The 114,842-nt window shown below is 62.4% G+C and carries 93 protein-coding genes (1 of these 93 running past the window's edge); 34 read left to right on the top strand and 59 right to left on the bottom strand.

Annotated elements, in window-relative coordinates:
• The 5 genes from urtE to urtA form a co-directional block, all read right to left on the bottom strand.
• Positions 1 to 574: the 5' portion of an urea ABC transporter ATP-binding subunit UrtE gene (gene urtE / locus ACVWVP_RS06740; RefSeq protein ID WP_176997078.1), read on the bottom strand. It extends 125 nt beyond the left edge of the window; only the first 574 of its 699 coding nucleotides appear in the window; its start codon is at positions 572 to 574; its stop codon lies beyond the left edge, outside the window.
• Between the two features lie 133 nt (positions 575 to 707).
• A complete protein-coding gene (gene urtD, locus ACVWVP_RS06735) occupies positions 708 to 1,529 on the bottom strand; it encodes an urea ABC transporter ATP-binding protein UrtD (protein ID WP_178918420.1) in 822 nt (273 codons plus the stop codon).
• Between the two features lie 8 nt (positions 1,530 to 1,537).
• Complete coding sequence (urtC, locus tag ACVWVP_RS06730) at positions 1,538 to 2,605, bottom strand: urea ABC transporter permease subunit UrtC (protein WP_457404892.1); 1,068 nt, start codon at positions 2,603 to 2,605, stop codon at positions 1,538 to 1,540.
• Positions 2,605 to 4,107 (bottom strand): urea ABC transporter permease subunit UrtB, encoded by a 1,503-nt coding sequence (gene urtB, locus ACVWVP_RS06725; RefSeq protein ID WP_457404890.1) that lies wholly within the window; start codon positions 4,105 to 4,107, stop codon positions 2,605 to 2,607. The genes urtC and urtB overlap by 1 nt, the downstream gene beginning before the upstream one ends.
• A gap of 141 nt (positions 4,108 to 4,248) precedes the next feature.
• Positions 4,249 to 5,514: an urea ABC transporter substrate-binding protein gene (urtA, locus tag ACVWVP_RS06720; RefSeq protein ID WP_176997074.1), complete on the bottom strand. Its 1,266-nt coding sequence runs from the start codon at positions 5,512 to 5,514 to the stop codon at positions 4,249 to 4,251.
• Between the two features lie 266 nt (positions 5,515 to 5,780).
• On the opposite strand from urtA, the gene ACVWVP_RS06715 reads away from it, so the two are divergent.
• Both ACVWVP_RS06715 and ACVWVP_RS06710 read left to right on the top strand, forming a co-directional pair.
• Positions 5,781 to 11,669 carry a DUF4329 domain-containing protein gene (locus ACVWVP_RS06715; protein ID WP_457404887.1) on the top strand — a complete coding sequence of 1,963 codons (5,889 nt, stop codon included), beginning with the start codon at positions 5,781 to 5,783 and terminating at the stop codon, positions 11,667 to 11,669.
• Positions 11,670 to 11,803: 134 nt separating this feature from the next.
• Positions 11,804 to 16,330 (top strand): hypothetical protein, encoded by a 4,527-nt coding sequence (locus ACVWVP_RS06710; RefSeq protein WP_457404884.1) that lies wholly within the window; start codon positions 11,804 to 11,806, stop codon positions 16,328 to 16,330.
• A 9-nt stretch (positions 16,331 to 16,339) separates the two neighbouring features.
• On the opposite strand, the gene ACVWVP_RS06705 is transcribed toward ACVWVP_RS06710, so the two are convergent.
• The 11 genes from ACVWVP_RS06705 to cbiE all read right to left on the bottom strand — a co-directional run bounded on the left by ACVWVP_RS06705 (position 16,340) and on the right by cbiE (position 28,655).
• Positions 16,340 to 17,350, bottom strand: a complete 1,011-nt coding sequence (locus tag ACVWVP_RS06705; protein WP_457404881.1) for a FecCD family ABC transporter permease — start codon at positions 17,348 to 17,350, stop codon at positions 16,340 to 16,342.
• Positions 17,347 to 18,294 carry an ABC transporter substrate-binding protein gene (locus ACVWVP_RS06700; protein WP_178918425.1) on the bottom strand — a complete coding sequence of 316 codons (948 nt, stop codon included), beginning with the start codon at positions 18,292 to 18,294 and terminating at the stop codon, positions 17,347 to 17,349. The genes ACVWVP_RS06705 and ACVWVP_RS06700 overlap by 4 nt, the downstream gene beginning before the upstream one ends.
• A complete protein-coding gene (locus ACVWVP_RS06695) occupies positions 18,291 to 19,079 on the bottom strand; it encodes an ABC transporter ATP-binding protein (protein WP_457404878.1) in 789 nt (262 codons plus the stop codon). The genes ACVWVP_RS06700 and ACVWVP_RS06695 overlap by 4 nt, the downstream gene beginning before the upstream one ends.
• A 140-nt stretch (positions 19,080 to 19,219) precedes the next feature.
• Entirely contained in the window at positions 19,220 to 21,328 is a 2,109-nt protein-coding gene (locus ACVWVP_RS06690; RefSeq protein WP_457404876.1) for a TonB-dependent receptor, read from the bottom strand.
• Between the two features lie 149 nt (positions 21,329 to 21,477).
• Positions 21,478 to 22,860, bottom strand: a complete 1,383-nt coding sequence (locus tag ACVWVP_RS06685; RefSeq protein ID WP_178918428.1) for a PepSY-associated TM helix domain-containing protein — start codon at positions 22,858 to 22,860, stop codon at positions 21,478 to 21,480.
• Between the two features lie 121 nt (positions 22,861 to 22,981).
• Positions 22,982 to 25,042, bottom strand: a complete 2,061-nt coding sequence (locus ACVWVP_RS06680; protein ID WP_457404872.1) for a TonB-dependent copper receptor — start codon at positions 25,040 to 25,042, stop codon at positions 22,982 to 22,984.
• 93 nt (positions 25,043 to 25,135) lie between these two features.
• The gene (locus tag ACVWVP_RS06675; RefSeq protein ID WP_457404869.1) at positions 25,136 to 25,537 is read right to left on the bottom strand and encodes a DUF2946 domain-containing protein; all 402 of its coding nucleotides are present in this window, start codon (positions 25,535 to 25,537) and stop codon (positions 25,136 to 25,138) included.
• A gap of 11 nt (positions 25,538 to 25,548) precedes the next feature.
• Positions 25,549 to 26,031: a copper chaperone PCu(A)C gene (locus tag ACVWVP_RS06670; protein ID WP_176997065.1), complete on the bottom strand. Its 483-nt coding sequence runs from the start codon at positions 26,029 to 26,031 to the stop codon at positions 25,549 to 25,551.
• 46 nt (positions 26,032 to 26,077) lie between these two features.
• Complete coding sequence (locus tag ACVWVP_RS06665) at positions 26,078 to 26,473, bottom strand: DUF2946 domain-containing protein (RefSeq protein ID WP_178918431.1); 396 nt, start codon at positions 26,471 to 26,473, stop codon at positions 26,078 to 26,080.
• A 260-nt stretch (positions 26,474 to 26,733) separates the two neighbouring features.
• Positions 26,734 to 27,453 carry a cobalt-precorrin-6A reductase gene (locus ACVWVP_RS06660; RefSeq protein ID WP_457404866.1) on the bottom strand — a complete coding sequence of 240 codons (720 nt, stop codon included), beginning with the start codon at positions 27,451 to 27,453 and terminating at the stop codon, positions 26,734 to 26,736.
• Positions 27,450 to 28,655: a precorrin-6y C5,15-methyltransferase (decarboxylating) subunit CbiE gene (gene cbiE, locus ACVWVP_RS06655; protein WP_457404864.1), complete on the bottom strand. Its 1,206-nt coding sequence runs from the start codon at positions 28,653 to 28,655 to the stop codon at positions 27,450 to 27,452. The genes ACVWVP_RS06660 and cbiE overlap by 4 nt, the downstream gene beginning before the upstream one ends.
• A 38-nt stretch (positions 28,656 to 28,693) precedes the next feature.
• On the opposite strand from cbiE, the gene cobG reads away from it, so the two are divergent.
• The 5 genes from cobG (at position 28,694) to ACVWVP_RS06630 (ending at position 34,043) form a co-directional block, all read left to right on the top strand.
• A complete protein-coding gene (gene cobG, locus ACVWVP_RS06650) occupies positions 28,694 to 30,040 on the top strand; it encodes a precorrin-3B synthase (RefSeq protein ID WP_457404861.1) in 1,347 nt (448 codons plus the stop codon).
• Complete coding sequence (locus ACVWVP_RS06645; RefSeq protein ID WP_457404859.1) at positions 30,033 to 30,659, top strand: precorrin-8X methylmutase; 627 nt, start codon at positions 30,033 to 30,035, stop codon at positions 30,657 to 30,659. The genes cobG and ACVWVP_RS06645 overlap by 8 nt, the downstream gene beginning before the upstream one ends.
• A complete protein-coding gene (locus tag ACVWVP_RS06640; RefSeq protein WP_178918436.1) occupies positions 30,659 to 31,390 on the top strand; it encodes a precorrin-2 C(20)-methyltransferase in 732 nt (243 codons plus the stop codon). Before ACVWVP_RS06645 ends, ACVWVP_RS06640 begins: the two co-directional genes overlap by 1 nt.
• The gene (gene cobJ, locus ACVWVP_RS06635; RefSeq protein WP_457404856.1) at positions 31,390 to 33,027 is read left to right on the top strand and encodes a precorrin-3B C(17)-methyltransferase; all 1,638 of its coding nucleotides are present in this window, start codon (positions 31,390 to 31,392) and stop codon (positions 33,025 to 33,027) included. Before ACVWVP_RS06640 ends, cobJ begins: the two co-directional genes overlap by 1 nt.
• A 236-nt stretch (positions 33,028 to 33,263) precedes the next feature.
• Complete coding sequence (locus tag ACVWVP_RS06630; protein WP_178918438.1) at positions 33,264 to 34,043, top strand: hypothetical protein; 780 nt, start codon at positions 33,264 to 33,266, stop codon at positions 34,041 to 34,043.
• Here the strand turns inward: ACVWVP_RS06630 and ACVWVP_RS06625 are convergent.
• From ACVWVP_RS06625 to ACVWVP_RS06565, 13 genes are all read right to left on the bottom strand, one after another.
• Complete coding sequence (locus ACVWVP_RS06625) at positions 34,040 to 34,636, bottom strand: MarC family protein (protein WP_032890615.1); 597 nt, start codon at positions 34,634 to 34,636, stop codon at positions 34,040 to 34,042. The genes ACVWVP_RS06630 and ACVWVP_RS06625 overlap by 4 nt on opposite strands.
• A gap of 162 nt (positions 34,637 to 34,798) precedes the next feature.
• A complete protein-coding gene (locus ACVWVP_RS06620; protein ID WP_178918439.1) occupies positions 34,799 to 37,570 on the bottom strand; it encodes a hybrid sensor histidine kinase/response regulator in 2,772 nt (923 codons plus the stop codon).
• Between the two features lie 115 nt (positions 37,571 to 37,685).
• A complete protein-coding gene (gene purD, locus ACVWVP_RS06615; RefSeq protein WP_457404853.1) occupies positions 37,686 to 38,978 on the bottom strand; it encodes a phosphoribosylamine--glycine ligase in 1,293 nt (430 codons plus the stop codon).
• Between the two features lie 189 nt (positions 38,979 to 39,167).
• The gene (gene purH, locus ACVWVP_RS06610; RefSeq protein WP_178918441.1) at positions 39,168 to 40,775 is read right to left on the bottom strand and encodes a bifunctional phosphoribosylaminoimidazolecarboxamide formyltransferase/IMP cyclohydrolase; all 1,608 of its coding nucleotides are present in this window, start codon (positions 40,773 to 40,775) and stop codon (positions 39,168 to 39,170) included.
• A gap of 82 nt (positions 40,776 to 40,857) precedes the next feature.
• A complete protein-coding gene (gene fis / locus ACVWVP_RS06605; RefSeq protein WP_457404850.1) occupies positions 40,858 to 41,178 on the bottom strand; it encodes a DNA-binding transcriptional regulator Fis in 321 nt (106 codons plus the stop codon).
• Entirely contained in the window at positions 41,175 to 42,188 is a 1,014-nt protein-coding gene (gene dusB / locus ACVWVP_RS06600) for a tRNA dihydrouridine synthase DusB (protein WP_176997051.1), read from the bottom strand. Before dusB ends, fis begins: the two co-directional genes overlap by 4 nt.
• Before the next feature lie 185 nt (positions 42,189 to 42,373).
• Positions 42,374 to 43,642 (bottom strand): DUF3426 domain-containing protein, encoded by a 1,269-nt coding sequence (locus tag ACVWVP_RS06595; RefSeq protein ID WP_457404847.1) that lies wholly within the window; start codon positions 43,640 to 43,642, stop codon positions 42,374 to 42,376.
• A gap of 30 nt (positions 43,643 to 43,672) precedes the next feature.
• Positions 43,673 to 44,551 carry a 50S ribosomal protein L11 methyltransferase gene (prmA, locus tag ACVWVP_RS06590; protein WP_178918444.1) on the bottom strand — a complete coding sequence of 293 codons (879 nt, stop codon included), beginning with the start codon at positions 44,549 to 44,551 and terminating at the stop codon, positions 43,673 to 43,675.
• A gap of 176 nt (positions 44,552 to 44,727) precedes the next feature.
• Positions 44,728 to 46,089: an acetyl-CoA carboxylase biotin carboxylase subunit gene (gene accC, locus ACVWVP_RS06585; RefSeq protein WP_178918445.1), complete on the bottom strand. Its 1,362-nt coding sequence runs from the start codon at positions 46,087 to 46,089 to the stop codon at positions 44,728 to 44,730.
• A 17-nt stretch (positions 46,090 to 46,106) separates the two neighbouring features.
• A complete protein-coding gene (gene accB, locus ACVWVP_RS06580; RefSeq protein ID WP_010213489.1) occupies positions 46,107 to 46,571 on the bottom strand; it encodes an acetyl-CoA carboxylase biotin carboxyl carrier protein in 465 nt (154 codons plus the stop codon).
• Positions 46,572 to 46,595: 24 nt separating this feature from the next.
• Positions 46,596 to 47,051, bottom strand: coding sequence for a type II 3-dehydroquinate dehydratase (gene aroQ, locus ACVWVP_RS06575; RefSeq protein ID WP_056860456.1), 456 nt, complete (start codon positions 47,049 to 47,051; stop codon positions 46,596 to 46,598).
• Between the two features lie 296 nt (positions 47,052 to 47,347).
• Positions 47,348 to 47,896: a methyl-accepting chemotaxis protein gene (locus ACVWVP_RS06570; protein ID WP_405046571.1), complete on the bottom strand. Its 549-nt coding sequence runs from the start codon at positions 47,894 to 47,896 to the stop codon at positions 47,348 to 47,350.
• Between the two features lie 1,466 nt (positions 47,897 to 49,362).
• Complete coding sequence (locus tag ACVWVP_RS06565) at positions 49,363 to 51,033, bottom strand: response regulator (protein ID WP_178918447.1); 1,671 nt, start codon at positions 51,031 to 51,033, stop codon at positions 49,363 to 49,365.
• A 299-nt stretch (positions 51,034 to 51,332) separates the two neighbouring features.
• On the opposite strand from ACVWVP_RS06565, the gene ACVWVP_RS06560 reads away from it, so the two are divergent.
• The 5 genes from ACVWVP_RS06560 (at position 51,333) to ACVWVP_RS06540 (ending at position 56,568) form a co-directional block, all read left to right on the top strand.
• Positions 51,333 to 52,400 carry a DUF2333 family protein gene (locus ACVWVP_RS06560; RefSeq protein ID WP_178918448.1) on the top strand — a complete coding sequence of 356 codons (1,068 nt, stop codon included), beginning with the start codon at positions 51,333 to 51,335 and terminating at the stop codon, positions 52,398 to 52,400.
• Positions 52,401 to 52,402: 2 nt separating this feature from the next.
• The gene (locus ACVWVP_RS06555; protein ID WP_178918449.1) at positions 52,403 to 52,939 is read left to right on the top strand and encodes an NUDIX hydrolase; all 537 of its coding nucleotides are present in this window, start codon (positions 52,403 to 52,405) and stop codon (positions 52,937 to 52,939) included.
• 210 nt (positions 52,940 to 53,149) lie between these two features.
• Positions 53,150 to 53,521 carry a translation initiation factor Sui1 gene (locus tag ACVWVP_RS06550; RefSeq protein ID WP_178918450.1) on the top strand — a complete coding sequence of 124 codons (372 nt, stop codon included), beginning with the start codon at positions 53,150 to 53,152 and terminating at the stop codon, positions 53,519 to 53,521.
• A gap of 143 nt (positions 53,522 to 53,664) precedes the next feature.
• Positions 53,665 to 55,578, top strand: coding sequence for an arginine decarboxylase (gene speA, locus ACVWVP_RS06545; protein WP_178918451.1), 1,914 nt, complete (start codon positions 53,665 to 53,667; stop codon positions 55,576 to 55,578).
• 96 nt (positions 55,579 to 55,674) lie between these two features.
• A complete protein-coding gene (locus ACVWVP_RS06540; protein WP_457404841.1) occupies positions 55,675 to 56,568 on the top strand; it encodes an alpha/beta hydrolase in 894 nt (297 codons plus the stop codon).
• On the opposite strand, the gene ACVWVP_RS06535 is transcribed toward ACVWVP_RS06540, so the two are convergent.
• Positions 56,513 to 57,850, bottom strand: coding sequence for an MATE family efflux transporter (locus ACVWVP_RS06535; RefSeq protein WP_457404838.1), 1,338 nt, complete (start codon positions 57,848 to 57,850; stop codon positions 56,513 to 56,515). The two genes, ACVWVP_RS06540 and ACVWVP_RS06535, sit on opposite strands and share 56 nt — an antisense overlap.
• A gap of 296 nt (positions 57,851 to 58,146) precedes the next feature.
• Here ACVWVP_RS06535 and ACVWVP_RS06530 point away from each other — a divergent pair, with 296 nt between their 5' ends.
• Positions 58,147 to 63,045, top strand: a complete 4,899-nt coding sequence (locus ACVWVP_RS06530) for an alpha-2-macroglobulin family protein (protein ID WP_457404836.1) — start codon at positions 58,147 to 58,149, stop codon at positions 63,043 to 63,045.
• Positions 63,046 to 63,182: 137 nt separating this feature from the next.
• Here ACVWVP_RS06530 and ACVWVP_RS06525 read toward each other — a convergent pair whose 3' ends face one another.
• Positions 63,183 to 63,476 carry a hypothetical protein gene (locus ACVWVP_RS06525; protein ID WP_017527871.1) on the bottom strand — a complete coding sequence of 98 codons (294 nt, stop codon included), beginning with the start codon at positions 63,474 to 63,476 and terminating at the stop codon, positions 63,183 to 63,185.
• A gap of 251 nt (positions 63,477 to 63,727) precedes the next feature.
• Between ACVWVP_RS06525 and pbpC the strand changes: the two genes are divergently transcribed.
• The 6 genes from pbpC to ACVWVP_RS06495 all read left to right on the top strand — a co-directional run bounded on the left by pbpC (position 63,728) and on the right by ACVWVP_RS06495 (position 70,631).
• Positions 63,728 to 66,040 carry a peptidoglycan glycosyltransferase PbpC gene (gene pbpC / locus ACVWVP_RS06520; RefSeq protein WP_259172585.1) on the top strand — a complete coding sequence of 771 codons (2,313 nt, stop codon included), beginning with the start codon at positions 63,728 to 63,730 and terminating at the stop codon, positions 66,038 to 66,040.
• Positions 66,041 to 66,188: 148 nt separating this feature from the next.
• Positions 66,189 to 66,497 (top strand): MazG-like family protein, encoded by a 309-nt coding sequence (locus tag ACVWVP_RS06515; RefSeq protein ID WP_176999429.1) that lies wholly within the window; start codon positions 66,189 to 66,191, stop codon positions 66,495 to 66,497.
• Complete coding sequence (locus ACVWVP_RS06510) at positions 66,490 to 67,239, top strand: methyltransferase (protein WP_457404831.1); 750 nt, start codon at positions 66,490 to 66,492, stop codon at positions 67,237 to 67,239. Before ACVWVP_RS06515 ends, ACVWVP_RS06510 begins: the two co-directional genes overlap by 8 nt.
• Before the next feature lie 24 nt (positions 67,240 to 67,263).
• Complete coding sequence (locus ACVWVP_RS06505) at positions 67,264 to 67,866, top strand: DUF4136 domain-containing protein (protein WP_176999427.1); 603 nt, start codon at positions 67,264 to 67,266, stop codon at positions 67,864 to 67,866.
• A gap of 45 nt (positions 67,867 to 67,911) precedes the next feature.
• The gene (locus ACVWVP_RS06500) at positions 67,912 to 68,469 is read left to right on the top strand and encodes a DUF4136 domain-containing protein (protein WP_178918456.1); all 558 of its coding nucleotides are present in this window, start codon (positions 67,912 to 67,914) and stop codon (positions 68,467 to 68,469) included.
• A 212-nt stretch (positions 68,470 to 68,681) separates the two neighbouring features.
• On the top strand, positions 68,682 to 70,631 hold the full coding sequence (locus ACVWVP_RS06495; RefSeq protein WP_457404828.1) for a pilus assembly protein TadG-related protein: 1,950 nt from the start codon (positions 68,682 to 68,684) through the stop codon (positions 70,629 to 70,631).
• On the opposite strand, the gene ACVWVP_RS06490 is transcribed toward ACVWVP_RS06495, so the two are convergent.
• Positions 70,628 to 73,363: a PAS domain-containing sensor histidine kinase gene (locus ACVWVP_RS06490; RefSeq protein ID WP_457404826.1), complete on the bottom strand. Its 2,736-nt coding sequence runs from the start codon at positions 73,361 to 73,363 to the stop codon at positions 70,628 to 70,630. The genes ACVWVP_RS06495 and ACVWVP_RS06490 overlap by 4 nt on opposite strands.
• Positions 73,360 to 73,797 carry a TadE family protein gene (locus tag ACVWVP_RS06485; RefSeq protein WP_457404823.1) on the bottom strand — a complete coding sequence of 146 codons (438 nt, stop codon included), beginning with the start codon at positions 73,795 to 73,797 and terminating at the stop codon, positions 73,360 to 73,362. The genes ACVWVP_RS06490 and ACVWVP_RS06485 overlap by 4 nt, the downstream gene beginning before the upstream one ends.
• A gap of 72 nt (positions 73,798 to 73,869) precedes the next feature.
• On the opposite strand from ACVWVP_RS06485, the gene ACVWVP_RS06480 reads away from it, so the two are divergent.
• Positions 73,870 to 74,319, top strand: a complete 450-nt coding sequence (locus tag ACVWVP_RS06480; protein ID WP_457404821.1) for a prepilin peptidase — start codon at positions 73,870 to 73,872, stop codon at positions 74,317 to 74,319.
• A 126-nt stretch (positions 74,320 to 74,445) separates the two neighbouring features.
• Complete coding sequence (locus ACVWVP_RS06475; protein ID WP_178918461.1) at positions 74,446 to 75,228, top strand: response regulator transcription factor; 783 nt, start codon at positions 74,446 to 74,448, stop codon at positions 75,226 to 75,228.
• 41 nt (positions 75,229 to 75,269) lie between these two features.
• On the opposite strand, the gene ACVWVP_RS06470 is transcribed toward ACVWVP_RS06475, so the two are convergent.
• The 8 genes from ACVWVP_RS06470 to cpaB are packed head-to-tail and all read right to left on the bottom strand — an operon-like array spanning position 75,270 to position 82,706.
• On the bottom strand, positions 75,270 to 75,536 hold the full coding sequence (locus ACVWVP_RS06470; RefSeq protein ID WP_178918462.1) for a DUF3613 domain-containing protein: 267 nt from the start codon (positions 75,534 to 75,536) through the stop codon (positions 75,270 to 75,272).
• Positions 75,537 to 75,546: 10 nt separating this feature from the next.
• Entirely contained in the window at positions 75,547 to 76,272 is a 726-nt protein-coding gene (locus tag ACVWVP_RS06465) for a tetratricopeptide repeat protein (RefSeq protein WP_178918463.1), read from the bottom strand.
• A 10-nt stretch (positions 76,273 to 76,282) separates the two neighbouring features.
• Positions 76,283 to 77,170: a type II secretion system F family protein gene (locus tag ACVWVP_RS06460; RefSeq protein ID WP_259172580.1), complete on the bottom strand. Its 888-nt coding sequence runs from the start codon at positions 77,168 to 77,170 to the stop codon at positions 76,283 to 76,285.
• A gap of 1 nt (position 77,171) precedes the next feature.
• A complete protein-coding gene (locus ACVWVP_RS06455) occupies positions 77,172 to 78,053 on the bottom strand; it encodes a type II secretion system F family protein (protein WP_178918465.1) in 882 nt (293 codons plus the stop codon).
• A 19-nt stretch (positions 78,054 to 78,072) separates the two neighbouring features.
• A complete protein-coding gene (locus ACVWVP_RS06450) occupies positions 78,073 to 79,347 on the bottom strand; it encodes a CpaF family protein (protein ID WP_178918466.1) in 1,275 nt (424 codons plus the stop codon).
• Entirely contained in the window at positions 79,344 to 80,537 is a 1,194-nt protein-coding gene (locus ACVWVP_RS06445; protein ID WP_178918467.1) for an AAA family ATPase, read from the bottom strand. Before ACVWVP_RS06445 ends, ACVWVP_RS06450 begins: the two co-directional genes overlap by 4 nt.
• Positions 80,534 to 81,751 (bottom strand): type II and III secretion system protein family protein, encoded by a 1,218-nt coding sequence (locus tag ACVWVP_RS06440; RefSeq protein ID WP_178918468.1) that lies wholly within the window; start codon positions 81,749 to 81,751, stop codon positions 80,534 to 80,536. Before ACVWVP_RS06440 ends, ACVWVP_RS06445 begins: the two co-directional genes overlap by 4 nt.
• A 19-nt stretch (positions 81,752 to 81,770) precedes the next feature.
• The gene (cpaB, locus tag ACVWVP_RS06435; protein ID WP_457404814.1) at positions 81,771 to 82,706 is read right to left on the bottom strand and encodes a Flp pilus assembly protein CpaB; all 936 of its coding nucleotides are present in this window, start codon (positions 82,704 to 82,706) and stop codon (positions 81,771 to 81,773) included.
• Between the two features lie 330 nt (positions 82,707 to 83,036).
• On the opposite strand from cpaB, the gene ACVWVP_RS06430 reads away from it, so the two are divergent.
• Both ACVWVP_RS06430 and ACVWVP_RS06425 read left to right on the top strand, forming a co-directional pair.
• Complete coding sequence (locus ACVWVP_RS06430; protein WP_178918470.1) at positions 83,037 to 83,240, top strand: Flp family type IVb pilin; 204 nt, start codon at positions 83,037 to 83,039, stop codon at positions 83,238 to 83,240.
• Positions 83,241 to 83,299: 59 nt separating this feature from the next.
• A complete protein-coding gene (locus tag ACVWVP_RS06425; RefSeq protein WP_176999411.1) occupies positions 83,300 to 83,704 on the top strand; it encodes a response regulator in 405 nt (134 codons plus the stop codon).
• Positions 83,705 to 83,867: 163 nt separating this feature from the next.
• On the opposite strand, the gene ACVWVP_RS06420 is transcribed toward ACVWVP_RS06425, so the two are convergent.
• The 4 genes from ACVWVP_RS06420 to ACVWVP_RS06405 all read right to left on the bottom strand — a co-directional run bounded on the left by ACVWVP_RS06420 (position 83,868) and on the right by ACVWVP_RS06405 (position 89,799).
• Complete coding sequence (locus ACVWVP_RS06420; RefSeq protein WP_178918471.1) at positions 83,868 to 85,550, bottom strand: ShlB/FhaC/HecB family hemolysin secretion/activation protein; 1,683 nt, start codon at positions 85,548 to 85,550, stop codon at positions 83,868 to 83,870.
• A 181-nt stretch (positions 85,551 to 85,731) separates the two neighbouring features.
• Positions 85,732 to 87,303, bottom strand: coding sequence for a collagen-like triple helix repeat-containing protein (locus ACVWVP_RS06415; RefSeq protein ID WP_457404809.1), 1,572 nt, complete (start codon positions 87,301 to 87,303; stop codon positions 85,732 to 85,734).
• A 301-nt stretch (positions 87,304 to 87,604) separates the two neighbouring features.
• Entirely contained in the window at positions 87,605 to 88,453 is an 849-nt protein-coding gene (locus ACVWVP_RS06410) for a MaoC family dehydratase (RefSeq protein ID WP_457404808.1), read from the bottom strand.
• 2 nt (positions 88,454 to 88,455) lie between these two features.
• Positions 88,456 to 89,799, bottom strand: coding sequence for a 3-oxoacyl-ACP reductase (locus tag ACVWVP_RS06405; protein ID WP_259172572.1), 1,344 nt, complete (start codon positions 89,797 to 89,799; stop codon positions 88,456 to 88,458).
• 113 nt (positions 89,800 to 89,912) lie between these two features.
• Between ACVWVP_RS06405 and ACVWVP_RS06400 the strand changes: the two genes are divergently transcribed.
• Both ACVWVP_RS06400 and ACVWVP_RS06395 read left to right on the top strand, forming a co-directional pair.
• Positions 89,913 to 91,190 (top strand): acetyl-CoA C-acetyltransferase, encoded by a 1,278-nt coding sequence (locus ACVWVP_RS06400; protein ID WP_457404806.1) that lies wholly within the window; start codon positions 89,913 to 89,915, stop codon positions 91,188 to 91,190.
• Between the two features lie 124 nt (positions 91,191 to 91,314).
• Positions 91,315 to 92,214 carry a PA4780 family RIO1-like protein kinase gene (locus tag ACVWVP_RS06395; protein ID WP_178918476.1) on the top strand — a complete coding sequence of 300 codons (900 nt, stop codon included), beginning with the start codon at positions 91,315 to 91,317 and terminating at the stop codon, positions 92,212 to 92,214.
• Positions 92,215 to 92,338: 124 nt separating this feature from the next.
• Here ACVWVP_RS06395 and cueR read toward each other — a convergent pair whose 3' ends face one another.
• From cueR to ACVWVP_RS06380, 3 genes are all read right to left on the bottom strand, one after another.
• Positions 92,339 to 92,737, bottom strand: a complete 399-nt coding sequence (cueR, locus tag ACVWVP_RS06390; RefSeq protein WP_176999405.1) for a Cu(I)-responsive transcriptional regulator — start codon at positions 92,735 to 92,737, stop codon at positions 92,339 to 92,341.
• Complete coding sequence (locus tag ACVWVP_RS06385) at positions 92,734 to 94,935, bottom strand: heavy metal translocating P-type ATPase (RefSeq protein ID WP_457404802.1); 2,202 nt, start codon at positions 94,933 to 94,935, stop codon at positions 92,734 to 92,736. Before ACVWVP_RS06385 ends, cueR begins: the two co-directional genes overlap by 4 nt.
• A gap of 179 nt (positions 94,936 to 95,114) precedes the next feature.
• The gene (locus ACVWVP_RS06380) at positions 95,115 to 95,495 is read right to left on the bottom strand and encodes a hypothetical protein (RefSeq protein ID WP_176999403.1); all 381 of its coding nucleotides are present in this window, start codon (positions 95,493 to 95,495) and stop codon (positions 95,115 to 95,117) included.
• A 231-nt stretch (positions 95,496 to 95,726) separates the two neighbouring features.
• On the opposite strand from ACVWVP_RS06380, the gene ACVWVP_RS06375 reads away from it, so the two are divergent.
• Positions 95,727 to 95,924, top strand: coding sequence for a heavy-metal-associated domain-containing protein (locus ACVWVP_RS06375; protein WP_176999402.1), 198 nt, complete (start codon positions 95,727 to 95,729; stop codon positions 95,922 to 95,924).
• Between the two features lie 87 nt (positions 95,925 to 96,011).
• Positions 96,012 to 97,205 (top strand): multidrug effflux MFS transporter, encoded by a 1,194-nt coding sequence (locus tag ACVWVP_RS06370; protein ID WP_457404799.1) that lies wholly within the window; start codon positions 96,012 to 96,014, stop codon positions 97,203 to 97,205.
• A gap of 8 nt (positions 97,206 to 97,213) precedes the next feature.
• Here the strand turns inward: ACVWVP_RS06370 and ACVWVP_RS06365 are convergent, their stop codons facing one another.
• The 3 genes from ACVWVP_RS06365 to ACVWVP_RS06355 form a co-directional block, all read right to left on the bottom strand.
• Positions 97,214 to 97,396 (bottom strand): hypothetical protein, encoded by a 183-nt coding sequence (locus ACVWVP_RS06365; RefSeq protein ID WP_176999400.1) that lies wholly within the window; start codon positions 97,394 to 97,396, stop codon positions 97,214 to 97,216.
• A 145-nt stretch (positions 97,397 to 97,541) separates the two neighbouring features.
• The gene (locus ACVWVP_RS06360) at positions 97,542 to 98,555 is read right to left on the bottom strand and encodes a zinc-binding alcohol dehydrogenase family protein (protein WP_259172565.1); all 1,014 of its coding nucleotides are present in this window, start codon (positions 98,553 to 98,555) and stop codon (positions 97,542 to 97,544) included.
• Positions 98,556 to 98,577: 22 nt separating this feature from the next.
• Positions 98,578 to 98,871, bottom strand: a complete 294-nt coding sequence (locus ACVWVP_RS06355; protein ID WP_178918480.1) for a putative quinol monooxygenase — start codon at positions 98,869 to 98,871, stop codon at positions 98,578 to 98,580.
• Between the two features lie 118 nt (positions 98,872 to 98,989).
• Between ACVWVP_RS06355 and ACVWVP_RS06350 the strand changes: the two genes are divergently transcribed.
• The 3 genes from ACVWVP_RS06350 to ACVWVP_RS06340 all read left to right on the top strand — a co-directional run bounded on the left by ACVWVP_RS06350 (position 98,990) and on the right by ACVWVP_RS06340 (position 102,206).
• Complete coding sequence (locus tag ACVWVP_RS06350) at positions 98,990 to 99,919, top strand: LysR family transcriptional regulator (protein WP_178918481.1); 930 nt, start codon at positions 98,990 to 98,992, stop codon at positions 99,917 to 99,919.
• 134 nt (positions 99,920 to 100,053) lie between these two features.
• Positions 100,054 to 100,788 (top strand): ArsR/SmtB family transcription factor, encoded by a 735-nt coding sequence (locus ACVWVP_RS06345; protein WP_178918482.1) that lies wholly within the window; start codon positions 100,054 to 100,056, stop codon positions 100,786 to 100,788.
• 47 nt (positions 100,789 to 100,835) lie between these two features.
• Positions 100,836 to 102,206 (top strand): MFS transporter, encoded by a 1,371-nt coding sequence (locus ACVWVP_RS06340; protein WP_178918483.1) that lies wholly within the window; start codon positions 100,836 to 100,838, stop codon positions 102,204 to 102,206.
• Positions 102,207 to 102,338: 132 nt separating this feature from the next.
• Here ACVWVP_RS06340 and ACVWVP_RS06335 read toward each other — a convergent pair whose 3' ends face one another.
• Positions 102,339 to 103,292: an adenosine deaminase gene (locus ACVWVP_RS06335; RefSeq protein WP_178918484.1), complete on the bottom strand. Its 954-nt coding sequence runs from the start codon at positions 103,290 to 103,292 to the stop codon at positions 102,339 to 102,341.
• A gap of 194 nt (positions 103,293 to 103,486) precedes the next feature.
• Between ACVWVP_RS06335 and ACVWVP_RS06330 the strand changes: the two genes are divergently transcribed.
• Complete coding sequence (locus ACVWVP_RS06330) at positions 103,487 to 104,581, top strand: calcium:proton antiporter (RefSeq protein WP_178918485.1); 1,095 nt, start codon at positions 103,487 to 103,489, stop codon at positions 104,579 to 104,581.
• Between the two features lie 137 nt (positions 104,582 to 104,718).
• On the opposite strand, the gene ACVWVP_RS06325 is transcribed toward ACVWVP_RS06330, so the two are convergent.
• The 3 genes from ACVWVP_RS06325 to ACVWVP_RS06315 all read right to left on the bottom strand — a co-directional run bounded on the left by ACVWVP_RS06325 (position 104,719) and on the right by ACVWVP_RS06315 (position 107,329).
• Positions 104,719 to 106,077, bottom strand: a complete 1,359-nt coding sequence (locus tag ACVWVP_RS06325; RefSeq protein ID WP_178918486.1) for an 8-oxoguanine deaminase — start codon at positions 106,075 to 106,077, stop codon at positions 104,719 to 104,721.
• A gap of 189 nt (positions 106,078 to 106,266) precedes the next feature.
• The gene (locus ACVWVP_RS06320) at positions 106,267 to 106,953 is read right to left on the bottom strand and encodes an SDR family oxidoreductase (RefSeq protein ID WP_457404792.1); all 687 of its coding nucleotides are present in this window, start codon (positions 106,951 to 106,953) and stop codon (positions 106,267 to 106,269) included.
• A gap of 25 nt (positions 106,954 to 106,978) precedes the next feature.
• Positions 106,979 to 107,329 carry a MerR family transcriptional regulator gene (locus ACVWVP_RS06315; RefSeq protein WP_457404790.1) on the bottom strand — a complete coding sequence of 117 codons (351 nt, stop codon included), beginning with the start codon at positions 107,327 to 107,329 and terminating at the stop codon, positions 106,979 to 106,981.
• Positions 107,330 to 107,412: 83 nt separating this feature from the next.
• Between ACVWVP_RS06315 and ACVWVP_RS06310 the strand changes: the two genes are divergently transcribed.
• A complete protein-coding gene (locus tag ACVWVP_RS06310) occupies positions 107,413 to 107,829 on the top strand; it encodes a hypothetical protein (RefSeq protein WP_178918489.1) in 417 nt (138 codons plus the stop codon).
• 66 nt (positions 107,830 to 107,895) lie between these two features.
• On the opposite strand, the gene ACVWVP_RS06305 is transcribed toward ACVWVP_RS06310, so the two are convergent.
• From ACVWVP_RS06305 to ACVWVP_RS06290, 4 genes are all read right to left on the bottom strand, one after another.
• On the bottom strand, positions 107,896 to 108,477 hold the full coding sequence (locus tag ACVWVP_RS06305) for an IMPACT family protein (protein ID WP_178918490.1): 582 nt from the start codon (positions 108,475 to 108,477) through the stop codon (positions 107,896 to 107,898).
• A 12-nt stretch (positions 108,478 to 108,489) separates the two neighbouring features.
• A complete protein-coding gene (locus ACVWVP_RS06300) occupies positions 108,490 to 109,149 on the bottom strand; it encodes a TetR/AcrR family transcriptional regulator (protein WP_178918491.1) in 660 nt (219 codons plus the stop codon).
• Between the two features lie 87 nt (positions 109,150 to 109,236).
• The gene (locus tag ACVWVP_RS06295; protein ID WP_178918492.1) at positions 109,237 to 110,631 is read right to left on the bottom strand and encodes a uracil-xanthine permease family protein; all 1,395 of its coding nucleotides are present in this window, start codon (positions 110,629 to 110,631) and stop codon (positions 109,237 to 109,239) included.
• An 80-nt stretch (positions 110,632 to 110,711) separates the two neighbouring features.
• Positions 110,712 to 111,632: a LysR family transcriptional regulator gene (locus tag ACVWVP_RS06290; protein WP_159962882.1), complete on the bottom strand. Its 921-nt coding sequence runs from the start codon at positions 111,630 to 111,632 to the stop codon at positions 110,712 to 110,714.
• Positions 111,633 to 111,757: 125 nt separating this feature from the next.
• Here ACVWVP_RS06290 and ACVWVP_RS06285 point away from each other — a divergent pair, with 125 nt between their 5' ends.
• Together ACVWVP_RS06285 and ACVWVP_RS06280 are read left to right on the top strand one after the other, a co-directional pair.
• Positions 111,758 to 113,107: an aspartate aminotransferase family protein gene (locus tag ACVWVP_RS06285; protein WP_178918493.1), complete on the top strand. Its 1,350-nt coding sequence runs from the start codon at positions 111,758 to 111,760 to the stop codon at positions 113,105 to 113,107.
• A 39-nt stretch (positions 113,108 to 113,146) separates the two neighbouring features.
• Positions 113,147 to 114,640, top strand: coding sequence for a CoA-acylating methylmalonate-semialdehyde dehydrogenase (locus ACVWVP_RS06280; protein ID WP_176999468.1), 1,494 nt, complete (start codon positions 113,147 to 113,149; stop codon positions 114,638 to 114,640).
• The last annotated feature ends 202 nt before the right edge of the window (positions 114,641 to 114,842 follow it).

Raw genomic sequence — 114,842 nt, 5'->3', positions numbered from 1 at the left:
GCTCCACCAGCAGGATCGCCATGTCGCCACGGGCCGCGAGCTTCTTGATCACCGCGCCGATCTCCTTGATTACCGACGGCTGGATGCCTTCGGTGGGTTCGTCGAGGATCAGCAGGCGCGGTCGGCTGGCCAAAGCGCGGCCGATCGCCAGTTGCTGTTGCTGGCCGCCCGACAGGTCGCCGCCACGGCGATGCTTCATCTGCAGCAGCACCGGGAACAGCTCGTAGATAAACGCCGGCACTTCCTTGGCCTCGGAGCCGGGGAACCGTGCCAGGCCCATCAGCAGGTTTTCTTCCACGGTCAGGCGCCCGAAAATCTCCCGGCCCTGGGGCACGTAGGCGATGCCGGCGTGCACACGCTGGTGCGGCTTGAAGCCGGTGATGGCCTTGCCTTCCCAGGTCACTGCGCCTTCCTTGGACGGCAGCAGGCCCATCAGGCATTTGAGCAAGGTGGTCTTGCCCACGCCGTTACGCCCGAGCAGGCAGGTGACTTCGCCGACCTTCACGTCAAAAGACAGCCCGCGCAGGATGTGGCTACCGCCGTAATACTGGTGCAGCTTGTCGACTTGCAGCATTTTCACATTCTCCTCGGTTCCCTGATTGGAACCGGATCAACTGTGGGAGCTGGCTTGCCTGCGATGGCGGTGTGTCAGTCAACATCGTTATCGCAGGCAAGTCAGCTCCCACATAAAGCAGTCCGTGTCCGGGTTAGCGGCCGAGGTAAACCTCGATCACCCGTTCGTTGTCCTGCACCTGTTCCAGCGAGCCTTCGGCCAGCACGCTGCCCTGGTGCAACACGGTGACGTGGTCGGCAATCGAGCCGACAAAGCCCATGTCGTGCTCCACCACCATCAACGAGTGCTTGCCCGCCAGGCGCTTGAACAGTTCGGCGGTGAACTCGGTTTCGGCGTCGGTCATGCCCGCCACTGGTTCGTCCAGCAGCAACAGCTGCGGGTCTTGCATCAGCAGCATGCCGATTTCCAGGAACTGCTTCTGGCCATGGGACAGCAACCCGGCCGGGCGCTGCGCCGAGGCGGTGAGGCGGATGGTGTCGAGCACTTCCTCGATACGGTCTTTCTGTTCGCCGCTCAAGCGTGCGCGCAGGCTGGCCCACACCGATTTATCGGTCTTCTGCGCCAGTTCCAGGTTCTCGAACACGCTCAGGGCTTCGAACACCGTGGGTTTCTGGAACTTGCGGCCGATGCCGGCCTGGGCGATCTGCACTTCGCTCAGGCGGGTCAGGTCAAGGTGTTCGCCAAACCAGGCCGTGCCATGGCTGGGGCGGGTCTTGCCGGTGATCACGTCCATCAGCGTGGTCTTGCCTGCGCCGTTGGGGCCGATGATGCAGCGCAACTCACCCACGCCGATGTACAGGTTCAAGTTGTTGAGCGCCTTGAAGCCGTCGAAGCTGACGCTGATGTCTTCCAGGCTCAGGATGGTGCCGTGCCGGGTGTTCAGGCCTGGGCCTGCCGCCTGGCCGATACCGATGGCATCGCGGCCGGTGCCGGCGTCGAGAATAGGTTCGAGCATCACGTTTCTCACTTCTTCAGCAGCCCGATCACGCCCTTGGGCAGGTACAGGGTGACGATGATGAACAGCGCCCCGAGGAAGAACAGCCAGTATTCCGGGAAGGCCACGGTGAACCAGCTCTTCATGCCATTGACCACGCCGGCGCCAAGCAGCGGGCCGATCAAGGTGCCGCGCCCGCCTAGGGCTACCCACACGGCGGCTTCGATGGAGTTGGTCGGCGACATTTCGCTGGGGTTGATGATGCCCACCTGCGGCACGTATAGCGCCCCGGCCAAGCCGCACAGCACCGCGCTCAATACCCACACGAACAGCTTGAAACCGCGTGGGTCGTAGCCGCAGAACATCAGGCGGTTTTCTGCGTCACGCAGGGCGGTCAGCACCCGACCGAACTTGCTGCGCGCCAGGCGCCAGCCGATGAACAGGCTCGCCACCAGCAGCAACACCGTGGCCACGAACAGCACTGCCCGCGTGCCCGGTTCAGTGATGCCAAAGCCGAGGATGCTGCGAAAGTTGGTGAAGCCGTTGTTGCCGCCAAAACCGGTCTCGTTGCGAAAGAACAGCAGCATCCCGGCAAAGGTCAGGGCCTGGGTCATGATGGAGAAATACACGCCCTTGATCCGCGAGCGGAAGGCGAAGAAGCCGAACACCAGCGCCAGCAGACCCGGCGCCAACACCACCAGGCACATCGCCCAGAGGAAGTGTTCGGTGCCCACCCAGTACCACGGCAGTTCGGTCCAGGAGAGGAAGGTCATGAACGCCGGCAGCTCATCGCCGGAGGCCTGGCGCATCAGGTACATGCCCATCGCATAGCCGCCAAGGGCGAAGAACAGGCCGTGGCCGAGGGACAGCATGCCGGCGTAGCCCCACACCAGGTCCAGGGCCAGGGCGACAATGGCGTAGCAGAGGATCTTGCCCACCAGGGTCAGGGTGTAGGCCGAGACATGCAGGGTATTTTCTGCGGGCAACAACGACAACAGCGGCAGGGCCAGCAGCACGGCGAGAATCATCACGCCCACCACAATCGTCACCTTGGGGCCGGCCTTTTGCGTGGCCGTGAGCATCAATGGCTGGTTCATCAGTCGATCACCCGTCCTTTCAGTGCGAAGAGTCCCTGCGGGCGTTTCTGGATAAACAGAATGATCAGCGCGAGGATCAGGATCTTGCCGAGCACGGCGCCGATCTGCGGTTCCAAAATCTTGTTGGCGATGCCCAGCCCGAAGGCGGCCATGACGCTACCCGCCAACTGGCCGACACCGCCAAGCACCACGACGAGAAACGAGTCAATGATGTAGCTCTGGCCCAGGTCCGGGCCGACGTTGCCGATCTGGCTCAGCGCCACGCCGCCCAAGCCCGCGATACCGGAACCCAGGCCGAACGCGAGCATGTCCACGCGGCCGGTGGGCACGCCGCAGCAGGCGGCCATGTTGCGGTTCTGGGTCACGGCCCGCACGTTCAGGCCCAGGCGCGTCTTGTTCAGCAGCAGCCAGGTCAGCACCACCACGCACAGTGCGAAGGCGATGATCACAATGCGGTTGTACGGCAGCACCAGGTTGGGCAGCACCTGGATGCCACCGGACAGCCATTCGGGGTTGGACACTTCGACGTTCTGCGCACCGAACACCAGGCGCACCAACTGGATCAGCATCAGGCTGATGCCCCAGGTGGCCAGCAGGGTTTCCAGCGGCCGGCCATACAGGTGGCGAATCACCGTGCGTTCCAACGCCATGCCGATGGCGGCCGTGACAAAAAACGCCACCGGCAGTGCGATCAGTGGGTAGAACTCGATGGCGGCAGGCACATAGCGCTGCATCAACAACTGCACCCCATAGGTGGAGTAGGCGCCGAGCATCAGCATCTCGCCATGGGCCATGTTGATCACGCCGAGCAGGCCGAAGGTGATCGCCAGGCCCAGGGCCGCCAGCAGCAGGATCGAACCCAGGGACATGCCGCTGAAGGCCTGGCCGAGGATTTCGCCGAACATCAGTTTGCGCTTGACCTGGGCCAGGCTGGTCTCGGCGGCGGTGTGCACGGCGGCGTTGGCTTCGACGCCAGGGGCGAGCAGCGCTTCAAGGCGCGTGCGCGCCAGCGGGTCGCCGGTGCTGCCGAGCAGACGCACGGCGGCGAGGCGCACCACGGGGTCAGGGTCGACCAGTTGCAGGTTGGCCAGGGCCAGGCTGAGGGCGGTGTGCACGTCCTCGTTTGTCTCGGCGGCGACCTGCTGGTCGAGGAATTTGAGCTGCGCGGGCTGTGCGCTTTTTTGCAGGGTTACTGCGGCGGCCAGGCGCACCTTGGGGTCGGCGGCGAGCAATTGCTGGCTGGCTTGTACGTTGTCGATCAGGCTGCGCAGTCGGTTGTTCAGGCGCACGGTTTTGGTTTCACCGTTGACCGTGAGTTGGCCTTGTTGCAGAGCGTCCACCAGCTCGATGCGCGCGGGATCCGGCTGGGCAGCCCAGTCCTGGAGCAGTTTGGCTTGTTGGCTGGGGTTGGCGGCGAGGAAGTCTTCGGCGTCGCTGGCGTGTGCTGCGAAGGGCAGCACAAGCAGGGCCGTGAGGATGAAGCGGTACAGGGCAGTGGGCATAACAAAGTGTCCTGATCATGCACGGTTCAAACTGTGGGAGCGGGCTTGCTCGCGAATGCGGTGTGTCAGTCAATGCATTTCTTGCTGATCCACCGCATTCGCGAGCAAGCCCGCTCCCACAGTTTTTGACCGAGTCGGGCTTTAGTTACTTTTCACCGCGTAATCCGGCTTCTTGTCATTGCCCGGGATGTACGGGCTCCACGGCTGGGCGCGGATTGGCTTGTCGGTCTGCCACACCACCGAGAACTGCCCGTCAGCCTGGATCTCGCCGATCATCACCGGCTTGTGCAGGTGGTGGTTGGTCTTGTCCATGGTCAGGGTGAAGCCGGACGGCGCGGCGAAGGTCTGGCCGGCCAGGGCTTCACGCACTTTGTCGACGTCGGTGGACTTGGCTTTCTCTGCCGCTTGCGCCCACATGTGGATGCCCACGTAGGTGGCTTCCATCGGGTCGTTGGTCACGGCCTTGTCTGCGCCCGGCAGGTTGTGGGCCTTGGCATAGGCCTTCCAGTCGGCGACGAATTTCTTGTTCACCGGATTCTCCACCGACTGGAAGTAGTTCCAGGCGGCAAGGTTGCCCACCAGCGGCTTGGTGTCGATGCCGCGCAGCTCTTCTTCACCCACCGAGAACGCCACCACCGGTACGTCGGTGGCCTTCAGTCCTTGGTTGGCCAACTCTTTGTAGAACGGCACGTTGGAGTCGCCGTTCACCGTGGAGATCACAGCGGTCTTGCCGCCAGCGGAGAACTTCTTGATGTTGGCGACAATGGTCTGGTAATCGGCGTGGCCGAACGGGGTGTAGACCTCTTCGATGTCCTTATCCGCTACGCCTTTGGAGTGCAGGAACGAACGCAGGATCTTGTTGGTGGTGCGCGGGTACACGTAGTCGGTACCCAGCAGGAAGAAGCGCTTGGCGCCGCCGCCTTCTTCGCTCATCAGGTATTCCACGGCGGGGATGGCTTGCTGGTTCGGCGCGGCACCGGTGTAGAACACGTTCGGCGACATCTCTTCGCCTTCGTACTGCACCGGGTAGAACAGCAGGCCGTTGAGTTCTTCAAACACCGGCAGCACGGACTTGCGCGACACCGAGGTCCAGCAACCGAACACCACGGCCACCTTGTCCTGGGTCAGCAACTGCCGGCCTTTCTCGGCGAACAGCGGCCAGTTGGACGCGGGGTCCACGACTACCGGTTCGAGCATCTTGCCGTTCACCCCGCCCTTGGCGTTGATCTCGTCGATGGTCATCAGCGCCATGTCTTTGAGCGACGTTTCGGAGATGGCCATGGTCCCGGACAACGAGTGCAGGATGCCGACCTTGATGGTCTCGGCGGCCTGCACGGTCCAGGTCATGCCCATGGCGGCAATGGATGCCGAAAGAGTGAAAGCCTTGATCAAGCTGCGACGCTTCATGGTGCGATCTCCGTGACCGATTTTTTCTTGGATGACTGTTAGAACAGGAGATAGCAAGGGCTGTGCCGAAGTTGAAAAAGCCTTGCTGGGGCGGATCACCACAGGAATTCACAGGTAATGTCACGCACCAATGTGGCGCCTGATGAGGGGGAGCGTGCACGCCGATGTGCCGTTGTGGTGCTTGCCAATATTATGTAGCGCACCTACGGGCTGTGATCGACCGAGGATGAAGGAAACCTCAGCCACCACCCTCACTGGAGCACATGATGAACGGGGACGACCTGTACTCATCCGATACGCCCGCGCCTTCGCTGGAAGAAAAGCTTGCCCTCGAAGGCCCTTTTATCAGTGCCGATGACGCGGCTTTCTGGGCACACAAGCGCATCGACAAACACGATGTCGAATACGGCGGCGCAATTCTGCAAAAGGGTGGTCGCTTTTATGCCTCATCGCCAATCATGGGTGAAGTAGGCGGCTTCGCCCCTAGCGATGTGATAGACATTGGCGATGACGGCAAGCTGATTCTGCCTCCCGGTTATAGCTGTCACGCGTTCTATCACTCCCATCCGGCCAATGACGAAAAATTTAGGAACACTCGCCTCACCGAAGATCAGCGTGTCATCGTGCGTGGCATGTTCTCGTTCTACGATATCGAAATAATCATCCAGTTTCGTCAACTCGCCGCAGCGCATTATCTGTGCGGGCCAGACGGATCGCTGATCAAATACGTGACCAGTGGCACGAAGAACGAGCGCGAATTTCTGCAGCGTATCTCACCTGATCAGCGCAGCACGCTCGATGTGTTTGACGACTACATCCCACTGATGGCCGAGGCGGGTGAACTCTGGGTGATCGTGGCCAACCGCGCCTGGGGGGACGCGCGTGGGCGCGTCGACAAAAGCTGGAAGCAGGGCACGGTATTGAGCTCCGGCGCGATGCAACCGTTGTTCAGAAAAGTCTTGCCCGAGCAGGGGTTCCAGCACCTGTTGCCAGCGAACGCGGCAGTGGTGTTCGGCTACCAGTTAAAGGCGGTTGGCAAAAAAGACGAGTATCTCGTTCCCACCCAAGGCTGGGAGCGCGGCGTACTCACTCCACCGGCCCAACTATTCCCGCAACGCGCGGACGGTGGTGTTCGGCTTGCGTCGAATTTTCGTATCAACGCGATCTATTGCCGCCCCCCACCCCCCGAAACCTGGCAGCATCCGTATTTTTTTACGCCTACGTTGTTGGCCGCTGCTGCTGAACAACTACGCGTGGCCCCCGAGCTATACGACCGAGATCAACGCCTGAGCCTGGTGATGCGCAGCGATGATGGCGCGTTGCTGGCTTATCGTTTTTCAGCTACGGACGGCGAAGCGGGTTTGTTGGGAACGGGGGGCGCCCGCGTTGAAGCACAATTGAAAGCACGCACAATGACGCCGCGCCAATTCGTCGAGCGCCTGGCAGCCATTGGCGAGTTGGATATCGTACAGGCGGGCACCGAGTGGCGTGAAATCGGGCGGTTCCAACCGGAAGAACCGCCTTTCGAGCAGTTGATGAAAACCATGAGCCCGGCGTTCATCACGGCCGATGACGCCGCCCGCTATCTGCACGAACGCATTTCCAGCCGCGACGAGGATCAACTCGGTCTTGTTCTGGAACGTGATGATGGGCGATTTGTCTCCACTGCGCCTCTGCGTGAGTCGGCGTTGAGTACGCAGTTGGGACTAGCGTATGACGGGGCGATTTCGACCAACCTAGTCTTGCCGTCAGGCTATCGTGTGGTTGGTTTTTTCGTCGCCCTGGCAAATCAGATCGAGCAGGTGAAGCGCAAGTTGCCTCTGCGCACGAATGTCCAGGGTGAACTGTCCCTGGATGACGAAGCGCTCCTGTACACCGCCGTCCCTAATTATGCGTATACCGTGAGTATCACCGCTGCGCACCAAACGATTGCTGCGCTTTATTACGCCAGCCCGTTCAATTCGCTGATCAAATATGTTCGCAGCGGCTCTGAGGCCGAGCGCAATTTCAGCGCTTTTCTGAAGGAAGGCTTACGCCTGTTTGCGATCAAGCCTCAACTGGATGGTTTCGACGGTACTTGCGTCGAAATGGTCAGGAAGCTGGTGCGGTTGGGCGAATTCCATGTGCTCGAGTCGAGCTCGGTGTGGGGCAACTCTCTCGGCAGAGTTCCGGGTGTGTGGGCACCGTATCAATCCTTTGTGGCCGCCGGCGCCATTGCTCCTGCGTATAGCTGGGTGTTTGCTGACGCGCAAGCTGCAGCGCAATACGGCCAGGACCAGCAGTCAACGAGTGGCAACCCGCTCGCATTTATTATCAAGTCCCAACAGGCCGAGGCCTATGTGGTCACTCGGCCAGCGGCGCTGCGCCCTGGCCTGCCGGTCTTTTCCACGCAGCAGGTCATGGATGAACTTCCGGCTGGCTATGATCTGTACGGCGTTTGCTTTTCACCGCGCCCACCGCTGGGCTTGAAGATCGTGCAGCATTGGCTGTTAGAGAGTTTCATTTCATCGGGCGACCTCGCCGCCGCGATTGCGCGGTCTCGTCTGGTGAATAGCCCGTTGCGGGTGCTCTACCTCAATACCCGAGACGGCGCCCGGCTCAAATACACGTTCTCTGGCACTCCTCAAGAAAACCAACTCTATGGCATAGCCCCGACGGGCACTGTCACTGACAACGGCCAACTCGCGGCATTGATTGCAGGCCAACTCACCCCCCAACAGTTCGTATTGAAAGTGGCGGCGGCTGGTGAGTTATTTGTGCTGCGCACCGGTACGATGTGGGACGTCGAAGGTGTGGTGCGGGCGTTATGGCGACCGCATGCGCGTTATCCATCACCGGTGTTGAGCCCGCCCTTCCTCAGCGCCGACGATGCTGCACGTTTCGCCCATGACCAGGTCGGCAACCAGCGTGACGTAGAGTTCTGTGGGGTCATCCTGCAGACGGCCGATCAACGATATGTCGCCACGCTGCCTTGGCCTTGCCGTGCCGGCGGCAGGTTCGCCGCTGACTCGCTGTTGCCTGTCGATCACAGTGGCACCCTCATCGTGCCGACCTCCTACACACTGCATGGGCAATATGCGTCCTGCAAAGCGGCAGCGTTGTTGGAGCGGTCGCGCATGAGCCGCTACGGATGGTCGCGCGATCAAGCGTATGTCGACTGGCAACTGTTCACCGACGCGGATTTGCGCAGTCTGATCGGCAACCGCCACAAGGTCTCGGTGGCTTACCTGTCGTGCGCCGAAAACGCCTTGATCGCCTATGACTTGAGCGGTTCAGAAGCCGAGTTGGCGCTGCTCAAGTCACTTGAGCCGGGCACCCAGGGTAGCGTGATGGAGCAGCGGCGCGGGCGTGGTGAGGTCCCGCCTGAAGCGATGGTTCGGACGTTGGCGACCACAGGGTTGCGTATCGTGCTGGGCAGCCCTTTGTGGGGCACTGCCGGTGTGGTGACAGAGCACTGGCGTGCCTTTCCTGCCATCCAGGACCACCAGGCTCCTGAGCAGGTCGGGTACGGGGCTGTATTCAGCAGCGCGGACGAGGCCGCCCGGCATGCGCACTCTCGTGTTTCCCGTGGTTATGGTTCGGCGCAAACCTGCTTTGCGTTCGTGCTCAAGCATGCGCAGAAAGATGAATACCTAGTGTCCGAGACTGTCCCGGGTGAGCAGGGAATCCCCCTGTTCAGCTTGGCGAGCCTGTTCGTGAACGATGACGCGGGAGCCTATGTGTACCCGTCCGGATTCGGGTTGCACGGTTTGTTTTATGCGCGGCGCTGGATGCCGGAATTATTGCCAAGTGATCAGCAATGGCTGGCTAGGCATTTTCTCTCCTCCGCCGATTTGTACAGTGGGTTTGAGGCTGCCAGGCGCTGGCGGTCAGCAGGCAGCCTGATTACGTTACCGGTGTATATCTCGACCCTGGATAACGCGTTGCTCAAGTACCAGAGCCCGGTATCGACCCGGCTGTTCGACGCGGTGAAACAAGCGTCCGGCAATTTTGAAGATGTGCATACGTTGTTGGCCAGCGGCCAATTGACCGCCCAGGGTTTCGTCACCCAGGTGTGTACCCAGAGCTGGCTGACGGTGATCATCGGCAATGACTGCTGGGATGAAACCGGAAAACTCAGCGTGGACTGGCTGCCCTATGCGGATTTCAATCGTCGAGCGCTCAGCCCGGCGTTTTTCAGCCAGGCTGACGCTGTCCGCTACGCGCAGGCGCGGTTGGGCGTCCAGCGTGAAGACGTATTTGGAGGGCTGATTCTGAGGCGTGTGGACGGCCTATTCGTGGCGACTGAGCCGATGCTTGTGCCTTCGGAAAACTTCGACCCCCAGTGGATTCTGCCATCCGACGACGTGTTGCAGGACCGGCTGGCGCCCAGTATGAAACTGGTAGCGCGCTATCGTTCACGGTGCGACACGCTGCCTGCGTTCCTGCTTGATACTGAAGAATTGGCCGTGTACCGCAGCATGTTTTCCACCGAGGTATTGGCCAAGGCATTTGCTAGCACTCATCTGTGGAGCCATGAATACCTGCTCGGGCTCGACGGCTCGTTGATTGGTTTCAGTTGCAGTGACATCGGCACAGACGTGCTGAGCCCGCAGCAGAAAGCTCGTATTGCCCTTGATCGTCAGACGCTGCAACAGAACCTGGTGCCCTCTGGCCAAACGCCCCACGACCCGCACAGCAACCTGGCAGAGCAGCAACTGCGCGACGGCAGCACAACCCCAACCGAGTATGTTAATCAGGTACTTAAAGCAGCGTCGATGCAGGTGATCCAGGGCAGTGACGTTTGGGGCAGCGCGCAAGCGTTATCCTTGGGGTGGCGCATTGCTCACGGCTACGTCGAGCCTGAGGAGAACAATTATGCGTTGGCTGATCGCGCCTGCGGACCGGTGTTCAGCCATATTGACGACGTGGCCCGTCATATTCATGGGCAGGCCGGTGATCGCAGCGCGTTGACCTTCGGCTTTATCCTCAAGGCCGCTAACGGACACTGGATGGCAACCCTGCCGGTCAAGGGTGAAGACCTGCAATTTCCCAAGGCCCGTGTATGGCTGCGCGGACAGTTACCGCTTGGGTGCAGCGTGCAAGGGCTCTATGTCTGTGCGCCAGCGCGTCAACCGGATGAGCTGGGTGCGTCGCCGATCTATCGCAGCTTCGTCAATCCGACACTGTTGCTTGCCGCATTGACTGCCGTGCGCCAAGTAGCGGAGGGCGTCGATACATTCCTGCCGCTGTACCTGTCGTGCGCCGACAGCGCCTTGCTCAAATACAGTGCTTCGGGCTTGATTGTCGACTGGACGACTTACACCGGTTTGCAGGCTTATGTGAAAAAGCTCAACGGACCCTATAACGCTGCTGACTATATCCGCGACGTTGCTCGCCATGGAACGCTTGAGGTATTGGTCACTGGGGAGATATGGGCAACACAAGGGCGGGTATCGCAACGCTGGACGGCGTACGACGCCCGTGTCTACACCCCGCGCGAAGATGAACGAATTGCCTTGGGACCGCTGTTTTCCCATGCCGACGATGCGGCCCGCTACCTATGGCGCGGCGTAAGTCCAACGCCGGGTAAGGCTTGGATGGCCGCCCTGATCGAAAGCAGTACTGCCAGCACGTTTCTGGTGACTGATCCCGTGGATGACAGTGGGCCGACTGTGGAAGTGGGGGCGCGTATGTCCACATCGGCGTTCAATCGTCTTCTGAGGGGCGTCGTAAACCAGCGAGAGCCGAAGGTGTCGCCCAAATATCCTGCAGGCTACCGACTGATGGGGATACAGCAGTTGTACAAGGTGGACGACACCCTCGAGCAACTTGCGGACAGGCATGAGGAGGCGCTCGCCAGTAACTTCATGGCGCGAAAGGAAATACGGTTTTTTGTTGAGATGTTCAAGACCGATAACGTGAAGGGTGCTCGTTATTACTTCACGCCACGTAATGGGGCGCTGTTGATGTACTTACCCAGCTATCTGGAGGCTGAAGGCAAGCTGCTGCGTGAAGACTGGCCGTACCACCTTGCCGACAAGCCCAGCCACGCGATTACCACGCTGGCTAACTCCGGCAAGCTGTACATCCTTGAGCCAGATGGGTTCTGGCAGCCTCGCGGGCAAGTGGGGGTCAGGTTGTTGATGGAGTTGCGCAAGACCGCTCAAGCGTAGGTGGCATCTGTCTACGGCCCTTGCTTTATGTAGCGCCCCCAGTCGGTGCGCCGCTTACAAGATGATGAAACGTTCAGTGCCTGCCCTGTGGAGGCAGGCCTGATTTATCAACTCTTGATCAGCAGGCACTCATCATGGATGAATACAAGCTTCGCAACGCGCGCGCGACCCTCCCCCAAGGCCACGCCAAACTGGGCACCCTCAGCCCGGCCTTTTCCAGTGCCGATGAGGTGGCACGCTATCTCCATGGGCGCGTGGGGCTCAATTTGCAGGTGGAGTTCGGCAGCGTCATTCTGCGGCGTTTGGCGGACGGTCTTTTTGTTGGCAGCGAGCCGATTTCGGACCGGCCCACCACGTTCAATTTCAGTCTCTTGCTGGACAGCAACCCGGCCAACACGGCTTACCTGGACCCGGAGGGGTACCACATTGTCGCAAGCTGGCACACGCACCCCAATACGACGGCGTGGGTTGCGCGTGAAAATCCTGCGTGGAGCGCGCACCAGATCACGGCTTACCAGGGGTTTTACTCAGAGCCGGACATCATCTTCAACCACCAGAACCGGCCAAAATTCAGGGAGGCTTACCTCTCTGGGCCGGACGGCACGCTGATCAAATACCAGTTTGATGAAACCCCGGCGGCGCTTGGCTTTGCTCACTGGATTACCACTCGAGGGCCGTTCGAATCGCCGCATGCCTTTGACGGGACCATTGAAGGGTATTACAAGAAAGTCGCCTCAGTCGGGCGGTTGACCTTTCTGATATCCAGCCCTTACTGGGGTGGTTCGGTGGGCCAGGTTCCGGCCAATTGGGAGCCTTACAAGCCCTGGCCGGTATTTGCAGACACGCAGCAGGCGTTGGCGCAGGCCACGATACAGATGCGGCGTAAACCCAACATTCGGCAACAGGTATTGATTCTGCAGTCCGATACGCTTTCGGAGTATGTGGCGCGCGATCCGGATCCCATCGAGGGGCTGGCGAGCGAGTTGCCCCCGTTGCCTGTTGGCTATCACCTGCATGGGATTTGCATTAATTCAAGGCCATTACCCGCCCAATACCCGACGCTGGAAAGCTGGCTGTTCAAAAACTTCATCAGCCCACTGGAGCTTGCGCAGCACATTGTGCGGTTTCGTCAGTACAGCCAGGGCGCGCAATCCACGCTGGGCGCGTCGTTGTATATCCGGCTACGGGACGACGCCCTCTTGCGCTATCGCTTTTCCGGCTCGGCGCTTGAGTCCCAGTTGTTTGCCTATGCGCCAGACGGTCAGGTGATCGATAACGGCTGGCAAGCCGCACTCCTGGACGGTTCATTGCTGACCCGCGACTTTGTCCGAAAAGTGGCAGAGGCGGGTGAACTGAGCGTGGAGAAAACCAGTGCGCTGTGGGACCGCAGTGGCGTGGTGGATGCGCAGTGGGTCCCCTATTCGCAGTTCCCGCTGCCGCCCCTGAGTATTGCTTTTTTGTCGGCCGACGACGCAGCCCGCTTTGTCCATGGCACCCTCAATGGGCGTCGCGAGCAGGTACTCGGCGGGATGATTCTCCAACGACCCGATGGCCGCTTTGTGGTGACGCAGCCCGTGCCCACGGGGCCGAGGCCCTTTGCTTTTGAAGGCCTTTACCCGGTTGATCGCCAGCACTCGCCCATTATCCTGAACGCGGGTTATCGCCTGCATGCGCGCTATGGCACGCGTGCTGCGCTGTCGACCACTGACCCGGTACTTGTTGCCCGCCTCAAGTGGACCCGCCAGGAGGCTGAACTGGGAGGGCAAATGTTCCACCCAGCAGACGTCGCCGACCTCCTGGCGTCCGGGCTTCCCGGCTACCTGTCGGGATCCCAGGACAGCCTGATCCTCTACAGCCCGTCTATCACGACCTCGGATTGGCGCAAGCAATGGGTGCCTGAAACGGCCAATGGCGAGAGTGCGATTGGAAAACGCTTTGCCGACGGTGTGATCAAACCCGCGGATGTGGTGCGCACCCTCGCCGAGGCGGGCACGTTGCGGGTGGTCATCGGCAACGCGTTGTGGGGGCCGGCCGACTTTGTCGAGCTGGACTGGGGCCCGGGGGTGCGCACGTTGCAGTTCCAACGCCCGGCGACGGTGAGCCACGGGCCTCTATTCGGCAACGCCAACGACGCTGCCAGCGATCTTTTTCGACGTGACCCACAGGACTATGCACAACCGTATGCCAGCCTCTACTTTGCGTTCATTCTCAAGCACGAACGCCGGGAAGAATACGTTGCCAGCGAGTTGATCCCGGTCACCCGCCAATCGCCGCTGCTGTCTCTCGCCAGCCTGTATGGCACGACATTGCCCGACGGTTTCGATTGCCACAGCCTGTATTACGCCAACCAGTTTGTCGGCAATGGCTCGGCAGCCTGGTTGAAACGGGTGTTTATCGAACCCGAGGACTTGAGTGAGGCCATTGTGCAGGCGCGTCTCCAGTCGATGCAGCCGCCCTACGGCGCCCCGGTGTTTATAGCCACACCGGAGGGGGCCCTGTTGCGCTACCAGTCACCTTCCACCTTTGCCATGTTCGAGGCGCGCAGCGATGCGGACCCTCTTGAGACCGTGCGGGCCAAGCTGGACATTGGCACGCTGCAACCGATTCAGTTTGTACGACAGGTAGCAGCTTCCGGCCGCTTGCAGGTCATCCAGCCCAGTGATTGCTGGAGCATCGCCGGCGATGTGAATGGGCTGTGGGTCCCTTATGAAAACCTGCAGCGGCGCCGGCTCAGCCCGGCGTTTGTGTCGATGGATGACGCGGCGCGGTATATCCGTCGTCGTGTCTTGCCGAGCCTCGACCGATCCTATGGCGGCATTATCCTGCGTCGTGACGATGGCGGGTTCGTTGCCACTGAACCGCTTCGGGTGTCGGATGAAGTATTCGATGTCAAAAGCATCTTCCCTGATGAAATGGTCACACGTGGCCTGTACCCACCTCGCACAACGGTGGTTGCCAGCTACCACTCACGGCCGGCGACGCAATGGCCGTTTCTGCTCGCGCCGGCCCAGTCGGCGGTGTACGGCAATATGTTTTCCACACGTGTGTTGGCGCAGTCGCTGTCCGCTGCTCTAGCGCGTCACAGCCACTACTTGCTGGCGCCCGACGGTGCCTTGATCCGCTTGAAGCCGCGCCCGGAATTGAAATACACGCCCATTTCGGCAGCCGTGCTCGTCACACGACCGCGTAATCGTAACGACTGGCTGAGCGGGTCGCTTGAACAGCAGATACGCAAGGGGGAGTTGGCCCCTGACGCGTATGTGAACCGTTTGAGCCAAGCGTTCGAATTGCAGGTAGTGACTGGCAGTGCGATGTGGGGGATGCCTGGACCGGTTGACAGTTGGCGCCCGTTTGCCGGCGTGGACCTGCGTGGCCGGCGCTACCTTGAGGCGAGGGTCGACCCTGCATTAAGTCCGCTGCACAGCCGTGCCGATGATGCGGCGCGCTATGCCCATGAACATGCCGGGTCGAGGGATGAAGCACAGTTTGGCTATGTGCTCCAATCCACCGTCAACGGGCATTTTGTGACCACGTTGCCCGTCACCGACAGTGGGTCGGACCTGGCTCATCGTCGGGTTTTTGCCGATGCCGGTTATCCCTATCGCTATCAAATGGCCGGGCTGTATCTGTGTGGGTTGCAATGGGGCGACATTCAACCCGTCGGCGAGATCATGACGCTGGACTCCATTTATCGGGGGCTGATCTCCCCGTCGCGGTTGATATCGGCGATGTATCAGGTACGCGCGATGGCGAGCCGCGCGGCGTTTCCTGTTTATTTGTCGTGCGCCGATGGCGCCTTGCTGAAGTTCACCGTGCGTAATGACCGCTTTGTCGACTATCAGGACGACCTCAAGTTGAAACTGCGCCTGCTCAGCCCCCGTGAGTACATCCGGCGTACGGCGGCGGCTGGAGAGTTGCGCATCCTGGTGCCCAGTGACAATTGGCCGGGTGTGGGTGTAGTGGATGCGCAGTGGCAGCCGGGTCGCTCACAGGGCGTGTTGCCGGCTGACCAGACCTCATGGGCATTGGGCCCCGTGCATGTTCATCGCGATGATGCCGCCGGTTTCGTGCACGACCGGGCGGGGCGCTATGCCGGTCAACCGGCAATCGGTGCGTTGCTGGAGAAAACCGTGGCCAGCAATCATGTGCCGATACTGCCAACGCCTGATAACGGATTCCCATCAACGGTCGCCGTGAGCCTGTTCAAGCCTGATTCTGTTTGGCCGGACGGCTATCAGGTCAGTGCCGCGCATCTGCTGTTTCACGCGGGCCTGGACCAGGTGAGCGTAGGCGTTGAACGTTCCTACGCTGAGTATTTCGTTTCATGGCGCGAGCTGGGGTTTTACCTGTATGAACTGAAAAAACGCAGGTTACCCATCACCGGCTTTTACCTGACGGCCCGTGACGGGGCCTTGTTGAGCTACACCCCGACGTTCGGCCAGGATGAAGCCAACTTGTTGGCTGTAAATGGTAAGTGGACCGCTGAAGGGGGTTACACGGGCTTCGCACCGACGCCTTCACACGCGCTGTCGGAACTGGCGCGACTCGGTCAGTTCCGGGTGCTGCGCCGTGGCAGTTTCTGGACCCTGCGCACCCTGGTGGGCAGCGACCTGAGGCTGCCAGGCAACACGACCTACCGGCCGGATCGGGATGAGTTGTGAGTCATCGGTCTAACGTTTGCGCATCAAACCGATAAAAAACAATCCGCCAATCGCCGCCGTGGCCACGCCAATCGGCAAATCCTCGGGGGCGATCAAGGTGCGTGCGGCCACGTCCACCCACACTAGGAACAGGCTGCCCAGCAGCGCACACACCGGCAGTAACCGGCGATGCTCGGCGCCGATCAGGCGCCGGGCGATGTGCGGCACCATCAGCCCGACGAAGCCGATAGAGCCGCTGATGGACACCAGCACACCGGTCATCAAGGACGCCACCAGGAACACCTTCAAGCGCACGTTGCGCGCGTTCAGGCCCAGGGTCACGGCTGTCTGTTCGCCGGCCATCAGCGCGTTCAACGGCCGGGCCATGCCTGCCAACACCAGCAAGCCCATCAGCACGGTAACGGCAGGAATCGCCAACAGCTCCCAGCGTGCCAGGCCCAGGCCGCCCAGCATCCAGAACATCACCGCCGACGCGGCGCGATGGTCGCCCATGAACAGCAGCAGGTTGGCCGCCGCCATCATCACGAAAGACACCGCCACGCCGCACAGCAGCAGGCGATCGCTCTCCAGCCGCCCATTGCGACTGGCCACCGCCAGCACCACCAGCATGCTCAGCAGCGCGCCGATAAAGGCGGCGATGGGCAGGGTCAGCAGGCCGACAATTTCACCTACATGCAGCACCACGATCACCGCGCCGAGGGTGGCGCCGGAGGTGACGCCCAGCAGGTGCGGGTCAGCCAGCGGGTTGCGCGTGACCGCCTGCAACACGGCACCGATCAAGGCCAGCCCGGCCCCCACCAGCGCACCCAGCAACATGCGTGGCACGCGGATCAACCACACAATATGTTCCTGCCCGGCCGGCCAGTTCACCTCACCCACGCCAAAGGCTTTGAACAGCACGATGCGCCACACCACTTCCACTGGCACCCGCGCCGGGCCGAAGCCCAGGGAGATCACACAAGACACCAGCAGCACCGCAGCCAGCGTGGCGAGCAACAAGGCGTAGCGACGGGTGATCATTCGCCGTGAAACCCCTTGGCCAGGGTTTCCACCGCCAGCACGTTGTCGATGCCTGGCGTGGCCTGCACGTAAGGGATCACGATAAACCGCTGGTTCCTGATCGCGTCCACCGCTTGCAGCGCCGGGTTGTTGAGCAGGAACTGCTCCTTCTGCTCGGCAGTGATTTCGCTGTAGTCGACGATCACGATCACCTGAGGGTTGCGTTCCACCACGGTTTCCCAGTTGACCCGGGTCCAGCTGGCGTCGATGTCATCGAGAATATTGCGCCCACCCGCCGCCTCGATCAGCGCCTGGGGCATGCCCAGGCGGCCGGAGGTCATGGCGCGGTCTTCTCCGCTGTCATACAGGAAGACGCGTGGCTTGTCGGCAGGCAGGTCGCTTTGCACGTTGGCCACCTGCGCCTGCATCTGTGCGATCAGCGCGTTGGCGCGGTCTTGCACGTCGAAGATCTTGCCCAGGTTGCGCAGGTCGTTATAGGTGTCGTCCAGCGTGGCGGCTGGGCGCTTCATCACGAACGCGCAGGACTCGGTCAGCTCGTACACGTTGATGCCCAGCGGTTGCAGGGTACTGGGGGTGAGGTCACCGCCCACGCGCATGCCGTAATCCCAGCCGGCGAAGAAGAAATCCACGTTGGCGTTGAGCAGGGTTTCCACCGACGGGTATTTGCTCGCCAACTCCGGCAGGCCGTCGAGAATCTCGGCCATTTCGGGGGTGACCGACTTCCAGCCGGTCACGCCGCTGTAGCCGGCCATGTGCGACTTGAGGCCCAGGGCGAGCATCATCTGGGTCATGTTGATGTCGTGGCTGACCGCGTGTTTCGGCGCTTCCTGGAAGGTCACGTCACGGTTGCAACTCTTGATGGTCACCGGGTAGTGAGTGGCTTCGGCAACGGCGTGCGAAGCGCCGAACAACAGGGCAACGGCGAGCAGGGTGCGCAGGGTCATGGTTGGGTTATCCAGGTGATTCGGGGGTAGCCGGACAAGGGGTGGGTGTCGATCAGTGCCTCGACGCCGAATACGTCGCGCAGCAGTTCGACGGTCAGTACTTCGTGGGGCGTGCCGCTGGCGACGATGCGCCCGTGGTTGATCACGTACAGGCGGTCGCAGAACGCGGCGGCCAGGTTCAGGTCGTGGATACTGGCGAGCGTGCCGATGTTCAGGCGCTTGACCAGCCGCAGCAGTTCCAGCTGATAGCGCGGGTCGAGGTGGTTGGTGGGTTCGTCGAGGATCAGCAACTGCGGCTGCTGGGCGAGGGCGCGGGCGAGGATCACGCGTTGTTTTTCACCGCCCGAGAGGGTCGCAAAGGCATGGTCTTCGAAGCCCCGCATGCCGACGGATTCCAGCGCCTGTTGGATCAGCTGTTGATCCCGCAGCGTGTCGCTGTCGAACAGCCCTTTGTGTGGCGTACGGCCCATGGCGACCACCTCGTCCACCCGCAGGCCGAAGGCATCGGGGAATTCCTGCAGCACCACGGCGACGCGTTGCGCGCACCATTTGGCGCTGTGTTTCCAAACGTTCTGGTGGGCGAGCGACACGTCACCCTGATCCGGCCTGGTGAACCGATAGGCGCAGCGCAGCAGGCTGGTCTTGCCGCTGCCATTGGGGCCGATCAATCCCACGAACTCACCTTCGCCGACCTGCAGGCTGGCGTCACACAAGTGGAACGAGTGCCGACAGTGGCCGTGAGCCTGGGGTGTCCAGGTGAGGCGGGTGAGGGTGAGAGAAGTCATCAATGCGCTCTGGGTAAACACCGTTCAAAAATGTGGGAGCTGGCTTGCCTGCAATTGCGGTGTGTCAGGCAAGACTTCTTTGCCGCAGAGACCGCCATCGCAGGCAAGCCAGCTCCCACATTGGGTTTGTGTGTATTCAGTTAGAAGGTGTAATCCGCCGTGACGAAGAAGGAGCGCGGCTCGCCCAGGATCCACTGCTGGCCTTCGTTGTATTGGCTGACGGCGTAGGTGCGGTTGAACAGGTTGTTCAATTGCAGGCCCAGGGTGGTGTTGCGCAGGGCCTTCCACGACACCGTCGCGTCGACCACGGTGTAGCTCGGTATTTCATTGGTGTTGGCGGTGTCGGCGAAACGCGAATCCACGTAGCGCACGCCGGCGCCGGCGCGCACGTCGTCGGTCACGGCCTTGCTCAACCACAGGTTGGCGGTGCGGCGCGGCACGTCGGTGGGGCGGTTGCCGTTGCGCGACACCGACTGGCCGTCGACCACTTCGGAGAAGTCATCGTATTGCGCGCGCACGATGGCCGCGTTGGCTTGCAGTTGCCAGGCGTCTGGCAGTTGCAGGTCGAGGCTGGCTTCCAGGCCGTTGGACGATTGCTGGCCGACCTGTTCCTTGAGGTTCGTGCCGGGGATGCTCACCAGCAGTTTCTTCTTCACGATGTGATAGGCCGCCAGGGTCCATTCTCCGCGCTGGTCCCAGAAGGATTGCTTGAGGCCGACCTCGGCCTGTTTGGCAGTGGACAGGCCGAATTGCTGCTGGCTCGGGCTCAGGGTGATCAGGCTGCCGACGCCGTCGGTGCTGGTGGCGTACTGGCCGTAGACCGAGGTGTCGGGGGTGAGCGCATAGACCAGGCCGGCCTTCCAGTTGTTGCCGGTGAGGGTCTTGTTGGCGTCGTTGTGCTCGGGAGTCAGGTCCTGATTGTCGATGTGCAGATAGTCACGGCGCACACCGGTGATCAGCGACAGCTTGTCGGTGAGTTGCAGGCGGTTCTCGGCAAAGCCCGCCAGCTGTTTGGTGGTGCTGACCGACTGCGGGATGAACGGGTCGGCGCTTTCGAAAGGCTGTGGCACCGGGTGGTTGATGTCCACCGGCTGGCCGCTGGTGGTGGCGTCATCGAACGGCGCGTTGCTCGCCAGGCGGAAGCGGATGCGGTTGTATTCGGCACCGACCACGGTCTGGCTGTCGAGGCCGAACAGGGTGTGTTTAAAGGTGAAAGTCTGGCGGTCGCCGACCTGTTCCTGGTTGTGCTTGATGCCCAGGTAGCTCTGTCGCACCAGGCCGCCGTCGACGTAGTTGTAGCTCTCGGCGTTCTGCCAGCGACGCTGGTTTTTCAGGTACGACAGCTCGTTGGTGGCGGTGACGTTGTCGTTGATCTGCCACTCGCTGGTCAGGCGCGTCCACTGGTCGTTGTAGTGCTGGATGGCGTCGCTGACGTTGTAGTTCTTGTCCCGCAGGCCTTTGTGCAACTGGCCGTTGATCAGCGGCGTGCCGTAGTCGTTCTGCGGGGTCTGGTCGCCGTAGTCGTGGGCCAGGGTAAAGCTCAAATTGTCGGCCGGTTGCCAGCGCAGGGCACCGCTGACGAAGTCGCTGGACGAGTCGCCCCGGTCGATGAAGCCGTTGCTGCGCAGGCGGTTGACGTTCAGGCGATAGCTCAGGGTGTCGGTCAGCGAGCCGCCACTGTCGAGGGCTTGCTGTTGGCGATCGTAGGAGCCGTAGCCCAGGCGGACGTGGTTTTCGATCTCGCCTTCAAACGGCTTTTTCGCGATGGTATTGATCACCGCACCGGTGGCGCCCTGGCCGTACATCACCGAGGCGGGGCCGCGCAGCACGTCCACCCGTTCCACCGACCAGGTGTCCACCGGGAAGGTGGAGGTGCCGGCGCCGTCGAACATGCGCTGGCCGTCGTACAGCTGCAGCACCGAGCTTTGCCCGGTAAACCCGCGGGCCTGCAACGATGTGCCGCCGTCGCCCGGCGTGCCGGTGCGGGTGATACCGGTGGCGCGGGAGATGGCGTCCTGCACGCTGGCATCGCCGCGCTCGCGGATCTTTTCACCGGTCTGGCTTTCGACGCTGCCCGGGGTTTGCCGTGCCGTGAGGTTCAGGCGTGAACCGGCGGTGGTCGGGGTGTCCAGGTCGATGCGTTCTTCATCGACGGCCGGCGCGGTGATGGGGCTGACGGGCAGGGTCAGGGCCTGGGCGCTGTTATGCAGGGCGAGCAGGCACACGCCGGACGCAAGGTACTTGTTCATCGGTCGATCAGTCTTCTTGGAGGGATGCTCGCCGCGAGGCGCGGCGAGCAACGATAACGCAGAAAGTGTTATAAGTTAACACTTATTGGCTGCGGGACAAAAGTCGCGCAAGGCTACAGAAGGCCTCTGCCATGGGCATCTCGCAGGGTTCATGCAGAACCTGAGGCAGATTCATGTTGGCCGAAGAAGCGTGACAGCACTAGGCGATCCAGTGCCCACACCACGATCAACGAGGCGCCCACCAGCGGGAAAACAATCGCCAGCGCCAGCATGATCACCATCGCGGTTTTCCATTTCGGCAGGTCATGGCGCAGCGGTGGAACACCCAAGCCGCCGGCCGGGCGACGCTTCCACCAGATCACCACCCCGCTGACCGCGCTGAGCAGAATCATCAGGCAAATCAACAGCACGATCAGCTGATTGACCCAGCCGAACATCTTGCCTTCGTGCAGCATCACGCCGGTTTCCGTTGCACGGGCGACCGTGTTGTAGTGCTCCCAGCGCACATCGGCCAGCACCTTGCCGGTGTACTGGTCCACGTGCAGGGTGGCGTCGTTGCGTGGGTCGTTGGCGAACACCGCGACGGTGAACACACCGGTGGCGGTGGTCGGGAAGGTGATGCTGTAGCCCGGCTCGACCTTGCGTGCGTTGGCCAGGTCGACCACCTGTTGCAGGCGCACGGTCGGCGCGGCCGGACCTGAGTGCATGGCGCCGTGGTTCATGTGCTCGGCGTGGTCGCCGGACATCGGCATCGGCGTGTTTTCCAGGGCCCACGGCACGGTCTGTTGGCTGGCAGTATTGAGGATGCGCGCCTGCTGGTCGGACTGCGGCACGTTGTTCCACATCGCCGCCGGGAAGGTGTTCCACAGGTCGGCGTATTGCTTGCCCCAGAAGCCGGTCCAGGTCATGCCACTGAGCAGCATCACCAGCAGGAACGCGGCTCCCCAGAAGCCGGCGACGGCGTGCAGGTCACGCCAGAACACGCGGCCGCGGCTACTGAAACGAGGCCACAGCACGCCTGCCGAAGACTTGCCACGCGGCCACCACAGGTACACGCCCGACACCACCAGCATCACACCCCAGCCGGCAGCGAGCTCCACCAGACGATCGCCAACGGTGCCGATCATCAACTCGCCGTGCAGGGCTCGGGCGATGGCTTGCAGGTTGTACTTCGAATCCTGCTCGCCGAGTACCGTGCCGCGATAAGGGTCGACGAACACTGTCACTTCGCGGCCTTCCTTGTGCATCACGAACTGCGCGCTGGCGGTGGCGTCGGCGGGTGGCAGGTATTTGCTGATGGCGGCATTGGGGTAGGCCGCTTTGGCGCGTGCCAGTTGCTCGTCGGCGGTCAGGGCATGTTCAGCGGTTTGGACCTTAAGCAGGTCGCCGTACATCAGCGGGTCGAGCTGGGGTTTGAACAGGTAGATGATGCCGGTCAGGGCCAGCAGCACCATGAAGGGGGCAACGAACAGCCCAGCGTAGAAATGCCAGCGCCAGGCCAGGTTGTAGAAGGAAACTTTTTGAGTGGTCATCAGGGTGCTCCGCAAGGCTTTAAAAATTGTTGTCAGTTATGCCGCCATCGCGGGCAAGCCAGCTCCCACCTTTGAATGTATTCACAAATCAAAGGTGGGAGCTGGCTTGCCTGCGATGCTCTTAGAAGCTCATATCCACCTTGGTCCAGAGCGTGCGCCCTGGCTCTTTGATGGCTTGCGGGTCACTGGCCGGGTAGCCGAACCCGGCGTTGCCGGCCAGGTTCAAGTGCTCGGCATAGGCCTTGCCGAACAGGTTGTCGACGCCGGTGCTGACCTTGAAATGTTTATTGATGCGGTACGCCGCGTTCAGCGAGAACACACCAAACCCCGCACTCTTGTCGAAGTCCTTGCCGACCACGTTGCCCTTGTTCTGATCAATGCGGTGTTGCGCCGCGACCACCCGCCACAAGGCGCCGGCGCTCCAGTCGTCTTCGCTGTAGGTGAGGCCCAGGCGCGCGTCCAGCGGTGGGATTTGCGGCAGGGCCTTGCCGTCGCTGCTGTTCTTGCCCCAGGCGTAGGCGAGGGTGGCGTCGGCTTTCCAGTGGCGCGTCAGCTTGTACGCCGCGCCCAGTTCGCCGCCCATGATGCGAGCGTCGACATTGCGCGCCTGGGAGGAGGTGCCCATCATCCCGGGCCGGTAGTCGAACAGGATGAAGTCCTGCACACGGCCGATATAGCCCGAAGCCCAGGCTTCAAGCGCTTCGGCTTTGTATTGCGCGCCAAAGTCGAGTTGGGTGGTTTTTTCCGGTTTCACGCCATCGAACGCATTCACCGAACCGACCGCGCCCGTGTTGGGCGAAAACAGCTCCCAGTAATCCGGGAAGCGCTCCGAGTGGCCCAGGCCCGCGTAGAGCGTGGTAGGGCTGTCGGCCAGGTCGTGCTCATAGCGCACGAAGCCCGAGGGCAGGGTGTCGGCGCGGGTGTTGTCGGCCGTCGGGTTGGGGCGGGTGCTCATGCCGGAACCGGTGGTCTGCCGGAAGTCCTTGGCCGAGGCGCGGTCCAGTCGGGCGCCGGTGATCAGGCGTTCGCGGTCGGCGGCGTACCAGGTGAGTTCGCCGAACACGCCGTAGTTGTGGAAGTTGGCGTCCTTGACCCGGGGCAGATCCTTGTAGGTGTCGATGCCCATGCTGCTGCGCTGGCGGTGTTCGTTGGTCTGGGCATCCAGGCCGCCGATCAGCTGCACATCGGCCCAGCGCCAGGTGGCCTTGATGCGAGCGCCGAGGGTGCGCCGGTCGACGTTGGACGCCATCGGCCCCGCCATCATCCCGGTGCCGGACGGAACGCGCAGGCTGTAGTTGTCCATCACGTGGTCGGCGTAGTTGTAGTAGACCTGGGCTTCGACCTTATCCAGCACCTCGCCGAGGTTGGACTTCTCAAAGCGCAGCCCGAGGCTCTCGCGCAGGAACTGCGAGCCGTCCATGCCGCGCCCGGCGTAACGGGCTTCGCCATCGCCACGGCCGGCGGTGAGTTCCAGCAAGGTGTCGGCGTCGGGGGTGAAGCCGACGGCGACGTCGCCGTTCCATTTGTCATAGCGCGAGGCGACGGTGTCGTTGTTGCCGTCCTTGTAATCGTCGGCATGGGCCTGGTTGCCGATCACGCGCACATAACCCAACGGGCCGCCGGCCGCGGCATCGATCACCTTGTCGAAGCGCCCGTTGGAACCGGCCAGCACACTGGTGTTGAGGCGCGTGCCCAACTCGCCGAACTGCTCCGGCTCACGCTCGAACAGGATGGTGCCAGCTGACGCACCGGGGCCCCACAACACGGTTTGCGGGCCTTTGATCACGGTGAGCTTGTCGTAGGTTTCCGGGGAAATGTACGAGGTGGGCGCATCCATCCGGCCTGGGCAGGCGCCGAGCATCATGCTGCCGTTGGTGAGGATGTTCAGGCGTGAACCGAACATGCCGCGCAGTACCGGGTCGCCATTGGTGCCGCCGTTGCGCACCAGGGCAAAGCCGGGGATGGTTTTGAGGTAGTCGCCGCCATCGCTGGCGGGCACCGGCTGGCGCGGGTCTTTCGGGTGGGTGACCACGGTGAGCGGTGAGCTGGGGGCGATCGCCGTGATCACGGTAGGGCTCAGTTCGTGTTCGTCGGCATACACCTGTGGTGCCAAAAGGGCGCCGCACAGAACGGCGACCACGGGAGTGCTTCCCAAACGGGTGTCAGCAGAAAACCTGGACATGACAAATTCCATCAATCAATCGTAAACAACACGGCCAGCAGCCTGCGGCTGTCTGTCTAAAGTCGGCCGGGGTGAAGTAACGCTGTGAAGTGCTTACGCGTTGATGGGCGGGGCGCGACTGCGGGCGCCGGGGAAGACGCTCTGCCGGGCATGGCCCAGGCGCGTTGCGGGGGTGAGGGCGTTGGCGGGCGGCGGGCTGCCCAGGGTGAACATTGACGTGCCGCCGGGCAGCGCGGGGCAACTGTAGAGCAAGTCGCAATAGCCGCACTTGGACCAGAGGGCGTGGTGTTCGTCAGGGGCTTTGGGGTGATGGGAACCGGCGTGGTCCATCGGCATGTCCATGGACATGCTCATCGACATACCGGCGTGATGATCCATCGGCATCGCTTGGGAAATCAGCGGACCGATAAAGATCATCAGCATGGCGAACAGGCTGATCCACCCGCCGCGTCTTACACGGGCGTGTGGAGAGAACCTGGCGCGGGGGGCGCCCATCGAATCTCAGCCTATTGCGGGTGCTTGTGCGCGTGGCCGGCCATCGGGGGTACTTTCTGTACCGACACTTCCACCTCGACCTTGCCGGCTTTTTCGAAGGTCAGGGTCAGCGGGAATTGTTTGCCGTCGGCCAACAGGCTGCGGTCTTTGAGGCCCAGCAGCATCACGTGATACGCCATGGGTGCGAAGGTCAGGTCACCCTTGGCCGGCACGGCGACGCTGGGCACTTGCTGCATCTTCATCAGGTCGCCTTGCATGACGTGTTCGTGCAGCTCGGCCTTGTCCGCCACCGGCGTCTCGACGCTGAGCAGGCGGTCCGGCGTTGCGCCGGTGTTGTGAATCACGAAATACGCCGCGACGGTGGGCGCGTTGGGCGGCAACTCCTGGGACCAGGGTTCGCTGACCACCAGGTCGCCGGCCTTGTAGTCATCGGCATTGGCAGCACTGAACACCGGCAACAACATCGCAGCCAGAAGCAGGGAAGATTTGAGCATGGCAGTTCTCCAGAACGGTTCTAAACGCAGTTCACTTGCGAAGAAATCAGACCGTTGGAGAGGCGCGCGGGTTGAGGCTTGGCCATTGCTGGCGCGGGGTCGGGCTTAGCAGCCGGGGCGGCGGCAAGCTCTGTGAGGTGTTGAATTGGGTGAGGTACAACTGCGGCACATGCCCCGGCAGCGCCACCAACGGCGCCGAGCCCGAGCAACACCAGCAATGCTGCATGGTGGAGTGGTCGTCCTGCTGCGGCGCCGGGATCTCCAGCTTGCCCAGGGCAATCGTCTTGAAACTCGCCCCATTGGAGGAGCAGAAACTGCCCCACAGCAATTGCTGCACCGGGTCCTGGGACTGCTGCATCGCCCCGGCCATCGGCATGGCAAAGGCGTTGAACAGCACTGCAAAGCAGGCGATCCACACAATTGCAAAGCGTTGACGGGCCATGGCGGACAATCCGTAGGGTTAAACGATCAGGCGGGTATTTAGCCTGATCGTAGGGGATAAGTAAAAAGGGACGGTGTGGTTTGGTGTCGCAGCTGCTGGTTTCAGGATAGACGGGAACTGAGAGGTTGCCGGTCTCAAAGGCAACGCAGCTCTAAATGTGGGAGCGGGCTTGCCCGCGATTGCGGTACATCAGTTATAGATGAGTTGGCTGACAGGACGCTATCGCGGGCAAGCCCGCTCCCACAGGGGATCAGTGGTGTTTACAGCGTGGTGATTGCCTGCAGCACCGCAGCCACGTTGGTGAACTCCCGATCCACCGCTGCCAACACCGGCCGCTTCAAGACAAGCACCGGTATTCCAAGCTCTCGCGCCACTTCCAGCTTCGGCTCCGTCGCGGTGCTGCCGCTGTTCTTGCTGATCAACACATCAATGCCGCGTCGCTCAAACAACGCACGCTCGTCCTCGATCAGAAACGGCCCGCGCGCGCCGATCACTTCACACCGCTCGTTCCCCGGGTACACATCCAGTGCGCGCAGCGTCCAAAACTGTTCGACGGGGATTTCGTCGAGGTGCTGCAACGGCTCGCGCCCCAGCGTGAACAGCGGGCGCTTGAAAGGTTTGAGCGATTCGATCAACGAAGCCCAATCACTGACCTCTCGCCAATCATCTCCTGCCTGCGGCTGCCACGCCGGGCGTCGCAATGCCCAACAAGGCACGCCACCCAGCTGCGCAGCTTCGGCCGCATTGCGGCTGATCTGCGCCGCATACGGATGAGTCGCATCGAGAATCAGGCCAATTCCCTCATCCCGAACAAACCGCGCCAAGCCCTCGGCGCCACCATAACCACCGACCCGCACTTGGCAGTTCAGATCGGTCGGCACGCGCCCAGCGCCGGCCAGGCTGTAGATATGTTCCGGGCCCAAAGTGCGCGCAATGGCCAAGGCCTCAGTCACGCCACCCAGCAAGAGAATGCGCTTCATAGCGGCTTGACCACGTCCAGCAAGGTGATCGGCAACGCCTGCCGCCACGTATCAAACTCCCCCAGCGGCTGCGCCTGGGCCACGTGGATGCGAGTCAGTTCGCCGCCATGCCGGGCGCGCCATTCCATCAAGGACATTTCACTTTGCAGGGTTACAGCATTGGCAACCAACCGTCCGCCTGGTCGCAGCTGTTGCCAGCAGGTGTCGAGCACGCCGTCGCGGGTGACGCCGCCGCCGATGAAGATGGCATCCGGTGCTTCCAAACCTTGCAGCGCGTCCGGTGCCTTACCGCGAACCAGCTGCAGCCCAGGCACACCCAGCGCATCGCGGTTGTGTTCGATCAAACCTTGGCGACCTTCATCGGCTTCAATCGCCACTGCGCGGCAACTGGGGTGAGTGCGCATCCATTCAATGCCGATGGAGCCACTGCCCGCGCCCACATCCCACAGCAATTCGCCGGGCATTGGCGCGAGGCGGGCGAGGGTCATGGCGCGTACGTCGCGTTTGGTCAGTTGGCCGTCGTGTTTGAAGGCCGAATCCGGCAAACCGGCCAGACGTGACAGGCGCACAACCTGCGGGTCAGCCACGCAGTCGATCGCAACCAGGTTCAAATCGGCGACGCAAGCGTGTTGCCAACCTGCAGCCTGCCCATCGAGACGCCGCTCATTCGCGCCGCCCAGGTGTTCAAACACAGAAATGCGGCTCGGCCCAAATCCGCACGAAGCCAACAAAGCGGCAATCAACGCCGGGCTGCGACCGTCATTGCTCAACACCAACGACCGCACGCCACTGGCCAGGTGCGCATTCAGCGCCGCCAACGGCCGAGCCACCACAGACAACGTCACCACGTCCTGCAACGGCCAACCCAACCGCGCCGCTGCCAGCGATACCGACGACGGCGCCGGCAAGATCAGCAACTCATCCGCCGCCACCTGCCGCGCCAGGCTCGCGCCCACGCCATAGAACATCGGATCGCCGCTGGCCAGCACGCACACCGGTTCCCCGCGCCGCGCCAGTACCGGTTCCAGGGAGAAAGGGCTCGGCCACACCTCACGCTCGCCGCGAATACACACCGGCAACAGGTCCAACTGGCGCTGAGCACCTATAATCCGCGTGGCGCGCAGCAGGGCATGCCGGGCATTCCTGCCCAGGCCCTTGAAGCCGTCTTCACCGATGCCTACAACCGTCAGCCAGGGCGACATATGAATTCCTTGAACGACATCCGACGGGCAGGCTTTTCATGCCGCCGGACAAAGCAGGCATAATACCGCGCCTTTACCCGTCAACCGGTAGCCCCGTGAACCAGACGCCCGCTGTAAATACCTTGCGCCCCTCGGCTTGTCCGGGGTTGCTGCGTATTGTCCAGGCATTGGACGGCGGCATTTGCCGGATCAAATTGGCCGGTGGTTCCATCACCGCCGCCCAAGCCCACGCGGTGGCGGACGCGGCGCAGGCCTATGCGGGCGGGGTGATCGAGGCCACCAACCGCGCCAACTTGCAGATCCGCGGGATTGGCGCCGAAGAAGACGCCTTGATCGCGATGCTGTTGGCCGCAGGCCTGGGGCCCAATAACGCCGCCGGCGACGATGTGCGCAACCTGATGCTCAGCCCCAGCGCCGGCATCGACCCGCAGATGCTGTTCGACACGCGCCCGCTGGCCGAACAGATCCTGAATACCCTGCAGAACCACCCGCGTTTTCACGAGCTGTCGGCCAAGTTCGCCGTGCAACTGGATGGCGGCGAAGCCCTGGCGATGCTCGAACATCACCATGACCTGTGGCTGTCGGCGTTCGTGCGCGATGGCCACACGCTGCTCGCGTTTGGCCTGGCCGGTTGCCCGGGGCTGGATGCGCCGGTGGCCGCCGTGCCGTTAGATCAAGGGCATGCTCTGGTGGTGGCTGTGCTGGAAGCGTTTCTCGACCTCGCCACGCCCGAGCAAACCCGCATGCGTCATCTGGCTGTGGATAAGTTATTGAGCCTCCTCAATCTGCCGTTGCTGCCGCCGGATGGCTTCAAACGCCCGTCCAGCAGCGCTTCGCTGCACCTCGGCACTTATCCACAAGCGCAAAAGAATCTGTTCTACGTCGCGACCATCGCGCCCTTGGGCCGCCTGGATTCGACGATGCTCAACGGCGCCGCACAACTGGCCAGCGAATACGGCGACGGCACCCTGCGCTTCACCCCTTGGCAGGGCGTGCTGCTGCCCAATGTCGAAAAACCGCAGGCCGTGACCGAACGCCTGGCGCAACTGGGCTTCCTCTGTTCAGTCGACCAACCTCTGGCGCGCATGACCGCCTGCACTGGCTCCAGCGGCTGCGGCAAGGCACAGGCCGACACCAAGGCTGACGCCATGCAACTCGCCGCCCTGGACACCGGGCACGACGTGCACCTGTCTGGCTGCCTCCGTTCCTGCGCCGCCGCACACACCGCGCCGGTGACTCTGCTGGCCGTGAGCCCTGGCCACTACGACCTCTATTTTCGCGATGCCGCCTACCCAGGCTTTGGCCGGCTGCACGCGCGCACCCTTTCTATTGAAGCGACGGGCGCCTTGCTGCGCGCCCGCCCACGGAGCAACACCGATGATTGATTACATCCGCGACGGTCAGGAGATCTATCGCAACTCCTTCGCCATTATTCGCGCGGAAGCCAAGTTGGACCGTATCCCGGCCGATTTGGAAAAACTCGCGGTGCGGGTGATCCATGCCTGCGGCATGGTCGAGGCCATCGACGGCCTGCAATTCTCCGAAGGCGCAGGCAAGGCCGGGCGCGATGCGCTGGCGGCCGGCGCGCCGATCCTGTGCGATGCGCGGATGGTCTCCGAAGGCGTGACCCGTGCGCGCCTGCCCGCCAACAACGCGGTGATCTGCACCCTGCGCGACGACAGCGTGCCGGAGCTGGCGCGTGAGCTGGGCAACACCCGCTCCGCCGCCGCCCTGGAACTGTGGCGCCCGTACCTGGAAGGCAGCGTGGTAGTGATCGGCAACGCGCCAACCGCCTTGTTCTACCTGCTGGAAATGCTCGACGCCGGCGCACCGAAACCGGCGTTGATCCTCGGCTTCCCGGTCGGGTTTGTCGGCGCCGCTGAATCCAAGGCGATGCTGGCGGCCGACAGCCGTGGCGTGCCGTTCGTGATCATGCAGGGCCGCCTGGGCGGTAGTGCCATGGCCGCCGCTGCGGTGAATGCCCTGGCCACGGAGGTCGAATAATGCAGGCACGCGGACGTTTGATCGGCCTGGGCGTGGGCCCTGGCGACCCGGAACTGATCACCCTCAAGGCCCTGCGCCTGCTGCGTGAGTCGCCGGTGGTGGCGTACTTCGTGGCCAAGGGCAAGAAGGGCAACGCCTTCGGCATCATCGAGGATCACCTGGTGCCCCAGCAGACCCTGATGCCGCTGGTGTACCCGGTGACCACCGAAGTGCTGCCCGCGCCGATGTCCTATGAGCAAGTGATCAGCGATTTCTACGACGCGGCCAGCGTCGACGTGGCAGCGCACCTGGACGCCGGCCGCGACGTGGCGGTGATCTGTGAAGGTGACCCGTTCTTCTACGGCTCCTACATGTACCTGCACGACCGCCTCGCCGAGCGCTATGAAGCGCAGGTCATTCCGGGCGTGTGCTCGATGCTCGGCGGCGCTTCGGTGCTGGGTGCGCCGCTGGTGTACCGCAACCAGAGCCTGTCGGTGCTCTCGGGCGTGCTGCCCCATGACGACCTCAAGCGCCGCCTGGCAGACGCCGATGCGGCGGTGATCATGAAGCTCGGGCGCAACTTTCCCAAGGTGCGCCAAGTGCTGGAAGAGCTCGGCCTGGCCGGGCGTGCGCTGTATGTGGAGCGCGCCACCATGGCCAATCAGAAGATCGTGCCGCTGGATCAGGTCGATCCGTCGTCGTCGCCTTACTTCTCGCTGATCATCGTGCCCGGTGAACGGTGGCAAGGTTGATGAGCCCGGCGATTGTTATTTTGGGCCAGCGCAGCCTGGCCACTGCGCGCGAGATCCAGCAGGTTTACCCGGGCGCACTGATCCATGGCCTGGCGGGCCGTGTCGAGGGCGCAGACCAGGTCTATGGCGAATTCGGTGCGACCCTGCGCCAGCTTTATCAGCAAGGCACGCCGTTGATTGCGCTGTGCGCGGCCGGCATCGTGATTCGTACCCTGGCGCCGCTGTTGCTGGAAAAAGGCGAAGAGCCTGCCGTGCTGGCTGTGGCCGAAGACGGCAGCGCCGTGGTGCCGTTGCTCGGTGGCTTGGGCGGTGTGAACGTCATGGCGCGGGAGATCGCTGCAGCGTTGAACGTGGCCGCAGCAATCACCACCAGTGGCGAGCTGCGTTTCGGCACCTGCCTGCTCAATCCGCCGAGTGGTTATGAACTGGCCGACCTGGAACTGGGCAAGCGGTTTGTCTCGGACCTGTTGGCCGGCGAAAGCGTGCGGATCGAAGGCGCCGCGCCGTGGCTGGACCAGGCGAACCTGCCTCAGGATCAACAGGCACGTTTGGCGATCCATGTGGGCAGTGCCGAGCGCATGCCTGCGGCCAACGAGTTGCTGATCTATCCAAAGAATGTGAGCGTGACCTGCAAGCCAGGCGCGCAACTGGCAGAGCGCGTGCGGGCGGTGCTGCATGACGCGGGTATCGCGGTGCAATCCCTGGCGTGCCTATTGGCGAGCGATACGCAGATGGCCGATGCGTCGTTGCATGAAGCGGCGTTGGCACTGGGTGTGCCGCTGCGTTTTGCCAGCGTCAGCCAAGACGCCGATATCGTCATTGATGTTGCCGAGCAACCGCTGGACCTGTCCCGAGTCGGTCGCGTGCGTGGTCGTCTTGCGGTGATTGGCCTGGGCCCTGGCGCCGCCGAGTTGATGGTGCCGGCCGTCAAGGCTGAACTGGCGCGCTGCACCGATGTGCTGGGCTACGAAACCTATGTGCGCATGGCCGGGCCGTTCCGTGACGATCAGGTGCAACACTGCACCGATAACCGTGAAGAAATGCAGCGTGCGCGTCACGCCTTCGAGCTGGCGGCCCAGGGCCGTTCGGTGGTGGTGGTGTCGTCCGGCGACCCCGGCGTATTCGCCATGGCCGCTGCGGTGATCGAGGCGTTGCATGAATCCAGCGACCCGGCCTGGCACCAGGTCGACCTGGAAATCCTGCCGGGTGTTTCGGCGTCCCTGGCCACGGCTGCACAGGCCGGTGCGCCGTTGGGTCATGACTTTTGCGTGATGTCACTGTCGGACAACCTCAAGCCATGGGCGATCATCGAAAAGCGTTTGGATTTGGCGTCCCAGGCCGACCTGGCGCTGGCGTTCTACAACCCCATCTCCCGTTCGCGCCCGTGGCAATTAGGTCGCGCCCTGGAAATCGTCGCGCTGCACCGCACGCCTGAAACGCCCGTGGTGCTGGGCCGTGATATCGGTCGCCCGGGCCAGACCCTGCGTGTCACCACGCTGGGGCAGCTGACCCCGGAACAGGTGGACATGCGCACCATGGTGCTGATCGGTTCCTCCACCACCTGCGTGTTTCCACGTGCCGGTGGCGGTGAGTGGGTGTACACCCCGCGTTGGTATGGTGAAAAACCGGTGTCCTGAAACGCTCCGGCCACTGCCAGAAAGCTCCGAATGGTTGAGGGATTTTCCTGCTGTCATTCGGGGCTTTTTCTTTTTTTGCGCGATGAAAGCCGGAAGGCGTGCGCGAACGCCACGGGATTGCTGGACGATGCTGTTTCAGGTGCGCAGGCAAGGGATGTTTGTTGCGTGGAAAGCCCGGCCGCCGCTGGACTAGTGTGAACACAAGCCCCATGTGGGGCGCTTGTGGAGAATGGAAAATGGAGCGACATCACAAAAGGACCTTCAGTGCGAAGCGGCGCAAACTGATTGCCGCCTACAAACTGCCCGGCGCACCGGGAGCCAGTGCTTCCATGGCGCTGGATACCGAGGACGATAGCAATGCAGCCGTGGTGAACAATGGGGTGATCTCGTTTGTCGAGGGCATGTCTGCCCTCAACCGCGAGTACATCCGCAAGAGCTACCTGCTTGCCAGCAGCTACGTCAGCGATGTGTTGAAGGTCCATCGCGGTACAGAGCATTGGTACGATGAATTTATCAAGGTGATGATCAGCCTGGGCTGGCTGCCGGTGCGAAGCCGCTTCGAGCGCGTCTCGAGTTCCGGCAAGGGCCTGACGGTGCAACTGGCGGCCCTGAACATGATTGCGGCGCTGCTGGCTTCGACCTCTCTGGCCGGGCCGCTGTTGGCAGCACTGCCCAAATTGGCGGCTGACGCGCTGGAAGCGCTGAAGCAGCAACCGGCCTCGTTCGAGTTGTTCAAGCGTAACAGCACGGTGCAGCAGGGCGGCGATTTCGGCCTGGCGTCGTGTGCCGAAACCGCAGGGGAAGTGACGATGGTGCTGGTGACGTACAGTTCCCACGGCGTGAGCAAACAGGTGGGCCTGCCCTTTTTGGAGTGGGACAGTTCCTCGTTCGAGGCCTTCAGCGGGCAGACCTGCCTGGTGCTGAATACCTCGGTGGTCAATGAAAAAACCCTCCGGCTGATGCGCGAGAGTGCGGGCGACAAGGTGCAGTTGGCAATCGCCCAATACCGGATCTAGGGCACCAGGTAGCCGCGAACCCCGGTAAAGATAATTTGCGCGGCCAGGGCGCATACGAACAGGCCCATCAGCCGGCTGACGATCTGCAAGCCCTGGTCGCCAAGAATGCGTTCGATGCGGTTGGACAGGTACAGCACTACACCCACAGTGAAGCTGGCGAGCGCGATGCTGAGGATGGCGGTGATCTTGTCATCCCAGTGGGGCTGGCTCACGCCCATCACCAGCAGTGCACCGATGGTGCCGGGGCCGACGGTAAGGGGGATGGTCAGCGGTACGATGGTCACGTCTTGCTGCACGTTGTCGGTTTGTACCGCTGACTTGCCTTGGGCCATGCCCAGGGCCGAGATGAACAGCACGCTGCCGGCGCCGATACGGAACGCGTCCACGGTGATCCCGAACACGCTGAAAATGACCCGGCCGAACAGGTAGAGCAACACGCTCGACACCAGGGTGGCCAACGCGACTTTCCAGGCCAGGCGCCGGCGCTCCTTGCTGGAGTAACCACGGGTGAGGCTGATAAAACAGGACAGCACGAAGAACGGGCTGTAGAGCACCAGCATTTTCAGGTAGACGCTGAATAACACGTGGAGCATGGGGGCGGCTCGTTGGGGATAAGTGTGGAGAGTCTATCAGGCGACACCGATCAAATGTGGGAGCGGGCTTGCTCGCGAATGCGGTGTGTCAGTCAATGCGTTTTTAACTGATCCACCGCATTCGCGAGCAAGCCCGCTCCCACATGGGGGTTGTGTTTCAGGTTAAGAGGGGGCGTGTTCGGGGCGCTGCTGGCGCTGCGCGACCCAGAACTCCACCAACTCGCGCAGCTGCGACAGTTCCACCGGCTTGGCCATGTGCCCGTCCATCCCGGCCTGGCGTGCGCGTTCTTTGTGTTCCGAGAGGATGTGCGCCGTCAGAGCCACCACCGGGGTGCGGATACGCTGGTGGCTGACTTCCCAGGCGCGCAGCTGTTGGGTGGCCGAGAAGCCATCGAGGATCGGCATTTCACAGTCCATCAACACCAGGTCGTAACGCTGGGCCTTCATCGCTTCCAACGCTTCCTCGCCGTTGCTGGCGGTGTCCGGGTTGAGGTTGAGCTTGCCGAGCATGCCACGGATCACCTTGGTGGAAATGCTGTTGTCTTCGGCCACCAGGATGCGGAAATCGCTGGGCACGGTGACGGCTGCCGGTGCGCTGAGCACCGGGCGCACGGGCACGCTGCCTTTGCTGCGCTGGGTCAGTTCGTCGGCCAGGGTGGTCTTGAGGGTATAGCCGGCCACCGGTTTGGCGAGGATGCGCTTGATCCCGCAGTTGCGCGCGATGATCTTGCTCGGCGCGTTGCTGATGCCGGTGAGCATGATCAACAGGATGTCGTGGTTCAGGCTCGGGTCTTCCTTGATCTTCGCCGCCAGTTGCATGCCGGTCATGCCGGGCATGTTCTGGTCCAGCAACACCACGTCGAAGTAGTCGCGCAGGTGCGCCTTGGTGCGCAACAGCGCCAAGGCTTCCTTGCCCGAGGGGACGGCACTGACGTTGAGGCCCCAGGCAGAGCACTGCTGCACCAGCACCTTGCGGCAGGTGTCGTTGTCGTCCACCACCAGTACGCGCGCACCCTTGAGCGGGCCGTCGAGGTCGGAAGTGGGGTGCTCCAGGCGTTCCGGGTCCAGCGGCAGGGTCAGCCACAGTGTGCTGCCCTGGTGGCTGCCGCTCTTGATGCCGAACTCGCCGTTCATCAACAGGATCAGCTGACGGGCGATCACCAGGCCCAGGTGACCGCTCAGGCGTGTGGCCGACAGGAAATTCTTGCTGTGCAGTTCACTGTGTAACAGCGCTTCGCGCTCGGCGGTTTCCATCGGCAGGCCGCTGTCCTGCACGGCGATGCGCAGGCGTGGCTTGGTGCTGCGTTCATCAAGGGCGACAACGATCAGCACTTCGCCTTCATCGGTTTTTTGCAGGGCGTTTTCCAGCAGGCTCAACAGCGCCTGGCGCAGGCGCGTCGGGTCGCCACTGATGACACGGGGCACCTGGGGCTGGATAAAGCTGATGAGTTCGACGTTCTGCTGCTCGGCCTTGGCGCGGAAGATGCTCAGGCAATCTTCGATCAGCGCGTTGAGGTCGAACTGCACGTCGTCCAATTCGATCTGCCCGGATTCCAGCTTGGAGATGTCGAGGATCTCGTTGATCAGGGTCAGCAGCTCGTTGCCGGCGCTGTGGATGGTCTGCACGTAGTCGCGCTGCTTCACCGACAGCGGCGTGCCCAGCAGCAGCTCGGTCATGCCCAGCACGCCGTTCATGGGCGTGCGGATCTCGTGGCTGATCTTCGCCAGGAACTCGGCTTTGGCGGCGATCTCGGCATTGCTCGCGGCCAGGTCACGGCTGAGGCTGAAGCGCGCCTCGACAATCGCGCGCTGGCGTTCGCCCAGGGCCAGGCTCATCAGCAGGCCACTGAGGCAGATGAAGCTGAGCAGGGTCACGATCAAGCCTTGCGGCGCGACAAGCGTAAGGCCGAGCAGCGCAGGCAGGATGATCAGCGTGCCGATGTTGAACACCACCATCGCCGCCACGAACAGCCGCGCCGGGCGGTAGCCTTTTTGCCAGTGATAGGCCGACACAAACAGCATGCTCAAGCCGGCCAGGGCGACCAGCGCATAGGTGATGATGTTCAGTGGCAGGGTGTTGACGAACAACAGCAGCAGGCCACACAGCACGATAAACAGGATGTCGGCCATCAACAGCTTGTTCAGCGGATGAGGGCCCAGGGGCATGAAGAAGCGGTAGGCGAACATCAACCCGCACGGTGCGGTGAGCAACAAGGCCAGGTAGGCGCCTGGGGTTTGCACGGCGTGCCAGTTCGGCAGCCATGGGCCTACCAGGTTGAGCAGCAGCGCCAGGCTGAGCATCAACAGCACTTCGCACGCCGCCAGCCACAGGCTGCTGCGCGAGCGGTGATAGGCGAAGCGTGTGAGGTTGTGCAGGATCAACATCAACAGGACGCCGAACAGCAGCCCGTAGATCAGCGTTTGGTTCTGGTCGGCAGCGGCCAGTACGGCGGGCTCCAGGGTGATGTAGGGGCGCAGTTCGTGCTCCGAGACCAGGCGCAGGTAGACCTCGAGGGGCCTTTGGCTCTGGGGCATCGGTAACATGAAGTCGCTGCTGGGCAGCGGGCGTTCCGCCTGGGGCTGGCGGGTGCCGGTGCTTTGCTGTTCCACCAGGGTGTCGCCGTCGAGCACGTAGAGGCTCAGGTGGGACAGGTCCGGGGCGAACACCCGCAGCACTTGCTCGTGCTTGCCAGGTTGCAGTTTGAAACGTACCCACAACGCGCCGTCCGGTTCCGCGGCGGTAATGCGGTCCAGTTCGATGGGGCTGAATTGGTTGGTGTAGCGGGCGGAACGGATGTCGCTCAGTTGCAGGTCGGCCTGTTCATCAAGCAATACTGCCCAACCACTGCCTTGTGCGGCGGCCTGGGCCGGGAACAAGCAGAGCAGTGTCAGCAGACTGACTGTGAAACCTATGGCGATCCTGAGCCAGCGCACGGCGAAATCCCTTCGTAGGTTGATGCACGGGTTAACTATGCGCGGGGCGACATGTGTACGGCAAGGGCCAGAGGCCCTTGCCTAACCGAACGGATAGCTACTCAAGTGTAGCTGTTCAGCTGTTCTCGCCACGTTCACGGGCAATGGCGCGGTAGCCGATGTCCTTGCGGTAGAAGCAGCCGTTCCAATCGATGGCTGCGGCCAGTTTGTACGCCTGTTGCTGCGCGGCGTCGACACTGGCGCCCATCGCGGTGGCGCACAACACGCGGCCACCGGCGGTCACCACCTGGCCATCCTTGAGCGCGGTGCCCGCATGGAACACCTTGCCTTCCAGCTTAGCAGCCGCGTCCAGGCCTTCAATTACATCGCCCTTGGCGTAGTCGGCCGGGTAACCGCCGGCGGCCAGCACGATGCCGACGCTCGGACGTGGGTCCCACTGCGCTTCGACCTTGTCCAGCGCCTGGGCGAGAGCGGCTTCCACCAGCAGCACCAGGCTCGATTGCAGGCGCAGCATTACCGGTTGGGTTTCCGGGTCGCCGAAGCGGCAGTTGAACTCGATGACTTTCGGGTTGCCAGCCTTGTCGATCATCAGGCCGGCGTACAGGAAACCGGTGTACACATTGCCTTCGTCGGCCATGCCGCGCACGGTTGGCCAGATCACCAGGTCCATCACGCGCTTGTGCACGTCGCTGGTCACGACTGGGGCAGGGGAGTAAGCACCCATGCCGCCGGTGTTCGGGCCGGTGTCGCCGTCGCCGACGCGTTTGTGGTCCTGGCTGGTGGCCATCGGCAGCACGTTCTTGCCGTCGACCATCACGATGAAGCTGGCTTCTTCGCCGTCGAGGAATTCCTCGATCACCACGCGCGAACCCGCATCGCCAAAGGCGTTGCCGGCGAGCATGTCGCGTACGGCGTCCTCGGCTTCCTGCAGGGTCATGGCGACGATCACGCCTTTACCGGCCGCCAGGCCGTCGGCCTTGATCACGATCGGCGCACCTTTTTCACGCAGGTAAGCCAGGGCCGGCTCGATCTCGGTGAAGTTCTGGTAGTCGGCAGTCGGGATCTTGTGACGCGCCAGGAAGTCCTTGGTGAACGCCTTGGAGCCTTCCAGTTGGGCAGCGCCTGCGGTCGGGCCGAAGCAGTCCAGGCCACGGCTGCGGAACAGGTCCACGACGCCGGCAACCAACGGGACTTCCGGACCAACGATGGTCAGGGAGACGTTTTTCTCGGCAAAGTCAGCCAGTTGTTCGAGGGCCAGGACGTCGATGGCGACGTTTTCGCACTTGGCTTCAATGGCGGTGCCGGCGTTGCCCGGGGCAAGGAATACTTTCTGGACGCGTGGGTCCTGGGCAACTTTCCAGGCCAGGGCGTGTTCACGGCCACCACTGCCAATGATCAAAACATTCATTTCAAAAACCTCAAATTCTGTAGGCGCTGCAGGAGCGCTTTTAAATGTGGGAGCGGGGGGGGGGGGGGGGGGGGGGGGGGGGGGGGGGGGGGGGGGGGGGGGGGGCCCCCCCCCCCCCCCCCCCCCCCCCCCCCCCCCCCCCCCCCCCGCTCCCACACAAGCCCGCTCTCACATCTCTATCGAGTTAGATCAGTGACGGAAGTGGCGCATGCCGGTGAAGACCATGGCGATGCCGGCTTCATCTGCAGCAGCAATCACTTCTGCGTCGCGCATCGAGCCGCCTGGCTGGATCACGGCGGTCACGCCGGCTTTTGCCGCATTGTCCAGGCCGTCGCGGAACGGGAAGAACGCATCGGAGGCCATGACCGAACCCACCACCTGCAAGCCGGCGTGCTCGGCTTTGATCGCGGCGATACGCGCCGAGTTCACGCGGCTCATCTGGCCCGCGCCGACACCGATGGTCTGGCGGTTCTTGGCGTAGACGATGGCATTGGATTTAACGTATTTGGCCACTTTCCAGGCGAAGATCAGGTCGTTGATCTCTTGCTCGGTCGGGGCGCGTTTGGTCACGACTTTCAGGTCTTGGCTGCCGATCATGCCGATGTCGCGGCTCTGTACCAGCAGGCCGCCGTTGACGCGTTTGTAGTCCCAGGCCGCAGCGCGGTCAGCCGACCACTCGCCACAGGCCAGCAGGCGCACGTTGGCTTTGGCGGCCACAACGGCACGGGCCTCTTCGCTCACGCTTGGGGCGATGATCACTTCAACGAACTGACGGTCGACGATCGCTTTGGCGGTCTCGGCGTCCAGCTCACGGTTGAACGCGATGATGCCGCCGAAGGCCGATTCGGTGTCGGTGGCGTAGGCCAGTTCGTAGGCCTGGCGGATACCGCCTTCGGCGTCCGGGCTCACGGCCACGCCGCACGGGTTGGCGTGCTTGACGATCACGCAGGCTGGCTTGACGAAGCTCTTCACGCATTCCAGCGCGGCGTCGGTGTCGGCCACGTTGTTGTAGGACAGCTCTTTGCCTTGCAGTTGGGTCGCGGTGGCGATGCCCACTTCGGCGGGCTTGGCCTCAACGTAGAACGCCGCGCTCTGGTGCGGGTTCTCGCCGTAGCGCATTTCCTGGGCCTTGATGAACTGGCTGTTGAAGGTGCGCGGGAACTGGCTGCGGCCTTCGGTCGACAGGGTTTCAGCGGCTTGGTTAACCGTGCCCATGTAGTTGGCGATCATGCCGTCGTAGGCCGCAGTGTGTTCGAACGCCTTGAGCATCAGGTCGAAACGCTGGGCGTAGGTCAGGCCGCCGGCTTTCAGGCTTTCCAGCACGTTGGCGTAGTCGCTGGCGTTGACCACGATGGCCACATCTTTGTGGTTCTTGGCTGCCGAGCGAACCATGGTCGGGCCGCCGATATCGATGTTCTCGATGGCCGTCGGCAGGTCGCAGCCTGGCTTGTTGATGGTGGCTTCGAATGGGTACAGGTTCACGGCCACCAGGTCGATCGGCTTGATGCCGTGCTCGGCCATGATGGCGTCGTCGGTGCCGCGACGGCCAAGGATGCCGCCGTGGATTTTCGGGTGCAGGGTCTTGACCCGACCGTCCATCATTTCTGCGAAACCGGTGTAGTCCGCCACTTCTACTGCGGCCACGCCATTGTCCTGCAGCAGTTTGAAGGTCCCGCCTGTGGAGAGGATTTCCACGCCAAGGGCTTCCAGCTCCCGGGCAAATTCGAGGATGCCGGTCTTGTCGGAAACGCTGATCAAGGCGCGGCGGATCGGCAGGCGGGTAGTCTGGTCGGTCATTTCAATTTCCATCAAAAGCAAAGGAGTCAGCAAAAAAGGCGACCGTTTTTTACGCGGGCGCCTTTCTGGTTTGATTGAATGCTTACAGCAAATCGTATTGTTTGAGCTTTTTGCGCAAGGTGCCACGGTTGAGGCCCAGCAGCTCACTGGCTTTGGTCTGGTTGCCCTTGACGTAGTTCAACACGCTTTCGAGCAGCGGCGCCTCGACTTCGGAGAGCACCAGGTTGTACACGTCCGTGACGGAAGCGCCCTCAAGGTGGGCGAAATAATTGTGCAGCGCCTTCTCGACACTCCCGCGAAGGGTCTGGCCTTCTTCGCTCGGCGTGTTGAGGTGCTGTTTCAAATTGACGTTGTCGCTCACGGGTGTTGTTCCACTCACTAAAGTCTCGGTCATCATCGTCATGCGGCCACCCCCTCTCCGTCCCCTGTCCCCAGGCTCTTGTAACGCTCGCTGAAGAACTCACGAACGTTGGCGCACTGTGCTTCCGTATCATCCAAACGATTGAAGTGGGCGCGAAACTCCCTGGCGCCCGGCAGGGTTGCGAGATACCAGCCGACATGCTTGCGAGCAATGCGTACTCCCATCACGTCCCCATAGAAGGCGTGCAGGGCGGCCAGATGCTCTAGCAGAATACGTTCCACCTCGATCAGCTCCGGTGCCGGCAAGACGTCGCCGGTACGCAGAAAATGCTCGATCTCACGGAAAATCCACGGCCGCCCCTGGGCGGCCCGGCCTATCAACAAACCATCCGCACCGGTTGCGTCGAGTACGCGCCGGGCTTTTTCGGCGGAGTCGATATCGCCATTGGCAAAGACCGGCATCGACACCGCCTGCTTGATCGCGGCGATGGTGTCGTACTCGGCTTCACCGGTGTAAAGGTCGGCGCGGGTGCGGCCATGCACTGCCAGCGCTGTAATTCCTGCCTGTTCGGCGATCTTCGCCACCGTCAGGCCGTTCTTGTTGTCCCGGTCCCAGCCGGTACGGATCTTCAGGGTGACCGGTACATCGACTGCGGCGACAACGGCCTGCAGGATCTCGGCAACCAACTGCTCATCTTTCAACAGGGCGGAACCGGCGGCCTTGTTGCAGACCTTCTTGGCCGGGCAGCCCATGTTGATATCGATGATCTGTGCGCCCAGCTCCACGTTGGCCCGGGCCGCATCCGCCAGCATCTGTGCATCACCACCGGCGATCTGCACCGAGCGGGGCTCGGGATCACCTTCGTGGATCATGCGCATGCGCGATTTGCGGGTGTTCCACAGGCTCATGTCGCTGGTGACCATTTCCGAGACTACAAGACCTGCGCCCAAACGCTTGCACAGCTGACGAAAGGGCTGGTCGGTGACACCCGCCATCGGGGCGAGGATCAAGCCGTTTTGCAATGTGTATGGGCCGATGCGTACCGCCGACATAGGACTTCCCTGTTGTGGGGCCGGATCATTAGAGTTCGAAAAAGGGTTGGCATGATACCCGCTCTCGATGACTGGATAAAGGCTGAATTGGATAAAATCTGAACAGTTATTTCTTTATCGCCGTCGGTTTGGTCGAGCGCGGCAAAGTCAAGATGCCGCCGTCAAACCTTCGTGCATGAACCGGTTCACTCGGGCGAGTGGAAGCTCAGGCTGTAATTCACGGCTTTGTTGCCTGGATCCAGGATATCGAGGGAGATGTGGATCGGTGTCTGCGATGGCATTTCGCTCACGCCGGCCAGTTCACCGTTGAGGTATTCGGCAGGCTTGAAGCGACGACTGGCAATCAGGTTGCCGTTCAGGTCGGCAAAGCGCAGCTCCAGCAGCGGGAACGGCTGGGAGAACGTGGCGCGGTTATAGATGATGGCGTCCACTACCAGCGCCCCGGCAAAGTCGGGGTGGCTGCGCACCACCAGGTTGCTGCTCTTGATATGGGCAATGTCCACCCGTGACGGCACCGTACAGCCCACTTTCGGGCACAGTTCCTGGAACCACGGGCGATAGGCGTCCTGACGAGCCAGGTCGTCGAATTGATAGGCGATGTACTGGCCAGCGAGGCCGCCAGCAGCGATCAGCACCAGCAGCAGCCAGATCAGGCGGCGGCCCCAGCCCGACGGGCGTTTTTGCGCGTACAGGTGCAGGGGGTCGTCTTCTAGGTCCTGCAGCACGTCGTCGTGAGCGCTGGCGGGGCTGCGTGCCCGCTGCTTGCGACGGGGCTGGGGGTGCTCTTCGGGCTCGGCGTCGTCCTCGTCGTGGGCGACGGGGCTGAAGGGCGGGTCGATGTCTTCGTCATCCACGGTTGAGCGCAGGGTAGGCTCATCGTCGAGGTCATCGATGTGCAGCGACATGGACGGTTCGGTGCGCTGCTTGGCCGCAGGTGCCTTGGCCGGTTCAGGTTCGAGCGCGGGGGGGGCGGCGCGCTCTTCGGGCGGTTCGCTGAACAGGCTGGCAGCCCATTTCTCTTCTTCGGCCTTGACCGAGTCGCGGCTGGCGCTGAGGGGTTCTTCCTTTTGCCGACGATCGGCGCCCGACTGACGCCGGTCTGCGCCAACGGGCAGGGTGTGCTGAATCTCGCGGCGTTCCAGCTTGGCCAGTTCTTCGTCCAGGTCCAGGTTGTCCAGGTCCAGCTCTTCGGCCGTCCACTGCTTCTGGCTGATGGCTCGCGGTGCCTGAGGGGCAGGCTCAGGCGCGATCTCGGCAACAGGTGCGGCGTCAACCGGCTTTGGTGTTTCCGGGGTCGATGCGCCGGCGCGCTGTTCCAGCAACTGGCGAACCGCGTTGAACACTTGCAGGCACGAGCCGCAGCGCACCACGCCACGGGCCACGCTCAACTGGGCGTGGCTGACGCGAAAGCGGGTCTGGCAATGCGGGCACTGGGTGACGAAACTGTCGGTCATGCGGCCATCCGATTCAGGCAAGCGCTCATTCTAGCGCCGACGACCGCTGATGCGTACCCAGCCATCACGGTTGGCGATCGGGTCCAGCTCGAAATCCTTGGCGTAGGCCGCGGCGACGTCTTCGCCTTGCTCGGCAAGGATGCCCGACAGTGCCAGGCGCCCGCCCGGCTTGACCAGGCTCGACAGTTGCGGGGCCAGGGACACCAGCGGGCCGGCGAGGATGTTGGCCACCAGCACGTCGGCCTGCACCTGCGGCAATTGCTCCGGCAGGTACAGCGGGAATTTGCCTTCAGGGATGTGGTTGCGCCCGGCGTTATCGCGGGAGGCTTCCAGGGCCTGCACGTCGATGTCGGTGCCGACCGCCTCTTTGGCGCCCAGCAACAACGCGGCAATCGCGAGAATCCCCGAACCGCAGCCGAAGTCCAGCACGTGGCTGTCGGTCAGGTCCTGGCCGTCCAGCCACTCCAGGCACAATGCGGTGGTGGGGTGAGTGCCGGTGCCGAACGCCAGGCCCGGGTCCAGCAGCAGGTTGACGGCATCCGGTTCCGGCGCAGCGTGCCAGCTCGGTACGATCCACAGGCGCTGGCCGAAACGCATGGGCTGGAAGTTGTCCATCCAGCTGCGTTCCCAATCCTGGTCTTCGATGACTTCGCTGTGATGCTCGGGCAACGGGCCGCCGGTCAGCAGTTCCATATGGGCCAGTACGCTGGCGGCATCGGTGCCGTCCTCGAACAGGGCCAGCAAGTGGGTGTGGGACCACAGCGGGGTGGTGTTGAGTTCCGGCTCGAAGATCGGCTGGTCTTCGGCGTCCATGAAGGTTACCGATACAGCGCCGACTTCGAGGAAAGCGTCTTCATAGGTTTCGGCTTGTTCTGGGCTGATGGCGAGACGGACTTGCAGCCAAGGCATGGCGGGCACCTTTGAAAAAATTGAATGTGCAGCGCAGTGGGGCTGCGAAAGGGCGCAAGTTTACGCGAGAGCATGATGCTGTGGCGAGCAAGGCTTTTGTAGTGAGCGGGGCAAGCCCGCTCACTACAGGTGAAACAACAAAGCCGCCCGGAGGCGGCTTTGTTGTTTCAGAGCACTTACTGGTTAGCCAGCTTGTGTTCCAGGTAGTGAATGTTCACACCCCCTTCGCAGAAGCCTTCATCGCGAACCAGGTCCCGGTGCAGCGGGATGTTGGTCTTGATGCCGTCGACCACGATTTCGTCCAGGGCGTTACGCATACGGGCCATGGCCTCGTCGCGGGTGGCGCCCCAGGTGATCAGCTTGCCGATCAGCGAGTCGTAGTTGGACGGAACCTTGTAGCCGCTGTACAGGTGAGAATCCACACGTACGCCGTTGCCGCCGGGCGCGTGGAAGTGCTTGACCAGGCCAGGGCTTGGGATAAAGGTTTTCGGGTCTTCGGCGTTGATCCGGCACTCCAGGGAGTGGCCGTGGATCTTCACGTCGTCCTGGGTGAAGGACAGCGGGTTGCCAGCGGCGATGCTCAGCATCTCCTTGACGATGTCGATACCGGTGACCATCTCCGAAACCGGGTGCTCTACCTGCACACGAGTGTTCATCTCGATGAAGTAGAAGCGGCCGTTCTCGTAGAGGAACTCGAAGGTACCGGCGCCACGGTAGTTGATGTCGATGCACGCCTTGACGCAGCGAGCCAACACTTCTTCGCGGGCTTTTTCGTCCAAACCTGGTGCCGGGGCTTCCTCCAGTACCTTCTGGTGGCGACGTTGCAGCGAGCAATCGCGGTCACCCAGGTGAATGGCGTGGCCCTGGCCGTCGGACAATACCTGCACTTCCACGTGACGTGGGTTGGTCAGGTATTTTTCCAGGTAGACCATCGGGTTGTTGAACCAGGCGCCTGCTTCAGAGCGGGTCTGCTTGGCGGCTTCGATCAGGTCTTCTTCCTTGTGCACCACGCGCATGCCGCGACCACCACCGCCACCGGCGGCCTTGATGATCACCGGGTAACCCACTTCGCGACCAATGCGCAGAGCGGTTTCCTCGTCTTCAGGCAGTGGGCCGTCGGAACCAGGAACGGTTGGCACGCCGGCCGCGATCATGGCTTCCTTGGCGGAGACCTTGTCGCCCATCAGGCGAATGGTCTCGGCTTTGGGGCCGATGAACGTGAAGCCGGATTTTTCCACCTGGTCGACGAAGTCGGCGTTTTCCGCGAGGAAACCGTAGCCTGGGTGGATAGCGGTAGCGCCGGTCACTTCTGCTGCGGCGATGATGCTTGGGACTTTCAGGTACGAGTTCGTGGCCAGTGGCGGGCCGATGCAGATGCTTTCGTCCGCCAGTTTCACGTGCATCAGTTCCGAGTCGGCCGTCGAGTAAACAGCGACGGTCTTGATGCCTTGTTCCTTACAGGCGCGCAGGATTCGCAGGGCGATCTCACCGCGGTTGGCGATCAGGACTTTTTCCAGTTTCTTCGCAGGTTTCAACATCGAAGGCACTCCGCGGTTCAAACGATGGTGAACAGCGGCTGGTCGTACTCAACCGGCTGACCGTTTTCTACCAGGATGGATTCGATGACGCCGGCTTTTTCAGCAGTGATGTGGTTCATCATCTTCATCGCTTCAACGATGCAGATGGTGTCGCCCACTTTCACGGTTGCGCCGACTTCAACGAAGGCTGGCGAGGTCGGAGCCGGAGTGCGGTAGAAGGTACCGACCATTGGCGACTTGACCACGAAACCGTTCAGCGCAGGCGCGGCCGGGGCGGCAGGTGCAGCGGCGGCAGCAGGCGCGGCGGCCGGAGCAGCAGCGGCTGGCGCCGGTGCTTGCATTTGCGGTGCGTAGAACTGTTGAGCCGGGGTCTTGCTGTGACGGCTGATCCGTACGGACTCTTCGCCTTCCTTGATTTCCAGCTCGTCGATACCGGATTCTTCCAGCAGTTCGATCAGTTTCTTAACTTTACGGATATCCATGAATCATCAACTCCCAAGGGTCGGTCAGGGGCGCTTGGCCGGTTGTTCAAGTTGTTCCAGGGCGGCCTCCAGGGCCAGTCGGTAACCGCTGGCGCCAAGGCCGCAGATCACACCTACCGCAACGTCGGAGAAGTAGGAGTGATGGCGGAAAGCTTCGCGTTTGTGCACGTTCGACAAATGCACTTCGATGAATGGGATGCTCACCGCCAGCAGCGCGTCACGTAATGCAACACTTGTATGCGTAAAAGCGGCGGGATTGATCAGGATAAAGTCCACGCCTTCGCCACGCGCAGCATGGATGCGATCAATCAATTCGTACTCGGCATTGCTTTGCAGGTAGAGCAGATGGTGGCCGGCTTCACGGGCCCTGCGTTCCAGATCGAGGTTGATCTGTTCCAGGGTGACTGCCCCGTAGACGCCCGGTTCACGGGTGCCGAGCAGGTTCAGGTTGGGTCCGTGTAGAACCAGAAAGGTCGCCATCGGCTGTTCCTTGTTATTGATGTGGGTACGGCAGAACCCGGCGACTATGCCGCAAAGCCTTTGTGACTGTCCAGTTCTATGCAGTAGGCAGCACGATTAGCGAGGATAGCGCGAAATTTGTGACTGTGGCCTCGTATCCGGTCATTGGAAACACGGTGGTGAGGTAGACGCAGATCAATGTGGGAGCTGGCTTGCCTGCGATAGCGGTCTGTCAGCGCCGGATAGGTTGCCTGACCCACCGCTATCGCAGGCAAGCCAGCTCCCACAGGTTGATCTCTATTTGATTCGGGATCGCGTCACACGCGGAAGGCTTTGACTGCCGTGTTGAGATGCCCACCCAACACCAGCAAATGCTCACCCTGGCTACGCCCTTGCCCGATACGCAGCAGGTTGTCCTCACCCAACTGGTGAATTCGCTCACTGTTGTCACGGATCTCGCTGACGGCACCACTCTGCTGCGCGGTCACATCGGCGATGCGCACGGCGGTTTCAGAGATGGTCTGGATCGCGCCGACGATTTCATCCAGCGCGCCGTCGGCCGCCTGAGCCTGCTGGGCCGTGGCTTCGGCGTGTTCAACCTGGGCGCGCATGCCTTCCACCGATTGGTGGGCGGCGCTTTGCAGGCCGGCGATCAGGGTCTGGATTTCGGCGGTGGCGCCAGCGGTACGCTGGGCCAGGGAGCGCACTTCGTCGGCCACCACGGCGAAACCACGGCCGGCCTCACCGGCGCGTGCGGCTTCGATGGCGGCGTTGAGGGCCAGCAGGTTGGTCTGGTCGGCAATCGAGCGGATCACCGTCAGCACACCGCCGATGGTGGCGGATTCTTCAGCCAGTTTCTCGATCATCTGCGCATTTTGCTGCACTTCACCCACCAGGGCATGCAACCCGGTCAGGCTCAGGCCGATGACGCGCTGGCCTTGTTCCACCGCCTGGCCGGCGCTGCGGCTGGCATCGGCTGCCTGGCTGGCATCCCCGGCCACCTGTTGGATGGTCGCTTCCAGTTCCCCTAGGGAATCACGGATCTGTGCTGTGTCCCCGGCCTGGCGTTCGGCACCGTCATGCAGGCCGCTGCTCAGTTCGGCCAGTGCGTGGCTGCTGCCGGCGACTTCTTCGGCATTGCCGCGAATGGTGCCCACCAGGTCCACCAGGTAGGCACGCAAGCGGTTAAGCGACGCTTCGATATCGTGCAGTTCGCGATTGGTCTTGCCCAGGGCGATTGGCTGGCTGAAGTCGCCTTCGGCCCAGGTCGACAGGGCTGGGGCCAGGTTAGTCAGCACGCGGGCCAGGCGGCGTTGCAGGGTGTCGATCAACAGTGCGATCAGCAGGATCAGGCCGATCATCACACCCTGCATCAGGCGCACTTCGCCCTGGATCTTGCCGTGTTGGGCACGCACCACGGGCTCCAGGCCGGCAATGGCTTCTTGTACGGCCTTGATTTTCAGGTGCGTGGCGGTGGCCAGGTCAGCCCGTTGCTGGATCTGGTCGCGGGTGCGCTTGAGTTCGGCAGGGTAGCGGGTCAACAGGCTGTTGAGTTCACGCTTGAGGTCGACGCCGGTGTCTTGGGCGACGGTTTTTTCGCTGTTTTCCAGGCCCATCATGGCCGAGAAATCATCGCTGCTTGATTCGGCGGCGGCGGTCACCCCCAGCAGCGGTAGCTGCGCCAGCAGGTCGGCCTGGGCACGGATGCTGGTGATCTCGCGTTCCACGTCATCGGCCAGTTCGGCACGCCCGCTGCTCACCAGCTTGTCGCGGGCCAGGGACAACTTGCCCACATGCTGGGAGGCCGCCAACAGCGGCGGCAGATAGCGCGCCGCTTCAGGTGTATTCACGCCGATGGCGTACTGGCTCAGTTGCTCCAGGTTCGCCCCCAGTTCACGTTCGGCCTGCAACAACAAGGCTTGCGGGTCGCCCGCCAGCTTGCCGGCGGCCAGCAGGTCGGTTTTGCTGAAGCCATCGAGGTCCACCAGGCTAGGGCGCAGGCTTTGCGCCAGGTCGGCCGGCAAATCGTCCAGGTGCTGCAACAGGTTTTCCAGGCTTTGACTGGCACTGCTCAAGCGCAGGGCGTCACCGCTGGCCAGGTAGTCGTCGATGTTGCGCGCGGCGTGATTCTGAAAATTCTGGGACAGGCCCAGGTAGCGTTCCATCAGCAGGTACGGCCGCTCCAGCGCCCGTTGCGACCACCAGAGTGTCGCCCCAAGTGCCAGGCACACGGCCACTAGAAGGAGGGTATTGAGATTGGTCAGCAGCTTCAGGCGCATGCGTGGTTTCAACCGACAGCAAAAGATAAGTGCCTGAAGTTATTGCGTTTTCATTACAGGGTTATGACGGAATCAGTGGATTCCGGTGAAAAGGTGGCACTTTGCTTTGACGTGCGTGCGGCTTGCACGCGGTTACGTCCGGCATCCTTGGCGCGGTACAGCGCCTCGTCGGCCTGGGCCGCCATCATCAGGCTGTCGGAGCCGTCGCACAGCTCCACCAGGCCTGCACTGAAGGTGCACCACAAATCCTGCGGCTGGGCGGGGTAGTGGATTTCGGCAAAGCGCCCGCGAATTTCATCCAGCACCTTGCAGGCCGATTCCAGGTCGGTGTCGGGCATCACGATGGCGAACTCCTCACCGCCGTAGCGCCCGATATAGTCGGTCTTGCGCAAACGCTGCTTGAGAAACAGCGCCAGGCTCTTGATCACGCGGTCGCCCATGGGGTGGCCGTGGCTGTCGTTGACCCGCTTGAAGTGGTCGATGTCGAGCATGGCAAAGCTCAGCGGCTTATTCTCGCGGCGTGCGCGGAAGCTGCAGTCTTCGAGCAATTGCAGGATATGGGTATGGTTGTACAAGCCCGTCAGGCTGTCGCGCACCATCCGTGCTTTCAGGTTGCGCGCACGGGCGGCGCGGTTGCGCACGGTGGTGATCAGGTGGCGCGGCTTGATCGGCTTGGTGAGGAAGTCGTCGCCGCCTTCGCTCATGGCGTCCAGTTGCTTGTCCAGGTCGTCCTCGGCCGACAGGTAGATGATCGGCACGCTGACATAACGGTCATTGTGGCGGATCACCTTGGCCAGTTCGGTGCCGGTACAGGCGGGCATATACATGTCGAGGATGATCAGGTCGGGCTGGAAGTCCGCCAGCTCGGCCATGGCCTGGATCGGCTCGATCAAGGTGCGGGTGACAATGCCGGCGCTGTTGAGCAGGCGCTCGGTGTGCAATGCCTGGGCCCGGGAGTCGTCGATGATCAGTACTTTGTAGGGTTCGTACTGGGCGACGCAGGTCAGCACTTCGATTTTTTCCAGCAGGCTTGAGGCTTCCAGCGTGCCGGTGAGGAACTCCTGTCCCCCGGCGCGCACGGCGGCCAGGCGGGTTGGGGTGTCGGTTTCGTGCAGACTGAAGAACAGCAGCGGCAGCTTCTGCTCCAGGCCTTCCTGAGCTTCGGCGGCCAGTGTGAGGCCCAGGCCGGCGCCGCAGAAGTCCACGTCCATGACAATCGCCGAAGGCAGGCGCTCGGCCATGGACGCGCGGAACGCCGCCACGCTGTCCAGGGAATGGGCGCTCATGCCAAAGAATTCCAGTTGCTTGGCCAGGCGCTCGGCGCGGTCGTGATCGGCCAGCATCACGTAGATCGGTTTGCGCATCGGCGGCAGGAAGGTCTGTTCCAGCTGGTCGCCCTGGCGCAGGCCGGTGCGGGACAGGCGCTGCATCAAGCGGTTGAGTTCGGTGATCAACTGGCTGCTCAGGCGGCCGCGGTTTTCATCCACCGCCTTGAGGGACTCGCCAATATGCCGCGCCAACTGGCCGTGTTCCGGTTGTTCGAAGCGCTCGGCAAAGCGCAGCAGGCGCAGGTTGGCTTCGCTGAGTTCGGACAGGTCTGCGCTCGACCATTCACTGCGTTGCAGGCGCTGCCAGATCTCAAGAATTTGACGTGCCTGATGAATTACCCGCTGGGCAAAATGGTGCTTGAGACGCTCACGGCTGGGGTCTTCTGGCTCGGTCATATCCTGACTACTAGTTAGGGTGCATGCTGAGGTCGACTGATGGCTCTATGCTAGCACCTCTTTTCTGTTACATGAGTGTCATACGTCAATTAAGTACGTGTCTGTGTGATTCAGTTTTTGACCTCATGGTCGCGCTGCGTAAAAAGCGTGCATCCTTTATAGTCGAACCTCTTCCCCATGCCACTTTCGTTTAAAACCGCCGCACCGATGGGCACGATGGGGTAGGGTTGTGGTCCGAGTGTGTGAACGCACCCGGACCATTGACGTGCATGAACTCAAGTGATTGAAAGGATATCGCCATGCTGGACTGGAAAAACCGCGAAGGCACTGCCAAAGGCCCCGCCCCCGAGCCCAAGTCGGCCAACCGCAGCTATTTTCGCAACCTGCTGATGAGCAAGGCCTTGCTCAGTGTGTTGGGTTTGTACCTGTTGGTGACCGGCGCCCTGGGTTGGTACTGGAGCGAAGAACCGGCGCTGTTCCCGGTCCAGCAGAACGCCCAGCTGGCCGCCGAGAAGGACGGTAAGCAGATGGTGGTGGGTTTCACCACCGTCGAAACCCTCAAGACCGTGGTCGGCACCTTGCTGAACAAACCCGGTGGCTACATTTCCAACGACCGCTTCCCGCCGGGCCTGTGGATGGACAACATGCCGAGCTGGGAATACGGGGTGCTGGTGCAGGTGCGCGACCTGACCCGCGCCCTGCGCAAAGACTTCGCCCGTTCGCAGTCGCAGTCGGCTGAAGACGCTGACCTGGCGAAGGCCGAGCCGCGTTTCAACTTCGACAACAAGAGCTGGGTTCTGCCATCCAGCGAGTCGGAATACCAGGAAGGCATCAACTCCCTGAGCCGCTACGAAGCGCGTTTGTCGGACCCGAACCAGAAGGGCGCATTGTTCTATGCGCGTGCCGACAACCTGAACAACTGGCTGGGTGATGTCGCCACGCGCCTGGGTTCGCTGTCGCAACGCCTGTCGGCCAGCGTGGGCCGCGTCAAGTTGAACACGGCGCTGAAAACCGAGGCCCTGGCCCCGGGTGAAGTGCCGCAGGTCGATGAAGAAGTGGTCGAAACCCCATGGATGCAGATCGACAACGTGTTCTACGAGGCCCGTGGCCAGGCGTGGGCCTTGTCTCACTTGCTGCGTGCCATTGAAGTGGACTTTGCCGATGTACTGGCCAAGAAGAATGCCACCGTCAGCGTGCGCCAGATCATTCGTGAGCTGGAAGCCTCGCAGGAGCCGGTGTGGAGCCCCATGATTCTTAACGGCAGTGGTTTCGGCGTGCTGGCGAACCACTCGCTGGTCATGGCTAACTACATTTCCCGGGCCAACGCGGCAGTGATCGATTTGCGTCAGCTCCTCAACCAGGGTTGATGATGGACGCCACTCAAAAAGAGGCCGCACACCGTGCAGCCTCCGATGCTGAACTGATCTGCTGGGTCGACGAGCAGGACCACCTGCTCGGCGCCCTGGTTCGCGCCGACCTGCGCCAGCGCGGCCTGATCGGCCGTTGCACCTTTATCTTCCTGTTCAATTCAGCCGGTGAGCTGTGTGTGCATCGGCGCACCCTGAGCAAAGCCATGTACCCCGGGTTCTGGGACACGGCGGCGGGCGGGATGGTGGCGGCCGGCGAGAGCTACGCCGATTCGGCAGCCCGTGAGCTTGAAGAAGAGCTGGGCGTCGGCGGGGTGGTGTTGACCGAGCACGACCATTTCTATTTTGAGGATGGCGACAGCCGGCTGTGGTGCAAATCCTACTCGGCGGTCTGGGATGGCCCCCTGCGCCTGCAGCCCGAAGAAGTCATGGAAGCGCGCTTTCTACCCCTTGAAATTGTCCTGCAGGAGGCCGAACACAAGCCTTATTGCCCGGACGCTCAAGAGGGGTTGCGGCGTTATCTGGCTTCACGTCGCTAAAGTTGCATAAATTGGCGCCATTTGGCTCTTAGCAACTGGGCTTTTTGCCGTTACACTGCGCGACTTTTCACCCGAACCACCCAGCGCCACCCCGTAATAACTGTGGGAGCCGGGTGGTACGGTAGCGCTGCCCCTGCCTGAGTGGGGCTTCGCGGTCGGTCGCCTCTTCGCAGGGGCCGATCAGTCTTTGTCCTCCCAAGAGGATTGCCGGTGGCCAAAAAAGCCGCATCCTTCGCCGCCCTTGGTGGCCTGGTATTTTCCACCGACGCAGGTCGACACTGCCCGGACTGTCGTCAGCCCGTGGATTCGTGTACCTGTAAACAGACCCTGATCCCCCAAGGCGACGGTATTGCCCGCGTGCGACGCGAGAGCAAGGGCCGTGGCGGCAAGACGGTGACCACCATCACCGGCGTGCCGTTGGCCGAGGATGCCCTGAAAGAACTGGCCACGTCGCTGAAAAAGCGCTGTGGCACCGGTGGTGCGTTGAAAGACGGCGTCATCGAGATCCAGGGCGATCACGTCGAGTTGCTGTTGGCCGAGCTGATCAAGCTCGGGTACAAGGCCAAGAAGTCCGGCGGCTGAAAGCCTCTTCCCGACCTGTGTCTAAACTCTGTCCTGCGTGTGGGGTCCTACCTTCCACGCAGGCAAATCGTCATTTTCATTCTTTAGACTGCGCCAGCCTCAGAGAGGGGCGGTGCCTTCGACTTCATTTATAGGGGACTTCGATGTCCGTACGACGCACACGCAAAGACGATGGCAGCCAATGGACAGTTGCGGACAGCCGCAGTGTTTACGGGATTCGCCATTGGGGGGCCGGGTATTTCGCGATCAATGATGCCGGTCGCGTTGAAGTCCGTCCGAACGGCCCGAACAGCACGCCCGTCGACCTGTACGAGCAAGTCGACGAGCTGCGCAAGAGCGGCCTGTCGTTGCCGCTGCTGGTGCGCTTCCCCGACATCCTGCAAGACCGTGTACGCCAGCTGACCGGCGCCTTCGATGCGAACATCGAGCGCCTGGAATACCAGAGCAAGTACACCGCGCTGTACCCGATCAAGGTGAACCAGCAAGAAGCGGTGATCGAGAACATCATCGCTACCCAGAACGTTTCCATTGGCCTGGAAGCCGGCTCCAAGCCCGAGCTGCTGGCCGTGCTGGCCCTGGCGCCGAAGGGCGGCACCATCGTGTGCAACGGCTACAAGGACCGTGAGTTCATTCGCCTGGCGCTGATGGGCCAGAAGCTGGGCCACAACGTGTTCATCGTGATCGAGAAAGAATCCGAAGTCGGCCTGGTGATCGAAGAGGCGGCGAGCCTCAAGGTCAAGCCACAGGTGGGCCTGCGCGTGCGTTTGTCGTCGCTGGCGTCGAGCAAGTGGGCAGACACCGGTGGCGAGAAGTCCAAGTTCGGCCTGTCGGCGGCGCAACTGTTGTCCGTGGTCGAGCGCTTCCGCGCCGCAGGCCTGGACCAGGGCATTCGCCTGCTGCACTTCCACATGGGCTCGCAGATCGCCAACCTGGCGGACTACCAGCACGGGTTCAAGGAAGCCATCCGTTACTACGGGGAACTGCGCAACCTCGGCCTGCCGGTGGATCACATCGACGTCGGCGGCGGCCTGGGTGTGGACTACGACGGTACGCACTCGCGTAACGCCAGCTCCATCAACTACGACATGGACGACTACGCCGGCGTAGTCGTGGGTATGCTCAAGGAATTCTGCGACGCGCAGAGCCTGCCGCACCCGAACATCTTCTCCGAAAGCGGCCGTTCCCTGACCGCCCACCACGCCATGCTGGTGGTGCAAGTCACCGACGTCGAGAAACACAACGACGACGTGCCGGAAATCGAGAACAAGGAAGCCTTGCCGGAAACCGTGCAATGGCTGGTAGACCTGCTCGGCCCGACCGACATCGAGATGGTCACCGAAACCTACTGGCGCGCCACCCACTACATGAGCGACGTGGCCGCGCAGTACGCCGATGGCAAGCTGACCCTGGCGGAAAAAGCCCTGGCCGAACAGTGCTACTTCGCTGTGTGCCGCCGCCTGCACAACTCGTTGAAAGCCCGCCAGCGCTCGCACCGCCAGGTGCTGGACGAGCTCAACGACAAGCTGGCCGACAAGTACATCTGCAACTTCTCGGTGTTCCAGAGCCTGCCGGACACCTGGGCCATCGGCCAGGTATTGCCGATCCTGCCGCTGCACCGCCTCGACGAAGAGCCACTGCGCCGTGCCGTACTGCAAGACCTGACCTGCGACTCCGACGGCAAGATCAAGCAGTACGTCGACGAGCAGTCCATCGAGACCAGCCTGCCGGTGCACGCGTTGAACGAAGGCGAGGACTACTTGCTGGGTATCTTCCTGGTAGGGGCTTACCAGGAGATTCTGGGCGACATGCACAACCTGTTTGGTGACACCGACTCGGTGAACATCTACCAGCGTGAAGATGGCTCGGTGTACAGCGCCGGGATCGAGACCCACGACACCATCGAAGACATGCTGCGCTACGTGCACTTGTCGCCGGAGGAGTTGATGACGCACTACCGTGACAAGTGTGCGAGCGCGAAGATCAGTGCGAGTGAGCGTACCCAGTTCCTCGACGCGCTACGCCTGGGCCTGACCCGTTCGTCGTACCTGTCCTCATAATCTGAGCTGACATAAATCTAAATTGTGGGAGCTGGCAAGCCAGCTCCCACATTTGGATCTCCATCTTGGTAGTACCTTCTGTGTGAGGGTTGAAAGATGTCGAGCAAACGCCTGCAAGCATTCACCCTGGCACTCACCGCATTCCTTGCGGCCTGCTCCCCCATCAATGTGCTCAATACACTCACCCCCTCCAGTACCTTCACCAAAACCTCCGCCATCGCCTACGGCGCTGATCCTCGGCAGACACTCGATATCTACCGACCCGTCCCGGCGATCTCCAATGCCCCGGTCGTGGTGTTTTTCTATGGCGGCAGTTGGAACAGCGGCTCAAAGGACGACTACGGTTTCGTCGGTGAAGCCCTGGCCTCACGCGGCATCGTCGTCGTCATCGCCGACTACCGGCTCTACCCGCAAGTGCGTTACCCCGCCTTTCTCCAGGACGGCGCCCAAGCGGTGGCCTGGACCTGCAAGCACATCGCTGAGTTCGGCGCCGACCCAGCACAGCTCTACGTGATGGGCCACAGCTCTGGCGCCTACAACGCCTCGATGCTGGCGCTGGATGCACGCTGGCTGAATGAAGTGGGCTTGTCGCCTTCGGTGTTCAAAGGCTGGATCGGCCTGGCCGGGCCGTATGACTTCCTGCCGATTGAGAACCGGGACGTGCGGCCGGTGTTCTTCTTCCCGAACTCGCCGCCCGACTCCCAGCCGATCAACCATGTGAGCGCCGGCACGCCGCCTGCGCTGTTGCTCGCGTCAACCGATGACAAGCTGGTCAACCCAACGCGTAACACCGGTGGCCTGGCGAGCAAGTTGCGCGCCGCAGGTGTGCCAGTCCAAGTGTCTTATTTCACCAAGACCAGCCACGCGACGTTGGTGGCTTCAATCTCCCGGCCGTTACGCTGGCTGGCGCCGGTACTGGACCGCGTTACGGCGTTTATCCAAGCCACTGATCCTGCCGGTTCAAGCGCCACGCAATCGCCCACAAAGTAAGACTGCGCAGGGCCATGAACAACAGGAAGGTGATCCACAGCCCGTGGTTGCCCAAGCCCTGCAACGCCAAGGCGAATGGCAGCGTCAGGGCCACGGTGAGCAACATGCCATTGCGCATCTCCCGCGCGCGGGTCGCGCCAATGAACAGGCCGTCCAGCAGGTAGCTCCACACCGCAATCAACGGCAGCACCGCTAGATACGGCAGGTAAATGTCAGCCGTTTCGCGCACGCTGGGGATATCGGTCTGCATAGCGATAAACAGGTGCCCGGCGAAGGTGAACAGCAAGGCAAACCCGAGGCTGGCGATCAACGACCAACCCCCGGCCACTACCAGTGAACGGCGCAGGGATTGGCGGTCATGGGCGCCGATGGCGTGGCCACACAAGGCTTCGACGGCATGGGCCAGCCCGTCCAGCGCGTGGGCGGTCAGCAGCAGGCCATTAAGCAGCAGCGCGTTGGCCGCCACGGTGGCATCGCCCAAGCGTGCGCCCTGCACCGTGATCATGAAAAACACCGACTGCAGCGCCAGGCTGCGGATAAAGATGTCGCGGTTCACCGCCAGCAGCGGGCGCCAACTCTCCCAGACTTTCAACGCTGCCCAGGCGATATGCCCCGGGTAGGCGCGCAGCGCCTTTTGCGTGAGGGCCAGGCCGAGCAGGGCGCCGGTCCATTCGGCCACGACCGACGCACGCGCCGAGCCGACGACGCCCCAGTCCAGTCCCAGGACGAACCACAGGTTCAGGGCGATATTCACCAGGTTGGTGGTCAGCAGAATCGCCAACGGTGCGCGGGCGTTTTGCGTGCCGAGGAACCAGCCGACCAACGCATAGCTGGCCAGCGCGGCGGGCAGGCCGAACAGGCGGGTGTGGAAGAATTCGCGGGTAAGCGCGTTGAGTTCGGGGGAGGGCTGCATCCATTCCAGTGCCAGGTGGCTCAAGGGAATGCCCACCGTGCCCAACAGCATCGCCAGCCCCAGCGCCAGAATCAGGCCTTGCAGCAGGATCTGCCGCAGCGCCGCGCCGTCATTGCGCCCGGCGGCCTGGGCGGCAAAACCGGTGGAGCCCATTCGCAGGAAGCCCATGGCCCAGGCGAGGAAGGTATACAGGCTGGCGCCGACCGCCACCGCACCCAGCTGATGGGCATGGGGCAGGTGGCCGATGACCATGCTGTCCACCAGCGCCACCAACGGCACCGAGATGTTCGACAGGATCATCGGCGCGGCCAGGGCCCAGACGCGGCGATGGGTAGGGCGGTGGCGCCAGTCGTTCAGCAGGGCAGTCATCAAGGCTCCTCGGTGGAGCAGCATTGTAACCGCCCCTCCATCACACCGCAGAACCAATGTAGGAGCCGGCTTGCCGGCGATGGCGGTGGGCCAGCCAGTAAAAATGTGGCTGAAAGACCGTCATCGCAGGCAAGCCAGCTCCCACAGGTCTCCTCACTACTTGTGGGATTTGGCTTGGCTTTACGTCTTGCAAAGAACCAAATCACCCTCCGTCGGTCAATGTGACCAGCACCACATCGGCCGCCCACGGGCTGATATATAGTTCATCCCTCGGACCCTCTCACTACGAGTGCCTCATGCTTAACAAAGGATTGTTCCTGGCCTGCGCGCTGGCCCTGCTGAGCGCCTGCGATTCTTCCGATAAACCGGCTGCCCCGACCGCGCCTGCGGCGGTAACCGTTGCGCCCACGCCCGTCAAGGCGGCGGTGGATGTGGCGGCGCTGAAGCAGCGCTACGCCGGGCGTGAGTTGAGCGTGGTGGACGTGTCCGAAGTACAGCTCGACGGCGCCAGCACCCTTTCCGTGAGCTTTTCCATTCCCCTGGATCCCGATCAGAAATTCGCCGACAAACTCCATCTGGTGGACAGCAAGTCCGGCAAGGTCGACGGCGCCTGGGAAGTCTCCGACAATCTCATGGAACTGCGCCTGCGCCACCTGGAGCCCCAGCGCAAACTGGTGCTCACGGTCGATGCCGGGCTCAAGGCGGTCAACGGCAACACCCTTGCCGCCGATTACAACGACCGCCTGGAAACCCGTGACCTGCAAGCCACCGTCGGCTTCGCCAGCCGTGGCACCCTGCTGCCGACCCGCCTGGCCGAAGGCCTGCCGGTGATCGCGCTGAACGTCGACAAGATCGATGTCGAATTCTTCCGCGTCAAACCCGGCTCCCTGCCGATGTTCCTGGCGCAGTGGGGGCGCAACACCAGCCTGCAAAGTTATGAAGCCCGTGAACTGCTGCCGATGGCCGACTTGGTCTATGGCGGGCGTTTCGACCTGAACCCGGCCCGCAACACGCGCGAAACCCTGCTGCTGCCGATCGCCGGCCTCAAGCAACTGCAGGAGCCGGGTGTCTACCTGGCGGTGATGCGCGCTTCCGGCACCTACAACTATTCCCAGCCGGCCACGCTGTTCACCTTGAGTGACATCGGCCTGTCGGTGCACCGCTACGCCAATCGCCTGGATGTGTTCACCCAGGCGTTGGAAGGCGGCAAGGCATTGGATGGCGTTGACCTCGAAGTGCTCGATTCCGAAGGCCGTGTACTCGGCCAGGGCAAAACCGAGAAAGGCGGCCACGCCGAGTTGCCGTTGCCGAAAAAAGCGCGCGTGCTGCTGGCCAAGCAGGGCGAGCAGACCAGCATGCTGCGCCTCGACAGTGCTGCCCTGGACCTCGCCGAGTTCGACATCGGCGGCCAGCCCTCCCACCCCTTGCAGTTCTTTGTGTTCGGGCCGCGTGACCTGTATCGCCCCGGCGAAACGGTACTGCTCAACGCCTTGCTGCGTGACAAGGACGGCAATGCCGTCAAGCCGCAACCGGTGAGCGTCGAAGTGCGCCGCCCGGATGAGCAGGTGAGCCGCAAGTTCGTGTGGGACTCCGATGCCTCCGGCCTCTATCAATACCAACTGCAACTGGCGGGCGAAGCGCCGACCGGGCGCTGGCAACTGGTGTTCGACCTGGGCGACGGCAAACCGCAGTTGTATGAATTCCTCGTTGAAGACTTCCTGCCCGAACGCCTGGCATTGGAACTCAAGGGGAGTGACACCGCCTTGAGCCCGGCGGACAACCCGGTGATTCATGTCAACGGTCGCTACCTCTACGGTGCGCCGGCCTCGGGTAACCGGGTCAGCGGCCAGGTTTACGTGCGGCCGTTGCGCGAGGCGGTCAAGGCGCTGCCGGGTTACCAGTTCGGCTCCATCACCGAAGAGGAACTGAGCCAGGATTTCGAACTGGACGAAAGCGTGCTCGACGCCAAGGGCCAGGAAGACCTGACCCTGGAAAGCAAGTGGGCCCACGTCAAATCGCCGTTGCAATTGATCGTACAGGCCAGCTTGCAAGAGTCGGGCGGTCGGCCGATCACCCGGCGCCTGGTGCAGCCTATCTGGCCGGCCGAGCAACTGCCGGGCCTGCGTGGGCTGTTTGACGGCAAGGAAACCAATGGCGATGGCCCGGCGGAATTCGAAGTGCTGGTGGCCAACCAGGAGGGGCAGAAACTCGCCGCACAAAACCTCAAGGTGCGCCTGGTGCGCGAGCGCCGCGACTACTACTGGAACTACTCCGACAACGATGGCTGGAGTTACCACTTCAACGAGAAATTCCTCAACCTTGATGAGCAGACCCTGAACATCAAGGCCGGCGACACCGCCAAGGTCAGCTTCCAGGTGGAGTGGGGCCCGTACCGTGTAGAGGTCGAAGACCCGCAGACCGGGCTGATCAGCAGCCTGCGCTTCTGGGCCGGCTACCAGGCCCAGGACAACACCGAAGGCGGCGCCGTACGCCCCGACCAGGTCAAGCTGGCGCTGGACAAGCCTGCCTATGGCGACGGCGATACCGCCAACGTCACCGTCACCCCGCCCGCGGCGGGCAAAGGCTACCTGCTGGTGGAGTCTGCCGAAGGACCGCTGTGGTGGCAGGAAATCGATGTGCCGGCCGAAGGCAAAAGCTTTGCCGTGAAGCTTGACCCGAAATGGTCGCGCCATGACCTGTATGTGAGTGCTCTGGTCATCCGCCCCGGTGAGCGCAAGGCCAATATCACGCCGAAACGTGCCGTTGGCCTGCTGCACCTGCCGTTGGACCGCACCCAGCGCAAGCTCGGCGTGACCCTCACCGCGCCAGAAAAAATGCGCCCCAAACAACCGCTGACGGTGAAGGTCGCCGCCAGGAATGCCGATGGCAGCGTGCCGAAACAGGTGCATGTGCTGGTGGCGGCGGTGGACGTGGGCATCCTCAACATCACCGAATACCCGACACCGGACCCGTATTCCAGCCTGTTCGGCCGCAAGGCTTATGGCGTGGACCAGTTCGACATCTATGGCCAGTTGATCGAAGCCGGCCAGGGCCGTTTGGCCAGCCTGGCGTTCGGCGGCGATGCCGCCTTGGCCAAGGGCGGCAAGCGCCCGGACACCAGTGTGACCATCGTCGCCCTGCAAAGCGCGCCGGTGACGTTGAATGACAAGGGCGAGGGTGAAGTCAGCGTCAACATCCCCGACTTCAACGGCGAACTGCGCCTGATGGCCCAGGCCTGGAGCGACGATCGCTACGGCATGGCCGAAGCCAAGACGGTGATTGCCGCCCCGCTGATTGCCGAGCTGTCGGCCCCACGTTTCCTGGCCGGTGGCGACCAGACCACCCTGGCGCTGGACCTGTCCAACCTGTCGGGCAAGGCACAGAAGCTCGATGTGCAACTGACGACTGAAGGGCAGCTGGAGCTGGTCAACAGTGCTGCGCAGACCGTGGAGTTGAAACAAGGCCAGCGCACCACGCTGCGCATCCCGGTCAAGGCGTGGGGCGGGTTGGGGCAGGGCAAAGTCAAGGTCAGTGTGAATGGCCTGGACCTGCCGGGTGAAAACCTGCCGCCGTTCAGCCGCGAATGGACCTTGGGCGTGCGCCCGGCGTATCCGGCGTTGCTCAAGCACTACCGTGCGGTGCTCAAGGATCAGCCTTGGAACCTGCCAGCCGGCACCCTGGATCAATTCGATGCGTCGGGTCGTGAGGCGCTGCTGAGCCTTTCGAGCCGGCCGCCGCTGAACCTCGGCGCGCAGATCAGTGCACTCAAGGCGTACCCCTATGGCTGCCTGGAGCAGACTGCCAGCGGTTTGTACCCCTCGCTGTATGCCGATAATGCGTTGCTCAAGCAACTGGCGATCAAAGGCGAGTCGGACACTGAACGCAAACGCAAGATTGAGCTGGGCATTGAGCGCCTGCTGGGTATGCAGCGCTACAACGGCAGCTTCGGTTTGTGGGGCGCCGATGGCGAAGAAGAATATTGGTTGACCGCCTATGTCACTGACTTCTTGCTGCGCGCTCGCGACCAGGGCTTTGCCGTGCCGCCCGAGGCCTTGAAGAAGGCCAGCGAACGCTTGCTGCGTTATGTGCAGGAACGCAACCTGATCGAAGTCGACTACAGCGACAACGCCGACCACACCCGCTTTGCCGTGCAAGCTTACGCCGGCATGGTCCTGGCGCGCAGCCAGCAGGCGCCGCTGGGCGCATTGCGCAGCCTGTTCGAACGGCGCAGCGATGCACGCTCAGGCTTGCCGCTGGTACAGCTGTCGATTGCCCTGCAGAAAATGGGTGATCAGCCACGGGCCGACCAAGCCTTGCTCGCCGGGTTGGGGGTGCAGCGCAACGCCAAGGAATGGCTCGCCGACTACGGCAGCCCCTTGCGCGACCAGGCGATGATCCTGGCGCTGCTGGAGGAGAACGACCTGGCCAAGGGCAAGCGTGAGGAGCGCCTGTTTACGCTCTCGGATTTGCTGGCGGCCAGCCCGTACCTGTCGACCCAGGAGCGCAACTCGCTGTTCCTCGCCGGGCGCCTGGGGTTTGCCAAGCCGGACGCGAATTGGAGCGTGACGCTTGACGGCAGCGGCGGTGTGCATGAGCTGAATAACCAGCAATCGACCCTGGAGCTGGAAGGCAAGTTGTTGTCCGGCGACCTGAGCTTGAGCAATAAAGGCGAAGCACCGGTGTATCAACAACTGACGATCTCGGGTTATCCACAAGTGCCTCCGACTGCGGGTGGGGATAACTTGAGCATCCGTCGCGAATACCTGGGCATGAATGGCCAGCCGTTGAACCTGCGCAACCTCAACAGCGGTGACCTGGTGCTGGTGCATTTAGCGGTGAGCGCCAAACAGCGCGTGCCGGATGCTTTGGTGGTAGACCTGCTGCCGGCGGGCCTTGAGCTGGAAAACCAGAACCTCGCCCAAAGCGCCGCCAGCCTGGAAAACGCCAGCAGCCAAGTGAAGGAATGGCGCGAGTCGATGCAGAATGCGGCCCCCAAGCACCAGGAGTTCCGCGATGACCGCTACGTGGCGGCGCTGAAGTTGGAAGAGTCCGGCACGACCCACCTGCTGTACCTGGCACGGGCTGTAACGCCAGGTACTTACCGGGTGCCGCCGCCGCAGGTGGAGTCGATGTACCGGCCGAACTGGCAGGCGGTGGGTGAAACCCCGGCCGACTTGGTGATCAAAGGGCGATGAAGATCTCTATTTGAAATGGGTCTTAATGTGGGAGCGGGCTTGCTCGCGAAGACGGTGTGTCAGTATGAGATTAGCTGACTGACACTCCGCTTTCGCGAGCAAGCCCGCTCCCACAGGGGGATTGCGGTGTTTTGAGATTAGTGCACCACCCAGCTCAGCAGCCACAACCCCAGCATCAACCAGATGATCCCCATGATGATCGACGCCCGCATGAACGCGCGCACGGCCGAGTACAGCAGCATCAGGCCGATGATCAGTGTAAGGATGCTGATGATCGAGGTGTCCATACCCAACGTACGCGACAGGCCTTCGATAAAGTTGCCGCCAGCGTGGGTCAAGGCACCGAACAAACCGCTGAGCCCGTCGACGATAAAACGGATGACGGAGCCGAGCGCCTGGCCCAACCATTCGAAGAAGCTTTCTACCTGCATATGTGTGTCCTGATGAGAAGGTGGGCGTATCTGTGCCTTTGGTTGTTAATGCGACAGGCTAGTTCCCTACCAGCATAGAGGTTTGACGGTTTAAACATGGGTTTCCTTTATCACGGGTGTACTCGGTTCAATGTGGGAGCGGGCTTGTCGAAACGTCGCACCGCGGCGATGGCGGTGGATCGGTGACACATCTGCTAACTGTCTCAACGCCACCGCTATCGCTATCGCCGGCAAGCCGGCTCCTACAGGTTTTGCGTTGGGCGGTGGGCAGTGTATTGCTGCTGGTTGCCCTGCTATGGCTCGCCGACCGCATCTGGCCCTTGCCCCTGCCCAAGGATGACCTGGCCCGGGTGGTGTTGGCCGAGGATGGCACACCGTTATGGCGCTTCGCCGATGCCAACGGCGTATGGCGCTACCCGATTCAAAGCCGTGAAGTCTCGCCTTACTACCTCGATGCGCTGCTGACCTACGAAGACCGCTGGTTCTACCAGCACCCCGGGGTAAACCCGCTGGCGCTGGTGCGGGCGACGTGGCAGAACCTCACCGGCGCGCGGGTGGTGTCGGGCGGCAGTACGTTGTCGATGCAGGTGGCGCGGCTGCTGGATCCGCATTCGCGCACCTTTCACGGCAAGTTGCGCCAGTTGTGGCGTACCGCGCAGTTGGAATGGCACCTGTCCAAGGACGAGATCCTCAACCTGTACCTCAATCGTGCACCGTTCGGCGGCACCTTGCAGGGCGTGGCCGCGGCCAGTTGGGCTTACCTGGGCAAGTCCCCGGCCCAACTGACCCACGCCGAAGCCGCCTTGCTCGCCGTATTGCCCCAAGGCCCCAGCCGCCTGCGCCCGGACCGTCACCCCCAGCGCGCCCAGGAAGCCCGCGACAAAGTGCTGCGCCGTCTCGCCGAATTCCAGGTGTGGCCGCAGTCGGCCGTCGACGAAGCCCTGGAAGAACCGCTGCTGCTCGCGCCGCGCCTGGAGCCGAGCCTGGCGCCTTTGCTGGCTCGACGCTTGAACCGCCCCGACAGCCCGCCGTTGATCCGCACCACCCTGGACGCCACCCTGCAACGCCGTCTTGAAGACCTGCTGCTGGGCTGGCGCGCGCGTTTACCGGAGCACACTTCGGCCGCGATCCTGGTGGTGGAAGAAGAGAGCATGGCCGTGCGCGCCTATCTGGGCTCGGTGGATATCAACGACGCCAAGCGCTTTGGCCATGTGGACATGGTCAGCGCCTTGCGCTCACCTGGGTCGACCTTGAAGCCATTCCTTTACGGCATGGCCCTGGACGACGGGCTGATCCACTCCGAATCCCTGTTACAGGACGTGCCCCGGCGCTATGGCGATTACCGGCCGGGCAACTTCTCCATGGGCTTCAGCGGTGCGGTGCCGGCGAGTACGGCATTGTCCAGTTCGCTGAACCTGCCGGCCGTGCAGTTGCTGGAAGCCTACGGGCCGAAGCGGTTTGCCGCGCAGATGCGCATCGGTGGCGTGCCGTTGGCCTTGCCGGCGCTGGCCGAGCCCAACCTGGCGCTGATCCTCGGCGGTGCCGGCAGCCGCCTGGAAGACCTGGTGAGTGGCTACAGTGCCTTTGCGCGGGACGGCAAGAGCGCGACGATTCGTTTGCAGCCCGACGATGTCCTGCGCGAGCGCCCGATGCTCTCACCGGGGGCGGCATGGATTGTGCGGCGCATCCTCAGTGGCCAGGCCCGGCCCGACCGCGATCCCCGTGCCGAACTGGTGCAGCGCCCGGTGCTGGCGTGGAAAACAGGCACCAGCTATGGCTTCAGGGATGCCTGGGCGATTGGCGTGGGGCCGCGTTACTTGATCGGTGTATGGATCGGCCGTCCGGACGGCACGCCGGTGCCTGGCCAATTCGGCCTGGCCTCGGCCGCGCCGTTGATGCTGCAGGTACACGACGTGCTGACCAACCGCGACAGCCAGCGTGGCATCAGTGCCCCGGTGAAGCCGGTGCCGGCCAATGTGGGCGTGGCGGCGATCTGTTGGCCGCTGGGCCAGCCCATGAGCCGCTCCGACCCCAACTGCCGCCGCCAACGCTTTGCCTGGACGCTGGACAACACCACACCGCCGACCCTGCAGGCGCTGGATCAACCGCTGAGTGTGGGGTTGATGGAAAGTGTCTGGGTCAATGCCAAGGGCTTGCGGGTTGATGCCCGTTGTCCAGGCGCGTCGCTCAAAAATATCGCCCTCTGGCCCGCGCCGTTGGAACCTTGGCTGCCCAGGATCGAACGTCGCGAAGCCCGTATTCCGGCCGCTGATCCCGATTGCCCACCGCCTGCGCTGGCGGCGTCTTCACCGCTGTCGATCGTTGGCGTGCGTGAGGGCGACCAACTACGGTTGCCGGCGGGCAGCCAACAGGCGTTGCGCCTGAAGCTTTCCGCGCTGGGGGGCAGTGGGCGGCGTTGGTGGTTCCTCAATGGCGCGCCGTTGGGGGACAGTGCTAACCAGGATTTTATCAACGCCAGTTTCGAGCAATTGGGGCGTTATCAACTGAGTGTGCTGGATGAGGCTGGCCAAACTGCCCGGCTGGAGTTCAGCGTCGTCGATTAGATCGCTATCGCAGGCAAGCCAGCTCCCACAGTTGATTGGGTTCACACGGTCAAAATGTGGGAGCGGGCTTGCCCGCGATGGCGGCCTAAAGGTTCACTTGCCTTCAAAGCTCATCCCCCCGAAGCTATACACCTTCAGGAGCCCCCGCATGAACCTCGAACACCTCACCGAACGCCTGCACCGCATCCGCGATAACAACGACTGGAAGCCATTCCACAGCCCGAAAAACCTGGCCATGGCCGCCAGTGTGGAAATGGCCGAGCTGGTGGAGATTTTCCAGTGGCTGACCGAAGACCAGTCGCGCCAGTTGCCCGCTGACAAACTGGCCCACGCCGGTCAGGAAGTTGGCGATATCGTGCTGTACCTGCTGTTGCTGTGCAGTGAGTTGGGCCTGGACATGAATGAGGTGGTGCGCGCCAAGTTGGCCGACAGCGAGCGGCGGTTCTCCCATGAGTGATCGGCATTTCGACCAGTTGGCCACGCGTTTTGCCGAGAAGATCTATGGCGGCGCCAAGGGGGCTATCCGCCTTGCAGTGCTGCAAGCCGACCTGACCGAGGCATTGCCAAGACGCCCGTTGCGTGTGCTGGATATCGGCGCGGGCCTGGGCCACATGTCATTGTGGCTGGCCCAGCAGGGCCACCAGGTGACCCTGGCCGAGCCCGCCGAACCGATGCTCGAAGGCGCGCGCCAACGGTTCGCCGACGCCGGGCAGACCGCCACCTTTATCCACGCACCCTGGCAAGACCTGCTCGGCCAACTCACCGAACCCTACGACCTGGTGCTGTGCCACGCCGTGCTGGAGTGGCTGGCCGAACCCCACGCGATCCTGCCGGTGCTGCACCAACTCACGGTGCCCGGGGGCTGGCTGTCGCTGGCGTTCTATAACCGTGATGCGTTGATTTATCGCAACCTGCTCAAAGGCCACTTCCGCAAAATGCGCAAGAACGATATGGCCGGCGAGAAGCAGAGCCTCACGCCGCAACAACCGCTCGATCCACGTGAGCTGGCGGCGCAACTCGAAGGGCTTTGGCAGGTCGAAAGCCAAAGCGGCGTGCGGGTGTTCCACGACTATATGCCGGTGGAATTCCAGGCCCGCGCCGATTTGCAGGACCTTTTGGAGATGGAACTCGCTCACCGTCGTCACCCAAGCTTTGCCGGACTTGGGCGTTATTTGCACTGGATCTGCCGTCCGGTTTAAGCGGCCCAGTCTGCGGAGGTCGAAATGCGCCGTCTCTGTTTGATCCTGTTGTCCCTGGGGTTGGGCGCCTGTTCCAGCCCCAACCCCTATGTCGCTGCTTCGGCGCCGATTCCCCCGGCGCCGGCCCAGGCGGCGAATACCTTCGATGCCAGCGCGTATCCTGCGCCGGTGCGTGACTACGGCGCCTACCGCAATTGGGCCTGGCTTAACGGCCAGCTGCCGGCGGGCTCGGCCTGGGCCGACTCGGCGCAGATTGCCGAGGCGGTCAGCGGCGCTCTGGACCAGCGCGGCCTGCGCCCCCTGCATGACAAACGTGCGCCGGACCTGTTGGTCAGCGCCGACGTGCGCCTGGAGAAACGCCTCAAGCAAGTCCAGGACGACTATGGCTATGGGTACGGCGGCTATAACCGCTATGGCAATGGCTACGGCATGTACAACTCGGTGCCGGTGGTGCGCACCTATGAAGTGACGGTGGCGGTGGTGCGGGTCAACCTGTTCGATGCACGCAACGGCCAGCCGGTATGGAGCACCAGCGCGGAAACCACCAGCCAGGGCAGCCTCAGCGAACGCGCCGATTCCCTGCGCGAAGCGGTGCAAAAGGCGATGACGGCCTACCCGCCCAGTTAACCGCTATTCTCATCTCAAGAACGCCTCGTTTTTTGGAGAACAACCATGCTTCGTCGCATTGCTGCACTTGCTGTCGTTGTATTGCTGGGCGGCTGCCAGACCAGCCAGGTTAACCACGACTTTGACGCCAGCCGCGACTTCGGCGCCTACCGCAGCTGGGCCTGGAAAGACCCTGCGCTGCAATATCGCCCGGATGACCCGCGAATCAAGAGTGACCTCACCGAACAACGCATCCGCGAGGCCGTGGGCGAGCAGCTTGACCAGCGCGGCCTGCGCCCCGCTGCACCTGGCACCAAGGCTGACGTGAACGTGCAGGCCTACCTGATCGTTGAAGACCGCCAGCAACAGGTCACCACCAACTACGGCGGCGCCTGGGGCGGCCCGTGGAACGGCTACTGGGGCGGCCCGATGTACAACGAAACGCGCAACATCACCTACAAGGTGGCAACCATCCAGATCGACCTGCTCGACGGCAAGGACGGCAAGCTGGTGTGGCGTGGCAGCGACGAGCAGATGATGAGCAGCACGCCGAACCCTCAGGACCGCAGCAACGCCATTCGCACCACGGTGAGCCGGATCCTCTCCAGTTACCCACCCCACTAAAACCTGCAGATCCCTTGAAGGCGCCGGCTTGTGTGGGCGCTGGCTTGCCTGCGATGCGGGCACCTCGGTCTTTCAGGTAGACCGGGGTGGGCTATCGCTGGCAAGCCAGCTCCTACAGGGGGCTTTGGCGTCTGCAAAATCGTCATCACCCCTGCCCAGCCTTGACTACACTTCATTGCACCTACGGAGAGTAAGCGCCAAAGGAGTGCTCGATGTCTCCCCGACTTCGTTCCAGGCAACGTGGTGCGATCGGCCTGATGGCGGCGGGTACCTTGGCGCTTGCCTTGATATTCATGCTGCTGGCGGTCGACAGCGGGCGGTTGTACCTCGAAAAACGCAAGGTGCAGTCCATTGCCGACACCTCGGCGCTGGAGGCAGCAGGCCTGGGCGGGCAATGCGGCAGCAGCACCACCGCCAATGCCTATGCCGTGCAAAATGCCAAGCGCAACGGTTTCACGCTGGTGGCCGGCGATAACAGCCGCACGCTGGTGGTGACCTGCGGCACCCTCGCCACCAACGCCAGCAACCTGCGCGTATTTACCGCCGATGCCACCAAGAACGACGCGATCCGCGTGGTGGCCTCGCGCACGGTGATGACCAGCATCGCCAATGGCATCCTGAACCTTTTCCACGGTAAAGCATTCAATGCGCAGACCGTCCTGAGTGCTACCGCCGTGGCGGCCCAGGCACCGCCTGTCGCGCAACTGACCATCCGCAGCAGCCTGGCCACGGTCGACTCCACGAAATCGCCGTTGCTTAACTTCACCTTTGGCAATTTGCTCGGTGGCAGCCTGTCGCTGACGGCGGCGGGCTGGAACGGGATCGTGTCCACCAACGTCAACCTGCTCGGTTACCTGGACCAGTTGGCTATCCGCCTGAACGTGACCGCAGGTGACTACACCGCGCTGCTGGCGACCAAGGCCTCGGCCACCGACCTGATCCATGCGACGGTGATGTTGCTGCAAAAGAACGGCGCCGCGGCCACGGCGGTCATCAACAACGTGCTGGCGCTGGAAGCCATCGCCCCCAATACCCAACTGCTGACTGTGGGCAGTTTGCTGAACGTGGCCACCGGCACGCCGATTGCTGCGCTGAACTCCACAGTGCAGCTGTTCCAACTGCTGGAGGCGGTGGCGCAACTGTCCAGCAGCAAGAGCGCGGTGAGCGCGGCGGTTCAACTCAATATCCCCCTGGTGGGCAATGTCTCGATCCAGACCAAGGTGATCGAACCGCCGCAACTCTCGGCGATTGGCAACCCCGCACTGGCCAAGGCCGGGCTGGCCAAGACGCCGCCGACCGATCAGATCTTCGTGCGCACGGCACAAGTGCGCACCCTGGTGGTGGTGCAGGCGCCGGTGCTCAAGTTGGTGTCGGGGGTGGCCTCGATCCTGACCGGTCTCGCCACGCCCGTGTCGAAGGTGGTAGGCGGCCTGCTGAACCTGAATATTCCTGCGGTGGTCGGGGGCGTCCTGTGCCTGGTGGCGTGCAATGTCACAGACGTGGATATCACCCAGTCCCTGTCCATCTATATCGAGGCCGCCAGCGCCGAGAGCCACGTGACGGATTTCAGTTGTGCCACGCCGGCCACCAAGTCGTTGACGGTGCAGGCCACTACCGCCGTCGCCACCTTGGGCGTGGGCTATGTGGACCCGGTATCGGCGTTTTCGTCCTCGGCGCCGGTCAATGTACAGCCGGTCAGGCTGATCGATTTTGGCGAGCACTATTGCATCGTGCTGACCTTGATCTGCGGCCCGCGTACGGCCGGGGTGGGCGGCGGCTTGAACTTGAGGGCGCTGTCCACCATCGGCCAGCAAACCAGCCCCTTGCTGTTTTTACCCGTGGCTGAAATGAACGCGACGCCGACCTACCAGAGCCCACCCGGTACCGCCAATATCATCAACAGCCTGGGCGCCACGTTGTCGGGCCTGCAGGTGACTTACGTACCGCCGACCGGCAGTACGCCCAACAGTGGCAATGCGACGGTCGCCAATGCGTTGACCACCATCATCTCGTCCGTCGTGGGGCTGATACAGAACGTGCTGGCGCCGATACTAGACCCCATCGTCAACACCCTGCTTTCGGCCTTGGGCATCAGCCTGGGCAACGCCGAAGTGGGGGCCAACCTCACCTGCCACATGGGCCGCGCTTACCTGGTGATCTAGGCGGTGATGATCGGCAGCTCCACACAGAACCGTGCGCCGTGCTCACCGTTGCTGACACTCAGGCGCCCGCCCATGTTTTCCACGATGCCGTAGCTCACCGACAAGCCCAATCCGGTGCCCACGCCAATCGGCTTGGTGGTAAAGAACGGTTCGAAAATTCGCTCCAGCAGGCGCGGGTCGATGCCGCCGCCGTTGTCCTCGACCCAGATGCGCACATGGCGGCTGTCATGTTCAGTGTGCACGGCAATCCACGGGTTCAAACCGGGATTTTTTTCCCGCTGGCTCAGCAGCGCATCGCGGGCGTTGACCATCAGGTTGATCAGCACCTGTTCAAGTTGGTCCGCGTAACCGATGACCTTCACTGAGAAGTCCGCAGGCGTCAGGCGCACCTCCACGCCCTTGCCGCGCAAGCCTTCACTCAGCAGCGACAGCGTGCCTTCCACGGCCTGCGCCGGGTCAAAGGGCTGCTGTTCGATTTCCGAGCGCCGGCCGAACACACGCATATGGTCCACCACCTTCGCGGCCCGTTGTACCTGGGCATCAATGCGCTGGAGCTTTTCGGTGAGGTAGTCGATCTGGGCGTCGCCGTTGCTCAAGCGCTTGAGCACGTTGACGATGGCCATGCGCATCACGTTCAACGGTTGGTTGATCTCGTGGGCCAGGCCGGTGGCCATTTCGCCGAGGGTGGCCATCTTGGCGCTTTGCGTCAGTTGTTGCTGGGAGCGGCGCACTTCGGTGTTGTCCCGGCCGACGGCCTGGACTTCTACCAGCGCGCCGCTGTCATCGAATACCCCACGGTCCGACCACACCCACCAGGCGTGCTCGCGTCCCGGCAATTGCAGGCTGATTTCGGCGGTGCTCACGGGGAATTCCGGGGTCAGCTGGCCGATGCGCTGCACAAAGGCGTGGCGCTGTTCGGTCGACAGCCATTCCCCCAGGTTCACCCCCGGCAGTTGCGCGGGCAGGCATTCCAGGTAATTGGCCAGGGGCGTGTTGCCGAAGGTCAGCGTCAGGTCGGGCCGGTAGCGGCAGATCATCGCCGGGGAGTCTTCCACGAGGATGCGGTAGCGCTCCTCGCTCTGCTTGACCTGCTCGGCCGCCAGGGTCGCCTCGGTGACGTCCAGCCACAGGCCGACCGCTTCCACCGGCAGGCCGAGGTCGTCGCGCAGCAACTTGGCTTCGTCGAGCAGCCAGTGGTAGTGACCTTGTTTGTCGCGGACCCGGTAGCGACTGCGCACTGTGCCTTCGCGCAGCAACTGGCGGGTGCGTTCGAAATACAGCTCGCGGTCTTCGGGGTGGATCAGCAATGCCAGCGCGGCCCCGTCGCACTCGGCCAGCGTCCAGCCCAGCAGCGGCAGCAGGCTGTCGCTGAAGAACACCGGTTGCAGCGCCCCGTTGACGTAGCGCTGCACATAGATCACGGCGGGGGAGCTGGCGATCAGGTTATCCAGACGCGCATGGGCCGCAGCAGCGTGCAGTTGCTGGTTCTTGATGTCGCTGATGTCGAGCATGAAGCCGATCCAGCGGCGGCTGTCGCCCACCCCCAGCACTTGGCCCTGCACGCGGTACCAGATGGGGTGCTCGGTATCGCTGCGTTGCAGGCGCACGCTGGTGAGCAAGGGTTTGCCCAAGGCTTGCAGGTCATGCAGGCGACTGCCGAGTTCCTGGCGGTCGGCGGGGTGGATCAGTTCCAGCCATAAGTCGAGGGGCTGGCGAGTGGGGCCGTCGTCGAGGCTCAGGCTGCGCAGCAGTTGCGGGGCCAGTTGAATCTCCTGGGTGGCCGGCAACAGCTCCCACCAACCGGTGCCGAGCAAACCTTGCAGGGCTTCGACGCGCTCCAGTTGCTGATGATGACGCTGTTCACGCAAACGGCTCAGCAGGGGGGCGGCGAGGGCGGCGGTGAGGTTCAGCCAGTCCCGTTCGCTGGTCTGGGATTGGCTGTTGTAGAACCCGCACAGCAACCAGGCGGCAACGCCCTGGCCGTCACGGTAAGGCACCAGAAAGCCGTCGGCATTGCCGAACACTCTGTGCAGGCGCGGGTTGTCGTTGTGGCCCCGGGCGATGTCCAGGCTCAGTGGGGCATTGCCGTTGACGCTGTCCAGGCTGGTGCCCAGGCGCTGCGCGGTCTGCCACAACGCAGGGGCGTCATGGGCGGCGTACTGGCCGTAGATGCGCCAACCCTGGTCGCCATCGTCGAGCAGCGCCAGGGCAATGCACGGGATGCGCCAGCGCTGGGCCACGCTGGCCAAGTGTTCGTTGAGCACTTCCGGCAGGCGGCTGAGGGTACACACCCGCAGTTGTTCGCTCATCTGGCAGGCCAACTGATGGTTCTGTTCGCGGTGCTGGGCCAGCTGGCGGCCGGCCAACAGGTCGCTGACGTCCAGCAGGCGCAGGGTCCAGTGCTCGCCATCGGGCTCGATCCAGCCACGGGTGTGCAGGGTCTGGCCGGCGATGCCCTGGAAGTCGAGGTCCAGGCCATGGCGTTGCCAGTCGCTCGGCTGGCCTTCGATGCTCAGCGCGCTGTTGGCGCGCAACAAACTGTGCAGAGGCGGCGTGGCGTCGGGGAGCAGGTGTTGGGCGAGCTGCGTGCGCAAGGTGCCGCTGATGCTCAGCACATGGCCCTGAGCGTCCAGTTGCAGTTGCAGGCCATTGAACGCGGGGGTCGTTGCATCGAAAGGCAGCGAGCTGCTGCGACCCAGCAAACGCCCAAGCAGCTTATCCCCCGGCGTCAAAACTGAAGGCTCGACGTGGCGGAGAGGTAAGTCGGCAATTTGGGCACTGCGCCTATGCCCGGCAACACCAGCACCGGCAGCACGGACTTGAGGCTGGAGGAGGGGTAACTGATCGTCACCGTCAGGGTGGTGCCGACGTAGGTCGCATTCACGTAGCTGGGGAGAAATTTGAACGAAGCGGGAATCCAGTTCAGTTGCGCCAGGGTGGCGGCCTGGGCGCGTTGTGTCACCAGGCCTGAATAGCCGACGGTGGAAGGGTCTAGTGACACGCTGCGGCGTACACCTTCGGCGGCCGCCTGGTGGAATGACTGCATCAGCAGCAACGGTAGGCTATAGCTGACCAGTCCGTAGAAGACGGCAAAAAAGATCACGAAGACCAGGGCGAACTCTATCGCCGCGGCACCTTTTTGCTTGCGGGGGAGGCTTGTTTGCATGACCGCGTCTACCCTGACGGCTACTACTTGATATCAGCATAGAATCAATCAGCAAAAAGGGATGTTTTTTACGTGACCCAAGGCTTGGTAATCCTGTTCTGGTTGGTGCTGTGCTCAGTGCAGGACCTGCGTCAGCGACAAATCGCCAACGGGTTGACGCTGGGCGCCGGCCTGCTCGCGCTGATCTACCTGCTGTGGATGGGCGTCACCTGGATCGGCGCACCCGCCGGTGAGGGCGGCTGGGCCTTTGCCCTGGCGCTGCTGCTGGGCCTGCCGGGCTATGTGCTGGGGCGCTTTGGCGCCGGTGATGTGAAGCTGCTGGCCGCCCTGGCGCTGGCGACCAGCCCCGACTATTTGTTGTGGTCGCTGATCGGGGCCGCTGTGACAATGGGCGCATGGGCCTTTGTGGGTCAAAGGCTTAGCGCACGCGTTGGGCCCGGGCCCGATCAGGCGCCAACAAAGCAGCCGTTTGCACCCTATTTACTGACAGGTTTTGCCTTGTACTGGTTTTGGATCCATTAGTCGCAGAAGGCCTCTATCGCTATGTACATAGTCGGAAAGTAGGTCTACGTTTATTACATCGATGTATAGGATTCTTCGTCAGAAGGGATAGGTCAAACTTTTGGCTTGCCAGGCATGGAGTAGCGCGTGAACAAGCTTACGTCAGCAGTGAAAGTGCTCGTGGTCGACGACCAGCCGTTGATCGTCGAAGAGCTTTGTGAGTTTCTTGAAAGCAGTGGTTATCGCTGCGTTCCTTGCGAGTCCAGCCGGCACGCCTTGAAGCGCTTCAGCGAGGACACTGAGATCGGCCTGGTGCTGTGCGACCTGCACATGCCGGACATGGACGGTATCGAGCTGGTGCAGGCGCTGCAGCGGGTTGCCGGCAAGCAGCGCGCGTTCGAGGCAATCATGCTCACCGGTCGCGCCGACAAGCAGGACGTGATCAAGGCCTTGCGGGCGGGCATCTCCGATTACTACCAAAAGCCGATCAACCTCGACGAACTGCTCGAAGGCTTGCAGCGCCAGGAGGCGGCTCTGGAGGAGCGGCAGAAGGAGTTGCAACTGGGGCACTTGAACCAGAAGTTGCAGTACCTGTCCGAGTCCATCAACGACCTGTACCAGGACCTCGACAAAGTGCGGCGCAGCCCGGCCCAGGACACCGATGGCGATATTTCGGCAGACGATACCGGGCCGCTGGAAATTCCGACGATCTTCAACCAGTTGTCACCCCGGCAACTGGACGTCGCCAGGCTGGTGGGCAAGGGCCAGACCAACTACCAGATCGCCTGCGAGCTGGGGATCACCGAAAACACGGTGAAACTCTACGTGTCCCAGGTGCTGCGCCTGACGCACATGCATAACCGCACGCAGCTGGCATTGGCGCTGTCACCGAGTAATTCGGCAATGCGCCAGCGGGTCACCGCTCACTGACCTGAGCCATTGAGGGTGAGGGAGCCAGCTCCCTCACCTCATCATTTTTTAGCGCCCCCTCCCGATTGGCCCCCCGCGTCCGGATCAAAGAACTCCGGAATCGTGTGCTTGTTGTCCAGCCAGCGCTTGAACGCCTGGTCGCGCTCGGTCGGGGAGGCGGTTTGCGGGGTGGTCGAGGCGACGCGGCCGCTGAGCTGCAAGGTCAGCCAGTTTTCGGTTTCGGCCTGCTGCGGGGACGAGGGGCCGGGCTCGATGGCCTGGGCCATCAGCGGCAGCAAGGCGAGGCAGGCGAGGTAGTGGGCTTTCATCATCAACTCCCTATTTCACGGTGGCCGGCAGCGCATCGCTGACGGCAGCCACTTGGTCCTTGGGTTTACGCGCTACTGCCTTGCTCGACGCCTTGAGCCTCTGGGCCCGAACCTGTGCATTGTTCACCTGTTCCGGGCTCAGGCTCAGTTGGCTGACGAGTTGCGCGGCTTGCCCCCAGTTATCCTGGTAGATCAGCAAAGTCACCATGTTGACGGCCGCCAGTTGGTCGCTCTGCTTGAGCTCCATGGCCGTGAGGAATTCGAAGCGGGCCTCCTCCAGGCGCAACTGATCGAGGTACACGACCCCCAGGTCATTGCGGATTTTTTCGTTGGTAGGCGCCAACTGCGCGGCACGCTGCATGTGGGCCAGGGCCTGGTCGTTGTTGCCCCTGGCCGACGCCAGCTGGCCCAGACCATGCTCGCCTTCGGCGGCCAGGCAAGTGCCCACCAGGCTGCGGTACATCGGCTCGGCCTCGCTGCGGCCCAGCAGGCGCGCAGCCCGGGCCTTGCGCAGGCGCACCTGGGGCAGCGCATCGGGCAGGCTCTGCAGGTTGGCCAGGCTGGCGTGCAGCTTGCCTTCGTTGGCCATGTCATCGGCCAGGTTCAGCGCCAGCTCCTGCTCGGCGCTGGGCTTGGAGCAACTGCTCGAACCGCTCAGCACGGCCCAGGGTGTCTGGCCGTTGGTGGCACAGCCGCCGAGCATTAACAGGCTCAGTGCGCCGATCAGTAGTTTCATCAAAGGCTCCTTAAAAGTTATTCAGGGCGCGGGCGATGGCGATGAAGGCCGGGCCGCCCAGCACCGTCAGCAGGGCCGGGAACAAGAAAACCATCATCACCACGGACATCTTGGCCGACATCTTCGAGATGTATTCCTGCAAGCGGGTCAGGCGCCGGTCATCGAGCAATTGCTTGAGCGCCAGCAACGATTTCATCGCGCCGCCGCCTTGCTGGATCAGTTGCTGCAGGATCACGCAGGTGTCGGTGAACTCATCCACGGCCAGCAGTCGTGCGGTCTTGCCCAGTTCTTCGCCCAACTCCAGGCCGGAGTCGACCCGCGCCAGGATCAGGCGCAGTTCCTGGGTAAGGTCCGGCAACAAGCGCTGGGCCTCGGTGCCCAGCACGCGCAACGACTGCTCGACCGCCATGCCCGACTCGAAGAGGATGCGCAGCAACGGGATGAACGTAGATATCTCCCGGGCGATGCGTTGCTGACGGGCTTTCGCCGCCGCCGCCAGGATGCGCTTGGGCAACAGGTAGCCAATGCCCAAGGCGATAACAGGCGCGATCCACGGCGATTCGGCATGGGGAAACAGCAAACGCTGGCCGACCACTGAGACCGCCAGCAACACGATGGGCACGCCAATCTGGAAGGCAGCAAACAGCGAGCGCTGGTTGGCCTTGCGCCAGCCGATGCGGTTGAGCAGGGTCTGGGTCTCGTTGTCCAGGCTCACCGAGCGCTGGGCAAGGGGGCTGGCACCCAATTGGCGCAGCAGGCTGCCGAAGCGGTCTTCGCGGCTCAGTTGGCCCTGCAGGCGCTGGGTGACCAGGCGCTGGCGCCGGCGTTGTTCCAGCCAGTGGCCGGTGATCAACACCACGGCGGCGAGCAGCAACAGGGCACTGGCCAATAACGCCATCTCAAATACTCCGCAACATGCGCCACATGACGAAGGTGCCCGTCACGTCCATCGCTAAGGCACCGAACAGTAAATAGCGCCCGGTTTCGTCGTTCCACATGGTCATCAGGTAGCCGGGGTTGATGATCAGGAAGTAGCCGACCATGAGCACCGGCAGACCCGCCAGCACATAGGCGGTCATGCGCGTTTCGCCGGTCATGGCCTTGAGCTGGCGGCTGCCTTGCTCGCGCTCGCGGATCATCTTGATCAGGTTTTCCAGCAGCTCGCTGGCGTTGCCGCCGTAGCGATGATTGACCTTCAAGCCCAGGGCAAACAGACGGAACTCGTCCTGCTCGTAGAACTCGGCAAAGTCGCTGACGGAATCCGGCAGGCTCACACCCATCTGCACGTTGCGCTGGATGCGGCTCATCGCGTACTTGAGCGGGTTTTCGGTGTTTTCGATACCGCCCAGTACCGCGTCTGCCAAGGTGCGCCCGGACTTGAGGCTGCGCACGCTGTGGTCCAGCAACTGCGGCAATTGCTCGATCATGCGCTGCACGCGCCGTTGATAGCGCCAGGCGATGTACAGGCGCATTGCCAGGGGCGGTAACACCAGCATCGCCAGCGCCCCCAGCCAATGGGCGAGGTAATAGCCGAGCAGGGCGCACAATGCCCAACCGGTGAGCCACAGCCACAGGCGGTCAGTGGGTTTGCCCAGGCCGGCGCGTTGGAACATGCGCTCCAGTGCGTTCCAGGTGGTATTCGGGGCTTCCTGCACCGGCTGGCCGTCGGTGAGGCGTTCCAGCACGCGGTCGTTGCCGGCCTGGCGCAAGCCGTTTTGAAACAGGCGATACGACAGGCCGATCAGGATGATGCAGATTAGCAGCAGAATGGGCCCGGTCATCCGTCCTCTCTCCCTCTGACTATGGCAGCGGCAATGCCGATTCGTGGCGCAGCTTGTCGCCCGCAGGGTTGATCGCCTCACGCAGGAAGCCGAAGCCGGTGCGCCGGTCGAGACGGAACAGGGTATTGATGACGTAGACGTCGTCGCGCACCCCGACCACTTCCACCACCTCACTCACGCAGCGGCGGCCGTCGGGCAGGCGGGTCAGCTGGATCACCACGTCCAGCGCCGCGCAGATCATCTGCCGCAGGGTTTTTTCCGCCACCACGCGACCGGTCAGGCCCACCAGGGTCTCTAGGCGCAGCAATGCGTCCTGGGCATTGTTGGCGTGCACGGTGCTCATGGAACCGTCGTGACCGGTGTTCATTGCGGTCATCACATCGAGCACTTCCACGCCACGGATTTCGCCGAGGATGATGCGGTCGGGGCGCATCCGCAGGGCGTTGCGGATCAGGTCACTGGCCTTGACTTCACCGTGGCCCTCGGCATTCGGCGGGCGGGTTTCCAGGCGCACCACGTGGGGGTGGCCCAGTTGCAGTTCGGCCACGTCTTCGATGGTCACCAGGCGCTCGTGAGGGTTGATCAACTGGCTGAGGATGTTGAGCAAGGTGGTCTTGCCGGTGCCCGTACCACCGCTGATCAAAACGTTGCAGCGCTTGCCCACCGCCTCCTGGAAGAACTCGAAGATGCTTTGGTCGATGGTCTGCATCGCCACCAGGTCGCTGCTCTTGAGCATGTCTTTGCGGAACTTACGAATCGACAGGCAGGGGCCGTCCAGGGCAATCGGCGGGATGATTGCGTTGACCCGGCTGCCATCGGGCAGGCGGGCGTCCACCATCGGCGAGGATTCATCCAGGCGCCGGCCCAGCGGTGCGAGGATACGCTGCATCACCCGCTCCACATGGTGAGCGTCGATAAAGCGCAGGTCGCTCTGATGCAGTAAACCGTCGCGCTCGATGAACACCCGGTGCGGGCCGTTGACCAGGATTTCGGTCACCGAGGTGTCGCGCAGCAGCACTTCCAAGGGACCAAAGCCGGTGAGCTCGTCGACAATCTCTTCGGCCAGCCGCTCCATTTCGTAACGGGAAATCGCCAGGTGCATGCGCGTGATGTACTCGGACACTTTGTCGATCACGAACTGCGCGAGGGATTGACGCGAGCCTTCCAGCAGGTTTTTGCCCGACTCTTCGATGGCATCGATGATGTAGCGATGCAGCACCAGTTTCAGGCCGTCGTGATCGCTGTGGCCCGCTACGCCTCGGGCGGGGGCGCCGAAGAGTTTTTCGCCGTTCATCGACCACTTCCCATCAGGCGCTCGAACCAGCTCATCGACGGTTTTGCCAGGCCTTCGGAGCGTTTGGCCAGGCGTTCGCCCAGGGCTTTCAGGGCGTGGGTCAGGTTCTCGCGGGGCGACAAGGTGAACAGGGTCTGGCCCTGGTTCTTGGCATTCAGGCGCACCTCCGGGCTGAACGGCAGCACGGCAATCACCTCCAGGCCGAAGCTTTTGCCGAGGGCCTCGGTGTCCGGGGCGCAGCCCTTGATGTAGCGGTCGACCAGCAGCTTGGCGTGGTCCAGGCGCATGCCTTTTTCGCGCCATTGATTGAGCACCGCCAGGTTGCGCCGGCAGTCGAGCACGCTCTGGTCGGTGCACCACAGCAGCTTGTCGCAATGGCTGACAAAGGTACGCAGCGCCTCGCTGTCGGGCTGGCCGGTGAGGTTCACCACGATGTGCTGAAAGTGCTGGCGCAGGGCGCTGAGCAGCATGTACAGCTCGGCGGCGCTGGTCAGCTCCAGGGGCTCATCGCTGGGGGCATAGGCGAGGATGCGCAAGCCGTCTTCGCTGGCCGCGAAGGCGCTGTTGATCAGGGTGGTGTCGAGGCGGCGCAGGTGGCGCAGGGCGTCGCCGAAGTTGAAGGTACTTTCCAGGCCCAGTAGCGCCAGGCTGTCGCCCCGTGGCAGGCCCAGGTCGAGCAACAGCGTGTGTTGCCCGCTCTTCTGCACGACCATGGCCAGGTGGCTGGCCAGCAAGGCGCCGTCGGCGTTGCCCTGGGTGCCGTAGAGCACGGTGAGGCCGCCGAGCTGGGTGTTCGGCGTGGCAGGTGGCAGGCGCTTGCTCAGGCGCCGCACCAGCCCGGCCACTTCGCTGGAGCGTGAGCCGTAGGCGACAAAATCCCGCGCCCCGGCGCGCATGGCATTGAGCACGAGCTGGTTGTCCATGCCGTCGCCGAGCGCCACGATCGCCAGCATCGGCTTGGCTTCCAGCGCGCCTTCGATCAACGCGCTCTGGGCCACCACGTGCTCGCGGTCCAGGCCCACGAACACCAGGTTGGCAAAGGTCACGTCCACCAGCGCCAGCAGTTCATCCAGGCTGCCGCCACCGGCGCTGACCACCTGGCCCAACGGTGCAAGGGCACCCTGCAGCCATTCCAGGTCGGTGGTGTTGCGTGTGATTGCCAGAAACGTCTGGCTCAGGCTATCGCTCATTGGGAAAGTCCACTGCGACGGTCGAAGTTGCCGTTTTCCAGAAAGAACAGCCGATACCAGTTCGGGTCGTAGTTGCGCAGTTTCTCGCCGGGCAACGAGGGCAATTGGGCGTTGGCCGCCAACGGTTGTACCAAGTGCGGCGTGACGATCATCAACAGCTCTTTTTCTTCACGGCTGATATTGGAGTCGCGGAAAAACGCCCCCAGGATCGGGATGTCACCCAGTCCTGGGAACTTGCTGATGGTGGAGCGGTTGGTGCTGCTGATCAGGCCGCTGATCACGAAGCTTTCGCCATCGGCCAGGGACACGCTGGTGTCGGTACGGCGCACGGTGAGGGCGGGCACCTGGATGCCTTCGATCTGCACCGCGTTGCTGTAGTCCAGCTCGCTGACTTCGGGCGCTACCTTGAGGGTGATGCGGTTACGGTCGATGACGGTGGGCGTGAGTGTCAGGCGGATGCCGAACTCCTTGTACTCGATGGAGATGCTGTCGCTGCCACTGCTGGGGACCGGGATCGGCACTTCGCCACCGGCGAGGAAGGTCGCGCTCTGCCCACTGAGGGCTACCAGGCTGGGACGTGACAGGGTGTAGGCGAAGCCGCTTTGTTCCAGGGCATTGATCATGGCCGAGATCCGCCCGCCACCAAAACCGATGTTGAAGAAACCGTTGTTCACCGCCTGCCCACGGAAACTGTTGGCGGTGGTGGCGGGAATGGAACCGTTGCCCGGGCTGCCGAACAGGAAGTTGCCGCCCTGGCCGAACAACGAGGTGCTGGCCTCCTTGAGCTTGGTGCGACTGACTTCGACGAAGCGGATATCGGTCTGCACCTGGCTGGGTAATGTCGGGTCTTCGGACGGCGGCAGCGACAGGCTCGTCAGGGCTGCGGTGGCCTTGCCTTTGACGAACACCATGCTCTGGCGCGGCGTGGTCGAGCAGCCGGTCCAGACCATCAGGCTGGTTGTCCCGGCGCCCACGCCGGTGAGCAGGAAGTTACGGTCGCCGTTGATCCGCACATCGGCAATCCTGGGGTCGCCGATGGCCAGTCGAGTAATGGCGACCGGCGATTGCAGCTCCTGTTGCAACCCTTCTCCCACTTCAACCACGGCGGGCAACTGGCCCAGGGCGCTGCAGCTACCCGACGCGGCGAAGGCCAAGCCCACGGGCAGGCTCGACAGCATCAGGACCAAGGCCATTTGAGCGTAGCGATGGCTCATTCAAGGCTTCCTTGTTCAATCAGGGCGTTTGTTCGGCGGCTTGCGCACCACGGATCACTTCAATGCCACGGCGTTGGCCGCCTTGGACGGCTGCCACCGGTGCGGTTCTTTTCGGCGGGGGCGCCATGGCCAACTGGGTGAATTGGTAGAGATCGCGGTCGGCGCTTTGCACTTTTTCCACCGAGTCGTTTTCGCCGGCCCAGTAGCGGCTCAGCAGTTGTTCGTCGGCGCTGCGTACGGCCAGGCGCAAAATGCCTGCCTGGGACGCCAGCATCAGGCGGCTCAATAAGGGTTCGGGAACCGCCAGCACCACGGTGCGCGCGCCGGCCCTGCGTTGGGCGGCCTGGGCTTTTTCCTCGGGCGTTGAGGGCGGTATGGTGGCGGGTTTGCCGTCATTGGCCAGGCCCACTTGGTCGCCGACACTGAGCAGGCGCATGGCCGGGATTACCACCTGTGCCGACTGCTCGGTGTTGCCGGGCTCCTGGCGCAGGAACAGCAGGATATCGACGAAGTCGCCGGGGCTCAGTTGGCCGGCGGCGCCGATCACCTCGTCCACCGCCACTGCCAGGGCGCGTTCATCCGGGCGGATCATGCGGGCCAGCGGGCCGCCGGCGCTGAAGTTTTCTTCGCTCAACCAGTTGCCGGCGCCCAGGGTGCGCAAAGGGATGCGACCGATAGCCTGGTCGAGGCGGGTGAGGCTGCCAGCGGGCACGGTGCGCAGGTTTTCAATGACCAGGTCGGTCGCGGCGAGGGGGACGAAGGGGGGCACGTCATGCACTAGCACCACCACCGGCTGGCGGGTTTTGTCTTCGATGGCGGCGACGCTGTTTTCGACGGAAATGACAGGTGCTGCAACAGGTTCCGGTGCGCGGCTCAGCGCCAGCCCCCAATAGCCGGCGATCAAGGCTCCAATTAAAAGCACGCCGGCCAGGATCATGCTGAAACGACTGTTCATGACGGCTCTCCTTATCCCGTTGCACCGCTGCCCGCTAATCCAAACGGGTTAATCCGCAACACTGGCTGCTATGAACATCTAACTATTTCGCTATTGGAAGGTAGTTCAGCTAGGACGAAATGCCATTACCCGCCGCAAAATTTCTCTGAACTAAAAAAGCTTTCATGAAAAACACGGTTTTATGACGCCAACTTTACGACTAATACTTTGTGATTAATTCGTTCTTACAGTTGTGAGGCTGGGGTTTGTTGACAATGCTCTAATGGCACACGGCAATCATCGTGCAACCCAGCTGTACCGGCGCTCTGCGGCGCATTAGGGAGAAGTATTATGATTCTTGACTTGATCTTGAAGGCGTATGTCCAGACCCAGCTGTTCTTCAGGCGCAGGGATGGGGCGTCGGCCATTGAGTATGTGATTATCGTGGCTATCGTCGCGTTGGTTATTATCGGTGCAGGTTCTGGGCTCGGTGATAAAATCAAAAACGTCTTCACTTCTGTATCAAATGCGTTACCGGCGGGTAGTGGCAGTTGATTTTTAACTAAGTTGCATGCAACGCTTTGTTGGCGAATATTAATCACTGGGTATCGTCTATGACACCGTCGTCGTCTCGCCGCCAGCAAATCCTATTGGTGGACGATGAAGAGGACGCCCTGATCGAACTTGCCGAATCCCTCGAAAATGAGGGATTCGTGTGCTTCACCGCCACTTCTGTCACCTTCGCTTTGCAGGAGCTGACCCTCAATCCGGATATCGCCCTGGTCATTACCGACCTGCGCATGCCCGAGGAGAGTGGCATCTCCCTGATCAAGCGCCTGCGCGAACACACCTCGCGTTCACATCTGCCGGTCATCGTGATGTCGGGCCATGCCGAAATGGACGACGTCAGCGACATGCTGCGGCTGCAGGTGCTGGACCTGTTCCGCAAACCGATCTACCTGGTGCGCCTGATCGACACCTTGAACAGCCTGTTCCCCCTGCCCAAACCCCGCCTCTGATCGTAGTGAGCGGGCTTGCCCCGCGCCGAGGCGGCAACTCCCCCCCCCAAAAAAACCAGTCGACGCGGTTTTATTGATGGCATGAGATCGGTGGTGGGGCTGGCGCGGGGCGAGCCCGCTCACTACAAGGACCGGTGTTATACCCCGGCCCCGACGTCGGCCTTCAAAGCTGGTAGCTGAAACTCAGCGAATACCGTGGCCGCCGGTCATAGTTGTCGAACGCCACTTCCGACATTGGCTTGGCCGCCTCCAGCGCGATGTTGTAGTACTTGGCGTCGCCAAAACGCAGGCCCAACGCTGCTGATGACATGTCGTTGCCCTGGATGGGCAGGTCGTTGTACCAAGTCTTGGCGCGGTCAAACACGACGTACGGCTGCAGGATCCTCACCCAGTCGCCGGCGCGGTTGTAACTGTAATTGACCTCGTACGCCAAGCCCCAGCCCTTGTCGCCTGACCCCTGGTCATCGGGGTAGCCACGGCCGAAGTTTTGCCCGCCAAAGGTGGCGCGCTCGCTGTCGGGCAGGGTGTCATTGGTCCAGTAAGCGGCCGCCGACAGTACGCCTTGCCAGTTATCGAACAGCTTGTTGCTCTGCACCCCGGACAGGCGCACGCGGAAGAAGTCGAGGTCTGGCGTGAGGCCGCCGAAGTCCGAGTGGGTCTTGGCGCCCATGCCGTTGATGCCCTGATACAACCCGGCGCTGAGGATGCGCAGTTGGGTGGTGTCAGCCGTACGCCAGTCGCCTTCAACCGCGACGGCGCGCAGGTCGGTTTTCAGGTCAAAGCGTTGCGGGAAACCTTCCAGTTTGTAGCGGGTGGTCTGGTCGACGGCGTACAGGCGCGTGCCCAGGCTCAACGACTCGCTGGGCGAGGCGATAAAGGGGTGGGTGAAACCGATGGAGTAACGATCGATTTCCTGATGCGGCTTCAGCTCCAGGCCGTCGCCCAGTTGCACGTTGGTACGCGGGTCGGCGCGATAGCGTTCGCCCGACAACACCAGTTGCGTGCCTTCGGCATTGATGAATTGGCTATACGCCGCACGGTAGTAATGCTCTTTGTCGTTCCCGGGTGGGAACAGGCCACTGACACTCAGTTGCTCGCCCATGGATGTTTGCGAATTGCTGGTGGCGCTGAGCAGCGCCTGGGTGCCGCCCCGGCTGGCTTCGGTGAGGCTCATGCTGGTGGTGAACGGCTTGCGGCTGGCGGTGATTTGCATATGCGTGCCGCCGCCAGTGGTGCTGGGTGGCGGTACTTGGGCTTGCAGTGTCACGCCCGGAATGGTGCTCATCAAGGTGGTGTAGCGCTCGAAGGTCTTGCGGGTCAGTGGGCGTTCGGCCTTGAGTTTTTCTGCCAGTTTGTCGATGTAGGACGAGACCGGGCCGACGTCGCCTTGCAGTTGGTAGTCGCGGATATAACCCTCCACCACCACCACGTGCACCAGGCCGTCGTCGAAGCTCTGTTCTGGCAGGAACGCGTAGGACAGCAGGTAGCCATCCTGTTGATAGCGCCGGGTGATACCGCGCGTGGCTTCGATCAACTGGGCCAGGTTGGTCTCGTGGCCAGTCAGCGGCTCGAAGACCTGGGCCAATTCCTTGAGCGGGTAAATCGTACCGCCGTCGATCTGCAGTTTGCGAATGGTCACTTTGGTGTCCATCAACAAGGGTTGGGCTTCGGTGGCGGCGGGTGTCGGCAGTTGGGTTTGCGGGGCGACCGGACGATAGGCGTCGGCGGGCAGGTTGGGCACGGGCAGGTTGCGGATGGTGTCGTTGCTATTGAGGAAGCTGGGTAGGGTATCGGCGCAGGCGTAGGTACTGAGGGTGAGCAACAACAACGGCGTCAAGGCGCGCATAGGACACTCCATGGTCAAAGCAGCAGCGTTTCGCAGATTCCCGCCGGGCTCTGGGGGCGCGGTTCGGGTACTTCCGGGACATTTCATTTGCCCATAAAAAAGACGAGAGGCTTATAAGGTCTCTCGTCTCAACCAAGCGTAGGCGCTGTAGGGGAGGCCGTCTAATCGGCCAGGTGCAATTCTATTTTTTGCCGGTCAGGCCACCGAGCAGGCCGCCCAGCAGACCACCGTTGGCGTTGGCGTTGGCGCCGGCACTGGCCCCTGCGGAGGCAGATGCGCTACCCCCCAGGTTCAGGCCGCCACCGAGCAAACCACCACCGGCGTTGGTGCCTCCGGTGACCAGGCCACCGATGGACGCTACGGTGCCACCGACCGCGCTGACAGTGCCGCCCAAGGCGTTGGTGACCGGGTTGGCGTTGGCGCCGCTGAGGGCACCGCCCAGGTTGCTGACTGCGCCGCCTACGTTGGTGACCAGGCCGTTGATCGGTGCACCCAGGCCGGTTGCGCCGCCGACGTTTTGGGTCAGGCTGGTGACGCCGTTGGTCACAGGGTTAAGGGCATTTCCGAGCACCTGAGTCACTTGCCCAACCGGTGCGCCCGCTGCGGTGTTCGGTACGCCACTGCCACCCAGCAGAGTGCCCAGGGACGCCACGGTGCCGCCGGCTTTGCCACCGGTAGCGCCCGCTGCGCTGACCACACCGTTGGTGCTGCCTGCATCGAGGCCGTTGCCGGCGCCTGCGATAATGCCGCCAATCAGTTCTGGCAGGCCGAGGTTACCGGTGCCGCCCGTGCCGCCGCCGCTACCACTGCCGGAGCCGGTGCCGGTGGCTGGGTCGACATAGCCGCTGGCTTTATCCACCACGGTGCCTACGCCATTGAGTACGTTACCCACGATGCCGGTCACAGGGTTGCCAGTGCCGCCAGCGTCGGCGACTTTATCGCCCAAGCCGTCGACGGTGCTGCCGACTTTCTTCAACAGGCCGCCGACTGGCGTATCCAGGCCGGTCGCGGTGCCCACTTGGCCGGTGGTTTTTTCCACCAGTGAGACCACCGGTACCAACACCTTGCCGCCGACGGTATTGGTGACCGAACCCAGAGGGCCGGTGGTGCTCGCCGTGCTCAAGGTGTCGCCGAGCATGGTCACGACATTGCCGACCTTGTCGACCACGCCACCAACAACAGGGGCTGCGCCGGCAACGACCGGTACGTTCCCCAGCAGGGTGGCCACGTTGCCGCCTGTGGTGCTGACGCCATCGCCCAGATCGGCTACGCCTTTGCCGACACCGGCCAGTGTTTTGCCCAGTGCATTGCTGTCGGTGCCAATGGTACCGAGTCCTGTGGACAGGCCGTCGCCGATGCTGCCGACCGCGGTGCCAGTGGCGGTCACCAGGCCGCCCGTGGTTGCGCCGACAATCGGCAAGCTGCCAAGGGTGGTGCCCAGGCTTTTGACGGCGCCACCGACGCCGGTCACGGTGTCACCCAGGGTGTCGACCACGGTCGCGGTCACCAGCGGTGTGGTGGTACCGCCACCGGTGCCACCGCCTGTTCCGCCACCTGTTCCGCCGCCAGTGCCACCACCGGTCCCGCCACCTGTACCACCGCCCGTACCGCCACCGGCTGCCGAGTCGGTTGAAGCCGAACCACCACTGTGATGCCCACCACCACCGCTGCTGCAGCCTCCGAGCGCCAATGCGACTGCCAGGGCCAGCGCGGTACTTGTTTTCCAGATCACCACTTGAGTTTGAGTGTTCATGATTGAGTTCCTTGCACCTGTACAACCTTGGGTTGTTTTCAAACGCTCGTTATTTCTTGGATAGCGATGCGTTTGTCCGTGTGGCTATAACAGTCCCGGGCACTCTTTCTCACAATGCTCAACTTGGTATTAACGATTTATATACTGGGTTCAAGCCAGGGCTTAATGACTAATACCAAAGCGATAAAGGGTAGATGTATCTAGATATATATATTTTAAAAATCAATGACATAAATAAAATAGCGGGCTTAAAAAAGCCCGCTATAACTTAGGATGTATATATACAATTAATCGGTGATTTTTACGCGATCGGCTGCCACTTGCCTACCATGTGTTGTAGATCGCCCGTACCTTTCAACAGCAACTCGCCGCTGGAACCTGGGGCACTGCAATACAGGGTGACTTCACTGGGCAAGCGCACGGGCTTGTTGAACTCGACATGCAGTTCAATATTGGCAGCGGGCAAATGTTCACCCAGCGCAGCCAGGGTATGCGCTTTGTTCCACAACCCGTGGGCGATGGCTTGTGGGAACCCGAACAGCTTGGCGGTGAGGGCGCTGAGGTGGATCGGGTTGTAGTCGCCTGAGACCCGCGCGTAACGGCGACCGATATCGGCAGGGGCTTTCCAGCGCGTCAGTTCGCTGACTTGGGTGGGCGTGGGCAACGGATTATCCAGCGCTTCGCCTTCGAGCTTGACGCCCCGACACAGCATGCGGCTTTCGGCCTCCCACAACAGCCCTAGGGAATCCTCTGCGGTGGTCAGTAAGTCAAAGGTCGCCCCTTTGCTGTGGGGCTGGAGGTTGCAGGCCTGTACGCTGATCGTCAGTTCACTGACGCCACCCAAGGGGCGGTGAATGCGGATGCGGTTGCTCAGGTGAACCAACCCCAGTAACGGAAAGGGAAAATCCTTCGCCGTGAGCAACTGCATCTGCAGGCCGAACGCCAGGATATGCGGATAAGTCGCCGGCAAGATCGGGCTGTCGGCGAAACCACAGACCTTGCGGTACGCCGCCACGTCATTGGGGTTGATGCGCACCCGGCAGCGCAAGCCCTGTTCGGGCAAGGTGCTGCCGGTGATCTTGCGCTTGAGCGCCGCCCGCCAATACAACGGCGGCAAGAAGGGTGTGCTGCCTAAGGTGTGCCAATCCATGTTTATGCTCCCAAAAGACTTTGCCCACACACCCGCAACGCTTGCCCGCTGACCGCGCCGCTGCCCGGCTGACCGAGCCAGGCGACGGCTTCGGCGACGTCCTGGGGCAGGCCGCCCTGGCCCAGCGAACTCATGCGCCGCCCGGCTTCACGCAAGGCGAAGGGGATATGTGCGGTCATCTGGGTTTCGATAAAACCGGGCGCGACGGCATTGATGCTGATACCCCGCGCTTGAAGCAGCGGCGCCCAGGCTTGGGCCAGCCCGATCAAGCCGGCCTTGCTCGCGGCATAGTTAGTTTGCCCACGGTTGCCGGCAATGCCGCTAATGGAGGCCAGCAACACCACGCGGGCGTTGTCGTGCAAGGTGCCGCTGTCGAGCAATGCCTGGGTCAGCACCTGCGGGGCGTTGAGGTTGACGGCCAGCACGGCGTCCCAGTATTCCGGGGTCATGTTGGCCAGGGTCTTGTCGCGGGTGATACCTGCGTTATGTACCAGGATGTCGAGGCCGTCGGGCAGGTGTTCCACCAACCGCGTGGCGGCATCTTCAGCGCAGATATCCAGCACCACCGTGCGTGCGCCCAGGCGCGCGGCGAGGGCTTCGAGGTCAGCCTTGGCCTGGGGCACGTCGAGCAGAATGACGTCAGCGCCATCGCGGGCCAGGGTTTCAGCGATGGACGCACCGATGCCCCGGGCAGCGCCCGTGACCAGCGCCTTGCGCCCGGCGAGGGGGCGCGTCCAATCTTCGACCGGGGTGGCACACGCTGCCAGGCGAATGACCTGGCCGGAGATGTAGGCGCTTTTCGGTGAAAGGAAGAAGCGCAGGGCGCCCTCCAGTTGGTCCTCGGCACCCTCGCCGACGTAGAGCAATTGCAGCACGCCGCCGTTGCGCAGCTCCTTGGCGAGTGAGCGGCTGAACCCCTCGAGGGCACGTTGGGCGCTGGCGGCAAAAGGATCGCTGAGGGTTTCCGGAGCGCGGCCGAGAATCACCAGGTGCGCGCTGTTATCCAGGTTCTTCAGAAGGGGCTGAAAGAACTCGCGCAATTGCTTGAGCTGATCGGTGTGTTGCAGGTCGCTGGCGTCGAACACCACCGCCTTGAGCTTGGGACCATGCCCGGGAATCCACGTCGAGGTCTCGGTGCCGTAGGTGTAGGTCGCGTCGGTCAGCTTGTGGGCGAACGCCTGTACCTTGGCCGTCAGCTCACCGCCGCCCAGTAACAGCGCACCTTCAACTGGGCGCAGGCGCCCGGCTTGCCAGCGTTCCAGGCGTACCGGTGACGGCAGGCCAAGGGCAGCGACCAGGCGATGACCGAGGCTTGAGTTGGCGAAGTCGATATAACGGTCAGACATGGAACGCTCTCCGAAAGCTGGGGTTCAAAGGGTTGACCACCCCGGGGCGGTAGTCGTTCGATCAGCCTAGGCTAGGCTGGATGATTACACCCACAACCCACAGGGAGCTTTCCATGACTCAATTGCGCCGTGTAGCGATCATTGGCGGTAACCGCATTCCTTTCGCTCGCTCCAATGGCCCGTACGCCACGGCGAGCAACCAGGCGATGCTGACCGCAGCCCTTGAAGGCCTGATCGAACGCTACAACCTGCACGGCCTGCGCCTGGGCGAAGTGGCTGCCGGCGCGGTGCTCAAGCACTCCCGGGACTTCAACCTTACTCGCGAATGCGTGCTCGGCTCGCGCCTGTCGCCGCAAACCCCGGCCTATGACATTCAGCAGGCCTGTGGCACGGGGCTGGAAGCGGCGTTGCTGGTGGCTAACAAGATTGCCCTCGGCCAGATCGAATGCGGCATCGCCGGTGGCGTGGACACCACCTCCGATGCGCCAATCGGCGTGAATGAAGGGCTGCGCAAGCTCCTGCTGCAGGCCAACCGCAGCAAATCGTTGGGGGATAAATTAAAACTCCTGTTACAACTTCGTCCCCATCACCTCAAGCCCGAGCTGCCACGCAACGGCGAACCGCGCACCGGGTTGTCCATGGGTGAGCATTGCGAGTTGATGGCGCAGACTTGGCAGATTCCCCGCGCCGAACAGGACCAGTTGGCCCTGGAAAGCCATCAGAAAATGGCCGCCGCCTACGCCGAAGGCTGGCACAACGATTTGCTCACGCCGTTCCTGGGCCTGACCCGCGACAACAACCTGCGCCCCGACCTGACCCTGGAAAAACTCGCCAGCCTCAAGCCGGTGTTCGAGCGCAGTGAAAAGGGCACGCTCACGGCGGGCAACTCCACGCCACTGACGGATGGCGCCTCATTGGTGCTGCTGGGCAGCGAAGCCTGGGCCAAGGAACGTGGCCTGCCGATCCTGGCCTACTGGCGCGACGGTGAAGCGGCGGCGGTGGATTTCGTCAACGGCGCGGAAGGCCTGTTGATGGCGCCGGTGTATGCGGTGCCGCGTCTGCTGGCGAGGAATGGACTGACGTTGCAGGACTTCGATTACTACGAGATCCACGAGGCCTTCGCTGCCCAGGTTTTGTGCACGCTCAAGGCCTGGGAAGATGCCGACTACTGCAAGACGCACCTGGGGCTTGACGCGCCCTTGGGGTCCATCGACCGCAGCCGGCTGAATGTGAAGGGCAGTTCCTTGGCGGCGGGGCACCCGTTTGCGGCCACGGGCGGGCGTATTGTCGCCAACCTGGCCAAGTTGCTGGACGCGGCGGGCAAGGGGCGTGGGCTGATTTCCATCTGTGCGGCAGGCGGGCAGGGGGTTACGGCGATCATTGAGCGCTGAAATTGGCATATTGGATGCATTCTTAAGTGATCAACGGTCGGTAGCCTCTCCCACCGGCGAGCCGATTGCCGTATAACGAGTGCCATACGCGTATTTGGTAATAAAGGACCCACAATAAAAGCTGATGAAGACTCCTAAACGCATTGAACCCCTGATCGAAGACGGTCTGGTCGACGAAGTGCTGCGCCCACTCATGAGTGGTAAAGAAGCAGCTGTTTATGTGGTGCGCTGCGGCAACGAATTGCGTTGCGCCAAGGTTTACAAGGAGGCGAACAAACGAAGTTTTCGTCAAGCGTCCGAATACCAGGAGGGCCGGAAGGTCCGTAACAGTCGTCAGGCCCGGGCCATGGCCAAGGGGTCCAAGTTCGGCAAGAAAGAAGCCGAAGATGCCTGGCAGAACGCTGAAGTGGCGGCGTTGTTCCGCCTGGCCGGTGCGGGCGTTCGCGTGCCCCAGCCGTTCGACTTCCTCGAAGGCGTGCTGTTGATGGAGTTGGTGGCCGACGAGTACGGCGATGCGGCGCCGCGCCTGAACGACGTGGTGCTGGAGCCGGACCAGGCGCGTGAATACCACGCCTTCCTGATCTCCCAGATCGTGCTGATGCTGTGTACCGGCCTGGTGCACGGTGACTTGTCCGAGTTCAACGTACTGCTCACGCCGACGGGCCCGGTGATCATCGACCTGCCCCAGGCGGTGGATGCGGCGGGCAACAACCACGCGTTCAACATGTTGGAGCGGGACGTGGGCAACATGGCTTCCTACTTCGGGCGCTTTGCTCCGGAGTTGAAGAAGACCAAGTACGCCAAGGAGATGTGGGCGCTCTACGAAGCCGGCACCTTGCACCCGGCCAGCGTATTGACCGGGGAGTTTGATGAGCCGGAAGAGCTGGCGGACGTGGGCGGTGTGATGCGCGAGATTGAAGCGGCACGGCTGGACGAAGAGCGTCGCCAGGCGATCCGCGCGGCGGATGAAGCGCCACCGAGCAAGGTGCCGGACGAGCCACCGCCGCCGCCTTGGATGCAATGACAAACACTCCGACTGACTCGGAATGTTCCCCCTGTAGGAGCCGGCTTGCCGGCGATGAGGCCCTTGATTCAATGCAAGGCTTGAGGTCGCCATCGCCGGCAAGCCGGCTCCTACAGGTGGGGTGTCAGCAGCAATTGCCTGATGCCAACTCCTTGAGAATCGGGCAATCGGGCCGGTGATCGCCCTGGCAGTGTTCCACCAGGTCCTGCAGCGTATCGCGCAGTTGCCCCAGCTCCAGGATCTTCTGGTTCAACTCCTCGATGTGCTGGCGCGCCAAGGCTTTCACATCGGCGCTGGCCCTTTGCCGGTCCTGCCACAGGGCCAGCAGTTTGCCGACCTCTTCCAGTGAAAACCCCAGGTCCCGCGAGCGTTTGATAAACGCCAGGGTGTGCACCTCGTCCGGGCCGTACACGCGATAGCCGCTGTCGGTACGGTGGGCAGCTTTGAGCAGGCCGATGGATTCGTAGTAGCGAATCATCTTGGCACTCAGCCCGCTGGCGCGAGCGGCTTGGCCGATGTTCATGGGCGCTGATCCTCCAGGTCCTTGGGTTTCCAAGTCTTCAACAGTAACGCATTGCTCACCACGCTGACGCTGGACAAGGCCATGGCCGCGCCGGCCAGTACCGGGTTGAGCAGGCCAAAGGCCGCCAGCGGAATACCGATCAAGTTATACACAAAGGCCCAGAACAGGTTCTGGCGGATTTTTGCGTAGGTCTTGCGGCTGATCTCCAACGCGGCGGGCACCAGGCGTGGATCACCGCGCATCAGGGTGATGCCGGCCGCGTGCATGGCCACGTCGGTGCCACCGCCCATGGCGATGCCGATATCGGCGGCGGCCAGGGCGGGTGCGTCGTTGATACCGTCACCGACCATGGCGACCACGCCGGTTTTTTTCAACGCGGCGACGGTGGCGGCTTTGTCGGCGGGTAGCACTTCGGCGTGAACATCGTCGATGCCCAGGGCCTGGGCGACCACGCGGGCGCTGCCGCGATTGTCGCCGGTCAGCAGGTGGCTGCTGATGTGTTGGGCTTTAAGTCGGTTCACCGCCTCCAGCGCGCCCGGCTTGAGCGTGTCACCAAAGGCGAACAGCCCCAACACGCGGGGTTGCGCGCCTTGCTCGATCAGCCAGGACAAGGTGCGACCTTCGGCTTCCCAGTCGCTGGCGTGGGTGGCCAGGTCGCCGGCGCTGAGGCCGCTTTCTTCCAGTAGGCGACGATTACCGAGGGCCAGCTGCCGGCCGTCGAGGGTGCCGGCGATGCCCCGTCCGGTCAGGGATTGGCTGGCCGTTACATCGGCGACCACCAGCCCCCGTTCGCGGCAGGTATCCAGCACGGCCTTGGCCAGCGGGTGTTCGCTGCCGCGTTGCAGCGCGCCAGCCTGTTGCAGGATCGCGGCGTCATTGCCGTCCACCGCCACCAGGTGCGCAATGTTCGGCGCACCGGAGGTGAGGGTGCCGGTTTTATCGAACACCACGGCGCTCACCTCATGGGCACGCTCCAGGGCTTCGGCGTCCTTGATCAGGATGCCGTAGCGCGCCGCGACGCCGGTGCCGGCCATGATCGCCGTCGGTGTGGCCAGGCCCAGGGCGCAGGGGCAGGCGATCACCAGCACCGCCACCGCATTGATGATCGCGGTTTCTAGCGAGGCGCCGTACAGCCACCAGCCCACCAGCGTGATCAACGCCAGTACCAGCACGGCCGGGACGAACACCTGGCTGACTTTATCTACCAGTTTCTGGATCGGCGCCTTGGCGGCCTGGGCGTCTTCCACCAGGCGGATGATTCGCGCCAGTACGCTCTCGGCGCCGATGGCCCGGGTGCGTACCAGCAAACGGCCTTCGCCGTTGATGGCGCCGCCCGTGACGCTGTCGCCCGGTTGTTTGGGCACCGGCAGGCTCTCGCCGCTGATCAGGGCTTCATCGGCATGGCTCTGGCCTTCCACCACTTCGCCGTCCACCGGGAAGCGTTCGCCGGGTTTGACCAGCACCAGGTCGTTGAGCTGCAGTGCGTTGATCGCCACCTCTTCTTCGTGGCCGTCCAGCACGCGGATCGCCCGTTCCGGACGCAAGGCCTCAAGGGCGCGAATGGCGCTGGCGGTCTGGCGTTTGGCGCGGCTTTCCAGGTATTTGCCGAGCAATACCAGGGCGATCACCACTGCCGAGGCTTCGAAGTAAAGGTGCGGCATGCTGCCCGCAGGCGTGGTGAGCCATTCATAAATGCTCAGGCCGTAGCCAGCGCTGGTGCCGATGGCCACCAGCAGGTCCATGTTGCCGGCGCCGGCGCGCACGGCTTTCCAGGCGGCAATGTAGAAGCGCGCCCCGAGAATGAACTGCACTGGAGTGGCCAGGGTGAACTGCACCCACGCGGGCAGCATCCAGTGCAGGCCGAAGGGTTCCACCAGCATCGGCAACACCAGCGGCAGGGCCAGCACGATCGCCACTAGCAATGACCAGCGCTCGCGGTGCAGGCGCTCGGCTTGATTGGCATCGGTGGTCGTTTCGCTCTGGGGCAGGGTAGCGGTGTAGCCGGCCTTGTCGACGGCGGCGATCAGCACGCCGGGGTCCATCTGGCCCAGCACCTCGACATGGGCGCGTTCGTTGGCCAGGTTGACGCTGACGCTTTGCACCCCCGGCACCTTGCCCAGCGCGCGCTCGACGCGGCCAGCACAGCTGGCGCAGGTCATGCCGCTGATGGGCAGGTCAAAGGTGGTGGATCCATTCATGGGGCAGTCCTCCAGAAGAAGTTGCCTCTAGGATCAACCTTGACCTGTGGGGAAGGTCAAGCGGCTATTTGCTGTAGGAGTCGGCTTGCCGGCGATGAGGGCCTTGAGGGTTGCAGGGCTTTCAAGGACGCCATCGCCGGCAAGCCGGGCTCCTACAGGGCATGGGTTGGGCAAATGGATCAATATTCGAGGGCGGCCGCTTTCAGGTACATGCCGTCCGGCCCCTGGGCGATCCGCAGCTTGCGCACGTCACCGGCCTTGAGGGTGATGTTCTGCGCCGGCGGCGCGAGCATGCCTGGCAGGCAGCCCGGCGACTGACCCGGCAGCAGCTTCAGGCGCAGCGACAAGTTGCCCGCCGGCAGGTTGAATGAGGTGGCCTGCTCCTGGAACAGCCGGCCGGCCAACTGGTCATTGAGGTAGAGGCCGATCTCGCAGTTGGTCGGTACTTCCAGGCGCTCCCGGGAAATGATCAACACCGCGTAATCCTGATCGGCGCTGGCCTGGGGGGCGATCGCAGACAAACTCATCAGGCCGGCAAGGGCAAAAAACGACCAGCGCATGGCGAATGCTCCGTGGTTCATAGCTAAGAGGGATGAAGCTTGGCCGAGGCCGCGGCCGAATACCAGCCCGGCCGATGTTTTTGAAACTTGACCTTGCCATGATGGCAAGGTCGACACTCGATGTGCATGGGCTTGTTCCGCGCAGCGGTGTGACAGATAGGTGTGGGGCATCTGGTACACCGCGGCGCGGGGCAAGCCCGCTCACTACGGGCTTATTTGAGGAGTTGTGTCATGCAAGTATTCAATGTTGAAGGAATGACCTGCGGCCATTGCGTTCGGGCGGTGACCCAGGCAGTGCAAAGCCAGGACCCGGCGGCGAGCGTGAAGGTTGACCTGGCGGCTAAGGAGGTCGGCGTTGAAAGCCGACTGTCGGCCGAGCAGGTCATCAGCCTGATCACCGAAGAAGGCTACAGCGCCAAGCTGGCGTGATTTTTCTGATAGTTAGCGAGCTAACGTAATGTTCATGGCACCCAAGCGCGGCTAGACTGTCGGGCTGCCGACTCACTTGGGTGTCTGATGAACCTCCGCATAATCCTGATCCTGGGCGCCCTGAGCGCCTTCGCGCCGTTGGCGATCGATTTTTACCTGCCGGGTTTTTCGGCAATGGCCACGGCGTTTGCCACTGACGAAAAACATATCCAGTTGACCCTGGCGGTGTATTTCGCCGGCCTGGCCATCGGGCAGTTGATCTACGGCCCATTGGCAGACCGCTTTGGTCGACGCGGCCCGCTGCTCAGCGGCGTCACCCTGTTTACCCTGGCGTCCTTCGCGTGTGCCTACGCGCCCTCCCTGGAATGGCTGATCGGCGCGCGCTTTGTGCAGGCCCTGGGCGGTTGCGCGGGCATGGTGATTTCGCGGGCGGTGGTCAGCGACAAGTGTGATGCCGTGGGGTCGGCCAAGGTGTATTCGCAACTGATGCTGGTGACCGGCCTGGCGCCGATCCTGGCGCCTCTGGCGGGCGGCGTGATGGTCGGCGTGTGGGGCTGGCAGTCGATCTTCCTGGCGCTGTCGGTGTTCAGCGTCATGGCAGCCATCGCCGTGGCGTTCGGGCTGCCTGAGACCCTGCCGGCCAATCAGCCGCGCCAGCCGTTGTCCGGGTCGCTGCGTCGCTATATCGGCTTGTTGTCCGACCGCGTCTATCTCGGCTATGCCCTGACTGGCGGTATCTCGATTGCCGGGATGTTTGCCTACATCGCCGGCTCGCCTTTCGTCTTCATCAAACTCTATGGCGTGCCCGCCGAGCATTACGGCTGGCTGTTCGGCTCCAACGCCGCCGGCTTTATCCTGGTCGCCCAAGTGAATGCGCGGTTGCTGTCCAAGCGTGGCCCGGCGTTCCTGTTGTCGCGCTCGGTGTGGGTCTACGTGCTGGCGGCCCTGACGCTGCTGGGCATTGCCGCCTTGCGTACCGAAGCGCTGTGGCCGTTGCTGGTGCCGCTGTTTATCTGCATCGCCAGCCTGGGCTGCATTTTGCCCAACACCTCGGCCTGTGCCATGGCCGGGCAGGGCGCACGCGCGGGCAGTGCGTCGGCGTTGCTCGGCTGCATCCAGTTCGGGGTGGCGGCGGGCGCCGCTTCACTGGTGGGTGTGTTGCACGACGGCACGGCAATGCCGATGGCCATGGTCATCAGCTTGTGTGGTGTATTGGCGGTGACGATTGCGGTGTCGACCCAGCGCCTGCAACGGGCGAGGGCCGCGCAGGCGCAGGTCTGAAGTGCAGGTCAGCCAGCGGCGGAACGTTGCTGGCTGAGGGGAATGCGATGGGGCGCCTGGATACGGGCTTGCAGGGTGTCGGCAAAGGCGCGGGCCTCGGCCTCGCTGCGGAAGGTGAAGGCGTCTCGGTCGAGACTCACCTGCCATTTATTGCCTGCAGATTTTGCTAACGCTTTTATCAGGATCTTCATTGCTGACTTCCTCACGTAAAAGAATCGTGGCAAAGGCGGCCAATATAAACCCGAATACGCTCGCAAATATGACAAAGATCAACTGTCGGACTAATGGTGCCATCCATCACTGCGGTGAATAACGGACGGCACCCATGATCCTTTCCTAGAACCCTTCCAGCACGATCTTGCCCTTGGCCTTGCCGCTTTCCAGCAGGGTGTGGGCACGGCGCAGGTTCTCGGCGTTGATCACGCCGAAGTGTTCACCCACCGTGGTTTTCAAGGTGCCGGCGTCGATCAGTTCCGCCACGCGGTTGAGCAGGTGATGCTGCTCGATCATGTCGGGCGTCTCGAACATCGAGCGGGTGTACATGAACTCCCAGTGCAGCGACAGGCTCTTGCGCTTGAGCTTGCTGACGTCCAGTGCCTTGGGATCGTCGATCAACGCCAGCTTGCCTTGCGGTTGCAGGGCTTCCACCAGTTGGTCCAGGTGATGGTCGGTCTGGGTCAGGCTGGCGACGTGAGTCACTTGCGGGTGGCCGGCGTTCTTCAGTGCTTCGCTGAGCGGCTGGCTGTGGTCGATCACCAGATCGGCGCCAAGCGCCTTGGCCCACGCTTGTGTTTCTGGGCGTGAAGCGGTGCCGATGACGTTCAGCGCAGTGAGCTGGCTGGCCAGTTGGGTCAGGATCGAACCCACGCCGCCGGATGCGCCGACAATCAACAGGCTTTGGCCTTCGTCCTCTTTACCTTCACGCACTTGCAGGCGCTCGAACAGCAGCTCCCACGCGGTGATGGCGGTCAGCGGCAGTGCAGCGGCTTCGGCAAAGCCCAGGCTCTTGGGCATATGGCCGACAATCCGCTCATCCACGGTATGCAGTTCGCTGTTGCCACCGGGGCGAACCAGCGAGCCGGCGTAGAACACCTTGTCACCGGCCTTGAATAGCGTGACGTCGCTGCCGACGGCCTTGACCACACCGGCCACATCCCAGCCCAGCACTTTGGCCGCGCCGTTTTCGGGGGCTACGTTCTGGCGCACCTTGGTGTCCACCGGGTTGACCGAGATGGCTTTGACTTCCACCAGCAGGTCGCGTGGGCCGGCGACCGGCGCGGGCAGTTCGATGTCTTGCAGGGATTTTGGGTCGTTGATCGGCAGGGATGCGTAGTAGGCAATAGCTTTCATGGGGACTCCGGAATAGGGCTGATCAGGCAAGGAACTTCAGGCGCTTGAGGTCGAAGTGTTCGATCACATCGGCGGCCTTGGCGCGAAAGCTCTGGATATGTGCGCTCTGGTCGTGGGCGGCCAGGGCAGCGTCGCTGCTCCAGCGCTCGATCATGTAGAAGGTGCCGGGGTTTTGCAGGTCCTGGTTGAGTTCGTACTGCTCGCAACCGGCTTCAAGGCGGGTGGGCTCCAGCAGGCCACGCAGCAGGGTTTCCAGCGTGGCTTCCTGGCCGGGTTTGGCGATCAGTGTGGCAATGACATTAAAGGCAGCGGACATCTTCAACTCCTGGCGCTTGATGAATGGGATGGCCATATGATTGGCTATTTCCCACAAAGATAAAAGCCGCTAAAACAGAGGTCTGTTTCAATAAAATTTTGATAATGAGTGGGAATGCATGCTGCGGTTTGATGATTTGCAGTTGTTTGTACGCGCAGCCGACCTGGGTAGCCTGTCGGCCGCTGCGCGGGTGATGGACTTGTCTCCCGCCGTGGCCAGCGCGGCGCTCAAGCGCCTCGAGCAGCAACTGGGCACACGTTTGCTGGCGCGTTCCACCCGCAGCCTGCGCTTGACCGCCGAAGGCGAGGGTTTCCTCGAATATGCGCGTGCGGCGCTGGGTTCGCTGGACGAGGGGCGACGGTTGTTGTCCAGCAGCCAGGACCACGTCAGCGGTGTGTTGCAACTCTCGGCACCGTCGGACCTGGGCCGCAACCTGTTGCTGCCGTGGCTGGACGCGTTCCAGCATGAGTACCCGCAACTCACTGTCCGGCTGCTGCTGGGGGATCGCATCGCCGACCTGTTCCGCCAGCCGGTGGATATCGCCCTGCGCTACGGCGAGCCCGAAGACTCCAGCCTGATCGCGTTGCCCATCGCCCCCGACAACGTACGCGTGTTGTGCGCGGCGCCCAGCTACCTGGCCCGGCACGGTGAACCGCGTAACCTGGAGCAACTGGCCCAGCACAACTGCCTGCTGTATATGCTCGGCAGCCGGGTGCATGACCACTGGAGCTTTCACGACGGCAAGCGCGACGTGAGTCTCACTGTCAGTGGTGATCGCTTCAGCGACGACGCCGATGTGGTGCGCCGTTGGGCAGTGGCGGGTGTAGGCATTGCCTACAAATCCTGGCTGGACGTGAGTACGGATGTGCTGGCTGGGCGTTTGCGCGTGATCCTGCCGGAGCTGCGCGGCGAGCGCACGCCGCTCAACTTGCTGTGCGCCCACCGTGCCCAATTGAGCAAACCCATCAACCTGCTGCGGGAAATGCTCGTGGCCCGTTGTGCGACATTGACGGCGCAATGGCCGGAGCGTTTGCGCCCTACGTCATAACCTCCCTCACAGCAGGAAATTTCACTCAGCCCCTGTCCCACTCCGCGTTGTCAGACGGCGCGGAACCGACCGCGTGCGCACCTATACTTTGGCGCCAACCGCTGTAGACAAGTGATTCAACAGGGAGTGAATACATGCAAGAAGCACTTTGTATCAGTCAGATCGCCAGCTTGCTCGCTGAGCCCAAACGCACCGCCATGCTGTGGTCCTTGATGGACGGCTCAGCGAAATCTTCGGAAGAACTCGCCACGCTTGCCCGGTTGTCGCCGGCGTCGGCCCATGCCCATCTGGGGCGGTTGACCGCAGGCGGGTTGCTGCGGGTCGAGGTTCGGCGTGGCGCGCGGTTGTTTCGTTTGGCCGCCGCCGATGTCAGTGCGGCTATCGACGCGCTGGCCAGCACCACCGTGGCCAGCGCGTTGCGCAGTGCACCGGACCTCTTGCCGCCTGCGTTGGTGGTGCCGCAGACGTTGTGTCGAGCGCGGCTATGCCATGACCACTTAGGCGGCGAGATAGCGGCAGGGCTGTATGAGCGAATGCTCGACGCCGGATGGATTGAGCGCCATGAACAACGCCTCCACGTCACGGCCAAGGGGGCGCACCATCTGGCGCTTCGCGGCATTTTCACCCAGGCGCTGGCAGCGCCGGTGGCCTGCGATTGTTTTGACTGGAGCCAGCAGCAATCGCACTTGGGGGGCGCCTTGGGCGCAGGGTTGTTGCAGCTGTTCTTGCAGTCCAATTGGGTCAGCGTGACAGGCGAGTCACGCGCCGTTGCTGTGTCAGAGGCGGGGTTGGCGGAAATCAACCGGCTGGTCACGCCCGAGGCGTCGTTCAGAGTTTCAATCAGGTCGCATCCAGCAATAAGTCGCTGAAACGATGCCGCACACTCGCCGGGGGGTTATTCATACAGGGGTGCGGCATGGACAGGCAAGGCTATAGCGCGGCAGAACGGCTGGAACGGTTGCCCATCAGCGGTTACCACCGGGTCATCTTCATCATCATCGCCCTGGCGTTTTTCTTCGACTCCATGGACCTGGCGATGATGACCTTCCTGTTGGGGTCGATCAAAACCGAGTTCGGCTTGAGTACGGCACAGGCCGGGTTGCTCGCCAGTTCGAGCTTTTTCGGCATGGTGGTGGGCGCTTCCCTGTCGGGCATGCTGGCGGACCGTTTCGGACGCAAGCCGGTGTTCCAGTGGAGCATCGTGTTGTGGGGCATCGCCAGTTACCTGTGCTCCACGGCGCAGACGGTGGAGACGCTGACGCTGTTTCGCATCCTGCTGGGGATCGGCATGGGCATGGAGTTTCCGATTGCCCAGTCGATGCTGTCGGAGCTGATCCCGGCCAAGGGCCGCGGGCGCTACATCGCCTTGATGGATGGCTTCTGGCCGTTAGGTTTTGTGGCGGCGGGGGTGCTGTCTTACTTTTTGCTGCCGGTGATTGGCTGGCGCGACATCTTCCTGGTGTTGGCGGTGCCGGCCGTATTTGTATTGGCGATCCGCTTTTTTATCCCGGAATCGCCGCGCTGGCTGGAGCAGGCCGGGCGGCATGAGGCGGCGGACAAGGTGTTGCAGGGGATCGAGCAAAAAGTGCGCGACTCGCTGGGCTGCGCCGATCTGCCGGAACCGATTCGCCTGCCACGGGTGGAGACCACGCCGGGGACGTTTTTCTCGGCCTTCCAGCAACTGTGGTCGGCACAGTATCGACAGCGCACGCTGATGATCTGGAGCGTGTGGTTCTTTGCCTTGCTGGGGTTCTACGGGCTGACGTCCTGGCTGAGCGCGTTGCTGCAGCAGTCGGGTTTTGCCGTGACCCAGTCGGTGTATTACACGGTGATCATTTCCCTGGGCGGGATTCCCGGCTTCCTGATGGCCGCCTGGCTGGTGGAGCGTTGGGGGCGCAAGCCGGTGTGTGTCGTGACGCTGCTCGGTGGCGGGGTGATGGCGTTTCTGTATGGGCAGAGCGCGGTGTTTGGCGGCAACGTGGCGTTGTTGATCACCTCGGGTTTGCTGATGCAGTTCTTTCTGTTTGGCATGTGGGCGGTGCTGTACACCTACACGCCGGAGCTGTATCCCACCTCGGCACGGGCGACGGGGTCCGGGTTTGCGTCAGCGATTGGTCGAGTGGGGTCGTTGCTGGGGCCGTTGGTGACCGGGTTGGTATTCCCCATTACTGGGCAGGGCGGGGTGTTTGCCCTGGGCGCGCTGTGTTTTGCGGTGGCGGCGTTGGTGGTGTGGGTGTTCGGGATGGAGACGAAGGGCAAGACCCTGGAAGAACTGACCGAAATTTAAAGGCCAATACAAAACCAATGTGGGAGCGGGCTTGCTCGCGAATGCGGTGTGCCAGCCAATACATTCGGCGACTGGAACATTGCTTTCGCGAGCAAGCCCGCTCCCACATTTAGACTGCGTTCATTCAGTCAGTTAGGGTTTGACCAGGCGTGCATCCAGGCTGTTCTGCGCCAGGCGTTTGGCCTGGTCCTGGGTCATGCCCAGTGCGGTGTGCAGCGCGTGGAAGTTCTCGGTGACGTAGCCGCCGAAGTACGCCGGGTCATCGGAGTTCACCGTGACTTTCACGCCACGTTCGAGCATGTCGAGGATGTTGTGCTGGGCCATGTCGTCGAACACGCACAGCTTGGTGTTGGACAACGGGCACACGGTCAATGGGATCTGCTCGTCGATGATGCGCTGCATCAAGCGCTCGTCTTCGATGGCGCGCACGCCATGGTCGATACGCTGGATTTTCAGCAGGTCGATGGCTTCCCAGATGTACTCGGGCGGGCCTTCTTCGCCGGCGTGGGCCACGGTGAGGAAGCCTTCGTGACGGGCGCGGTCGAACACGCGCTGGAACTTGCTCGGCGGGTGGCCCATTTCCGAACTGTCCAGGCCCACGGCCACGAACGCGTCACGGAACGGCAGCGCCTGGTCCAGGGTTTTCTCGGCTTCGGCTTCGCTCAGATGGCGCAGGAAACTCAAGATCAAACCGCTGGTGATGCCCAGTTGCTGCTCGCCATCTTTCAGCGCAGCGGCGATGCCGTTCAGTACCACTTCGAATGGAATGCCACGGTCGGTATGGGTCTGCGGGTCGAAGAACGGTTCGGTGTGGATCACGTTCTGTGCTTTGCAGCGCAGCAGGTAGGCCCAGGTCAGGTCGTAGAAGTCCTGGGAGGTGCGCAGCACGTCAGCGCCCTGGTAGTACAGGTCGAGAAACTCTTGCAGGTTGTTGAAGGCGTAGGCCTTGCGCAGGGTTTCAACGTCATTCCACGGCAGCGCGATCTTGTTGCGTTCGGCCAGGGCGAACAGCAACTCCGGCTCCAGCGAGCCTTCCAGGTGCAGGTGCAATTCAGCCTTGGGCAGGGCGTTGAGCCAATCGTACATTTCTAAACTTCTCATCAGGTGCAATGGCGGCATTCTACAGGCCATGGCTGAAATAATCGGTAAAACCTGACCAGCAGGAGAGTTTCGTTTCTGTTTGCGCAAGGGCCGCGTGAACTAAGGTGTAACGAAACGTTAGCAAGCTGCCGTAGTCTGTGCCCCATCAATGACTGATTTGTTGTGCGAAAAGGCCCGGAATGCTCTCCTCTCTCAAGCAAGAAAAATTCATGCTGCTGGCGCTGATTGCCGCCATCGCCGCCTACCCGCTGGAACACTGGATGCTGCACAGCGGGCAGATGGTCGCGCTGCTCGGCGGTGTGGTGCTGATTGCATTCATCGTGGTGGCATCAATGCGCGTCGCCCACCACGCCGAACAGTTGGCGGAAAAGGTCGGCGACCCCTACGGCACCATGATCCTCACCCTGGCCGCCGTGCTGGTGGAGGTGGTGATCCTGGCGATCATGATGAGCAACGAGCCGTCGCCGACCTTGGTGCGCGACACCATTTATTCGGCGGTGATGCTCGACATCAACGGCATCCTCGGCCTGGCCGCGCTGATGGGCGGCATCAAGCATGGCGAACAGTCCTACAATGACGACTCGGCGCGCAGCTACAGCGTGATGATCCTCACGGCCATGGGGGTGTCGATGGTGGTGCCGGAATTTATCCCCGAGGCGGACTGGAAAATCTACTCGGCCTTCACCATCGGCGCGATGGTGCTGCTCTACACCCTGTTCCTGCGTATGCAGGTGGGCCCGCACAGTTATTTCTTCAGCTACAGCTACCCGGAAAAACGCCGTAAGAAACAGCCGGAAGAAGAACACCCGGAGCCGCCGATCAACCTGGCGTTCTCCATCGCGACATTGGTGTTTGGGGTGATTGTGATTGGCGCGTTGGCTGAGGTGATGTCCAAGACCCTCGACCTGGGGCTGGAAGGCACGGGCGCACCGCCGGTGATCACCGCGATCGTGGTGGCCGCGATCTCGGCGGCGCCGGAAATTTTGACGGCATTGCGCGCGGCGTTGGCCAACCGCATGCAGTCGGTGGTGAACATTGCGTTGGGGGCGTCGTTGTCGACAGTGATCCTGACGGTGCCAGTGATGGAGGCCATGGCGCTCTACACGGGTCAGCCGTTCCAGATGGCGATGACACCGGTGCAGACGGTGATGGTGTTCATCACGCTGATTGTCAGCGCGATCAACCTCAACGATGGCGAAACCAATGCCATCGAAGGGATGACGCATTTTGTGTTGTTTGCGACCTTCATCATGCTGTCGCTGCTGGGCTTGTAACCGCATTTATTGATCTCAACAGGTCCCAATGTGGGAGCGGGCTTGCTCGCGAAAGCGGCGTGTCAGTCAGCACATGAGTTGGCTGAACCACTGCCTTCGCGAGCAAGCCCGCTCCCACACTTAGAGCTGCGCCAGGCTCACGTTCCTGCGATCAAGGCTCTTGCGGCCTGGGTGTGATCGGCAATCAAACCCTTGAGGTCGAGACCTTCGACCTGGCCGTCGATGACTCGCCATTTACCCGCCACCATCACCCGATCGGCACGGTCGGCGCCGCATAGCAGCAGGGCCGAGAGTGGGTCATGGCTGCCGGAGAAGCGCAGCTCATCCAGCTTGAACAAGGCAAGGTCGGCCTGTTTGCCCACGGCCAGTTCACCAATATCCGTACGCCCCAACAACTGCGCCGAACCTTGGGTGGCCCAACCCAGCACGCCTTCGGGCGTGATCTTCTCGGCACCGTAACGCAGGCGCTGGATGTACAGGGCTTGGCGGGCTTCGAGAATCATGTTCGATGCGTCGTTGGAGGCCGAGCCATCCACGCCGAGGCCGATGGGGGCGCCGGCAGCGATCAGGTCCAGGGTCGGGCAGATGCCGGAGGCCAGGCGCATGTTCGAGCTTGGGCAATGGCAAATGCCGGTGCCGGCCGCGCCGAGGCGGGCGATCTCATCCGGGTTGAAGTGGATGCCATGGGCCAACCAGGTGCGCGGGCCGAGCCAGCCGACGCTGTCGAGGTAATCCACGGTGCGCAGGCCGAAACGCTGCAGGCAGAAGTCTTCTTCGTCGAGGGTTTCTGCCAAGTGTGTGTGCAGGCGCACGTCGAGGCTGTTGGCCAGTTCGGCGCTGGCTTCCATGATTTCCGGGGTGACCGAGAACGGCGAGCAGGGGGCGAGGGCGATCTGGATTTGCGCCCCGTCGCCACGCTGGTGGTACGTGTGGATCAGGCGTTGGCTGTCGTCCAGGATAACCTGGCCTTGTTGCACGGTTTGCTGTGGAGGCAGGCCGCCGTCGGCTTCGCCAAGGCTCATGGAACCGCGGGTGAGCATGGCGCGCATGCCCAGCTCGCGCACGCTTTGCACTTGCACGTCGATGGCGTTTTCCAGCCCGTCGGGGAACAGGTAGTGGTGATCCGCCGCCGTGGTGCAGCCCGAGAGCAGCAGTTCGGCCAGGGCAACTTTGGTGGCCAGTGCGAGTTTTTCCGGAGTGAGCCGCGCCCAGACCGGGTACAGGGTTTTCAGCCACGGGAACAACGGCTGGTTGACCACTGGTGCCCAGGCGCGGGTCAGGGTTTGGTAGAAGTGGTGGTGGGTGTTGATCAACCCGGGAAGGATCACATGTTCGCGGGCGTCGAACACCTGGTCACAGGGGAGGGCAGGTTCCTGGCCCAGGGACAGCACTTCGGTGATCACACCGTCTTGCAGCACCAGGCCGCCACGGGCGTCGAGGCCATTGGCAGTGAAAATCGCGAGGGGGTTTTTTAACAGGATACGGGTCGCAGGCATTGGCCGGCTCCTCTGAATGATGGGTTCAGGTTTGCCAGCTCAGTGTTGCCCTGTCTGCTGATCCAGGGTCGCCGGTGAGGGCGAGGGGCTAGGTTACGTGTAGTTCGAGATCTAGTCCATATGTAGGAAAGTAGGTGCAGTCAGTATGGGAGAGAGCAAGCCCCCCTCCCACATTTTGATCCCTGACATCTACCAGGCGATGGTGTCGCCTTTGTAGTCGATGAAGTGGTGGCCGCCCTTGCCGGTGAACGCATTCACCTGATCCACCAGGCCACGCACGCTGGTGTCGACATCAATGTGCGCGTTTTCGCCGCCCATGTCGGTCTTCACCCAACCCGGGTGCAGCGACAGTACGGTGAGGGTGTGATCGCCCAATTGGGTGATGAAGCTGTTGGTCATGGAGTTGAGGGCGGCCTTGCTGGCTTTGTACAGCGCCAGGTCCGAACCGTCGGGAATTGTCACGCTGCCCAGCACCGAACTCATGAACGCCAGCACGCCGCTGTCCTTGCGGATCTGCCCGGCAAAGCGCTGTGCGAGGTTGATCGGCGCCACGGCGTTGGTGAAGAACAGTTGGCCGACTTCCGCAAGGGTGGCGTGGCCCGGTTCCTGGTTGGCCGGGCCCTTGACGCCGGCATTGACGAACAGCAGGTCGAACGTCTGGCCTTTGAGGCGCTGGCTCAGGGCGATCACGGCTTGCTGATCGTCCATGTCGAGTTTCTCGATGTGCACCGGGCCAACGGCGTTCAGGGCGTCGGCCTTGTTCGGGTCACGCACGGTGGCGGTCACATCCCAACCGTCCTGGAGCAATTGCTTGACCAGGCCCAGGCCCAGCCCGCGCGAGGCGCCGATGATCAGTGCGGTTTTTGGCGTAGACATGAAGGGCTTCCTTTGGAGTGGAGGTTCACGGGTTCAGTGGACAACGTTGCCCGAGCCTTTGCTGCAACTCGTTGCGCAGTTGGCCGAGTTCGGTGATGCGGTTTTCGATCAGGTTGAGCTTGTCTTGCAGCAGTTGCGTGACGGCGCTGTCGGGGTCCGGTGCCTGCCACAGGGCGGCGACACTGCTGCCGATTTCGCCAAGGCTGAAGCCCAGGCGCCGGGCGGTCTTGATATAGAGCACCAGTTGCACCATGTCCGCTGGGTAGTCGCGGTAACCGTTGGCGCTGCGTTGTGCGGCGATCAATCCGCGCTGCTCGTAGAAACGCAGGGTGTCGCGGCTGACCTGGCTGGCCTGGGCTAATTCGCCGATACGCATGGGGCGTGCTCGTGGGGGCTTGACCTTGGAGCATACTCCAGGCTTTAGCCTGCTGGCTTCTTGAATTGAAGGAGCTTGCGAATATGTGGAGCATTGACCAGTACCGAACCCTGGTGCGCGCCAGCGCCTGGTATGACCTGATCGTCACGGCGGCGTTTGTCACGCCCTGGAGTTTTCTGGCGCTGCACAGCGTGTTGCAAAGCCTCAACCTGCCGGGGGAGTTTCCTGCGTTCGCGCCCGCCCATGTGCTGATGGCCAACCTGCTCGGGTCGATTGTGTGCGTCTGGGCCGTGCTGCGCATACGCGATCCGCAACGTGCGTTTGGGTTGTACGACGCCGCTGGCCGTGCGCTGTTTGCGACGTGGCAACTCTATGCGCTGACACAGGGCGCCACGTCGATCCTGTGGGGCATTCTGTTATTTGAAGTGCTGTGGGGCATCGCGCAAATCTTGCCGGTACGCGCTGATCAAAAAACGATCGACGCTCGCCAGCCCATATGACAGAAGGGCTACACGCGGATGTGCTCAGGTTATCCACAGGCAGGTGCACAGTAGATGTGGGCAGTTTCAGCGTTGCAGCAGGATGCGCCCACGGCTGAGGTCGGCGAGTTGGGTTTGCAACGTGTCGATGTGCGCTTCGCCAAGCGCCAGTTGCAGCTCGACGCCGTTGGCGGTGAAGGTTTCCTCCACCACCAGCCCGCCCAACTCAGCGACGCGCAATTTCACCAGGTTCAGCTCGGAGAATCCGCAGGCGCAACTGAGCGGCACGCGGCTGATCAACTCAATACGTTCGGCGTTCTGCAGGCATTTGTTGGCCCCGCCGCCGTACGCGCGGGCCAGGCCACCGGTGCCCAACTGGATGCCGCCGTACCAGCGAATCACCAGCACCGCGACCTGATCAAACCCTTGGGCTTCGATGGCCGCGAGTATCGGCCGCCCGGCCGTGCCGCCGGGCTCACCGTCATCATTGCTGCGGTATTGGTCCGCCAGCTTCCAAGCCCAGCAGTTGTGTGTGGCATTCAGGTCGCTGTGCTGCTCGAAAAACGCCTGGGCGTCCTGGGGGCTGGTGATCGGCGCGGCGAGGGTGATGAAGCGGCTCTTGCGGATTTCTTCACGAAATTCGCAAAAGCCGGTAAGCGTGAAAGGCATAAGTCGCTTCGTTTATAGGGCCGGCTTGACGCCACAGCCTTTGAGGATGATGTGGATCAGGTTGGTGCCGGCGTCTTCCATGTCTTGCTTGGTCAGTTTGGTGCGACCGGTGACGCGGCAGATCTGGGTGGCGAAGTCGGCGTAGTGCTGGGTGCTGCCCCATAGTAGGAAGATCAGGTGCACGGGGTCGATGGGGTCCATCTTGCCGGCGTCAATCCAGGCCTGGAAGACTGCGGCCCGGCCGCTGAACCAGGCGCGGTAGTCCTGGCTGAAATATTCGGTGAGGCATTCGCCGCCGCTGATGATCTCCATGGCGAAGATCCGCGAGGCTTGCGGGTGGCGCCGGGAGAATTCCATCTTGGTGCGGATATAGCGAGTGAGGGCCACGGCCGGGTCGTCCTCGGCGGTCAGCGCGTTGAAGGTGCTGTCCCACAGTTCGAGGATGTTGCTGAGCACCGCGATGTACAGGCCCAGCTTGTTGGTGAAGTAGTAATGCAGGTTGGCCTTGGGCAACCCGGCACTCGACGCAATGGTGTTCATGCTGGTGCCTTTGTAGCCATGGCGCGCGAACTCGTCTTCAGCAGCCTGCAGAATCGCTTGTTCGTTCTTTTGCCGAATGCGGCTGGCGGGTTTACCGGCGTGGTTGCTGTGGGCAGGAACTTCGAGGCTCATGGAGGTTTCCGTGCTGATCGATAGAGACGACGTGTGCACAGATAACCCACCCTCAAGCCTCAGACAAGTCCCGATGCAATAAAACCGTCAAAGCGGTTCCAGCGTGTCGCTTTCCGGCGCGCGGTTTGCGGCAGCGTGGGTCGTTTTGGCTTCCGGCAACAGCAGGCACAACACGATGGCGGTCAGCCCGCCGCTGGTGATGGCCGAGTCGAACAGGTTCTGCACCAGCGCTGGCATCAAGTGCAGCAGGTTCGGTTGGGCGGCGATGCCCAGGCCGACGCCAAAGGAGGTGGCAATGATCAGCATGCTGCGTCGGTCCAGCGGCGCCTGGGCCAGGATGCGCACACCGGCCGCGGCCACGCTGCCGAACATCACCAGGGTGGCACCACCCAATACGGGTTTTGGAATTTGCTGCAACACCGCACCAATCAGCGGAAACAACCCCAGGCAAAACAGCAACACGCCGATGTACAAACCGACGTAGCGGCTGGCCACGCCGGTGAGTTGGATCACGCCGTTGTTTTGGGCAAACGTAGTGTTGGGAAAGGCGCTGAAGGTGGCGGCGATCATGCAACTGACGCCGTCGCCCAACACGCCGCCTTTGAGTCGGCTTATATAAGAGGGGCCGCTGATGGGTTGGCGGGCGATCATGCAGTTGGCGGTGAGGTCACCGACGGTTTCGATGCTGCTGATCAGATAAATCAGCGCGATCGGCAGGAAAGCGCTCCAGTCGAACGTGAAGCCGAAGCGAAAGGGCATCGGCACGCTGATCAACGGCAGGTCGGGCAAGGCCTGGGGCACCAGTTTGCCGCTGCCCCAGGCGGCCAGGCTGCCGAGGGCCAGGCCGATGATGATGGCTGAAAGGCGCACCCACGGCGTATTCGAGCGGTTGAGCAGAATGATGGTCAACACCACGAACAGGCCCAGGGCCAGGTTGGTGGGGGCGCCGAAGTCCGGGGCGTTGAAACCGCCGCCCAAGTCGGTGATGCCGACTTTGATCAAGCTGATGCCGATCAGAGTGATGACAATGCCCGTCACCAATGGCGTGATGACGCGGCGCAACTGGCCAATGAAGCGGCTCAGTACGATCTGCACCGCGGCGCCGAAAAAGCATACGCCGAAGATCATCGCCATGATGTCTTCCGGGCTGCCGCCGCGCTGCTTCACCAGAAACCCTGCTGACAGCACCGCGCCGAGAAACGCAAAGCTGGTGCCTTGCAGGCAGATCATCCCGGCGCCGATACCAAACGGCCTACGCGCCTGGATGAAGGTGCCGACACCGGAGACCATCAGCGCCATGCTGATCAGGTAGGGCAAGTGGGCAGTGAGGCCCAGGGTGGAGCCGATGATCAGGGGCGGTGTGATGATGCCGACGAACGCTGCGAGCACATGCTGCAACGCGGCAAGCAGTGCGGGAATTGGCTTGGGGCGGTCGTTGAGGCCGTAGATCAGGTCGCTGGGGCTGGTGGATTCTGGAGGCATGTCAGGCTAGCTCAAGGTCTATGTGCTTGTGCTCCTGCAAAAAGCTGTCCAACTGCTCAGCTTTCTGCGTTAGGCCCGAGTTAGCGCGTTGCGGCCAGGCTTTCGAGAAAGCTTTCCAGCACCAAATGAGGGCGACGGCCCTTGCGCGTGACCGAAGCCAGGCTCAAATCGTAAAAACGCGTAGCCGGTTTCAGCGCGCGCAGTCGGCCTTGTTGCACCCAGAGGCTGGCGTAGTGGTCGGGCAGGTAGCCGATGTAGCGACCGGTGAGAATCAGGAAGGCCATGCCTTCGCGGTCGGACGCGCTGGCGGTGCAGTTGAGTGCCTGGTAATGGGCCTGGATCTCGGCGGGCAGGCGGAAGGTGGGGGCGATGGCATCCTGGCTGTCGATGCGCGTGTCGTCCAGTTGTTTGTCGTCGGCGTAGAACAGCGGATGGCCGACTGCGCAGTAGAGTAGCGAGCGTTCGCTGTACAGCGGCTGGTACTCCAGCCCCGACAGAGCGCTGGCCTGGGGCACCACGCCGACGTGCAGGCGGCCGTCGAGCACACCTTGTTCCACTTCATTGGGCGCGATCATGCGAATCTGGATCTGCACGTCCGGGCCACGTTCCTTCAACTGTGCCAAGGCGTGGGTGATGCGCATGTGGGGCAGGGTGACGAGGTTGTCGGTGAGGCCGATGATCAGTTCGCCACGCAGATGCTGGTGCAGGCCGTTGACCTCGGTGCGAAAACTTTCCAGGGCACTCAACAGCTGCAGGGCAGACTGGTAGACCTCACGGCCTTCTTCGGTCAGGGAGAAACCGGCGCGGCCGCGTTGGCAAAGCCTCAAGCCGAGGCGTTGCTCCAGGTCACTCATCTGCTGGCTGATGGCGGAACGGCCGATGCCGAGCACGGTTTCCGCCGCCGAGAAGCCGCCGCACTCCACTACGCTGCGGAAGATGCGCAGCAGACGAATATCGAAGTCGCTGACTTGGGCGAGGGGGTCGGGGCGACGGCTGCTCATAGTTTAGTAAAGGCCTGACTGAAGGTTAGAAGAGTTGAATTTCACCGACTTTATCGCCGTGGCAATTTAGCTGCAACAACGCTTTTCAATCCCGACGCTGCCTTTTGCCTTGCGAGGTTTTGCTGATGAACATGCCTGAAAACGCCCCATCGTCCCTGGCCAGCCAACTGAAGTTGGACGCTCACTGGATGCCTTACACCGCCAACCGTAACTTCCAACGTGACCCGCGCCTGATCGTCGGTGCGGAAGGCAGTTGGTTGATCGATGACAAAGGGCGCAAGGTGTACGACTCGCTGTCGGGCCTGTGGACCTGCGGCGCCGGGCACACCCGTAAGGAAATCCAAGAGGCGGTGGCCAAGCAACTGGGCACCCTGGACTACTCGCCAGGCTTCCAATACGGTCATCCGCTGTCCTTCCAACTGGCGGAAAAAATCACCGATCTGACGCCGGGCAACCTGAACCATGTGTTCTTCACCGACTCGGGTTCCGAGTGTGCCGATACCGCCGTGAAGATGGTGCGCGCGTACTGGCGCCTAAAAGGCCAGGCCACCAAGACCAAGATGATTGGCCGCGCCCGTGGTTATCACGGTGTGAACATTGCCGGTACCAGCCTGGGTGGGGTTAACGGCAACCGTAAGATTTTTGGTCAGGGCTTGATGGACGTTGACCATCTGCCGCACACCTTGCTGGCGAGCAATGCCTTCTCCCGTGGCATGCCGGAGCAGGGCGGTATCGCGTTGGCGGATGAGTTGCTCAAGCTGATCGAACTGCACGACGCGTCGAACATTGCTGCGGTGTTTGTCGAGCCAATGGCCGGTTCTGCTGGCGTATTGGTGCCGCCTCAGGGTTACCTCAAGCGCCTGCGTGAAATTTGCGACCAGCACAACATCCTGCTGGTGTTCGACGAAGTGATCACTGGTTTCGGCCGTACCGGCTCGATGTTCGGTGCCGACAGCTTCGGTGTAACACCGGACCTGATGTGCATCGCCAAGCAAGTCACCAACGGCGCCATCCCAATGGGCGCGGTGATTGCCAGCAGCGAGATTTATCAGACGTTCATGAACCAGGCGACGCCCGAGTACGCGGTGGAATTCCCACACGGCTACACCTACTCGGCCCACCCGGTTGCCTGTGCTGCGGGCTTGGCGGCATTGGACCTCTTGCAGAAGGAAAATCTGGTGCAGAGCGTGGCCGAAATCGCGCCGCACTTTGAGAATGCGCTGCACGGTTTGAAGGGCAGCAAGAACGTGATCGACATTCGTAATTACGGCCTGGCCGGTGCGATCCAGATTGCCCCGCGTGACGGTGATGCCATCGTGCGTCCATTCGAGGCCGGCATGGCCTTGTGGAAAGCTGGCTTCTACGTGCGCTTTGGCGGTGACACCTTGCAGTTCGGGCCAACCTTCAATAGCAAGCCGCAAGACCTGGATCGCTTGTTCGATGCCGTCGGCGAAGTGCTGAACAAGATCGACTGATTTCTCTTTCTATATAGAACAACTTTTCAGGAGCCCTGCATGAGCCTTATCCAGCACTTGATCAACGGTGAGTTGGTCAATGACAGCGGCCGTAGCGCCGACGTGTACAACCCGTCCACCGGCCAGGTGATTCACCAGGTGCCGTTGGCCAGTCGCGAGACTATTCAACAGGCGATCGACGCGGCCAAGGCGGCGTTCCCGGCCTGGCGTAATACGCCAGCGGCCAAGCGTGCTCAGGTGATGTTTCGTTTCAAGCAATTGCTGGAGCAGAACGAGGCGCGCATTTCCCAGCTGATCAGTGAAGAGCACGGCAAGACGCTGGAAGATGCGGCCGGTGAATTGAAGCGCGGGATCGAGAACGTGGAATACGCGTGCTCGGCGCCGGAGATTCTGAAGGGCGAGTACAGCCGTAACGTAGGACCAAACATTGATGCATGGTCGGATTTCCAGCCGTTGGGTGTAGTCGCTGGTATTACGCCGTTCAACTTCCCGGCGATGGTGCCGTTGTGGATGTATCCGCTGGCGATCGTTTGCGGTAACTGTTTCATCCTGAAGCCGTCGGAGCGTGACCCAAGCTCCACACTGTTGATTGCACAACTGTTGCAGGAAGCCGGCCTTCCTAAGGGCGTGCTGAGCGTGGTGCACGGCGACAAGGGCGCGGTAGATGCCCTGATCGAGGCGCCAGAAGTGAAGGCGCTGAGCTTTGTGGGCTCGACGCCGATTGCCGAGTACATCTATTCCGAAGCGACCAAGCGCGGCAAGCGCGTGCAGGCGCTGGGTGGAGCGAAGAACCACGCGGTGCTGATGCCGGATGCGGACCTGGACAACGCGGTCAGTGCCCTGATGGGCGCTGCGTACGGTTCTTGCGGCGAGCGTTGCATGGCGATTTCGGTGGCGGTGTGCGTGGGGGACCAAGTGGCGGACGCGTTGATCGCCAAGTTGGTGCCGCAGGTGAAAGCCTTGAAGATCGGTGCGGGCACGTCTTGTGGTCTGGACATGGGGCCGTTGGTGACTGGCCAGGCGCGGGATAAGGTCAGTGGCTATATAGAAGACGGTGTTTCTTCGGGCGCCAAGCTGGTGGTTGATGGTCGCGGGTTGAGCGTGGCAGGCCATGAAGAAGGTTTCTTCCTGGGTGGCAGCCTGTTTGATCGTGTGACGCCTGAGATGCGCATCTATAAGGAAGAGATTTTTGGGCCGGTGCTGTGCGTAGTACGGGTGAATAGCCTGGAAGCGGCGATGCAGCTGATCAATGACCATGAATACGGTAATGGTACGTGCATCTTTACCCGTGACGGTGAAGCGGCACGTCTGTTCTGCGATGAGATCGAAGTGGGCATGGTGGGGGTTAACGTTCCGCTGCCGGTGCCGGTGGCTTATCACAGCTTTGGCGGCTGGAAGCGGTCGCTGTTTGGTGACTTGCATGCCTATGGGCCGGATGGGGTGCGTTTCTACACGCGTCGCAAGGCAATTACCCAGCGTTGGCCGCAGCGGGCCAGTCATGAGGCGTCGCAGTTTGCGTTCCCAAGCTTGTAAGCAGCAGTGAAAGCCGGCCCCTTGGGGCCGGCTTTCGCGTTTTTTGGGGCTTTTTGACCGATATGACAGAAATATGAAGAAAGGTGTTGACGGCAGATTCTGGAAGCCTATAATTCGCCCCACTTCCGGCGCAGTCGAAACGGAAAACTCCTTGATTTTCAATGAGTTAAGTAGGTTTCGATGGTGAGTTGCTTCAGTTCAT

The sequence above is a fragment of the Pseudomonas sp. TE24901 genome (assembly GCF_054058375.1).
The sequence above is the reverse complement of the archived record's forward strand: the minus strand, read 5'-3'. Positions and strand labels throughout refer to the sequence as shown.

Excerpts from the sequence above, each read along its gene's own strand:
- urtD (WP_178918420.1), bottom strand. The coding sequence starts at position 1,529 with ATGCTCGAACCTATTCTCGACGCCGGCACCGGCCGCGATGCCATCGGT.
- urtC (WP_457404892.1), bottom strand. The coding sequence starts at position 2,605 with ATGAACCAGCCATTGATGCTCACGGCCACGCAAAAGGCCGGCCCCAAG.
- urtB (WP_457404890.1), bottom strand. The coding sequence starts at position 4,107 with ATGCCCACTGCCCTGTACCGCTTCATCCTCACGGCCCTGCTTGTGCTG.
- urtA (WP_176997074.1), bottom strand. The coding sequence starts at position 5,514 with ATGAAGCGTCGCAGCTTGATCAAGGCTTTCACTCTTTCGGCATCCATT.
- ACVWVP_RS06715 (WP_457404887.1), top strand. The coding sequence starts at position 5,781 with ATGAACGGGGACGACCTGTACTCATCCGATACGCCCGCGCCTTCGCTG.
- ACVWVP_RS06710 (WP_457404884.1), top strand. The coding sequence starts at position 11,804 with ATGGATGAATACAAGCTTCGCAACGCGCGCGCGACCCTCCCCCAAGGC.
- ACVWVP_RS06705 (WP_457404881.1), bottom strand. The coding sequence starts at position 17,350 with ATGATCACCCGTCGCTACGCCTTGTTGCTCGCCACGCTGGCTGCGGTG.
- ACVWVP_RS06700 (WP_178918425.1), bottom strand. The coding sequence starts at position 18,294 with ATGACCCTGCGCACCCTGCTCGCCGTTGCCCTGTTGTTCGGCGCTTCG.
- ACVWVP_RS06695 (WP_457404878.1), bottom strand. The coding sequence starts at position 19,079 with ATGACTTCTCTCACCCTCACCCGCCTCACCTGGACACCCCAGGCTCAC.
- ACVWVP_RS06690 (WP_457404876.1), bottom strand. The coding sequence starts at position 21,328 with ATGAACAAGTACCTTGCGTCCGGCGTGTGCCTGCTCGCCCTGCATAAC.
- ACVWVP_RS06685 (WP_178918428.1), bottom strand. The coding sequence starts at position 22,860 with ATGACCACTCAAAAAGTTTCCTTCTACAACCTGGCCTGGCGCTGGCAT.
- ACVWVP_RS06680 (WP_457404872.1), bottom strand. The coding sequence starts at position 25,042 with ATGTCCAGGTTTTCTGCTGACACCCGTTTGGGAAGCACTCCCGTGGTC.
- ACVWVP_RS06675 (WP_457404869.1), bottom strand. The coding sequence starts at position 25,537 with ATGGGCGCCCCCCGCGCCAGGTTCTCTCCACACGCCCGTGTAAGACGC.
- ACVWVP_RS06670 (WP_176997065.1), bottom strand. The coding sequence starts at position 26,031 with ATGCTCAAATCTTCCCTGCTTCTGGCTGCGATGTTGTTGCCGGTGTTC.
- ACVWVP_RS06665 (WP_178918431.1), bottom strand. The coding sequence starts at position 26,473 with ATGGCCCGTCAACGCTTTGCAATTGTGTGGATCGCCTGCTTTGCAGTG.
- ACVWVP_RS06660 (WP_457404866.1), bottom strand. The coding sequence starts at position 27,453 with ATGAAGCGCATTCTCTTGCTGGGTGGCGTGACTGAGGCCTTGGCCATT.
- cbiE (WP_457404864.1), bottom strand. The coding sequence starts at position 28,655 with ATGTCGCCCTGGCTGACGGTTGTAGGCATCGGTGAAGACGGCTTCAAG.
- cobG (WP_457404861.1), top strand. The coding sequence starts at position 28,694 with ATGCCGCCGGACAAAGCAGGCATAATACCGCGCCTTTACCCGTCAACC.
- ACVWVP_RS06645 (WP_457404859.1), top strand. The coding sequence starts at position 30,033 with ATGATTGATTACATCCGCGACGGTCAGGAGATCTATCGCAACTCCTTC.
- ACVWVP_RS06640 (WP_178918436.1), top strand. The coding sequence starts at position 30,659 with ATGCAGGCACGCGGACGTTTGATCGGCCTGGGCGTGGGCCCTGGCGAC.
- cobJ (WP_457404856.1), top strand. The coding sequence starts at position 31,390 with ATGAGCCCGGCGATTGTTATTTTGGGCCAGCGCAGCCTGGCCACTGCG.
- ACVWVP_RS06630 (WP_178918438.1), top strand. The coding sequence starts at position 33,264 with ATGGAGCGACATCACAAAAGGACCTTCAGTGCGAAGCGGCGCAAACTG.
- ACVWVP_RS06625 (WP_032890615.1), bottom strand. The coding sequence starts at position 34,636 with ATGCTCCACGTGTTATTCAGCGTCTACCTGAAAATGCTGGTGCTCTAC.
- purD (WP_457404853.1), bottom strand. The coding sequence starts at position 38,978 with ATGAATGTTTTGATCATTGGCAGTGGTGGCCGTGAACACGCCCTGGCC.
- purH (WP_178918441.1), bottom strand. The coding sequence starts at position 40,775 with ATGACCGACCAGACTACCCGCCTGCCGATCCGCCGCGCCTTGATCAGC.
- fis (WP_457404850.1), bottom strand. The coding sequence starts at position 41,178 with ATGACGATGATGACCGAGACTTTAGTGAGTGGAACAACACCCGTGAGC.
- dusB (WP_176997051.1), bottom strand. The coding sequence starts at position 42,188 with ATGTCGGCGGTACGCATCGGCCCATACACATTGCAAAACGGCTTGATC.
- ACVWVP_RS06595 (WP_457404847.1), bottom strand. The coding sequence starts at position 43,642 with ATGACCGACAGTTTCGTCACCCAGTGCCCGCATTGCCAGACCCGCTTT.
- prmA (WP_178918444.1), bottom strand. The coding sequence starts at position 44,551 with ATGCCTTGGCTGCAAGTCCGTCTCGCCATCAGCCCAGAACAAGCCGAA.
- accC (WP_178918445.1), bottom strand. The coding sequence starts at position 46,089 with ATGTTGAAACCTGCGAAGAAACTGGAAAAAGTCCTGATCGCCAACCGC.
- accB (WP_010213489.1), bottom strand. The coding sequence starts at position 46,571 with ATGGATATCCGTAAAGTTAAGAAACTGATCGAACTGCTGGAAGAATCC.
- aroQ (WP_056860456.1), bottom strand. The coding sequence starts at position 47,051 with ATGGCGACCTTTCTGGTTCTACACGGACCCAACCTGAACCTGCTCGGC.
- ACVWVP_RS06570 (WP_405046571.1), bottom strand. The coding sequence starts at position 47,896 with ATGATCGAGAAACTGGCTGAAGAATCCGCCACCATCGGCGGTGTGCTG.
- ACVWVP_RS06565 (WP_178918447.1), bottom strand. The coding sequence starts at position 51,033 with ATGACCGAGCCAGAAGACCCCAGCCGTGAGCGTCTCAAGCACCATTTT.
- ACVWVP_RS06560 (WP_178918448.1), top strand. The coding sequence starts at position 51,333 with ATGCTGGACTGGAAAAACCGCGAAGGCACTGCCAAAGGCCCCGCCCCC.
- ACVWVP_RS06555 (WP_178918449.1), top strand. The coding sequence starts at position 52,403 with ATGGACGCCACTCAAAAAGAGGCCGCACACCGTGCAGCCTCCGATGCT.
- speA (WP_178918451.1), top strand. The coding sequence starts at position 53,665 with ATGTCCGTACGACGCACACGCAAAGACGATGGCAGCCAATGGACAGTT.
- ACVWVP_RS06540 (WP_457404841.1), top strand. The coding sequence starts at position 55,675 with ATGTCGAGCAAACGCCTGCAAGCATTCACCCTGGCACTCACCGCATTC.
- ACVWVP_RS06535 (WP_457404838.1), bottom strand. The coding sequence starts at position 57,850 with ATGACTGCCCTGCTGAACGACTGGCGCCACCGCCCTACCCATCGCCGC.
- ACVWVP_RS06530 (WP_457404836.1), top strand. The coding sequence starts at position 58,147 with ATGCTTAACAAAGGATTGTTCCTGGCCTGCGCGCTGGCCCTGCTGAGC.
- ACVWVP_RS06525 (WP_017527871.1), bottom strand. The coding sequence starts at position 63,476 with ATGCAGGTAGAAAGCTTCTTCGAATGGTTGGGCCAGGCGCTCGGCTCC.
- ACVWVP_RS06515 (WP_176999429.1), top strand. The coding sequence starts at position 66,189 with ATGAACCTCGAACACCTCACCGAACGCCTGCACCGCATCCGCGATAAC.
- ACVWVP_RS06510 (WP_457404831.1), top strand. The coding sequence starts at position 66,490 with ATGAGTGATCGGCATTTCGACCAGTTGGCCACGCGTTTTGCCGAGAAG.
- ACVWVP_RS06505 (WP_176999427.1), top strand. The coding sequence starts at position 67,264 with ATGCGCCGTCTCTGTTTGATCCTGTTGTCCCTGGGGTTGGGCGCCTGT.
- ACVWVP_RS06500 (WP_178918456.1), top strand. The coding sequence starts at position 67,912 with ATGCTTCGTCGCATTGCTGCACTTGCTGTCGTTGTATTGCTGGGCGGC.
- ACVWVP_RS06495 (WP_457404828.1), top strand. The coding sequence starts at position 68,682 with ATGTCTCCCCGACTTCGTTCCAGGCAACGTGGTGCGATCGGCCTGATG.
- ACVWVP_RS06485 (WP_457404823.1), bottom strand. The coding sequence starts at position 73,797 with ATGCAAACAAGCCTCCCCCGCAAGCAAAAAGGTGCCGCGGCGATAGAG.
- ACVWVP_RS06470 (WP_178918462.1), bottom strand. The coding sequence starts at position 75,536 with ATGAAAGCCCACTACCTCGCCTGCCTCGCCTTGCTGCCGCTGATGGCC.
- ACVWVP_RS06465 (WP_178918463.1), bottom strand. The coding sequence starts at position 76,272 with ATGAAACTACTGATCGGCGCACTGAGCCTGTTAATGCTCGGCGGCTGT.
- ACVWVP_RS06460 (WP_259172580.1), bottom strand. The coding sequence starts at position 77,170 with ATGGCGTTATTGGCCAGTGCCCTGTTGCTGCTCGCCGCCGTGGTGTTG.
- ACVWVP_RS06455 (WP_178918465.1), bottom strand. The coding sequence starts at position 78,053 with ATGACCGGGCCCATTCTGCTGCTAATCTGCATCATCCTGATCGGCCTG.
- ACVWVP_RS06450 (WP_178918466.1), bottom strand. The coding sequence starts at position 79,347 with ATGAACGGCGAAAAACTCTTCGGCGCCCCCGCCCGAGGCGTAGCGGGC.
- ACVWVP_RS06445 (WP_178918467.1), bottom strand. The coding sequence starts at position 80,537 with ATGAGCGATAGCCTGAGCCAGACGTTTCTGGCAATCACACGCAACACC.
- ACVWVP_RS06440 (WP_178918468.1), bottom strand. The coding sequence starts at position 81,751 with ATGAGCCATCGCTACGCTCAAATGGCCTTGGTCCTGATGCTGTCGAGC.
- cpaB (WP_457404814.1), bottom strand. The coding sequence starts at position 82,706 with ATGAACAGTCGTTTCAGCATGATCCTGGCCGGCGTGCTTTTAATTGGA.
- ACVWVP_RS06430 (WP_178918470.1), top strand. The coding sequence starts at position 83,037 with ATGATTCTTGACTTGATCTTGAAGGCGTATGTCCAGACCCAGCTGTTC.
- ACVWVP_RS06425 (WP_176999411.1), top strand. The coding sequence starts at position 83,300 with ATGACACCGTCGTCGTCTCGCCGCCAGCAAATCCTATTGGTGGACGAT.
- ACVWVP_RS06420 (WP_178918471.1), bottom strand. The coding sequence starts at position 85,550 with ATGCGCGCCTTGACGCCGTTGTTGTTGCTCACCCTCAGTACCTACGCC.
- ACVWVP_RS06415 (WP_457404809.1), bottom strand. The coding sequence starts at position 87,303 with ATGAACACTCAAACTCAAGTGGTGATCTGGAAAACAAGTACCGCGCTG.
- ACVWVP_RS06410 (WP_457404808.1), bottom strand. The coding sequence starts at position 88,453 with ATGGATTGGCACACCTTAGGCAGCACACCCTTCTTGCCGCCGTTGTAT.
- ACVWVP_RS06405 (WP_259172572.1), bottom strand. The coding sequence starts at position 89,799 with ATGTCTGACCGTTATATCGACTTCGCCAACTCAAGCCTCGGTCATCGC.
- ACVWVP_RS06400 (WP_457404806.1), top strand. The coding sequence starts at position 89,913 with ATGACTCAATTGCGCCGTGTAGCGATCATTGGCGGTAACCGCATTCCT.
- ACVWVP_RS06395 (WP_178918476.1), top strand. The coding sequence starts at position 91,315 with ATGAAGACTCCTAAACGCATTGAACCCCTGATCGAAGACGGTCTGGTC.
- cueR (WP_176999405.1), bottom strand. The coding sequence starts at position 92,737 with ATGAACATCGGCCAAGCCGCTCGCGCCAGCGGGCTGAGTGCCAAGATG.
- ACVWVP_RS06385 (WP_457404802.1), bottom strand. The coding sequence starts at position 94,935 with ATGAATGGATCCACCACCTTTGACCTGCCCATCAGCGGCATGACCTGC.
- ACVWVP_RS06380 (WP_176999403.1), bottom strand. The coding sequence starts at position 95,495 with ATGCGCTGGTCGTTTTTTGCCCTTGCCGGCCTGATGAGTTTGTCTGCG.
- ACVWVP_RS06375 (WP_176999402.1), top strand. The coding sequence starts at position 95,727 with ATGCAAGTATTCAATGTTGAAGGAATGACCTGCGGCCATTGCGTTCGG.
- ACVWVP_RS06370 (WP_457404799.1), top strand. The coding sequence starts at position 96,012 with ATGAACCTCCGCATAATCCTGATCCTGGGCGCCCTGAGCGCCTTCGCG.
- ACVWVP_RS06365 (WP_176999400.1), bottom strand. The coding sequence starts at position 97,396 with ATGAAGATCCTGATAAAAGCGTTAGCAAAATCTGCAGGCAATAAATGG.
- ACVWVP_RS06360 (WP_259172565.1), bottom strand. The coding sequence starts at position 98,555 with ATGAAAGCTATTGCCTACTACGCATCCCTGCCGATCAACGACCCAAAA.
- ACVWVP_RS06355 (WP_178918480.1), bottom strand. The coding sequence starts at position 98,871 with ATGTCCGCTGCCTTTAATGTCATTGCCACACTGATCGCCAAACCCGGC.
- ACVWVP_RS06350 (WP_178918481.1), top strand. The coding sequence starts at position 98,990 with ATGCTGCGGTTTGATGATTTGCAGTTGTTTGTACGCGCAGCCGACCTG.
- ACVWVP_RS06345 (WP_178918482.1), top strand. The coding sequence starts at position 100,054 with ATGCAAGAAGCACTTTGTATCAGTCAGATCGCCAGCTTGCTCGCTGAG.
- ACVWVP_RS06340 (WP_178918483.1), top strand. The coding sequence starts at position 100,836 with ATGGACAGGCAAGGCTATAGCGCGGCAGAACGGCTGGAACGGTTGCCC.
- ACVWVP_RS06335 (WP_178918484.1), bottom strand. The coding sequence starts at position 103,292 with ATGTACGATTGGCTCAACGCCCTGCCCAAGGCTGAATTGCACCTGCAC.
- ACVWVP_RS06330 (WP_178918485.1), top strand. The coding sequence starts at position 103,487 with ATGCTCTCCTCTCTCAAGCAAGAAAAATTCATGCTGCTGGCGCTGATT.
- ACVWVP_RS06325 (WP_178918486.1), bottom strand. The coding sequence starts at position 106,077 with ATGCCTGCGACCCGTATCCTGTTAAAAAACCCCCTCGCGATTTTCACT.
- ACVWVP_RS06320 (WP_457404792.1), bottom strand. The coding sequence starts at position 106,953 with ATGTCTACGCCAAAAACCGCACTGATCATCGGCGCCTCGCGCGGGCTG.
- ACVWVP_RS06315 (WP_457404790.1), bottom strand. The coding sequence starts at position 107,329 with ATGCGTATCGGCGAATTAGCCCAGGCCAGCCAGGTCAGCCGCGACACC.
- ACVWVP_RS06310 (WP_178918489.1), top strand. The coding sequence starts at position 107,413 with ATGTGGAGCATTGACCAGTACCGAACCCTGGTGCGCGCCAGCGCCTGG.
- ACVWVP_RS06305 (WP_178918490.1), bottom strand. The coding sequence starts at position 108,477 with ATGCCTTTCACGCTTACCGGCTTTTGCGAATTTCGTGAAGAAATCCGC.
- ACVWVP_RS06300 (WP_178918491.1), bottom strand. The coding sequence starts at position 109,149 with ATGAGCCTCGAAGTTCCTGCCCACAGCAACCACGCCGGTAAACCCGCC.
- ACVWVP_RS06295 (WP_178918492.1), bottom strand. The coding sequence starts at position 110,631 with ATGCCTCCAGAATCCACCAGCCCCAGCGACCTGATCTACGGCCTCAAC.
- ACVWVP_RS06290 (WP_159962882.1), bottom strand. The coding sequence starts at position 111,632 with ATGAGCAGCCGTCGCCCCGACCCCCTCGCCCAAGTCAGCGACTTCGAT.
- ACVWVP_RS06285 (WP_178918493.1), top strand. The coding sequence starts at position 111,758 with ATGAACATGCCTGAAAACGCCCCATCGTCCCTGGCCAGCCAACTGAAG.
- ACVWVP_RS06280 (WP_176999468.1), top strand. The coding sequence starts at position 113,147 with ATGAGCCTTATCCAGCACTTGATCAACGGTGAGTTGGTCAATGACAGC.